Source organism: Paracoccus sp. Arc7-R13, from assembly GCF_004010775.1.
Lineage (GTDB): Bacteria > Pseudomonadota > Alphaproteobacteria > Rhodobacterales > Rhodobacteraceae > Paracoccus > Paracoccus marcusii.
In genome coordinates this window covers 55,569-168,961 of the sequence record NZ_CP034813.1, presented here as the reverse complement: position 1 = coordinate 168,961, position 113,393 = coordinate 55,569, and the positions used below count along the sequence as shown (strand labels likewise).

The window sequence follows — 113,393 nt, the reverse complement described above, 5'->3', positions numbered from 1 at the left end:
GACATCGCGGGACAGGCGCTGGTCCGGGGGCGTCCGGTGGACCTGTCCACCGTCGACCGCGCCATCGCCGCAGGGCTGGCCTATGTCACCGAGGACCGCAAGACGCTTGGCCTGATCCTGGACGAGACGATCCGCCGCAACACCATCCTGGCCAACCTGGACGGCGTCGCGCGCCGCGGCATCGTGGACGAAACCCGCGAGACCGAGGTGGCCGAGACCTATCGAAGGCAGCTGCGCATCCGCACCCCGTCGGTGTTCCAGAAGGTCATGAACCTGTCGGGCGGCAACCAGCAGAAGGTCGTCCTGGCCAAATGGCTGTTCACCGATCCCGACGTGCTGATCCTGGACGAACCCACGCGCGGCATCGATGTGGGCGCGAAATACGAAATCTATAGCATCATCAACGACCTGAGTGCCGCGGGCAAGGGGGTCGTCATGATCTCGTCCGAGATGCCAGAGCTGCTGGGCATGTGCGACCGCATCTATGTGATGAACGAGGGCCGCTTTGTCGGGGAACTGACCGCGGATCAGGCCAGCCAGGAAGCGATCATGTCGCTGATCGTCAGGGAATAGAAAGGACATGGCCGTGGAACAGACGGACCGCGCGCCGGGCATCGGCATCGGCGACTACATCATGCGGCACATCCGCGAATACGGGCTGCTGTTCGCGCTGATCGCGATCATGGTCTTCTTCCAGATCGTGACGGGGGGCGTGCTGCTGCGCCCGGTGAACATCACCAACCTGTTCCTGCAGAACAGCTATATCATCATCATGGCGCTTGGCATGCTGCTGGTGATCGTGTCGGGCCACATCGACCTGTCCGTGGGGTCGGTGATGGGGTTCGTCGGCGCGCTGGCGGCTGTGATGATCGTCACCTGGGGCATGCCGGTCTGGGCCGCGATGGCGATCTGCCTTGTCATGGGCATGGCGATCGGCGCGGTGCAGGGCTATTTCGTGGCCTATTGGAAGATCCCGTCCTTCATCGTCACGCTGGCGGGGATGCTGGTCTTTCGCGGGCTGTCGCTGTGGCTTCTGGCGGGGCAGTCGGTCGGACCGTTCCCGGCGAACTTCCAGCTGCTGTCGACGGGGTTCATCCCCGACATTTTGGGCATCGGGCGGCCGAACGGGCTGGCCATGGCCGTGGGCGTGATGGCGACGCTGCTGATCGTGTGGCTGGGCCTGCGCACCCGCGCCCGCAACGCCCGCTATGGCATCGAGGACGAACCCTTCGCCCTATTCGTGCTGCGCAACGCCATCGTCGCCGCCGCGCTGCTGTTCGTGACGTGGAAGCTGGCCTGGTTCCGCGGCCTGCCCAACGTGCTGCTGTCGATGGTGGCGCTGACGGTGATCTATGTCTTCCTGACCGAACGCACGACGATCGGGCGGCGCATCTATGCGGTCGGCGGCAATGCCAAGGCCGCAAAGCTGTCGGGCATCCGCACCGAACGGCTGACCTTCCTAACCTTCGTCAACATGGGCCTGCTTGCGGCGCTTGCGGGCCTGATCTTCGCGGCGCGCCTGAACACCGCCACGCCCCGCGCGGGCTTTGCGGTCGAGCTGGACGTGATCGCCGCGGTCTTCATCGGCGGGGCGTCCATGTCGGGGGGCGTGGGCCGCATCGTGGGCGCCGTGGTCGGTGCCTTCATCATGGGCGTGATGAACAACGGCATGTCCATCATGGGCATCGGCATCGATTACCAGCAGGTGATCAAGGGCCTGGTCCTGTTGGCCGCGGTGTTCTTCGACGTCTACAACAAGAACCGCGAGGTCTGATCCATGTTCCTGTCGCAACTGACCCTGACCGACGGCACCCGCGCCGTCGCCGCCCGCACCGACGGCGCGGCGCATCTGGTCCCCGGCGCGACCTCGACCCGCGACCTGGCGCTGGCGGCGATCGCCGCGGGCCGGGGCCTGGCGGCCGAGGTCGCGGCCCGCGGGCGGGGTGATGCGGTCGATCTGGCCGAGGCGCTGGACCAGGGCCGCCTGCTGGTGCCGCTGGACCATGACGATCCCGCGCATCTGCACCTGACCGGCACCGGGCTGACCCATCTGGGATCGGCATCCACCCGCGACGCCATGCACCAGAGCGCGGTCGAGACGCTGACCGACAGCATGAAGATGTTCCGCATGGGGCTGGAGGGCGGCAAGCCCGACAAAGGCCGCATCGGCGCCCAGCCCGAATGGTTCTACAAGGGCAACGGCCATGCGGCGGTGGCCCCCGGCGCGGCCCTGACCTCGCCCGGCTTCGCCCTGGACGCCGGAGAGGAGCCCGAGATCGCGGGCCTTTATGTGATCGCCCCCGATGGCCGCCCGTTCCGCTTGGGCTTTGCCTTGGCCAACGAATTTTCCGACCACGTGACCGAACGCGGTAACTATCTGTGGCTGGCGCATTCCAAGCTGCGGGTGGCCAGCTTTGGCCCAGAACTGCGGGTGGGCGAGCTGCCTGCCGATCTGCGCGGGACCAGCCGCCTGGTCCGCGACGGCGCGGTGGTCTGGGAAAAGCCGTTCCTGTCCGGAGAGGCGAACATGTCCCACAGCCTGGCCAACCTGGAACACCATCACTTCAAGTACGACCTGTTCCGCCGGCCCGGGGACGTGCACGTGCATTTCTTCGGCACCGCGACCCTGTCCTTTGCCGACGGCATCACCACGCGCGACGGCGACAGCTTCCAGATCGAATGCCCGGATTTCGGCCTGCCGCTGGTCAATCCGCTGACGCAACGCCCCGCCGACGCGACGCCCGTCGCGGTCGCGGCCCTGTAGAGGTCCGGCCCATGACATTCACCCCCGCCCCCTGGCCCCGCCGTCTGCGTTCGCAGGAATGGTATGGCGGCACGTCACGCGACACGATCTATCACCGCGGCTGGATGAAGAATCAGGGCTATCCGCATGACCTGTTCGATGGGCGCCCGATCATCGGCATTCTGAACACCTGGTCCGACCTGACGCCCTGCAACGGCCACCTGCGCGAACTGGCCGAGAAGGTGAAGGCCGGCGTGTGGGAGGCGGGTGGCTTTCCGGTCGAGGTGCCGGTCTTCTCGGCCTCGGAAAACACGTTCCGGCCAAGCGCGATGATGTTCCGCAACCTGGCCGCCCTGGCGATCGAAGAGACGATCCGCGGCCAGCCGATGGACGGCGCGGTGCTGCTGGTCGGCTGCGACAAGACTACGCCCAGTCTGATCATGGCGGCGGCGTCCTGCGACATCCCCTCGATCGTGGTGACCGGCGGGCCGATGCTGAACGGCTATTTCCGCGGAGAGCGCGTGGGGTCGGGCACGCATCTGTGGAAGTTCTCGGAGGCGGTGAAGGCCGGAGAGATGAGCCAGGACGATTTCCTGGAGGCCGAGGCATCGATGTCGCGTTCCTCGGGGACCTGCAACACGATGGGCACCGCCAGCACGATGGCCTCGATGGCCGAGGCATTGGGCATGGCGCTGTCCGGCAATGCCGCGGTCCCGGCGGTGGACTCGCGTCGCCGCGTCATGGCGCAGATGTCGGGGCGGCGCATCGTGCAGATGGTCAAGGACGATCTGAAACCGTCCGACATCATGACCAAGCAGGCGTTCGAGAACGCCATCCGCGTCAACGGCGCCATCGGCGGGTCGACCAACGCGGTCGTGCACATGCTGGCCATAGCGGGCCGCGTGGGGGTGGACCTGACGCTGGACGATTGGGACCGCTGCGGGCGGGACGTGGCGACCATCGTGAACCTGATGCCGTCGGGCCAGTACCTGATGGAGGAGTTCTTCTATGCCGGCGGGCTGCCCGTGGTCATCAAGCACCTGGCCGAGGCGGGGCAGCTGCACAAGGGCGCGTTGACCGTCAGCGGCCAGTCCATCTGGGACGAGGTCAAGGGGGTGATGAACCACAATCCCGACGTGATCCGCCCCGCATCGAACCCGCTGACGCCCCAGGGCGGCATCGCGGTGCTGAAGGGGAACCTAGCCCCCAACGGCGCAGTGCTGAAACCGTCCGCCGCCAGCCCGCATCTGCTGGTGCACCGGGGCCGCGCGGTCGTGTTCGAGGACATCGACCACTACAAGGCGCGCATCACGGACGAGGCGCTGGACATCGACGAGACCTGCGTGATGGTCCTGAAGAATTGCGGGCCCAAGGGCTATCCCGGCATGGCCGAGGTGGGCAACATGGGCCTGCCGCCCAAGGTCCTGCGCCGGGGCATCACGGACATGATCCGCATCTCGGATGCGCGCATGTCGGGCACGGCCTATGGGACCGTGGTCCTGCACACCGCCCCCGAGGCGGCGGCAGGCGGGCCGCTGGCCGTGGTCCGCGACGGCGACATGATTGAACTGGACGTGCCGAACCGCCGCCTGCACCTGGACATCCCCGATTCGGAACTGGCCGCGCGGCTGGCCGCGTGGCGTCCGCTGCCCGATCAGCCGACCAGCGGTTACGCCTACCTGCACCAGGCCCACGTGATGGGCGCCGATACCGGGGCGGACATGGACTTCCTGCGCGGGTGCCGGGGCAACGCGGTCGGAAAGGACAGCCACTGATGAAGATCGCCCTGGTCGGCATCGGCAAGATCGCCCTGGATCAGCACGTCCCCGCGCTGGCCGCCAGCCCGGACTGGGACCTGACGGCGACCGTGTCGCGCAGCGTTCAGGTTCCGGGCGTCCTGGCCTTTCACGACATCGACACGATGCTGGCGGCCCACCCCGAGATCTGCGCGATCAGCCTGTGCCTGCCGCCCGTGCCACGCTTTGCCGCGGCGGTGGCGGTGCTGCGCGCGGGGCGGCACCTGATGCTGGAAAAGCCCCCCGGCGCCACCCTGTCCGAGGTTCACGTCCTGCGCGACATGGCCGCGGCGCAGGGGCTGACGATCTTTGCCACCTGGCATTCGCGCATGGCCCAGGGCGTCGCCGCGGCCCGCGACTGGCTGGCGGGTCGCACCATCCGCGAAGGCCGGATCACCTGGCGCGAGGATATCCGCAAATGGCATCCCGGCCAAGACTGGATCCTGGACGCGGGGGGCATGGGCGTGTTCGATCCCGGTATCAACGCCCTGTCGATCCTGACCGCGATCCTGCCCGAACCTGTGCATCTGCAGGGCGCCGACCTGGACGTGCCTGCCAACCGCCAGGCCCCCATCGCAGCGCGGCTGCAGCTGTCGCAGGGCATCACCGCCGATCTGGATTTCCGTCAGCAGGGGCCGCAGACCTGGGACATCCGCATCGTCACCGACGACGGCACGCTGGTGCTGAGGAACGGCGGCAACATCCTGCAGATCGACGACCGCCCCGTGACGGGCGGCGACAGCATCATGCAGGAATACCCCGCCCTGTATGACCGCATGGCGCGGCTGGTGCGCCAGGGGGCGTCCGACGTGGACCTGGCGCCGATGGTGCTGGTCGCCGATGCCTTTACCTCGGGCCGGCGGCATGCCGTCGATCCGTTCGAATTCTGAAGGAGACCTTGATGACCCACCCCCGCGATGGACAGCACCTGATCCTTGGCCGCTGGCAGGACGCTGACGATCCGGACGCCGTCGACGCCGCCGCCCGCGCGGCCGAGGCGGCATTTCCGGAATTCGCCGCCCTGTCCCGCGACGCCCGGGCCGGGTTCCTGGAGGCCATCGCCGACGCGATCGAGGCGCGCGCCGACGCGATCACCGAAACCGGCGCGGCCGAGACCGGCCTGCCCACCGCGCGGCTGCAGGGTGAACGCGGGCGCACCACCGGGCAGCTGCGCCTGTTCGCGGACCACATCCGCAAGGGCGATTACCTGGACCGCCGCCACGACGTGGCGCTGCCTGACCGCCAGCCGCTGCCGCGCCCCGATCTGCGGATGATCCAGCGGCCGGTGGGGCCGGTCGCGGTGTTCGGCGCGTCGAACTTTCCGTTGGCCTTCTCGACCGCGGGGGGCGACACGGCATCAGCGCTGGCGGCGGGCTGCCCGGTCGTGGTCAAGGGCCACCCCGCCCATCCCGAAACCGGCCGCATCGTGGCCGAGGCGATCCTGGAGGCCGCCGGGCGGACCGGCATGCCGGCCGGGGCCTTTGCCTATCTGGACGGGGCGGGGCACCAGACCGGCCAGGCGCTGGTGCGTCATCCGCTGATCCGGGCAGTGGGCTTTACCGGCAGCCTGGGCGGCGGGCGCGCGCTGTTCGACCTGTGCGCCGCGCGGCCCGAACCGATCCCCTTTTATGGCGAACTGGGCAGCATCAACCCCTGCTTCCTGCTGCCCGCCGCCATGGCCGCGCGCGGCGATCAGATCGCCCAGGGCTGGGCGGCCAGCCTGACGATGGGCGCGGGCCAGTTCTGCACCAATCCGGGCGTGGTGATCGTTCCCGCGGACAGGGCCGACGCGTTCGCCGGTGCCGCCGCCGCCGCGCTGGCCGATGCACCGGCCCAGGGGATGCTGAGCGACGGCATCGCACAGTCGTTCCGCGACGGCGTGGCGGCGGTCGCCGGGGGAGCGACGCCCGTGACCGTGGCCGAGGCGTCGGGCCGGAACGCGCGTCCTGCCGTCTTTCGCGCGACCGCATCCGCGTTCCTGGACAACCCCGACCTGGCACATGAGGTGTTCGGCCCGCTTGGCCTGATCGTGGCCGCCGACGGTGATGCGCAGATGCTGGAAGTGGCCCGCGCGCTGGACGGCCAGCTGACGGTGACGCTGCAGATGGATAACGGCGACACGGACCTGGCGGCGCGGCTGATGCCGGTCCTGGAACGCAAGGCCGGGCGCATCCTGGCCAACGGCTGGCCGACCGGGGTCGAGGTGTCCGATGCCATGGTCCATGGCGGCCCCTATCCGGCCTCCACGAATTTCGGCGCGACCAGCGTCGGCACTCTGGCGATCCGGCGCTGGCTGCGCCCAGTCTGCTTCCAGAACCTGCCCGACGCCCTGCTGCCGCACGACCTTCGCGACTGAGGGAAGACAGCCGCGCGGACAAAAGTCTAAACATATCCAGGGAGGATGTTCACATGACCCATGCAACCATGCTGACGACCGTCGCCGCGCTGGCCCTGTCGGCCGGGGCGGCCCTTGCCGAGGGAGAGACGATCGGCTTTTCGCAGATCGGTTCGGAATCGGGCTGGCGCGCGGCCGAGACCACGCTGACCCGCAGCCAGGCCGAAGATCGCGGCTATCAGCTGCAGTTTTCCGACGCCCAGCAGCGGCAGGAGAACCAGATCGCCGCGATCCGGTCCTTCGTGGCCCAGGGGGTCGATGCGATCCTGCTGGCGCCGGTCGTGGCCACGGGCTGGGACAGCGTCCTGCAGGAGGCCGCCGAGGCGGAGATCCCCGTCGTCCTGCTGGACCGCCAGGTCGACAGCGCCGACGATCTGTACCTGACCGCCGTGGGCTCGGATCTGGTCCACGAGGGCGAGGTCGCGGGCCAGTGGCTGGTCGACGAGGTCGCGGGCGAACCCTGCCGCATCGTGGAGTTGCAGGGCACCACCGGCTCCAGCCCCGCCATCGACCGCAAGACCGGCTTCGAGAACGCCATCGCGGGCCATGACAACCTGGAGATCGTGCGCAGCCAGACCGCCGATTTCACCCGCGCCCGCGGCAAGGAGGTCATGGAGAGCTTCCCGCAGGCCGAGGGCGGCGGCGCTGACATCTGCGCGCTCTATGCCCATAACGACGACATGGCGGTGGGCGCGATCCAGGCCATCAAGGAGGCGGGTCTGGCGCCGGGCACCGACATCCTGGTCGTGTCCATCGATGCGGTGCCCGACATCTTCCAGGCCATCGCGGCGGGCGAGGCCAATGCGACGGTCGAACTGACACCCAACATGGCCGGCCCCGCCTTCGACGCGCTAGAGGCGTATTGGGCCGACGGAACCATGCCCGAAAAGTTCATCCAGACCGAATCCAAGCTGTACACGGCGGCCGACGATCCGCAGGGCGAATACGACCGCCGCAAGGACTTGGGCTACTGATACCGCGCGGGCGGGCCGCGACAGGCCCGCCCGATCCCTGAAAGGAATGCCGATGCTGCTGTCGATCCGGTCGCTGACCAAGCTGTTTCCCGGCACGCGCGCGCTGGACGATGTCGACCTGGACATCGCGGCGGGCCAGGTCCACGCCCTACTGGGCGAGAACGGTGCGGGCAAGTCCACGCTGATCAAGTGCCTGACCGGCGCCTATCGCCGCGACGGAGGCACGGTCATGCTGGACGGCGCCCCGATCGACCCCCGTTCCACCCTGCAGGCGCAGGAACTGGGCATCGGCACTGTTTACCAGGAGGTGAACCTGCTGCCCAACCTGACGGTCGCGCAGAACCTGATGTTCGGCCATGAACCGCGCCGGTTCGGGCTGACCGACACTCGCGCCATGCGCGCCCAAGCGCGCCAGACGCTGGCCCGCTATGGCCTGGACATCGATGTGGACCGCGACCTGGGCCGCTATTCCGTGGCCATCCAGCAGATCGTGGCCATCGCGCGCGCGGTGCGCATTTCCGGCAAGGTGCTGATCCTGGACGAACCCACCGCCAGCCTGGACACGGCCGAGGTGCGGATGGTGTTCGACGTGCTGCGGTCCCTGCGCGACCAGGGGATGGCGATCGTCTTCGTGTCGCACTTCCTGGACCAGGTGTTCGATCTGGCCGACCAGGTGACGATCCTGCGCAACGGACGCCGCGTCGCCAGCCAGCCCATCGCCGGGCTGGACCGCATGACCCTGGTCGAACAGATGCTGGGCCGCGCGCTGGAGGATGTGGTGGCCGGCTCCGCCGCGGATGTCGCGCCCGCAGCCCCGATCCTGCGGTTCCAGGGGATGGGCCGGGCCGGCACCATCCAGCCCTTCGACCTGGACATGGGTGCCGGAGAGGTCGTCGGCCTGGCCGGTCTGCTGGGGTCGGGCCGGACCGAGACGGCCGAATTGCTGTTCGGCATCCGCCCCGCCCAGACCGGCACCGCCCGCGACGACGCGGGCCCCATCGACCTGCGCACCCCCCGCGCGGCCATCGCGGCGGGCTTCGGCTTTGCGCCCGAGGATCGAAAGACAGACGGCATCGTGGCCGACCTGTCGATCCGTGAGAACATCATCCTGGGCCTGCAGGCGCGGCGTGGCTGGGCGCGTCCCATCCCGCGCGCAGAGCAGAACCGGCTGGCCGACGATTACATCCGTCAGCTGGACATCCGAACATCCGGTCGCGAGAAACCCATCGGAGAGCTGTCGGGCGGCAATCAGCAAAAGGCCGTGCTGGCCCGCTGGCTGGCGATGAACCCGCGCTTCCTGATCCTGGACGAACCCACGCGCGGTATCGACGTGGGCGCGCATGCCCAGATCCTGCGCCTGATCCGCGACCTGACCCGCGGAGGCCTGTCCCTGCTGATCATCAGCAGCGAGCTGGACGAACTGGTCGCGGTGGCCGATCGCGTGATCGTGCTGCGCGACCGCGCCCATGTGGCCCAGCTGACCGGAGGCGCGGTCGGCGCGGATGCGATCATGCGCGCCATCGCCGGGACCGGAGAGGCGGCATGACGCTGATATCGCGCATCGCCCCCCAGCTGATCGCCCTGGCGGCCCTGGTGGCACTGGTGTCGGTCTTCTATCCCGGCTTCCTGTCCGTCGAGGTGCAGAACGACCGCCTGGTCGGCCCGGTCATCGACATCCTGAAGCGCAGCGCACCGGTCGCCTTGCTGGCGGTCGGCATGACGCTGGTCATCGCCACGCGCGGGATCGACCTGTCCGTGGGCACGATCATGGCGATCTGCGGCGCGGCGGCGGCCTGGGCGCTGACCGCGGAGCTTGGCGCGGGGGCGGCGCTGGCCCTGGCGCTTGGCGCGGGGCTGGTGGCGGGGCTGTGGAACGGCGTGCTGGTCGCGGTCGTCGGAATCCAGCCCTTCGTCGCGACGCTGATCCTGATGACGATGGGCCGCGGCGTGGCCCAGCTGATCACCGAAGGCCGCATCCTGACCTTCACCGATCCGGGCTTTTCCTGGCTGGGCTCGGGGACGGCCCTGGGCCTGCCAGTGCCGGTCTGGATCTGGCTGGCCACCGCCGCAGCCGCGGCCCTGCTGATGCGCCGCACCGCGCTTGGCCTGCTGGTCGAGGCGGTGGGCATCAACCGCCGCGCGGCCCTGCTGGCGGGGGTGAACGCCACGGTCCTGCTGATCGCCGTCTATGTCGCCAGCGGTTTCTGCGCGGCGCTTGCGGGGATCATCGTGACCGCCGACATTCGCGGCGCCGACGCCAACAACGCCGGCCTGTGGCTGGAGCTGGACGCCATCCTGGCGGTGGTGATCGGCGGCAACTCCCTGCTGGGGGGGCGGTTCTCCATCGCGGCATCGGTGCTGGGGGCGCTGATCATCCAGACCATCAGCGCCGGCATCCTGCTGGCCGGGTTCGCGTCCGAATACAACCTGATCATCAAGGCCGGGCTGGTGCTGGTGATCCTGATCCTGCAATCGCCGCGCATCGCCTCGGAATGGCGGCTGTGGCGCGACAGCCACCGCGCCCAGGGGGACCGCGCATGAACGCCCGTGCCCTGCCGCTCTATGCGACGATCCTGATATTCGTCGTGGCCTATGCGCTGGCCTACAGCCAGTTCCCGAACATCCTGTCCACCCGGGTGATCGGCAACCTGCTGACCGACAACGCCTATCTGGGTATCGTCGCGGTGGGGATGACGCTGGTCATCCTGTCCGGCGGGATCGACCTGTCGGTCGGCGCGGTGATCGCGTTTTCGGGCGTGTTCATTGCCGTGATGCTGCGCGACACGGGGCTGCATCCGCTGGCGGTCTTTGCGATCCTGCTGGCGCTGACGACCGCCTTCGGGGCGGCGATGGGGTTCCTGATCGACCGGCTGGCCATGCCCGCCTTCATCGTCACACTGGCCGGGATGTTCCTGGCGCGGGGAGCGGCCTATCTGCTGTCGGTGCAATCCGTGCCCATCACGCACCCGTTCTTTGGCCAACTGCAGGGCGCCTATGTGCTGATGCCGGGCAAGGGGCGGCTGACGCTGATCGGGGTGCTGATGCTGGCGGTCTTTGCCGTCGGCATGGTCATCGCCCATCGCACGCGGTTCGGCACAAGCGTCTATGCCCTGGGCGGCGGCGCGCAGACCGCCCGCCTGATGGGCGTCCCGCAGGGGCGCACGACGGTGCTGGTCTATGGGTTCTCGGGGCTGATGGCCGGGCTCTCGGGGATCGTCTTCGCGGTCTATACCGGGTCGGGCTATTCGCTGGCCACGGTGGGGACCGAACTGACGGCCATCGCCGCGGTGGTGATCGGCGGCACGCTGCTGTCAGGCGGGTCGGGATACATGTTCGGCACGCTGGTCGGCGTGCTGACGATGGGGCTAATCCAGACCTACATCGTCTTCGACGGCACCCTGTCCAGCTGGTGGACCAAGATCGTCATCGGCCTGCTGCTGCTGGTCTTCATCCTGCTGCAGAAGGGTCTGATGACGCTGTCGTCGCGCCGATAGGAATGGCGCGCGGGCTTGCCCGCGCGCCACCAGGGGCGTCACCCCAGGATGCGGTTCAGCGTGGCCGACGGGCGCATGACCGCGGCGACCTTTTCCGGGTCCGCGTGGTAATAGCCGCCCAGATCGACGGGACGGCCGCGATCCGCGCGCAGTTCCGCCACGATCTGCTCCTCCAGTTCGGTCAGGTCGCGGGCGATGGGGCGGAACTCCTCGGCCAGGTCGGGGTCGGAATTCTGCTGCGCCAGCGCCTGCGCCCAGTACATCGCGAAATAGTAGTGGCTGTCGCGGTTGTCCGGGTCGCCCGCCTTGCGGCCGGGAGAGCGTTCGTGGTCCAGCACGCCCTGGGTCGCGGCCTCGACCGCGGCGGCCAGGGTGCGGGCCTTTTCGTTGCCCGTGGCTTCGGCCAGGAAGTTCAGGCTTTCGCCAAGGGCGCAGAATTCACCCAGGCTGTCCCACCGCAGGTGGTTCTCCTCGGCCAGCTGCTGGACGTGCTTGGGGGCGGATCCGCCGGCGCCCGTCTCGAACATGCCGCCGCCCTGCATCAGCTTGACGATCGACAGCATCTTGGCCGAGGTGCCCAGCTCCAGGATCGGGAACAGGTCGGTCAGGTAATCGCGCAGCACGTTGCCGGTGACCGCGATGATGTCCTGGCCTGCACGGATGGTCTCGAAGGACAGGCGCGTGGCCTCGCGCGGGGCCAGAACCTGGAAGCGGTCGGTGACGCCCGCCGCCTCCAGCATCGGTTCGACATAGGCCAGCAGTTCGCGGTCATGGGCGCGGTCCCGGTCCAGCCAGAACACCGCCTTGCAGCCCTCCAGGCGCTGGCGGTCGATGGCCAGGCGCACCCAGTCCTCGATCGCGGCCTGGCGGGTCGAGCACAGGCGCCAGATGTCGCCCGTATCGACCGCGTGGCGGTGCAGCTCGTCGCCGTTGGCGGCGGTGACGGTCACGGTGCCGGCATGCGGGATCTCGAACGTGGTCGGGTGCGAGCCGTATTCCTCGGCCTTCTGGGCCATCAGGCCGACGTTCTGGACGGTGCCCGCGGTGCGCGGGTCCAGCGCGCCGGTTTCCTTGAAATAGCGGACGCTCTCGTCATAGACGTCGGCATAAGACGTGTCGGGGATCACGCAGTTGGTGTCGGCCTCGGCCCCGTCGGGGCCCCAGCCCTTGCCGCCGGCCCGCAGCAGCGCCGGGATCGACGCGTCGATGATCACGTCGGACGGCACGTGCAGGTTCGTGATGCCCTTGTCCGAGTTCACCATGTACAGCGGCGGGCGCTGCGCCATGATCGCATCGATCTCGGCGCGGATCGCATCGCCCTCGGGCATCTGCGCCACGCGGGCCAGCACGGTGCCCAGGCCGCCATTGGGGTCCGCACCCGCCGCGGCCAGCGCCTCGCCGTGACGTTCGAACACCGGCGCCAGCCAAGCGCGCACGACATGGCCGAAGATGATCGGGTCCGAGACCTTCATCATCGTGGCCTTCAGGTGGACCGAGAACAGCGTGCCTTCGGCCTGCGTCGCCTCGATCTCGGCCTGCAGAAAGCGGGTCAGCTCGGCCACGGACAGGAAGCTGGCATCGACCACGGTGCCCGCGGGCAGGTCCGGGCCGTCCTTCAGCACGGTCACCTGGCCGTCCGCGCCGGTCAGCTGGATGCGCACGCGCCCGGCCTGTTCTGCCGTCAGCGTCACCGACGTCTCGTTGCGGCGGAAATCGCCTGCGGGCATCGACGACACGCGGGTCTTGCTGTCGGGGGACCACTTGCCCATCGAATGGGGATGCGCCTTGGCATAGTTCTTGACCGCCCGCGCGGCGCGGCGGTCCGAATTGCCCTCGCGCAGGACGGGGTTCACGGCCGATCCCTTCAGCGCGTCGTACCGGGCGCGGATCTCGGCCTGGGCGTCGTCCTGCGGATCGACCGGATAGTCGGGCAGGTCATAGCCCTGCGCCTGCAATTCCTTGATCGCGCCCACCAGCTGCGGAACCGAGGCCGAGATGTTGGGCAGCTTGATGACGTTGGCGGCAGGCGTCTTGACCCATGCGCCCAGGCCCGCCAGATCGTCCGACTGCGCCTGTTCCGGGGTCAGCCGTTCGGGAAACGCCGCGATGATGCGACCCGCCAGAGAGATGTCGCGCGTTGCGACGGTGATTCCGGCCGCATCCGCAAAGCGGCGGATGATCGGCAGCAGCGATGCCGACGCCAGTTCGGGCGCCTCGTCCACCTTGGTATAGATGATCTGGGGTGTGTCGTTTTCGGCCATGGTCTGTTGATCCTCGTTCTTATGCGCGGGATTGTGCGTCGCGTCGGGGGGAAATGTCCACCATCTGACCCGCTATTCCGGGGGGATCGCGGGGCCCTTGGAGTCGATCAGCTGTTTCTGGACCGCCCTCAGGTGATGATGCATCGCCTCGGCCGAGCCCGGCAGGTCGCGTTGGGCGATCGCCGCTGCGATCCGGTCGTGTTCGGCAAAGGAATGGTGGTCGTCCGGCGGCCGCTGCCGCCCCGACCGCAGCGCCCCCCACACCACCGCCCGCCGCACCGCGTTCAGCGCATCGAACAACGCCAGCAGCAGCCGGTTGCCGGTGGCCTGCGCGATCAGACGGTGGAACTCGTTGTCGGCGGTCTCGTACTGGCGCCAGGTCTGGGCGCTGCGCGTGCGCAGGATGCAGGCGGCCATCGCCTCGATATGATCCTGGGTGGCGTTCAGCGCGGCCTCGCGCGCCAGCATCGGCTCGATCAGCAGGCGGGCGCGCATGACCTCGGCGGGATTGGTCACGCGGTCGATCTCGGACAGGCTCATCACCTCGACGCGGCGCGACCCGATGAAGGTGCCCTTGCCGACATGCCGCCAGACCTGGCCCTCGGCCTCCAGCGTGGCCAGCGCCTTGCGCAATTCCCCGCGCGAGACGCCCAGGATCTCGGACAGGTCGCGTTCCGGGGGCAGGCGGGTGCCGGGCGCGAAATCATGGCGCATCAGCCAAGCGCGCAGCTGCACCAGCGTCGCCTGCCGCGAACCGCCGTCGTCGTCATGGGCCGGATATCCGGGCAGGTGGTCGGGGTTGCCGCGCAAGATCACCATCCGCAACCAATTTGTCAGTTTGGCTAGGATAACTTCAGATTGGTTTGAGGTAATCACGCATAAAAATCATATTTTACACTATAAATAATCTGAACTGTCTTGTTGAAAAATTAACCAATCGGGCGCTATAAGCAAACCAATCGAGGTGCACTTGGAATTCACGCTCACATTGCCGCTTTGGGAGGAGCGGGATATGAGGGGTATGAGACCTTCGCACCCAATACGACCTGCCCGACCAGGCGCTGGCCGAGATCACCCCCTACTTCCAGGACGCGGTGGATGACGGCATGCTGCCCACGGCCGGCGGCGCCCAACAGTCATCGACAACCTGAGGTTCCTGGCAGCCGCGGGCCAGGTCCAGGCGCCAGAGTCCGGTCTGGACAACGCACAGTACTGGGATTTCGACCTGCCGGCGGCCGCTTGGGACTGATTGCCCGGCCATGGGCGGCATCCCCGCGGGGGCGCCGCCACCCCCCTGATCCGCGATCCGGCGGGCAGGGGACGCATCCCGCCTCGGGGGACCTGTATCCATGACAGCCGCCAACATCACCGCACAGCGACCGCCGTCGCCGTCGGGCCAAGGCCTGCGCCTGTGGCAGTTGGGCCTTCACTGGAAGATCCTTTCGGTCGCCATCTTTGCCCTGATCTGGGAATTCGCCGCCCGGTCGGAGTTCAATTTCGCCTTTCCCACTTTCACCGCGACCATGGCCGCCCTGCGGTCGATATCGCCGACGGATCCACGGGGGCCACCTATCTGCGCACGATGGAGCCCCTGGTGATCGGGCTGATCATTTCGCTGACGGTGTGGATCAGCGCAGGCGTCGCGATGGGGCTGCGCCAGACTGTCGAATGGATCACGCTGCCCGTGTTCATCGTCATGCAGGCCGCACCCATGGCGGCGCTGATCCCGCTGGTCACCTTCGTCTATGGCATCGGGTTGACATCGAAGGTGCTAGCGGTGGTCATGCTGCCGATGCCGGTCATCGCCATGAACAGCTACAAGGCGGTGCGCAATGTGCCGCCGTCGATGGTCGCGATGCGCGCATCCTACGCAGGAGTCAGACGCTGATGCCCAACGATCTTTACCAGCCGACCGATTACGTGATCGCCCCCGCGCGCCCCGCGACCCTGCCGGTCGAGGGCAGCGATCAGCGCTTTCCCGTCAACCGGGTGTTCTGCATCGGCCGCAACTATGCCGCCCATGCGGTCGAGATGGGCCACGACCCCGACCGGGAGCCGCCGTTCTTCTTTTTCAAGAGCCCGTCCAACCTGACGTCGGACGGCACCTTCCCCTATCCGACCCTGACATCCGACGTACACCACGAGGTCGAGCTGGTCGTGGCCCTGTCCACCGGCGGCCGCGACATCGCGGCCGACCGGGCGCTGGATCATGTCTGGGGCTATGGGGTCGGCCTGGACATGACCCGCCGCGATCTGCAGGGCGAGGCCAAGAAGATGGGCCGCCCGTGGGAGGTCGGCAAGAGCTTTGAGAAGTCCGGCCCCTGCGGCCCGCTGGTGCCGGCATCGCGGATCGGCCATCCCGATGTGGGCGCCGTGACGCTGGACGTGAACGGGAAACGCCGCCAGACCGGCGATCTGAACCAGATGATCTGGAAGATCCCCGAGATGATCGCCGAACTGTCGCGCTATTTCGACCTGCAGCCGGGCGACGTGATCATGACGGGCACCCCGTCGGGCGTGGGCGCGGTCACCCGCGGCGACGTGATGGACGCGCGGATCGAGGGTGTCGGCGCGATCCGCGTCACGGTGGTCTGACGAAAGGCGCCGCCCCCACGCGGGGCGGCGCGGCCTTACATGTTGTCGAAGATCTCGTCGATGCCCAGGGTGATGGCCAGCACGAAGGACGCGACCTTCAGGACGGTCTTGTAGGGCAGGTAATGCGCGCGCGCATAGACGTACTGGCCGCTGCGCGCGACCAGGCGGCTGATCTCCAGCCAGGCGCGATAGGGCAGGACGGTCAGATAGCGCGTTGCGGGATATTTCGACGCCCGCAGGTTCATCTGGATCTGCGAGGCCGGTTCGTCGCGCTGGTCGACCGGCGGCGGGTCGACGAAGACCGCGCGCAGCCCGGCCAGGTACTCCAGGTCGAAGGCGATGTCATAGGACAGGCGCATCGGCATCAGCCGTCCGGTGATCCACCGGGCCGCGGCGCGGTTGATGACATAGGCGCCGGCGCCCTTTTCGCGCGTGAAGGCCTTGGCTAGGCGGCGCCCGCCGGGCAGGTCGCGAAAGCCGAACTTGCGCCCGGTGTTCATCGTGCTCAGCCGCAGGATGTCCCAGCTGTCGTCCTCGGCCATGGCGGCGCGCAGGATCGCGGTGAAATCGGGCGGAAAGGCCACGTCGTCCTCAAGGATCAGCGCATGCGTGTCCTGGCTGTCCAACAGCCGCTGCGCGCAGGCGACATGGCTGAGATAGCAGCCGACCTCGGCCGGGATCACCCGGCGGCCGTGCAGATAGCGATAGCCCCAGGCATCGAAGGCCGGATGCGGAAAGCTGAGCGTCGACCCGTCCACCGCCGGGACCCGTTCGAAGGGCAGGCCCACGGCATCGCATTTCGCGGTCATCCGCGCCAGCCGGTCGACGGCCCGGTCAAGATTGATCAGATAGACCGACAATCCCGCGGGCAGTGCTTGATTCGACATCGGTATTCTCAATTCGATGGCAGACCTTTCCCGCATGTCGGCTGCGGGTCGATCCGTCAAGACGGATCGTCGGGATCGGGGGATCGGCGCATGTCGCGGCGGCGGAAATCGGCGGGGCGGATGCCGTGGCGCGTCAGCTTGTCATAGAAGGTCTTGCGCGGCACGTTCAGCGCGGCCATCGCGCCCGTGGCATTGCCCTGCGCCTCGCGCAGCGCGTCGCGGATCAGGCCGGCCTCGTAGGCGGCGACCAGGTCCGACAGGGGTGGTCGGTTGGGACCGTCACCCGCGGGGCCGATGGGCGACAGGCCCAGTACGTGACCTTCGGCAAAGGCCTGCAATTCGCGCAGGTTGCCGGGCCAGCCATGCGCCGCCAGCCGCGCCAGAACCAGGTCCGTCAGCGGCGGCACCTGCCGCGACAGCCGGTCCGCCGCGGCCTGCAGGAAATGCCGGAACAGCGCCGGGATGTCGTCGCGCCGCGCCGACAGGGACGGCACCGACAGGCGGGCACGGGCCAGCCGGAAATACAGGCCCGGATGCATCCGCCCCTGCGGATCGTCCTGGGCCGTGGCCAGCATCTGCAGCGCCAGCGGACGCGGGGCGGCGGCCCCCGCGGGCCAGTATTCGCCGGCCTCGACCAGGCTCAGCAGGCGGGCCTGCAGGTGCGGGGGCAGGGCGGGCGCGTCCTCCAGGCACAGCACGCCGCGATGGGCCTGCTCCAGAAGGCCAGGTCGGCGCGGACCGCGCGGGGTCTCGGTTCCCGACAGCAATGCGTCGAACCCCGCCTCGTCCACGGTGGCGCAGTCCAGCACCACCAACCCGCGGCCCCGTCGCGGCCCAAGGCGGTGGATGGCACGCGCCACCAGCGACTTGCCGGACCCGGACGGGCCGGTGATCAGGGCGTCGCTCTCTGCCTCGGCCACGCGGTCCAGGCCGTCGCGCAGGTGTATCATCGCCGCGCTGTCCCCCATCAGCGGTGGCGCGACGCGGGCGGCGTCCTCACCCGCCCGCCGCACCAGGCGGCGGTTCTCCAGCACCAGCGCCCGCGCCGAGAGTGCCCGGCGGCAGGAGGCGGCCAGCCGGTCCGCGCCAACGGGCTTGGTCAGAAAATCATAGGCCCCCTGCTGCAGCGCCGCGACCGCCATCGCCACGTCACCATGCCCGGTCAGCAGGATCACCGGCAGGTCAGGGTCCATCCCGCGCAGATGCGAAAACAGCTGCAGCCCGTCCATGCCGGGCATCCGCACGTCCGACAGCACGATGCCCGCGTAATCCGCGTCAAACCCGGCTAGGGCCGAGCGGGCATCGGAAAAGGCCTCGACCGCGATCCCGGCCAGGGTCAGCGTCTGCTCCAGCACCGCGCGCAGGTCGTCGTCATCGTCGATCAGGCGGACGGTCCCGGTCATGCGGCACGCGGCAGGTTCAGGCGGAACGCGGCCCCCTGGCCCGGTTCCGGGGGCAGGGCGTCCAGCTCGCCGCCGAAGTCGCGGGCGATGTCGCGCGAGATGACCAGCCCCAGCCCCAGCCCCTGCGGCTTGTCCGTGGCAAAGGGCGTGAACAGCTGTGCGGCCATGTCGGGCGACAGGCCGGGACCGTTGTCGCGGATGGTCAGCGTGACGCGGGCGTCGTCCGCCTGGACCGCGATGGCAATGCGGGGATCAGAGCGGCCCTCCTGCGCGTCATGGGCGTTGGTCAGCAGGTTGACCAGGATCTGTTCCAGGCGCACGGCCTCGGCCCGGACGGCCAGATCCGGGGGCAGGTCGGGCAGCGCGAAATCCATCGCGCTGGTCCGCCGCCGGCTGGCCGTCAGCATCAGCGAGGCCTGGATCGCGTCGGCCAGCGCCACCCGCCCCACGGCCCCCGTCGCCTTGCGGGAGAAGTTGCGCAGTTCGGACGTGATCTGGCCGATCCGGTCGGTCATGCCGATGATCCGGTCCAGGTTCGCGGCCACCGGCGCCGGGTCGCGGTCCAGCATCGCGCGGCCGTTCTCCGCCAGCAGGCGGATCGTGGCCAGGGGCTGGTTCACCTCATGGGCGAAACCGGCGCTGACCTGCCCTAAGGTTGCCAGCTTGTTGGCCTGCACCAGATCGGATTGCAGCTGCACCAGACGCTGTTCGGCGGCCCGGCGCTCGCGCATCTCTCCGGACAGGTCGCGGGTGCGGGCCTCGACCGCGCGTTCCAGGTCGGCGCGATAGGCGGCCTCGGCCCGCGCGCGGCGGGCGGCGCGGCGCAGGCGGGCCATGATCACCGCGACCACGACCCCGGCCAGCAGCACGGCCAGCACGGCAGTCCCTGCTGCAAGCGACGCCACGCGCTGCGCCTCGGCCAAGGGGCGGCGAACCAGCAGGGTCCAGTCGGTGCCGCGCACGCTGGCGCGGGCCTGCACCATGCCGCGGACATCCGGCAGGCCCCCAAACCGCAGCGCCGGCTGGCCCGAGATGATCACCCGGTCCTGTCCGTCCACCACATGCGTGGCCCCGGTATCGCGCGCCCATGCGGCCTCCAGCGGGTCGAACTCGACCTTGACCACCACCACGCCCAACAGCGTCGCCCCGTCGCGGATGTCATGGGCCAGGTACAGGCCGGGCCGCCCGCTGACCGTGCCAAGCGCGTATTCCTGGCCCGTGCCCTGCGCCACCGCCTGACGAAAATACTGCCGGAATCCATAGTCGTGGCCGATGAAGCTGGACGGCAGGTCCCAGTTCGACGCGGCCACCGACACGCCCCGGCGATCCAGCAGATAGATCACGTCGCTTTGCGTTTCCGCCCGCAGCAGGTCCATCTTGGCCGACACCGCGAAATCGCGGTCGGGGCCACCCTGCTGCAGCAACTGGATCACCTGCTGGTCGACGGCCAGGACGGTGGCCACCGCACGCTGTCGGTCAAGGATGCTGTCCAGCGTCAACGCGCGGCTTTCGGCGGCGGCTTGCGCGTCCTGGTCCAGCTGCGCCAGCATCCCGTCGCGCGTCACCGTATAGGCGGCCCAAGGCCCCGCCAGCAGAGCTGCGACCAGCACCAGCAGCGCGGGATGCAGCCGCCAGCGCGATTCCCGCAAGGTCGCCGCCTGTTCCATCCCGTCTCCCGAACTGTTTCGGTTCCCACACTAGCACGCGGCATCTGTGTGGAAAACCACACATTATTGACCCCCACATGCCGACAGAAAGTCATGAAATCAACGCATTGCTGCCATGCGCGCGGAAGGCGGGCAGTCGGGTCCGATAGGCTATCCTGTGTCACGTCATCGTCACATGCAGGTCGGAGGAGACCAGATGCAGTTGAACGCCCCCGCGCATCCCCAAGCGCACGCCCCCAAGCCCTTTTACGCCCACCTGTACGTCCAGGTGATCTTTGCCATCGTCGCCGGCGCACTGATCGGCCATTTCTATCCCCAGACCGGCGAGGCGCTGAAGCCCTTGGGCGACGCCTTCATTAAGCTGGTCAAGATGATCATCGCGCCGGTCATCTTCCTGACCATCGTCACGGGCCTGGCCGGAATGGGCACGCTGCGCGGCGTGGGATCGGTCGTGGGCAAGGCCTTCGCCTATTTCCTGACCTTCTCGACGCTGGCGCTGATCGTCGGCCTGATCGTGGCGAACGTCATCCAGCCCGGCCGCGGCATGAACATCGACCCGTCCACCCTGGATGCCAGCACCGTCACCGGCTATGCGGAAAAGGCGCACGAAACCAGCCTGGTGGGCTTCGTCATGGACATCATCCCGACCACGCTGGTGTCGGCCTTCGTCGAGGGCAACATCCTGCAGGTGCTGTTCGTGGCGATCCTGTTCGGCATCGGCATGATCATGGTCGGCGACCGCGCCAAGCCGGTCCTGTCGGTCATGGAATCGGCCAGCTTCGCGATCTTCCGCGTGGTCGACATCCTGATGAAGGCCGCCCCCATCGGCGCCTTCGGGGCCTTCGCCTTCACCATCGGCAAGTACGGGATCGGGTCCGTCGTGAACCTGGCGGCGTTGGTCGGCACGTTCTACCTGACGTCGGCCCTGTTCGTGATCGTGATCCTGGGTACGGTCTGCACGGTCAACGGGTTCTCGATCTTCCGGCTGATCTCCTATCTCAAGGCCGAGATCCTGCTGGTGCTGGGCACCTCGTCGTCGGAATCCGCGCTGCCCTCGCTGATGGAGAAGATGGAGAAGGCCGGCTGCGCCCGCCCCGTCGTGGGCCTGGTCGTGCCGACCGGCTACAGCTTCAACCTGGACGGCACCAACATCTACATGACGCTGGCCGCGCTGTTCATCGCCCAGGCCACCAACACTGACCTGTCGCTGCAGCAACAGGTCCTGCTGCTGCTGGTCGCGATGCTGTCGTCGAAGGGTGCGGCGGGCGTCACTGGCGCGGGCTTCATCACGCTGGCCGCGACACTGTCGGTCGTCCCGACCGTGCCGGTCGCGGGCATGGCGCTGATCCTGGGCGTGGACCGCTTCATGTCGGAATGCCGCTCGGTCACGAACTTCATCGGCAACGCGGTCGCCACGGTTGTGGTCAGCCGCTGGCAAGGCGCGCTGGACCGCGACCAGTTCGACGCCGCCCTGGCGGGTCGGCCCGTCGGACAGGCTCGTCCCGTGGGCGACCTGGTTCCCGTCCCCGCCGGCCTGCAGCTGGGCGAACGCAGCGCAGACTGATCAAGCCTCGGGGGCGTCGCAATCCGGCGCCCCCGTTTTTACGAACCGCTGCGCCCGTCACCAAAAATTCCTATGCGCCGCGCAGGATGATTTCGGGCCAGATACAGTCGCGCAACAGTTGCGCTTGGGTCGGATCGGTGCTGCGGGCGCCGGTCCGACCTTGCGGCATCGTGATCCGTGCAGACGGGCCCAGATCGCGTTGACTGCATGATCCGACCTTGTGACGGCTTCTGGAAACCAACTGAAGAATCCCGTTATTATCATGTATTTTCAATAAGATGAATACGGGTATTGAGCCATATTTGATCTGGCCGGGGGGCTGTGGTCCCGAACCGGGCCGCAAATTCCTCTGCCGGTAAACGCCTTGCCCGTATGTGCACCACGCTGTTAGAAATTCACGGTCCCCTTTGTCGGGGCAGTGCATGGAGGGCCGCCGGTGAAAAGACGTTCCGTACTGATGCTTGGCGCTGCCTTCGGACTGCAGGCCGCGATTGGGATGCCGCCGGTGGCGCGGGCCGCGACACGCACCGAACCGGGGGGCATTGCGGTGGGGCTGTCGGGTATTTCTGACTGGGGGGCCTCTCAGCCATTCATCGACGTGATGCGCCAAAGCCGTGAATGGATGGGCCGGTCCGAGGCCGAGTTCGTGTCCCATACCAACGCCCAGCTGCGCGAGGGCGGGCATCTGGATGCCGACGGCTGGCCTATCAGCATCCCCGACGGCTCGACTGCCGTGGGTACGATCATCCTGTGCGACCTGTCCGCCGACGATATCAGTGTGAACGGCCATTACCGGATGACCTGGGACGGAACCGGCGACGTGCGCATCAACGGGACCGGCACGAACGTGACCACCGGGCCGGGATGGGCCGAGTTCGACTATGTCGCGTCGGACACGGGGATCGTGGCGATCGACATCGTCAGGCAGGACGCCGCCGATCCCGCGCGGAATTTCCGCTGCATCCATCAGGACTTGCAGGCCGAATATGATGCAGGACAGATCTTTCGCCCCGAATGGCTGGCGCTGATCGGCGGGTTCCGGGTGATCCGCTTCATGGACTGGATGGCCACGAATGACAGCACGCTGTCCGAGTGGGACGACCGGCCGCGCCTGACCTCGGCCACCTGGACCCTGGGCGTGCCGGTCGAGGTGATGGTGGCGCTGGCCAATCAGCTGGGCATCGATCCGTGGTTCTGCTTTCCGCATCTGGCGACCGACGACCACATCACCCGCTTTGCCACGCTGGTCCGGGACAGCCTGGATCCGGGCCTGACCGCCTGGTACGAATTCTCGAACGAGGTCTGGAATTTCCAGTTCGGCCAGACACAGTGGGCCCTGCAGCAGGCCGAGGAGCAATGGCCCGGCCAAGGCGATGGCTGGATGCAGTATTACGGTGGCCGTGCGGCTGAAATGGCGGTGCTGCTGGACGCGGTCTATGCCGATGCGCCCGACCGCCTGCGCAAGGTCATCACCGCCCATACCGCCTGGATCGACCTGAACCATGCCATGCTGGATGCGCCCTTGTGGGTGGCGGACGGTCCGGACCGCCGGGCACCCAAGACCCATTTCGATGCCTATGCGGTGACGGGCTATTTCGACGGCGGCATCGGGCGTCCCGCGAACCTGTCGCTGATCCGGTCCTGGCGCGACATGGGGGATGCGCAGGCATTCGATCTGATGGCCGAACAGGTGGCCGACGGACGCCATATTGCGGGTGAAGAGGGCGGCACCACCATCGCCACGCTGGAGGAGGTCTGGGCCGCACAGCACGCCATCGCCCAGGAGGCAGGCCTGTCCCTGGTCATGTACGAGGGCGGCAGCCACATCGTCCCCGACCGCGCCGCCATCGACGCCGATCCCGAGCTGTTCGATTTCCTCGAGCGGTTCCACTATTCGGATCAGATGGGCGCGCTGTACCGGCGCGCCATCGACGGCTTTGGCGCGGCGGGCGGGGCGTTCTTCAACGCCTTCGTCGAGGTGTCCGGTCCCGGGCCCGCGGGCTTTTGGGGCGCGCGGCGCCATGTCGGCGACGACAATCCGCGCTGGCGCGCCATCGCCGACAGCCGCGCCTGACGCGGTCGTCGCCGCAGGCAGCAGCCGGACTGGGGTCAGCCCGAACTGCCGGGCTGTGTCGTGACCGCCTGTTGCCGCGCCAGGAAATGGACGCGCAGCGCCTGCAGCCGTTCGGGGGTCCATCCTGGCGGGTCGGTGATCGCCAGCCAGGGGTCGATGTGATCGACATGGGCATAGACATGGCCATGCCCGATCGGCACCTCCAGCGCGATCGCCATGTCGAAGGCCAGCTGTAGCTGGGTGATGATCGGATACCAGCGCAGGTCGGGCGACACTTCGGGGGCGCGGGGGCTGGCCAGCCATTCGGGCGGGCGAATCGCGCTGTCGGACCGGAAGAACACGATGGGATCGCTGCCGTATTGCAAGAATACGATCCGCACCTCGCCCCAGGGGCCGCCGTCATGCACCGACTGGCGGCCGTCGGTAAAGCGCACGACCTCTCCGGTGGTCAGGTGCGGCAGCCATGCGGGCGATCCGGGGTCGCGTTCGGCGGTCAGCGTCTGCCACAGCTGGCTGACGAAGGGCGGCCCGACCCACAGTGCCCCGTCGATGGGCTGATCCAGCATCTCGTGCAGGCGCAACGACTGCTGAGAGCTGTGCGCGCCCAGGCTGAGACCATAGAGATACAGCCGGGGGCGCGTCTCCTCCGGCAGCTGCTGCCAGCGGCGGTGGACGGCCCCGAACAGGGCGCGCCCGGCCTCGGCCGCCTGTTCGGGTTGCACCAACAGCGAGATCCAGCTTTGCAGATAGGAGTACTGCAACGCCACGGTCGCGACGTCGCCGTGGTTCAGATGCTCCAGCGGCTCTATCGCGGCGGGGTCCATCCAGCCGGTGCCGGTGGGCATGGCGACGACCAGCGTGCTGCGGTCGAACCCACCCGCGCGTTCCAGTTCGCGCACCGCCAGATCGGCGCGCGCGGTCAGCGTGTCCGCCGCGTTCAGCCCGACATAGACGCGCAGCGGCTGCCGCGCGGGCTGTCCGGTGACGCGGGCGATGGCCTGGGGGTCGGGGGTGGTGGCGACGAAATTGCGCCCCTCGCGTCCCAGATCCTGCCAGGCGACCAGCGATTCGGCGCTGCCTGTCTGCCAGGGCTGGTCGGGGGCGATCTGTTCGGCGGGGATCAGGTCGTCCAGCGCCTGCGCCGACTGGTCGATGCTGGAGACGACGTTGCGCACCAGAACGCCGCTGAAGACCTGATAGGTCACGAGGATCGTCAGCAGCACGCCCAGAACCCGTGCCTGCCGGCGGGGCAGGACCTGCGCGATGCGCGCGCTGACATAACGGCCAAGCGCCACCAGCAGCTTGCCCAGGATCAGCAGGACCGACGCGACCGCGGTGCCAAGCCCCGCCACCACGAAGGGCGCCACGCCCTCGGCCGGGGGCAGGGTCATGGCGGCGCGGATGTCGTTCTGCCATTCCGCGGACCGCAGCAGGAACACGGTAACGATGACCAGCGCCACCGCGCCCATCGCCGGCACCAGCAGGCGCGCCTGGCGGTCCGTCATGCGCGGCAGCTGCAGATAGCGCCACAGCGCGCCGGCCAGCACCGCCACCCCATAGCCCGCGGCAAAGCAGAACCCCGCCAGGATGCCCTGGATCTGGGGGCTGCGCGGGATCAGGCTGGGCGTCAGCGAGCCCGCGACGAACAGCGCGCCGGTGACCAGGCCCACTCCGGACGTGCGCCGGTCCAGCCAGTCCAGACACGTCAGCATGGCGGCCGTCATCGGCAGGACCTTTTCGTTGCGGCGCGGCGGGGGCCGGGGCGTCTGCCCGCAAAATGTCAAACGCCGCCCGAATGGGCAAGCGCGCCCGGACCTGTCAGCGCGTCATGGCAGCCATGACCGCCGGAACCGGGGTTGCCGCTTGCCCAATCCGGGGGCGCATGCGACGCAGAGGCCATGTGCACCCGAACGCTGCTCCGAACCCCGTGACCAGGCGCCCCAGACTTCGCATCGGAACCCGTCGCCGGAAATCCGGCGCCAACGCCATGGCGGGTCTGATGGGCGCCTTCATCAAGACGGCCACCAAGGCGATGACGCAGGCGGCCACCGCCGCCGTGCAGCCGCCGAAGGCGGCAAAGCCCAAGCCTGCCAAGTCAAAGCCTGCCGCAAAGCCGCGGGCCGCCGCCCCGCGATCGGCGCGGTTCGAGACGGGGACCCATACCTGCGCCCACGGGACGCGCAAGTATCGCGTCTATCTGCCCTCGGCGATCGGGGCGGGGGTGCCGCTGCCACTGCTGGTGATGCTGCATGGCTGCGGCCAGACGCCTGAGGATTTCGCCAAGGGCACCGGGATGAACGCGCTGGCCGAACAGCGGGGCGTGATCGTGGTCTATCCCGCGCAGCCGCGCGAGGCGCATGCCAACCGCTGCTGGAACTGGTTCCGCCCCGAGGATCAGGGTCGCGACGGCGGTGAACCCGCCCTGCTGGCCAGCCTGACCCGGGACATGCTGGCGCGCTATGGCGCGGACCCGGCGCGGGTCTATGTCGCGGGCCTGTCGGCGGGCGGGTCGACCGCGATGCTGCTGGCGCATGCCTATCCCGATCTGTTCGCCGCCGTCGGGTGTCATTCCGGTTTGCCGCCGGGCGCGGCGGGGGACAAGACCTCGGCCATCATCGCGATGAAGCAGGGCAGCCCCGGCCGCCGCCTTGCCACGCCCGTCCCCACGATCATCTTCCACGGCAGCGACGACCACATCGTGACCCCGCGCAACGGCCGCTTCGTGGCGATCCGCGCGGTCGAGACGTTCCCGGGCCTGCGCGCGGTGGAACTGACCCGCACCGTGCCGGGCGGACGGGCCTATGTGCGCACCAGCCACCGGGTGGGGCAGGGCCGGTCCTGGGTGGAACACTGGCTGGTCAAGGGCGCGGGCCATGCCTGGTCGGGCGGTTCGCGTGCGGGTCGGTTCGTCGATCCGGGCGGGCCGGATGCCTCGGCCCAGATGCTGCGGTTCTTCCTGTCCCACAGGACGACGCGCAAGACGCGGGCCGCCCCGCCCACCTGAAACGCAGGGGCCTGAATGGGATGCCCTGATACCGACGTCGTGCCAGACGCTTAGCCCGCCGGAACAGGTTCTGACCGGCCCATTGCACGGCTCCGACGCCCTCGCGCCGTCGTTTCTGGCCCGTCGCGCGCTATTTTGGTATCGCAAAGAAGACGGGCGGCACGTTGCCGTGCCGCCCGTCCTAAGATTAGGGATGGCCGTGGTTTATTCGGCCAGTGCCGCGCCATAGCGTTCGGACACGGCGCCCCAGTTCACGACATCCCACCAGCTTTCCAGATATTCGGCCCGGCGGTTGTTGTAGGTCAGATAATAGGCGTGCTCCCACACGTCGTTGCCCAGAAGCGGCGTGCCCTGCGTCTCGGCCACGTCCATCAGCGGGTTGTCCTGGTTCGGGGTCGAGGTGATCTCCAGCTCATCCTGATCGTTCACGATCAGCCAGACCCAGCCCGATCCGAACTGGCCTGCACCGGCCTCTTGGAATGCGGTGCGGAACTCCTCGTCGGAACCGAATGCCGCCTCGATCGCCTCGGTCAGTTCGGGCGACATCTCTCCGGTCTGATCGGCGGGGGCCATCGATTCCCAGAAGAACGTGTGGTTCCAGTGACCGCCGGCGTTGTTGCGGACGCGGTCGGGATAGGTGCCGGCATTGGCCACCAGATCCTCCAGCGCGGTGCCGGCGGGGGCGTCGCCCTCGGCGATGGCGGTGTTGAGGTTGGTCACATAGCTCTGGTGGTGCTTGTCGTGATGCAGGCCCATGGTCTCGGCGCTGATGACCGGGTCCAGCGCGTCCGCGGCATAGGGCAGGTCGGGCAGCGAGAACTCTCCCTCGGCCTGGGCAAGGGCTGCGACGGGCGTGGCGCAGATGGCAAGGATCGCAAGGGTCTGTTTCATCGGGTTCTCCTGTTGGTGTCGGGGCACAACCGCAGCATGCGCCCGATGTTCCGTTCCAACGCCGATGTCATGGATGCACACGGTTCCGTGATCGGCATGGGCCGCGGGGGTTGTGGGGCACGCGGTTTCGCCCCACGGTGACTGCGACATCAGGAAAAGGGGCACATCGGATGATCACCGGGGATGCGACAAGCCAGCTGGAGGCCCTGCGCGAGGGCAGCATCGATGCGGTCGGGCTGATGGCGCTGACGCTGGACCGGATCGCGGCGACGAACCCGTCCATCAACGCCGTCGTCGCGCTGCGCGACCGCGACACCCTGCTGGCCGAGGCCGCGCAGGCGCCTGCGGGGCCGCTGCAGGGGTTGCCGATGGCGGTCAAGGATCTGGCGGACACGGCGGGGATCGTCACGACCTATGGCTCGCCCGCGTTTCGCGATCATGTGCCGGTGGCGGACAGCCCGATGGTCGCGCGCCTGCGCCGGGCCGGGGCGGTGATCATCGGCAAGACCAACACACCCGAATTCGGGCTTGGGTCGCACAGCTACAACCCGGTCTATGGCGTCACGCGCAACCCCTATGACCTGTCGCGGTCGGCGGGCGGGTCCAGCGGCGGCGCGGGGGCGGCGCTGGCCGCGCGCATGGTGGCGCTGGCGGACGGGTCGGACATGATGGGGTCGCTGCGCAACCCGGCCGGGTGGAACAACGTCTTTGGGTTCCGGCCCAGCTATGGCCTGGTCGCGCCGTCCAACCCGGGCGACCTGTTCCTGTCCCAGCTGTCAACCGAAGGCCCGATGGCGCGGTCGATCCGCGACCTGGAGCTGTTGCTGGCGGTCCAGTCCGCCCCCGATCCGATGCACCCGCATTCCAGCGGCCCCTATCGCCCCGCGCCGCCCAAGGTCAGGCTGCGCATCGGCTGGCTGGGCGATTGGGGCGGGGCCTATGCGATGGAGCCGGGCGTGCTGGACCTGTGCGGGGCCGCCGTGCAGGTGCTGGCCGATCTGGGCCATGACGTGGTGCCCATGGCGCCACCCTTTTCCGCCGCCGCCCTGTGGGAGGCCTGGACGACGCTGCGCAGCTGGACCATCGCGGGCAGCCTTGGCCCGCTGCTGCACAGCGCCCCGGATCAGGTGAAGCCCGAACTGCGGTGGGAGATCGAGCGCGGCCTGGCCCTGTCCGCCGCCGACCTGCGCCGTGCCAGCACGATCCGGTCGGACTGGTTCCGCCACACGGCGGGGATGGACGTGGACATCCTGGCACTGCCGTCGGCGCAGATGTTCGCGTTCGACGCGGACTGGACCTGGCCGCGCCAGATCGCGGGACGACAGATGGACAGCTATCACCGCTGGATGGAGGTGGTCGTGCCGGCATCGCTGACCGGGTTGCCGGCGCTGTGCGTGCCGGCGGGGTTCGGACCGTCCGGCACGCCGATGGGATTGCAGCTGATCGGCCATCGCGGGCGCGATGCCTGCGTGCTGAACCTGGGCCGCGCCTACGAGGCCGCGACATCCTGGATCGACCGCCAGCCAGCGCCCTGACGGGTCAGTCCCGCGTCAGGCCGTCGAAATCGGCGTCCAGCCGGTCCAGCGCCGCATCGACATGGCCGCGCCGGGCCGCGATCCAGCCGGCGTGATCGTCCAGCCGCGCGCGGGCGGTGCCGATCATGCGCGTCATCTCCTGCGGTTGCGGCCCGCCGGAGGTGGCGCGCGCGGCGACGATCGCGGCCGGGTCCAGGGCCTGGTGGAACTGCTCCTGTGTCAGGGGCAGATCGGCCGGGGCGTCGGTGCCTGCGACGGCATCCGCATAGATGCGCTGCGCCTCGGTATAGGGAAAGTCCAGCGGGCCCATCCCGTTTTGGCGCGCATGTGTCACGATCTCGGAGGCGACGTGATGGCCTTCGCGGAAGGGCAGGCCGTGGTCGCGCATCAGCCGGTCGGCGATCTCCTGCGAGGCGGTCCAGTCGCTGTTCAGCTCCTCCAGCGCGCGATCCTGATCGATGACCAGCGCCTGAAGGACCGCGTCCAGCCGCGACAGGGTGGCGATGCCCGCATCGACCATCGCGGCATTGTCGGCGACATCCTTGGGGTCGGGCATGCCGGGGGTGATGTTGTGCGTTTGCAGGACCGGCCCCATCGCCAGCGCGATGGCCTGCGACGCATCGCTGCGCGTGTTGTTCAGCAGGCCCGGATTGCGCTTTTGCGGCATGGCCGAGGAGACATAGGTGTTCTCTCCGCCCTCCTCCAGCAGCATCCAGGGGCGGGTCTGAGCGTATTGGGTCATGATGTCCTCGACCAGGTTGCCGCTGTGCAGCGCGACCGAGGTGACGATGCCCGCAACCTCGACCGGGTGGTCCATCGACGAGATCTGCGACGCGTCATAGGCGTTCTCGACCAGCGCCGGAAAGCCCAGGTATTCGGCCATCCGCTGGCGGTTCAGCGGCCAGCCGGTGCCGTTCAGGACGGTGGTGCCCATCGCGCTGCGGTCGATGCGGGCATAGGCCTCGCGGATGCGCTGCGCGTCGCGGTCCAGGCCGGCGACATGGCCCAGCAGGTAATGCCCCAGACTGTTGGGTTGGGCCGCGACCCCGTTGGTGTAATTCGGCACGATGGTGCCCGCATGGCGTTCGGCCAGATCGACCATCGTGGTCGTGGTCGCGTGCAGCTGATCGGCCAGCTCCAGCATCTTGTCGCGCAGCATCGCGGCGCGGAAGGTGGCGTGCATGTCCTGGCTGGACCGCCCGGCATGCAGCAGGGTGACCTGCGGACCGCCCGCATCGATCAGCAGCGGCTCGAAGCTGATGACGGTGCGGGGGCGTTCCCCGTCGGGCGCGTCGCCCGCGGCGATCACCTGCGTCAGCGCGTCGGCGATGTCCGGGGCCAGGGCCGGGTCCAACAGCCCCTCCTGGCTGTTGATGACCAGGCTGGCCTTGTTCATCTGGCCCAGCCAGAAGAACTCGTCGCGCGGCGGCGCGTCGGGACCGGCAGGGTCCTGGGCCGCGGCGGCCTGGGCGTGAAGCAGCGTGCCCGCCAGCAGGATCGCGGCGATGCGGCGTGTCGGATGACAGGTCATGGTGGTCTCCTCCCCGTGTTCAGGGGGTCAGGATAGGGGCTGTGGACCGCAGGCCAAGCCCCGACCCGCCGCCGCCCGCGCCGCTGGCGGATTGCAGCCTGTGCAAGTTGCCGCAGGGCGGTCCAAGCGTCCTTGCCAAGGCAAACCTATTCTGCAACCTTTCCCAAGCGCGACCTTGGGGAGAGGGTCGCCAGTCATTCACGGAAACGATGAACCGGACCGCCGACCCGGCGGGTGGCCCGCCCACACGCCTGCGGTCCGACACGAGGGAGAGAGAAGACCATGGCTAGACTGTTGACATCGGTGGCGATCTTGGGCGCCACGGCCACCGCCGCGATGGCCCAGGTATCGGATGACGTCGTCAAGATCGGCATCCTGAACGACCAGTCGGGCGTCTATGCCGATTTCGGCGGCACCTATTCCTATCAGGCGGCGCTGATGGCGGTCGAGGATTTCGGCGGCACCGTGCTGGACATGCCGATCGAGGTCGTGACCGCCGATCACCAGAACAAGCCCGATGTCGCATCGAACATCGCGCGGCAGTGGTACGACACCGAACAGGTCGACGCGATCATGGAGCTGACCACCTCGTCCGTGGCGCTGGCCGTCCAGGCGCTGTCGGACGAGGCCGACAAGATCACCATGACCACGGGTGCTGCCACCACCGAACTGACCGGCGCGCAATGCACCGCGAACGGGTTCCACTGGGCCTATGACACCCACGCGCTGGCCGTGGGCACCGGCGGCGCGCTGGTCGAGCAGGGCGGCGACAGCTGGTTCTTCCTGACCGCCGATTATGCCTTCGGCTATTCGCTGGAGGAGCAGACCGGCGCCTATGTCACCGCCAATGGCGGCGAGGTGCTGGGGTCGGTCCGCCATCCGCTGTCCACCAATGATTTCTCGTCCTTCCTGCTGCAGGCGCAGGCATCGGGGGCCAAGGTCATCGGCCTGGCCAATGCCGGCCTGGACACCCAGAACGCCATCAAGTCCGCGGCAGAGTTCGGCATCGTGCAGGGCGGCCAGCGCCTGGCGGCGCTGCTGTTCACCCTGGCCGAGGTCCACGGCCTGGGCGCCGAGGCCGCGCAGGGCCTGACCCTGACGGAATCCTTCTACTGGAACCGGACCGACGAAAGCCGCGAATTCGCGCAGCGCTTCTTCGAGCGCACGCAGGCGATGCCGAACATGGTCCATGCCGGCACCTATTCGGCCGTCCTGCAGTACCTGAAGGCCATCGAGGCCGCCGGCACCGATGAGACCGCCGCCGTGTCCGAACAGCTGCACACGCTGCCGGTCAACGACGTCTTCTCTCAGGGCGGCACGGTGGGCGCGAACGGACGCCTGATCACCGACGTCTATCTGCTGGAGGTCAAGGCACCGGCCGACATCACCACGGACTGGGATTACTTCAACGTCCTGGCGACCATCCCCGGGTCCGAGGCGTTCATCGATCCGGCCGAAAGCGGTTGCGCGCTGGTCGCGGCGAACTAGGGCGCGGACGGACCCATGACAGCAATGCCTGTGCAACAGGACCAGCCGCGGGTGGTGTTATCCGCCCGCGGCCTTGGCAAGGATTTCGCCGGCTTCACCGCCGTCAACGATGTCGACCTGGATGTCGAACACGGCCGCATCCACGCGCTGATCGGCCCGAACGGCGCGGGCAAGACCACCGTCTTCAACCTGCTGACCAAGTTCCTGACGCCCACCCGTGGGTCGATCACCCTGCTGGGTCAGGACATCACCGCTAGAAAGCCCGCCGAGGTGGCGCGGCTTGGCCTGGTGCGGTCGTTCCAGATCTCGGCCGTGTTCCCGCACCTGACGGTGCTGGAGAACCTGCGCGTCGCGCTGCAGCGGCCCAACGGGCTGGCCACCCAGTTCTGGCGGTCGCTGTCGTCGCTGGACCGGCTGAACCCGCGCGCGGACGAGCTGATCGCGCAGCTGGGCCTGACGGAATACCGCGACACCCGCGCGATGGACCTGTCCTATGGCCGCAAGCGCGTGCTGGAGATCGCGACCACGCTGGCCCTGGACCCCAAGGTCCTGCTGCTGGACGAGCCGATGGCCGGGATGGGCCTTGAGGACGTGCGCACCGTCGCCGGCATCATCCGCGACGTGGCCCGCGACCGGGCCGTCCTGATGGTCGAACACAACCTGTCGGTCGTGGCCGACATCTGCGACCGCGTCACCGTGCTGCAGCGCGGAGAGATCCTGGCCAGCGGCGATTACGCCACGGTGTCCACCGATCCCCGCGTGCGCACCGCCTATATGGGAACCGACGCATGAGCGCGCTTCTGAATGTCGCCGGGCTGAACGCCTGGTACGGCGAAAGCCACATCCTGCACGGCGTCGACCTGCACGTGAACGAAGGCGAGATGATCTGCATCCTGGGCCGCAACGGCATGGGCAAGACCACCACGCTGCGGTCGATCATGGGCATCCTGCGCAAGCGCACCGGCAGCATCACCTTTGCCGGCAGCGACATGATGACCATGCCGCTGCACAAGACCGCCCGCGCCGGCCTGGGCTTCGTCCCCGAGGAGCGCGGCATCTTCGCCAGCCTGTCGGTGCAGGAGAACCTGATGCTGCCGCCTGTGGTGGCCAAGGGCGGCATGTCGGTCGACGAGATCTATGCCCTGTTCCCGAACCTGCATGAACGCAGGAACAGCCCCGGCACGAAACTGTCGGGGGGCGAACAGCAGATGCTGGCCATGGCGCGCATCCTGCGCACCGGCGCGCGTTGCCTGCTGCTGGACGAGCCGACCGAGGGGCTGGCCCCGGTGATCATCCAGAACATCGGCACCGTGCTGGGCGAACTGAAGAAACGCGGCATGACCGTTGTGCTGGTCGAACAGAACTTCCGCTTTGCCAGCAAGGTCGCCGACCGGTTCTACCTGATGGATCACGGCCAGATGACCGCTGAATTCCCGGTGGGCCAGCTGCCCGCCAACATGGACATGCTCAATCGCGAACTGGGGGTCTGACATGACGATGATATTCGGCGTGCCGATGGCTGCCCTGATGGGGCAGCTGCTGATCGGCCTGATCAACGGGTCGTTCTATGCGCTGCTGTCGCTTGGGCTGGCGGTGATCTTCGGCCTGCTGCGGGTGATCAACTTCGCCCATGGCGCGCAATACATGCTGGGCGCGTTCGTGGCCCTGCTGCTGCTGACCTGGACCGGCGTGAACTACTGGATCGCGCTGATCCTGGCGCCGCTGATCGTGGGCACCTTCGGCGCGCTGGTCGAACGGACCATGCTGTCGCGGCTCTACAAGCTGGACCATCTGTATGGCCTGCTGTTCACCTTCGGCCTGGCCCTGACGATCGAGGGGACGTTCCGGTACTTCTTCGGCTCCAGCGGGCAGCCCTATCCGACGCCGCCGGCGCTGGCGGGGGGCGTGAACCTGGGCTTCATGTTCCTGCCGATCTATCGGGGCTGGGTGATCGTGGCGTCGCTGGCGGTCTGCATCGCCGTGTGGCTGCTGATCGAGAAGACCAAGCTGGGATCATACCTGCGCGCGGCCACCGAGAACCCGGTGCTGGTGCAAAGCTTCGGCGTGAACGTGCCGCTGCTGCTGACGCTGACCTATGCGTTGGGCGCGTCGCTGGCGGCATTCGCGGGCGTCTTGGCGGCGCCCATCTATCAGGTGTCGCCGCTGATGGGCACGAACATCATCATCGTCGTGTTCGCCGTGGTCGTGGTCGGCGGCATGGGGTCTATCCTGGGTGCCATCGTCACCGGCTACATGCTGGGCATCGCCGAGGGTCTGACCAAGGTCTTCTACCCCGAGGCATCGAACACCGTGATCTTCGTCATCATGGCGATCGTGCTGATCCTGCGGCCCGCGGGCCTGTTCGGAAAGGACGTGTAAGATGAGCCATTCCGATGCAACCACCCCCGCGGCCCCCGCGAGCGTCCCGGCAGCCGGCCGCATCAAGGCGGTCATCCTGCTGGCCATGCTGGGGTTCCTGCTGCTGGTGCCCATGTTCCTGTACCCGATCTTCCTGATGAAGATCCTGTGCTTTGCGCTGTTCGCCGCAGGGTTCAACCTGCTGCTGGGCTATACCGGCCTTCTGTCCTTCGGGCATGCGGCCTTCTTCGGGGGCGGGGCCTATTTCACCGCGCATGCGGTCAAGGTCTGGGGTCTGTCGCCCGAACTGGGGATCCTGGTCGGGGTCGCGGGCGCGGCGGGGCTGGGCCTGATCATGGGGCTGATCGCCATCCGCCGTCAGGGCATCTATTTCGCCATGATCACCCTGGCCCTGTCGCAGATGTTCTTCTTCTTCTGCCTGCAGGCCGCCTTCACGAACGGAGAGGACGGCATCCAGTCCGTCCCGCGCGGCACCTTCCTAGGCATGCTGGACCTGTCGAACCAGATCAACATGTACTATTTCGTTCTGGGCGTGTTCCTGGCGGGCATGCTGGCGATCTGGCGGATCATCAACTCTCCCTTCGGCATGATCCTGAAAAGCATCCGCGAGAACGAGGCGCGGGCCACGTCGCTTGGCTATACCGTGGCGCGCTACAAGCTGGCGGCGTTCGTCATGTCGGCGGCGATCGCCGGTCTGGCGGGCAGCGTGAAAAGCCTGGTGTTCCAGTTCGCGACCCTGACCGATGTCGGCTGGCAGATGTCCGGAGAGGTGATCCTGATGACGCTGCTGGGCGGCATCGGCACGCTGATCGGGCCGGTCATCGGCGCGGGACTGGTAGTGACGCTGCAGAACTATCTGGCGACCTCGCCGCTGCCGGTGACGGTCATCACCGGGGTCGTCTTCATGGTCTGCGTGCTGCTGTTCCGGCGCGGCCTGGTGGGCGAGTTCTATGCCTCGCGGATCGGCCGCAGCCTGGGGTTCAAGTCCGACAGCTGACCCAAGGCCCGTCCCGTCCGGGGGGCGGGCTTCTACAGGTGCAGCTGCTCGCCAGTGACGGCGGTCAGCCGGGCGGCGGCCTCGGCCACCGCCGCGCCGATCGCGCCGACCTGGCGCGTCCCAATCCGATGCGCGGGGGTGTTGATCGACAGCCCGGCCACCGCGCGCCCGGCCATGTCCACGATGGGCGCGGCCACGCAGCGCATCCCCGCCATCCGTCCCTGATCGTCGAACGCAAAGCCCTGCCTGCGGATGCGCGCCAGATCGGGGCAGGCCGCGTCGGGCGCAGGCCCCGCATTGATCGCCAGCATCGCCCGCCCGATGCCCGATCCGGTCAGCGATGCGCGCGTTCCGGGCGGAAAGGCCACGCGGATCGGCTGGTCGGATTCGACCTGCGACACGAACAGCACGCCACCATCGCTGAGGATGCCCAGGTTGGCCGTCTCCTGGGTGCGCGCGACCAGGTCCTGCAGGATCGGGCGCGCCCGCGCGATCAGCCCCGACCGGCGCAGGAAGGCCGCCCCAAGGCGAAAGCTGGATGGCCCGACCGACCAGCATTGCGTCGCGGCACAGCGTTCGACCATGCCGCGCAGGGCCAGGGTCTGCAGGATGCGATGCGTGGCGGATGCGGGCAGCCCCGTGCGCTGCGCCACCTCGCTCAGCGTCAGGCCGGGATGCAGCGACAGCAGGTCCAGCATGTCCAGCGCGCGGTCCAACGCCTGGACGGTCAGCGGGCGGTCGGGTCCGTCGGCACAGGGGCGGCCACGGCGGCGGGTCGGGTCGGCCATTGCGGTCTCTCCTTGATCACCCGGTGTCGGGTCACCTCTTTGGGTCGCATGCGATGGAAAATCCGTCCAGAAATATTAATTAATGCCCCGCGGCGTGCGATGCGCCGGGCCATCACCCACCGGCCGGACAGACGGTGGAATATGCAGGCGGATCAACGGCAAACCCCGCGGTGGTGCGGTCGTCCCGTGCCGATTATCAATCGTCGCTGTAAAGTCCTTGCCCCGGCCTAGAACAGCGGACGCAGCTCCCGCACCGCGTGGTCGGCGAACATGCGGACCTTGGGGTCCTGCAGACGCCTGTGCGGGGCAAGGCAGCCGAACTGCGCGGGCAGGGGGCGGTTGGCGGGCAGGACCTCGACCAGGCGACCGTCGGCCAGGTCCTGCGTCACCTCGTACAGCGGGCGGTTGGCGATGCCGTGCCCGGCCAGCGCCCAATCGCGCAGCACGTCGCCGTCGTCGGTGTCGAACCGCCCCTGCACCATCATCTTGCGCGGCCCGTCCGATGTCTGCAGCGTCCAGTAATATTCCGGGCTGCGCGGATAGCGCAGCAACAGGCAGTTATGACCCGCCAGGTCGTCCGGCCGCAGCGGCGTGCCCGCGGCGTCCAGATAGGCCTGCGACGCGACCAGCACGCGCGGGCATTCCGCGATCTTGCGCCATTTCAATGCGGAATCGGCGGGCTCTCCCAGAAAGAAGGCCAGGTCGATGGCATCCTCGACGATGTTGACGTTGCGGTCGGACAGGCGCAGGCGGATCTCGATCCCCGGATTGTCGGCGCAGAAGGGAGGGATCAGCGGCGCGACCAGCCGCCGTCCCAGGCCCAGGGGCGCGGTCAGGCGGATCACGCCCTGCGGCTTGCCCGAAAAGCTGCCGATCAGAGCCTCGGCCTCGTCCAGGGTCTCGATCACGCGTCGGGCGTGGTCATAGAAGGCGCGGCCGATCTCGGTCGTGGTCAGCTTGCGGGTGGTGCGGTTCAGCAGGCGCAGGCCAAAGCGGTTTTCCAGATCCTTGATCCGGTTCGATGCGACCGCGGGCGACAGGCGCAGATCGCGCCCCCCCGCCGTGATCGAGCCCAATTCGACCACCCGCACGAAGACCCGCAAGCTTTCAAGATAGGACATCGCCGTTGGCCCGCTTTCAATGGAACGTGGAAAGTCTTCTATGTCGCGGATGATTCCGCAACCGAAACCGTCGCGCTAGCGTGATCCGGGCGGCGGCACCCCGCGTGTGTTGCGCATTGGGGGTGGCCGTCCGCGACCCGCCTGCTAAGCATTGCCCGTCCGCGTCGCCGACCTTCGGGTCGTTCCGTTGCGGCCGGGCACCCGGACAACAGCCAAGGAATTCCGATGCAGACCCTGACCCGACTCGATCTCGACGACGCCCGCATCCTGATGGCCGGTGCCGAGGCCCATGCCCGGACGATCGGCGTCCCGATGTGCATCGCCATCACCGACGAGGCGGGCCAGCTGATCGCCTTTCAGCGGATGGAGGGCGGCAAGGTCACCTCGACCACCATCGCCATCGACAAGGCCTTCACCGCGGCCGCGGCCAAGAAGGCGACCCACGACTATGGCATGGCCAGCCAGCCCGGCGCGCCGGCCTATGGCATCGCCTCGGCCATCGGCGGGCGGCTGATGGTGGTCGGCGGCGGTCTGCCGGTCCTGTGGAACGGAGAGGTCGTGGGCGGCATCGGCGTGTCCTCGGGGACGCCGGCCCAGGACCAGGCGGTGGCACAGGCCGGGATCGACGACTGGATCGCGCGCCAGGCGAAGTGACCGCACCCCCGCGCGCCCGCTGTCGGGTGCGCGGGGGTGACGCTAGATCTGGACCGCGATGGCGATCCCGCGTTCGACCGCCAGATCGACCGCGGCGGATGCGACTGCCAAGTCCTGCAGTCCCACCCCGGTGCCGTCGAACAGGGTGATCTGGTCGTCGGACACCCGGCCCGGTCGGTCGCCGTTGATCACCTCACCGATCTGGGTGATGTCGTCCGGCGCGATCAGCCCTTGGGCCACGGCGTGCTGGGCCTCTCCGATGGTGACGGACTGGGCGACCTCGTCGGTAAAGACCGACGCCTTGCCCAGCAATGCGGCCTCGACCTCCTGCTTGCCCTTGGTGTCGGTGCCCATGCAGGCCAGATGCGTGCCGGGCCGGACCTGGGCGGCCTGCAGGATGGGCGCGAATGACGAGGTGATGGTGATGATCACGTCCGCCTGCGCGCCCAGCTGATCCAGGTCGACCGCCTGGAACGGGATGCCGCGTTCATCGGCGACCTTGGCCAACCGGTCCAGGTCGGCGGGGTTCAGGTTCCAGCCGACGACCCTGTCGAAGTCCCGCTGATCCAGCGCCGCGCGCAGCTGGAAGGTCGACTGATGCCCCGCCCCGATCATGCCCAGCACCCGCGCATCCGGCCGCGCCAAGTGGCGGATCGACACCGCCGAGGCCGCCGCCGTGCGCAGCGCGGTCAGCAGGTTGCCGCTCACCACGGCCCGGCACCGCCCGGTATCGGCGTCGAACAGGAAGATCGTCGATTGGTGGTTCGTCAGGCCCCTGTCGGCGTTCCGCGGCCAGAACCCGCCCGATTTCAGCCCAAGCGCCAGCGATTCCCGGTCGAACCCCGACTTGAACCCGTACAGCGCATCGGCATGGCCGATCGCTTCGCGGATGACTGGAAAGTTGTAGGCCGTGTCCCGCGCCATCGCGGCAAAGACCTGTTCGACCGCCGCAAAGCAGTCCTGGGCCGAGATCAGATCCGCGATCAGGTGTTCGGGAACGATTAGAAGGGGGGATTGCGTCTGCATCAATAGGCCTTTCCGCGGGCAGAGACCGGCCAGACGACCTCGACCTTGCCGCCCCGGACGCCCACGTACCAGTCGTGGACGTTGCAGGTCGGATCGCAATGACCGGGGATCAGGCGCAGCTTGTCGTTGATGGCCAGCACGCCGTCCGGGTCCTCGACCACGCCGTGTTCGTCGGAACACTTGATGTATTTCACGTCCGTGCGACCATGGATGACGGGCAGGCCGCTGTCCACCGACTGCGCCTTGAGGCCGGCATCGACCACCGCCAGATGCGGCTTGGCGTGGCTCATGACGCTGGTCAGGATGAACAGCGCGTTTTCCCATTCGCCCTGGTCGATGCGCGTGCCGTCCCGGTCCAGGATGCGCCCGTAATCGGCATCCATGAAGGCATAGCTGCCGCATTGCAGCTCGTTGAAGACGCCCGAGTTGGATTCGAAGTAATAGGACCCCGTGCCCCCGCCCGACACCAGTTCGGGCGTCAGGCCGATCGCGGTCAGCGCCTCGACCGCCTCGCGGACCTGGGCGATGGCCGCGTCCAGCTTGGCCTTGCGGTCGTCAAAGCTGTCCATGTGCTGCATGGCGCCCTGATAGCCCTGGATGCCGGTGAATTTCAGGCCGGGGGCGGCGTCGATGGCCTGGGCGATCTGAACCACCGCCTCGGTCGTCCTGACCCCGCAGCGGCCGGCACCGCAGTCGATCTCGACAAAGCATTCCAGCGTAGTGCCGTGGCGCTGCGCCGCCGCCGACAGTTCGGCCACGTTGGCGATGTCGTCGACGCAGACGATGATCCGGCTGCCCCGCAAGGGCAGGCGCGCCAGGCGGTCGATCTTGGCCGGGTCGCGGACCTGGTTCGACACCAGCACGTCGCGGATGCCGCCGCGCACGAACACCTCGGCCTCGGACACCTTCTGGCAGCAGACGCCGACCGCGCCGCCCAACCGCTCCTGCAGCTTCAGGACGTCGACCGACTTGTGCATCTTGCCATGCGCCCGGTGGCGCATGCCGTGGGCGCGGGCGTAATCGCCCATCTTGCGGATGTTGCGTTCCAGCGCGTCCAGATCAAGGATCAGGCAGGGGGTCTGGATGTCGGCCTCGTCCATCCCCGGCAGGGCGGGAATGTCGTATCCGACCTCGAGGCCTGCGAATTCTGCATGGGCGTTCATTGGGCATCTCCGTTGGTCCAGGGCAGGCGGTCCAGATCGACATTGCCGCCGGTGATGATGACGCCGATGCGCTGGCCGGCAAAGACGTCGCGGTTCTTCAGGATGGTCGCCAGCGGCACCGCGCTGGAGGGTTCGGCCACGATCTTCAGCCGTTTCCAGATCAGCTGCATCGCGGCCACGATCTCGTCCTCGGACGCGGTCAGGATGTCGGTGACGTGGCTGCGGACGAAATGCCAGGTCATGTCCTTGAGCGGCACCTTGAGCCCGTCTGCCACCGTCACCGGGGCGTCGTCGGCGATGATGTGGCCGGCGCGAAAGCTGCGCGCCGCGTCGTCGGCCTGTTCGGGTTCGGCCGCATAGATGCGCGTGGCGGGGGCCAGCGCGGACAGGGTCAGGCAGGTGCCCGACACCATGCCGCCGCCGCCGATGGGGGCGATGACCGCGTCCAGGTCGGGGATCTGCTCCAGCATCTCGGCCGAGCAGGTGGCCTGTCCGGCGATCACCCGCGGGTCGTTGTAGGGGTGCACGAATTCTGCCCCCGTCTCGGCCACGACCTGGGCAAAGACCGCCTCGCGCGAGCTGGTTGAGGGTTCGCATTCCACGACGCGCGCGCCATAGCCGCGCACCGCGTCCTTCTTCGCCTGCGGGGCGGTGCGGGGCATGACGACCGTGCAGGGGATGCCGCGGCGTCCCGCGGCATAGGACAGGCAGGTGCCGTGATTGCCGCTGGAATGGGTGGCGACGCCGCGCGCGGCCTGGGCATCCGACAGGCCAAAGACCGCGTTGCTGGCGCCGCGCGCCTTGAAGGCGCCGGCCTTCTGCAGGTTCTCGCACTTGAAGAACAGCTGCGCGCCGGTCAGCTCGTCCAACATCCGGCTGGTCAGGACGGGGGTGACGTGGACATGCGGGCGGATGCGGTCGCGGGCCGCCAGCATGTCGTCCAGGGTCGGGATCGCGTCCATCACGCCGCCTGCCTGCAGGCCTGGCCCGCGCTGTGCCGGTAATGCGCTTGGGCGGCGGCGACGCCGGAGCCCAGGGTGACGGGCAGGCCCAGATCGACCATCACCATCTCTGCCGTGGCCAGCCCCGACAGGGCCATCACGTCGGTCAGCATCCCCAGATGCCCGATGCGGAAGACCTTGCCCGCGACATCGCCCAAGCCCGTGCCGAAGGCCACGCCATAGGTGTTCAGCGCATGGCTGACGATGCGGTTGGCGTCGAACCCGTCCGGCGTGCGGATCGCGCTGACGCTGTCAGAATACAGCGCGGGTCGCGCCGCGCACAGGGTCATGCCCCATGCCGCGACGGCCTGGCGGACGCCTTCGGCGATGCGGTGATGGCGGGCAAAGACGTTCTCCAGCCCCTCGTCCAGCAGCATGTCGGTGGCGACCTTCAGCCCGTTCAGCAGGCCGACGGGCGGCGTATAGGGAAAGCCGTTCGCGGCATAGCCCCGCGCCATGTCGCGGATGTCGAAGAAGGTGCGCGGCAGGCCCGCGCCCTCGACCGCGGTCATCGCCTTAGGCGAAAAGCCGACGATCGCCAGGCCGGGGGGCAGCATGAAGCCCTTCTGCGACCCGGTGACGGCGACATCGACGCCCCATTCGTCCATCCGGAAGTCATAGCAGGCGATGGAGCTGACCCCGTCCACGAACAGCATCGCGGGATGGCCCGCGCGGTCCAGCGCGCGGCGGATGGCGGCGATGTCCGACCGGACGCCGGTGGCGGTTTCGTTATGCGTGGCCAGGACCGCCTTGATGCGATGGGCCGTGTCGGCGGTCAGGATCTCCTCGAACCGGTCGGTGGGGATACCTTCGCCCCAGGACTGGTCCACGATCTGGACGTCCAGGCCGTGCCGCTGGCACATGTCGATCCAGCGGTGGCTGAACATTCCGTTGCGCGTGGCCAGAACCGCGTCGCCCTCCGACAGGGTGTTGGTGATCGCCGTCTCCCACCCGCCGGTGCCGGTGGAGGGGAACACGAAGACCTGCGCCTGCGTCGATTTCAGGACCTTTTTGACCCCCTCCAGCGCGGGATGCAGGATCTTTCCAAACATCGGGCTGCGATGGTCGATTGTGGGCATGTCGACGGCCTTGCGAAGCACCTCGGGGATGTTCGTCGGGCCGGGAATGAAGATCGGGTTCTGGGTGCTCACGGTCGGCTCCTCCTTGATGCGACAAGGTGTAGCACGGGTCCGCAAACCGGTAAATTTTTTTGAAATCGTTTTTCGGAAATCTGGTTTAATGCAGGTTTCGCACCGAAATCATGGGCGCGTGATTTTTTCATTGCCGGAAAACGGCTTTCATGAAATTATTTTCTGTGGTGTTACAGACGGAAGGGGCGTGATTCCGATGCAGCAGCCGGTGCGCAAGCGGGGACGACCAAGAGGCGGCAAGGCCGATCAGCCCGCCGCCAGCATCCAGGCCCTGGACCGCGGGCTGGACGTGCTGGAGGCCCTGGCCGCGCATGAGGGGATCACCCTGACCGGCCTGTCCACGCATCTGGACCAGTCCCCCGCCACCATGCACCGCGTCCTGGCCACCCTGGAACACCGTCGCTATGTCGAGAACAATCCCGACCGGCAGGAGTGGTTCATCGGCCCCGAGGCGTTCCGCCTTGGTTCGGCCTTCCTGCGGCGCACGAACATCGTCGAACGCAGCCGTGCGGTGATGCGCGACCTGATGGCCCTGACCGGAGAGACGGCGAACCTGGGCATCGAACGCGACGGCGACGTGCTGTTCGTCAGCCAGGTCGAGACGCATCAGACGATCCGCGCGTTTTTCCCGCCCGGCACCCGGTCTCCGCTGCACGCATCTGGGATCGGCAAGGCGCTGCTGGCGGCGTTCGATCAGACGCGGCTGGCAGTGTTCCTGCGCGACGCGACCTTCACCCGGTTCACGGACAAGACCATCGCCGACGCGGACGCGCTGCAGGCCGACATCGCCCTGATCCGCCATCGCGGCTTTGCCTTCGACGATGAGGAGCGCACCTTGGGGATGCGCTGTGTCGCGGCCTCCATCGTGAACAGCTATGGCGAGGCGGTGGCCGGGGTGTCGGTGTCGGGCCCCACGAACCGCATGACCGATGCCGCCGTCGACCGCATCGGCGGCATGGTCGCCACCGCGGCGGAACGGATTTCGGCCGGTCTGGGATCGGGCCGGGGCGGGCGGTGACCGCCTTTTGCCGGGCGTGGAACGGGTGGGCGAATCCCGTTGACAGCTCCGGGGCCTCTGCGCCACAAGGGCGCCGCTACGGTTCCGGCCTGCATGCCGGATCAAAAGGGAACGCCGGTGCCAATCCGGGGCTGCCCCCGCAACTGTAAGCGGAGAGCGATGGCCGATCATGCCACTGGAGCGATCCGGGAAGGCCGGCCAAGGCATCGACCCGCAAGCCAGGAGACCTGCCGCAGCACTCACCCATTTCCGGCGCGGGGCGTGCCAGGAAAGCGGCTGATCCGCAGTGGTGACAGTCACCGTCCTGCCGCGACCCACCGGGTCCGTGTGCCGGACATTTCTGTTTGCCGCAGGCCGTGCCTGCCTTGAAAGGTCCGTGCCGATGCGCCGTCCGATCTGTCTTCTGGCGACGCTTGTCGCCCTTCCCGTGACCGCCGCCGCGCAAGGTGCGGCACCAGGGGAACCCATCCTGCTGGACGAGATCGTGCTGACCGCCGGCATCACGCCCGTGGCCCAGGACGGCTATGCCCGCGCCCACACCGTCCTGACCGCGACCGAGATCGAGGATCGCGGCATCGCCACCGTCCAGGACGCCCTGCGCGCGCTACCCGGCGTGTCGGTCAGCGGCAGCGGCGCCAGCATCGCACAGGTCCGCATCCGCGGCGCCGAGGCGAACCACACCCTGATCCTTATCGACGGCATCGAGGCGGCGGGGGGCGAGGACGAATACGTGCTGACCGGGCTGGAGACCACCGACATCGACCGGATCGAGGTGCTGCGCGGGCCGCAATCGGTGTTCTATGGATCGAACGCCTCGGCGGGGGTGATCAACATCATCACGCGCGACGCGCCCCAGGGCCTGTCCTATGGCGGCTCGGTCGAGGCCGGGAACGGCGGGGCGGCCTTGGTCCATGTCAGCCGTCGTGGGGAGCGGGGCGGGCTGCGGCTGTCGCTGTCGGCGCGCGACGATCTGGGCTATGACCAGTCGGGCGATGGCGGCGGCAAGGACGGGATCAACCGCAAGACCGCCGTCCTGTCCGGCGACGTCCTGGCCACGGACGACCTGCGCCTTGGGGTGGCGCTGCGCCAGTCCACCGAGGATTACGGCTTCGACGCCGAGAACTTTGCCGCGACCGATGCCGAAAGCTATCTGGTCGATGCCGACCTGTTCGGCCGCCGCGACGAGTTTCAGGGCGGGGTCTGGGCGGAATATACTGCGTTGGACGGCCGCCTGGTCCAGCGCCTGGACTATCAGCACAGCATCACCCGGCAGAGCCAGGACAACAGCCCGTTCCGGCGCGGCCAGACCGAAAAGCTGAAATACCGCGCCAGCCTGGGGTTGGACGGATCGGCCGCCGATGCCTCGCAGCTGCTGAACCTCTTGGCGGAACATCAGCGCGACAGCAACTCGACTGCGCCGGGGCAGTCCCGGGAGATGTCGTCGGTCGCGCTGGAATACCGCGCGATGCTGGCCAGCGGACTGGATGTCCAGGCCGGGCTGCGCCACGACGCGAACCGCGTCTTTGCCGATTTCACCAGCTGGAACCTGGGTCTGTCCTGGCAGATGCCCGACCGTCCGTTCCGCCTGCACGCATCCGCCGGGACGGGGCTGGTGAACCCGTCCTATTTCGAGCTGTATGCCGATGCCGGCTTCTTCGGCACCGTCTATCAGGGCAATCCCGACCTGCGCCCGGAAAAGAACAGCGGCTTTGATCTGGGGGTCGAGGCGCAGCTGCCGGACGGTCGTGGGACCATCGACGTCACCTATTTCAACGAGACGCTGGAGGACGAGATCACCGACTATCTTGTCGGCATCGAGGATGGCGTGGCGTTCTATTCCTATCGCAACCAGTCCGGCGAAAGCCCCCGCCAAGGGGTCGAGGTCGCGGCCCGCATTCTGGCGACCGACAGTCTGACCCTGGGGGCCAGCTATACCTATCTGGACGCGGAAAATCCCGATGGCAGCGTCAAGACCCGCCGCCCCCGGCACGAGGCTGGCCTGAGCGCGACACTGTCGGTCCTGGACGGGCGCGGGTCGGTCACGGGCGATCTGCGCCATGTGGCAGGCACCTTCGACACCCAGTTCTGGGGCGGGTTCGAGACGCGCGAACTGCCGTCCTATACCGTGGTCAACCTTGCCGCGGGCTATGACCTGACGCCGAACGTGCGGGCGACGGCGCGGGTGGTGAACCTGTTCGACCGCGACTATTCGGATGTCTGGGGCTTTGCGAACCAGGGGCGGACCGGCACCATCGGCCTGCAGGCGCGCTGGTGATCCGCGGGCTGATCGGGCTGGCGCTGATGGCCGCCCCCGCATGGGCCGATGCGCCCGTGCGGGTGGTGTCGATCAACCTGTGCACCGATCAGCTGGCGATGCTGGTGGCGGCGCCGGGACAGCTGGCCTCGGTCAGCTATCTGGCGCAGGACCCGGTCTCTTCGGCCATGGCGCGCGAGGCCGCGGCCTATCCCACCAACCGCGGCCAGGCCGAGGACATCCTGGCCCTGCAGCCCGACTTGGTGCTGGCGGGCACCTATTCCTCTCCGGCGACGCTGGACATGCTGGACAGGCTGGGCCTGCGCGTGGCGACCTTCGACATGGGGACGGACCTGGACAGCATCCGCACTAACCTGCGCCTGATGGGCGACGTGCTGAGCCGACGGGACAACGCCGACCGCATCGTGGCGCAGTTCGACCGCGACCTGGCGGCACTGCAGGCTGACCCGCGCCCCGACCGCCGGGCGGCGCTGTATGGGGCGAACGGCTACAGCTCGGGTCAGGACAGCCTGGCCGGGGCGATCCTGGCGGCGGCGGGCCTGACGAACGTGGCGACGGAACTGGGCCTGTCGCAGGGCGGCTTCGTGCCGCTGGAGGATCTGACGCTGGCCGATCCCGACCTGATCGTGACCGGCCAGCGTCAGCCCCGTGCCTCGCGCGCCGAGGAGGTGATGGACCATCCTGTCCTGCACGCCATCACGCCGGGGCGGCAGGTCGTCACTGCGCCCGACCGGGACTGGGCCTGTGGCACGCCGCATGTCCTGCGCGCCGTGGCACAGTTGCGCCAGGTCGCGCCATGAGGCTGACGGCCGCGCTTGGCGCGCTTGTGGGCATGTTGTTCGTGACATCGCTGCTGATCGGGACCAGCTGGCAGCCGCCCGGGCCCGCGCTGGCGGCGCTGTTCGGGCGGGGCGATCCGCTGCTGGTCCTGGTCATGCAGGAACTGCGCCTGCCGCGCGCCATCCTGGGCGCGGCGGTGGGCGCATCGCATGGGCTGGCGGGGGCCGCGATGCAGGGCTTTCTGCGCAATCCCCTGGCCGAACCGGGGCTGATCGGCACCTCGGGCACGGCGGCGCTTGGGGCGGTGCTGGCGATCCAGACCGGGCTGGCCGCGGCCTTCCCCCTGGGCCTGCCGCTGGCAGCGCTGGCGGGGGCGGCGCTGTCGGTCGGGCTGGTCATGGGGCTGGCGGGCCCGCGCGGCGGCGCGCTGGCGCTGATCCTGGCGGGGATCGCCATATCGGCCCTGGCCGGGGCCGCGACGTCGCTGGTCCTGAACCTGTCGCCCAACCCCTTTGCCGCCAACGAGATCGTCTTCTGGATGATGGGGTCGCTGGTCGACCGCTCCATGCTGCATGTCCGCATCGCTGTGCCGGTGATGATCGCGGGCGCGGTGATCCTGTGGCCCGCCGCCCGTGCCCTGCGCGCCCTCAGCCTGGGAGAGGACGCCGCCGCCAGCATGGGCGTCAACCTGCGCGCGCTGCGGCTGCGGCTGGTGCTGGGCACGGCGGCGCTGGTCGGCGGGGCCACGGCGGTGGCGGGCACCGTGGGCTTCGTCGGGCTGGTCGTGCCGCATCTGCTGCGCCGCGCGGTGGGCGGTGATCCGGGGCGGCTGCTGGGGGCATCGGCGCTTGGCGGGGCGGCGATGGTGCTGGCGGCCGACATCGCGGTGCGGGTGATCCTTCCGGGGCGCGACCTCAAGCTGGGCGTCCTGACCGCCCTGATCGGCGCGCCCTTCTTCCTGCAGCTGATCCTGCGGCTGAGGGCGCGGGCATGACCCTGATGCGGCTGTACGGCCTGTCCCTGTCGCGCGGCGCGGTGCCGGTGCTGGACCGGATCGACCTCGACGTGGGGCCGGGCGAGTTCGTGGGCCTGCTGGGCCCGAACGGCGCGGGCAAGACGACGCTGCTGCGCGCGGCCTTGGGCCTGTTGCCGGTGACGGGGCGGTCATCGCTGGCGGCGCTGGCCCCCGATGCACGGGCGCGCCAGGCGGCCTATCTGCCGCAGGGCCGTGACATCGCTTGGCCGATGCCGGTGGAGGCGGTCGTGGCCCTGGGCCGCATCGCCCATCCCGATGCCGCCGCGCCGCGCGACCACCCTGCGGTCCACGACGCGCTGCGGGCCCTGAGCCTGACTGCCTTTCGCCACCGCGATGCGACAAACCTGTCGGGCGGCGAACAGGCTCGCGTGCTGATCGCCCGCGCGCTGGCGCAGGACACCCCCCTGCTGATCGCGGACGAGCCCATCGCCGGGCTGGACCCCGCCGCCGCCATCGGCGTCATGGACCTGTTCGCGGGACTTGCGCGGCAGGGGCGGGGGGTGGTCGCGTCGCTGCACGACCTGGGGCTGGCCGCGCGGCACTGCACGCGGCTGCTGGTGCTGGACGGGGGCCGCATCGTGGCCGACGGACCGCCCGCCGCCGTGCTGACCCCCGACCTGCTGGCGCGGGTCTTCGGCATCGCCGCGCATCTGGCGGACGGTCCGGACGGTCCGATTTTTCAGCCGCTGCGGGTCACCCCGCGCGCCTAGGCGCGAAAGCGGCCGCGGCATCTGGACCCCGCACCCCGTTCCGGGTCATGGTCCGCGGCAGGGTACAGGGTCAGCGGGCAAGGGGTGCGGATGTCGTCCAGGTTAAGGTGGTTCATCGTCAGGATCTCCCAGAAGATCTGGGTGGTCGCGGCGCTTTACACGGTGATGGGCATCGGCACGGCCTTCGTCGCGCCGCTGATCGGGCCCATGCTGCCCGACGGATTGGGCGACAAGCTGGGCTCGGGCGCGGTCGAGGCGGTGCTGTCGGTCCTGGCCAGCTCGATGCTGTCGGTGGTCACCTTCTCGCTTGGGATCATGGTGTCGGCCTTCACGGCGGCATCCGGGTCGGTCACGCCGCGGGCGACGCAGCTGCTGAAATCGGACCGCACCACGCAGCGCGTCCTATCGACCTTCCTGGGGTCGTTCCTGTTCAGCCTGATCGGCATCATCGCGCTGAACGCGGGCTTTTATTCCGACAATGACCGGCTGGTGCTGTTCGTGGCCACGATCCTGGTCGTGGTCATCATCGTCATCGCGATCCTGCGCTGGATCGCGCACCTGACCGTCTTCGGGCTGATGGACGATTCCATCCGCAAGGTCGAGGAGGCCGCCCGCAGCGCGCTGGACCACCGGCTGGACACGCCCTTCCTGGGCGGTCACAAGGGGTCGGGCCCGCCGCCCGGCGCCCGTGCCGTCCATCACGACCAGATCGGCTATCTGGTCCATGTCGACATGCCGGCGCTGCAGGCGATGGCCGACGACGCGGGCGTGGACATCCACCTGGCGGCCCTGCCGGGCAGGTTCCTGCATCCCGGCCTCCCGGCCCTGTGGATCGCGCGCCAGACCGCGTCCGACCAGCAACCCGATGACGAGGCCCTGTGCAAGGCGCTGACCGTCGCGGAAAGCCGCACCTATGACCAGGACCCGCGGTTCGGCCTGACCGTCCTGACAGAGATCGCCGAACGCGCCCTCTCGCCCGCCGTCAACGACCCGGGCACCGCGATCGACATCCTGGGCCGGTCGGTCCGCCTGCTGTCCGCCTGCGCCGACGCGCGCGAGATCGCGCTGGACTTTCCGCGGGTCTGGGTGCCCGCCTTGGCGGTCGAGGATCTGCTGGACGACGTCTTCCCGCCCATCGCGCGCGGCGGTTCGGCCATCTTCGCGGTGCAGATGCGGTTGCAGAAATCGCTGCTGGCGCTGGCGCAGATCGCCCCGGACCGGTTCGCGGCCTCTGCCCGGCGCCACTCGGCCGAGGCGATGGCGCGATGCCGCGACCAGATGTTGCCGTCGGAACGCGAACGCCTGAACGCGGTCGTCGAGGCCATCCAGACGGTGGGCTAGACCTGGTCCCAGTCCAGCACGATCTTGCCGCTCTGGCCGGCCTTCATGGTGCGGAAGCCCTGTTCGAATTCGGCCATCGGCAGATCGTGGGTGATGACGGCGCTGACGTCCAAGCCGTTCTCCAGCATGGCCAGCATCTTGTACCAGGTCTCGAAGATCTCGCGGCCATAGATGCCCTTGATGACCAGCGACTTGAACACGATGCGGTTCCAGTCGACCAGCGTGGGCGCGGCGGGAATGCCCAGCATGGCGATGCGCCCGCCCATCACCATCGCGCCGACCATCTGGTCGAAGGCCGCGGCATTTCCCGACATTTCCAAGCCCACGTCGAACCCCTGGCGCATGCCAAGGCGGGCGCAGACCGACGGCAGGTCCTCGGAGGCGACGTTGACCGGGACCACGTCGGCCACCCGCGCCGCAAGGTCCAGCCGCGTCTGGTTCACGTCGGTGATGACCACGTGACGCGCGCCGACATGGCGCGCGACCGCGGCGGCCATGATGCCGATGGGCCCTGCGCCGGTGACCAGCACGTCCTCTCCGATCAGCGGAAAGCTGAGCGCGGTGTGCACGGCATTGCCGAGCGGGTCCAGGATCGCGCCGATGCGGTCGGACACGCCGTCGGGCAGCGGCACCACGTTGAAGGCGGGCAGCGCCAGGTATTCGGCAAAGGCGCCGGGGACATTGACGCCGATGCCGCGGGTTTCGGGGTCCAGGTGGAACTGGCCCGACCGGCTCTGGCGGCTGGTATGGCCGATCAGGTGGCCCTCTCCGGAACAGCGCTGGCCCAGGGTCAGGCCGGTGACGTCGCGGCCCAGTTCGACGATCTTTCCGGCGAATTCGTGGCCGATGATCATGGGCGCGGGGACGGTGCGGGCGGCCCATTCATCCCAGTTCCAGATATGCACGTCCGTCCCGCAGATGCCTGTCTTGCGCACCCGGATCAGGACATCCGACGGGCCGATCTGGGGCACGGGGCGGTCCTGCAGGGCCAGCCCCTCTCCGGGGCCGGTCTTGACCAGCGCCTTCATCGGATCGCCCCGGTTTCGCGGCCTGCGTCGACAAAGGCCTGCAGCGCGGTGTCCAGGTCGGCCATGTCGATGGCGGCGTTCATCTGGGTGCGGATGCGGGCCTGACCGCGCGGCACGACCGGAAAGAAGAACCCCGCCACATAGACGCCGCGCCGTTCCAGCGCGGCTGCCATGGCCTGCGCCAAGGGGGCCTCGGACAGCATGACGGGCACGATGGGGTGCTGGCCGGGCAGCAGCGCGAACCCCGCATCGGTCAGGCCCTTGCGCCAATGCGCGGTCTTGCGCGCAAGATCCGCGCGCAGGTCGTCGGCATCCTCGACCAGATCGATCGCGGCCAGCCCCGCGGCCACGATCGACGGCGGCAGCGCGTTCGAGAACAGATAGGGCCGCGCCCGCTGGCGCAGCAGGTCGATGACCGGCTGCGGCCCGGCGATGTATCCGCCAAGCGCGCCGCCAAGCGCCTTGCCAAGCGTCCCTGTCAGCAGGTCGACCCGCGCGCCCAGGTGCTGCGGCGTGCCCGCCCCCTTTGGCCCCATGATGCCCACCGCGTGACAGTCGTCGACCATCACCAGCGCGCCATAGCGGTCGGCCAGATCGCGGATCGCGGGCAGGGGCGCCAGGTGGCCGTCCATCGAAAACACGCCGTCCGTGGCGATCATGATGAAACGCGCCCCGCCGTCCCGCGCCTCGCGCAGGCGGGATTCCAGCTGGTCCATGTCGCCGTTGGCATAGCGATAGCGGCGCGCCTTGCACAGACGGATGCCGTCGATGATCGACGCATGGTTCAGCGCGTCCGAAATGACCGCGTCCTCCGGGCCCAGCAGCGGTTCGAACAGCGCGCCGTTGGCGTCGAAACAGGACGCGAACAGGATCGCGTCGTCATGGCCCAGCCACCCGGCCAGGCGCTGTTCCAGCTGGCGGTGCAGGTCCTGCGTCCCGCAGATGAACCGCACGGATGCCATGCCAAAGCCGTGGCTGTCCATTGCCGCGACCGCCGCCGCGCGCAGGGCGGGATGGTTGGCCAGCCCCAGATAGTTGTTGGCGCACAGGTTGATCGTGGGCGCCCCCGCCACCGCGACGCGGCTGCCCTGGGGGCCGGTGATCAGGCGTTCGCGCTTGGTCAACCCTTCCTGGCCGATCTGGTCCAACTGCTGGCTGACGCTGTCCAGAAACGCGCTTGCATCCGTCATGTGGTCAGTACCTCCGTTTTAACGGAGGCTAGGGCCTTTGCCTCCGCCGGGCAAGATAAAAGAAATCCGTCCGTGATGACGGATCAACTGTCCCGCACGATCATCAGCACGCGGGCGGCGGCATCGCCCGCCGTGACGCTGTGCGGGCGGTCGGCGGCATAGTTCGCGGCGTCGTTCTGCGCCAGGGCCGCCCGTTCGTCGCCCGAGGTGATGGTGACCGCGCCCTCCAGCACCACAACATCCTCGCGGCAGCCGGTGCGATGGGGCGCGGACTCCAGCGCGGCGCCGGGGCCAAGGCGGATCTCGTAGATCTCGTGCTCTCCGACGGTTTGCGGCGCGCTGAGGATGCGGATCACTACGTCGCGCCCCCGGTCGGCGATGACCGGCGCGGCGGCGGCCTGCACCACGCGGATGTCGCTTTCGGCCCGCGCCTCCCACAGGCCGGCGAAATCGACCTGCAGGGCCTGGGTCAGGTTCCACAGGGTCGCGACGGTCGGGCTGGATTCGGCGCGTTCGATCTGGCTGACCATCGACCGGCTGACGCCCGACAGCCGCGCCACCGCGTCCAGGCTGAGGCCCTTGGCGCGGCGCGCCTCCTTGAGGCGGGCGGCAAGGCGCTGGACGATGTCGGTGTTCTGGTTCATGGGGCCTTCGGTCCGTCAGGCAAGCGCGATGGGTCGCTGTTCCTCGATCGCCTCCATCGCGAAATGCGACGTGACGGTGTGCAGTTCGATGCCCGAGATCAGGCGTTGATAGAACAGGTCATAGCGTCCCATGTCCTGCGTCACCACCTTGAGCATATAGTCGTATTCGCCGCCGATGCGGAAAAAGTCGATCACCTCGGGAATGGCCGACACATGCTTGCGGAACATCGCCAGCCAGTCGGCGGAATGGTGGCGGGTCTTGATCATCACGAACACGACCAGCCCCATGCCCAGCCTGTCGCGGTCCAGCGTCACGGTCCGGTTGCGGATCACGCCCGCCTTGTCCAGCGCCTGCATCCGCCGCCAGCAGGCGTTCTGCGACAGCCCGACCCGCTCCGCCACCACGCGCTGCGAGATCGCGCTGTCGCGTTGCAGCTCCTCAAGGATGCGCCTGTCGATGCGGTCCACGCCGTTCCCCCGGTTCATGGGTCATATGACCCAATATCGCCTTCGGAATGCAAGAAACAAGGAATGAAATCGCGCTGTCGCGGGAATAGTCATTGCGAAACGCAGGCCGGATCGGGGTTTTCATGGCACAGTTGGACGAGTTTCGGGCGACATTGACGGCCGGCGACGCCGTCGCGGGCCTGCGGGCGGGGCTGATCGGTGATGACGTCGTGATCGACGGGCCCTTCGGTCCGGTGCCGATGATCTATGCCGATTACGTGGCCTCGGGCCGCGCGCTGCGCCAGGTCGAGGAGTTCGTGCTGACCCGCGTGCTGCCCTATTACGCCAACACCCACACGCAGGCGTCCTTTGTCGGCGCCTACTGTTCAGGGCTGAGGGAGGCGGCGCGCTCTTGTGTGGCGGGGATGGTCGGCGCGGGGCCGGGATACAGCACGATCTTTGCCGGGTCGGGGTCGACCGCAGGCCTGAACCGGCTGGTGGGCCTTCTGGACATCGCGGGCATCACGGCGCGCGGTGGCCGCGCCGTGGTGGTCATCGGCCCCTATGAGCATCATTCCAACATCCTTCCCTGGCGCGAAAGCGGTGCCGTGGTCATCGAGATCCCCGAGGCTGCGACCGGCGGGCCCGACCTGCCCGCGCTGGACGCGGTGCTGGCGGATCAGGCAGGGGCCGATCTGCTGGTGGGCAGCTTTTCGGCGGCCTCGAACGTGACCGGGATCCTGACCGACACGGATGCGGTGACCCGCATCCTGCGCGCGCATGGCGCGGTGGCGATCTGGGATTATGGCGCCGCCGCGCGCTATGTCCCGATGTCGATGCAGGCGGGAACGGATGCGGCCAAGGACGCCATCGTGTTCTCTCCGCACAAGTTTCCGGGCGGGCCGGGGGCATCGGGGGTGCTGGTCGTCCGCGACGCGATCGCGCGCCGGGCGACGCCGACGCTGCCGGGCGGCGGAACGGTCAGCTTCGTGTCGCCCTGGGGGCATGCCTATGCGTCCTCGCTGTCGGCGCGCGAGGAGGGGGGCACGCCCAATGTCATCGGCGACATCCGCGTGGCCTTGGCCATGATTGCAAGAGAGGTCTTGGGTCAAAATGTCATCACCACCCGCGGGCGCGTCCTGCGCGACAGGGCGCTGGCCGCGTGGCGCGGCAACCCGGCCATCCAGGTGATGGCCCCCGATGCGCCGGGCGACAGCCTGCCGATCCTGTCCTTCCGCATCCACGACGGGCGGGGCGGGCTGGTCCATCACCAGCTGTTCACGCGCATGCTATCCGACATCCATGGCGTGCAGGCCCGCGGCGGCTGCGCCTGCGCGGGCAGCTATGCCCACCGACTGCTGGGGATCGACCGGGTGCAGTCGGACGCCCTGTCCGCCCGCATCGCGCAGGGAGAGGACATCCAGAAGCCGGGCTGGGTGCGGCTGAACTTCTCGGTGCTGCTGGACGATGCCAAGGCCGACCGGATCATCGATGCGGTCGATGACCTCGCGCGGAACGCCGCGCGGTGGGCCGGGCTGTATCAGGTCGACCCCGCGACCTCGCGGTTCACCCTGCGGCCCGACGCGGCACTGGCCCGCATCGCATAGGCGGGGTGCAACCAGGCCGCATCTGTGTTTCGATGGCAATGCATCGCAACCGAAGGCCCGCCATGATCCCGCGCGACATCGTCAGACCCCTGTGCCTTGGCATCGCGGGCATCGTCCTGTGGGGTGGCTTTGCCGCGGTCCAGGGGGTGGCGGAACCTTGGGATGCCGGCCTCTACTGGACGCTGGCCTATCCGGCGCTGCTGCTGGCATCGGGGCTTGCGGGAGCGTGGCTTGTGCGGCGTGCGTGGCTGGCCGGGCTGATGCTGACGATGGCACAGCTGCCCGCGATGCTGCTGTGGTCGCGGGGCGACGGGATGGTCCCCTTCGCGGTGGCCCTGCTGACAGCACTGGCCGTGCCGGCCATGCTGGCGGCGGGGCTGGGCGGCAGGATGGCGCGTCATGGCTGATCGCGGTTCGGTGCTGCAGACGCCGGACGGGCGTTACATCGTCGTGCGGGGACGGTTGTGGCGGGCATCCGATCCGTGCCTGGACCCGGACACGCGCGCCCGTCATGTCGCGGCCCTGATGGATGCGCGGCGGGCGGTCAAGGCGGCCAAGGCATCGGGTGATGCGACGGCACTGGCCAAGGCACGCCGCGCCGTGGATGCGGCCAAGGTTCTGCTGGGCGAACGCGGCCCGGTCTGGTGGACGGATGGGGCCCCCGATCTGGGACGACACATGGTCCAGAACACCCCCTATGCCGCCTGGTTCAAGGGTCTGGGCGACAAGACGCCCTAGTCGTCCGGCCCTAAACCGTCCGGGACCCGGCGACCGGGGACATAGGTCAGGCCGGCATCCTCGATCAGGTCCTGGGCCATGGAATCGGCGTTCAGCGGAGCATTCCGGACATGCTGCCAGATCGCGCGGACGGCGGGCAGCATCTGCGGTTCGGACAGGGCACGGGCGGTGTGCATCCAGATCGCCAGCCCGTCGCTGCTGTCATATTCGCGTGCCTTGCGCAGGGCCGCGATCCGCGTGACGGCGCCCGCCACGAACCGTTTGCGCGCGTCGGGGGGCCAGTCTGAGAGGCTGTTCAGATCCTGGCCGTCGGCCAGATGGAAGGCCTGCCAGAACCATGCGGCGGCGGCCTGGCTCTCGACGAAATGCGGCTTGGCGTCTGCCAGCCTGTCGGCCAAAGCCTGCGCCTCGTCGATGAGGGCGGTCTTGGCCTTGTCGGCCTTCCAGCTGCTGAACGACATGGCGCCCCCTTTTCAACATGACGATGCCGCCATGATCGCATGGCGGCATCGGATCGCAAGGATGATCAGTTCGCAGGTTCCGCCTGCGCAGGCGCAGGAGCGGGGGTGGCCGGCGCGGGCGTCTCGGGCGCTGCCTCCGGTTCGGCGGGCGTCGGCGCCGGCGTTTCGGCCGGCGTTTCGATCCGGTCCGTGTCGATCGGTTCGGGGATCACCGTGCCATCGGCCGCGGCCACGCGCCAGACCGTGTTGCCGGCATCATCCGCGACCAGCAGCGCGCCGGTCCCGTCGATGCCCAGGCCCACGGGGCGCCCATGCACCTTGCCGTCGACCAGGAAACCGGTCACGACATCCTGCATCATCCCGTCCGGGCGGCCGTCGGCGAAGGGGACATAGGACACCTTGTAGCCGTTGAACTCGTCCCGGTTCCAGCTGCCGCGCTGACCGACGAAGGCACCGTTCGCGAAGGCGTCGGGCATCGCTGCGCCATTGGTGAAGACCAGACCCAGGGCCGCCACGTGGCTGGACAGCGCATAATCGGGCGCGATCGCCGTCTCGACCAGATCGGGCCGCGCCGGGCGCACGCGGGCGTCCACGTGGTCGCCGTAATAGCTGTAGGGCCAGCCATAGAACGCGTCTTCCTGGACCGAGGTCATGTAGTCGGGCACCAGGTTAGGCCCCAGTTCGTCACGTTCGTTGATGACCGCCCACAGCGCGCCGCTGTCGGGGTTGAAGGTCAGGCCGTTCGGGTTGCGCAGCCCCGACGCATAGATCTTGGACGCCCCCGTCTCGCGGTCGATCTGCCAGATGGCGGCGCGGCCCTTTTCGGCCTCCATCCCGTTTTCGGCCGCGTTCGAGTTCGAGCCGACAGACGCGTACAGCATCGTCCCGTCCGGGCTGAGCGCCAGATCCTTGGTCCAGTGATGGTTCAGCGGACCGCCCGGTAGCGGTGTGACCGTCGTAGGTTCGGCATCGATCACCGTGTCGCCCAGGGCATAGGGATAGGAGATCACCGCATCGGCGGCGGCGACATACAGCGTGTCGTCGATCCAGGCCAGGCCGAAGGGCGAATGCAGCCCCGTCAGCAGGTCGTGGCGTTCGTCCACCGTGCCGTCGCGGTCGGTGTCGCGCAGCAGCGTGATCAGGTTGCTTTCCGCCGGGGGGGCGTCACCGCCGCCCGCCGCAAAGGCCATGATCCAGCCGCGGACGAAATCCTTGGGGCGGTATTTGGGCTTACCCTCCGGCGCACGCGACTGGACAACCAGCACGTCGCCGTTGGGCAGCGTATGGACGGTGCGCGGATTGACCAGGTCGGTGGCATAGGCGCTGATCGTCAGCCCCTCGGGGACGGCCGGGGTCTGGCCGTCGGCCCAGCCCACGACCTCGGCCACGTTCACGCTTGGCAGCGGATTGACGAATTGCGGTTCGGGCAGGACCGGATCGGGACCGATCTGGCTGGTGATGTCGAACCCTTCGGAATCCTGCGCGGCGGCGGCCATCGGCATGGCAAGGCCAAGCGTCAGGACGGCGGAACCGGACAGCATCAGCCTGCGACGCAGGGTGGAGGTATGGATGGTCATGATGGCGTCCTTTTCAGGCGGTGCGCAGGGACAGGGGGGCGGTGGCGCGACGGTTCAGCACCGCCGCCAGCAGCATCAGCACGCAGGTCACGACGGACAGCAAGATGCCCCAGGGCATGATGGCAGTCCAGCCGTCGCCCGCATGCAGCAGGCTGTTGAAGAAGGCGGCCAGCATCACCAGCACGTACATCCCGACCGCGCCCCAGGACGGACCAGGGCGGCGCGTCAGCAGACCGATCAGCCACAGCACGCAGCCGACCCCGGCCACGATCAGGCCGAAGAACAGCAGCCAGGACGAAAAATCCTTCCACATCAGGACGGTGGTCTGCAGATAGGCGTAATCGGTCACCACCGGCAGGGCCAACAGGCCCGCGGACATATGGGTCAGGACGGACAGTCCCGGAACGGGGCGCCGCGCGCCGATGGGGTGCGGGGAATAAGCGGTTGCGGCCATGGGATCGCTTTCGTGAAATGCATTATGATCAGTAGAACCGCCAAATGCCCGCGATGTTCCGCCCTGATGCAGCATGATCGTGACGGGACCGCGCCGAGACCGGGCGCGGCCCCGCGCAGGGTCAGGCGGCGGCGCGTGACCCCGTGCCGCGCAGGCGTCGGATCGCGGTGTCCAGCGCCAGCATCACCAGCAGCGATGCGCCGGTCAGCGGGAACAGGATGCCACCCACTGCCAGGATGCCCAGAAGGCCGCGGAACACCCGGCGGTCGGCGGGCATCGGTGGCACGCCCATCGACCGCGACGGGCGACGCTTCCACCACATCACCCCGCCGGACGCCGCCAGCAGGACGATGCCCCCGCAGACCGCCAGCAGCAGGATCTGGTTCGCCAGGCCGAACTGCTGGCCCATATGGGTGTTGATGCCGAATTCCAGCCAGCGTCCCATGGGGCCGTAATCGGCATAGCTCATGTCGACCAGGGACCGGCCGCTGTACTGGTCCAGATGGACCACACGCTGCTGGGCAAGGTCGTCGGGATAGGCCGACCCGCTGTACACCCCGGTGGGCGATGACGGCAGCGCCACCGAAAAGCCCGGATGCAGGCCAAGCCGTTCGAACGCCGCCACGGCGGCGTTCAGCCCGATGGGTGCGGCACCCTGGACCGGGGGCGGGGTTTCGGGAACGCGCGCCTGTTCCAGCGACCAGGACGTCTGTGCCGTGTCCGTCAGCCGCTGGTCCGACATCGGCACGTCGACGCGCACGCCCGACGGATAGCCGAAATTGTGCCCGTTGGCCCATTCATTGACCTTGCCGCCCCAGACCTGCGACCAGGGCATGCCGGTCACCGCCAGGAACACGATGAAGCCGCCCACCACGATGCCGGTCACCGCATGGGTGTCACGCCAGAAGACGCGCCTGCGCCGGTCGCCCCGGACCGACAGGACGCCCCCCGCCTGGCCGCGCGGCCACCACAGATAGATGCCGGTGGCGACCAGCAGGATCGTCCAGCCGCCCACGATCTCGATCACGCCGCGGGCGACGGGCCCGAAATAGCGCAGGCTATGCAGATAGCGCACCGTCCACATGACCGTGCTGCGGTCGGGGCGCGCGCCCAGGACGTAACCCTCGTAGGGGTTGACATAGACCGCCATGCGGCGCCCGTCGTCGGTGGCGACCGTCACCTCGGCCGAGGCGGCGGCCGTTGGCGGGTCGGTGTACTTGACCGCGCGGCCGGGCACCGCGGTCACGGCCGAGGCGACGATCGCCTCGGGGCTCAGCGTACCGGTCTGCGCGACCTCGACCCGCTTGATGTCGGCATGGATGATGGCGTCGATCTCGTCGCGGAACAGATAGGCCGCGCCGGTGACGGCCAGCGTGATCAGGAACGGCAGGACGAACAGTCCCGCATAGAAATGCCAGCGCCAGACGGCGCGGTACAGATCGGACACGGCCGCGCGCGGGCGGGGCGAGGCGTCCAGGGTTGCATCGGACATGGGTTTCCCTGTTGGTTTTGTGGGGATGCGGCGGCGCGGACCCGCGCCGCCCAGGGATCAGCTGGCCAGCAGGCGCCGGATGGTGCCCATCGCGCGATCGTGGTCCTCCTGATAGGACACGAGACCGAAGAAATCGCCGCCATCGTCGAACAGCAGCACCTGGGTCGAGTGGTTGACGGTATAGTCACCCCCCTCCAGCGGCACCCGCTGCGCAAAGGCGCGAAAGGCGGCGACGGCCTTGTCGATCTCGGCCCGCTCTCCGGTGATGCCGGTGACGCCGGGCACCCAGGACACGTATTCGCCCAGGACCTCGCGCGTGTCGCGTTCGGGGTCCACGGTGATGAACAGCGTGCGCAGCGTCTGGCCGTCCCGGGCCAGCTCGTCCTGCTAGGCGGTGACCTCGCCCAGTGTGGTGGGACACACGTCGGGGCAATGGGTGAAGCCGAAGAAGACGGCGGTCGGCTGACCCTGCAGATCGGCCTGGGTGAACGGTTGGCCATCCGCGGTGACAAGGGTGTAATCGCCCTTGCCCAACTGCTGCATGGCGACCTGGTGGTCGGTCGGCGCGGGCCGCAGGACCGTGGCCCACAGCAGCGCGGCGCCGGCCACCACGACCGCGGTCCAAGCCAGCACCCGCACCATGCGAAGCGTCTGTCGGGTCATGGTCAATGCCCCGCGTGCGGATCGGCGCCCTGCGGGGCATCGCCCTCCGCGCGCGCGTTGAACGCCTGGATCGACAGCGGCACGGTGATGTCGCCGGCACCCTCGAAGGTCAGGGTGACGTCGATGCTGTCGCCCTGGACCAGGGGGGCCGCCAGCTGCAGGAACATCAGGTGATAGCCGCCGGGCTGCAGCGCCACGGTCTGGCCCGCCGGGATCGGCAGGCCGTCCTCTACCGGGCCCATCGTCATGATGTCGCCCGACATGGTCATCTGATGGATCTCCATCCGTCCGGCGATGTCCGATGTGGCGGCGACCAGGCGGTCGTCCGCGGCGCCGTCATTGGCGATCGTCAGAAAGCCGCCCGCGACGGGGGCATTGGGCAGGGTGGCGCGGGCATAGGGCGCGGTGACGGTCAGCTCGCCGACCTGCCACGCCGCATCCGGGTCGGGCAGGGACAGGGGCGCCGCATGGGCGGCGGTATGACCCGCATGGTCCGCACCGTCGCCGGTGCCGTGCGCCCATGCGGCAGGGGCCAGCAGGGTCGCGACCCCAAGCGCGGCCAGAAGGGGAAAGGTCGTCATGGCATGTCTCATCTGTGAACGGTCGTGTTCGCGGCGGCCGGAATGCGGCGGCCGGACGGTCGCGGTGCCGGGCGGGCCCGGTCTTCGCGTCGGTCTCAGACGAGGGCGGGTGGTCCGCGGGCGGCGGGGGTCAGAACCTCGGCCCGGCGAAGATGGAGGGGGACGTCGGTCCCGAAATCGGCGTCCAGTTCGCGGAACCGCGGCGGGACCATGTCGACGGCGGGGGAGGCCAGCACCGATTGCCCGTGCAGCGCCCACTCACAGGGCGGGGTGCCGGGATGGCCGCCGCGACCCGGCTGGTCGTCGGGATGGACCTGCCCGTCGGGGGTCATGATCGCGTCGACCATGCCGGTGCCGGTGCACAGAACGATCCGCACGCCGCCTGCGGGGGCGGCCTCGATCATCGTGCCCTGGCTGATCGTGGCCAGCATCAGGAACGGCACCAGCAACAGCCAGCGCAGCGCGCGCCCCGGCGTCAGCCGGGCCCGCTGCGGTCTGTCGGTCTGGGAATCGCGACGGATCAACGCTGTCTCCTGGAATGCGCGGCATCGATAGCGCAGCCCGAAACCAAAGGGAAGATGCGCCAAGGCCGCAGGCCCGACGCGTCACGACCCCGATGCAAAGCGATAGCCCACCCCGGATTCGGTGAAGATGTAGGACGGGTTGCCCGCATCGTCGCCGATCTTGGCGCGCAGCTGCCGGATGAAGACGCGCAGATAGTGGCTGTCCTCCAGATGGGCCTTTCCCCAGACATGTTCCAGCGCCATGCCCTGCGTCACCAGCCGCCCGGCATTCGACGCCAACAGCCACAGCAGGTCGAACTCCTTGCGGGTCAGGTGGATCTCGGTGCCGCCCTTGAGGACCGTCCGGGCGGCGGCGTCGATGGTCAGGTCGGCCACCTGCAGCGCCGCCCCCTGCGGAGCCGCACCCGACCGGTCGCGCAGAAGGCCGCGCAGTCGGGCCAGCAGTTCCCCGATGCCGAAGGGCTTTGTCACGTAGTCCTGCGCGCCGGCGTCCAGCAGGGCGACCTTGTCGGCCTCGGACGCGCGGACCGACAGGACCAGGACCGGGACCTGGCTCCATTCGCGCAGTCGGGCAAGGACCGCGCGCCCGTCCATGTCGGGCAGGCCCAGGTCCAGGATCACCGCCTCGGGGGTGGTCAGGGCGCAGGCCTCGATGCCGTCGCGGCCGGTGGCGGCCTCGGTCACATGATGGCCCTGCGCCTCCAGCGCGACGCGCAGGAAGCGGCGGATCGGGGCCTCGTCGTCGATGATCAGGATGCGGGCGGGCAGGGTCATGCGGGCGTGTCCAGCGGCAGGGTCAGGGTGATGCGGGTGCCACGCCCGTCCGCGCGGGCGGGGTGGGCGGCGATGGTGCCGCCATGGGCTTCGACGATGCCGCGCGCGATGGCAAGACCCAGGCCCGTGCCCGCGCGCTGACCGTCGCCCTCGGCCACGCGATAGAACATGTCGAAGACCCGGCCGCGCGCGTCGGCCGGGATGCCGGGGCCGTCGTCGCCGACCGACAGTTCGGCCCGTGCCCCGTCGACCCGCGCGGTCACGTCGATGCGGCTGCCCTCGGGGGCGTATTTCGCGGCGTTGTCCAGAAGGTTCATCACCACCTGCTCGATCAGCAGCGGATCGACCAGCACCTGCGGCAGATCGTCGGGGACCGCGACCTCGACCCGGTGATCGCGCAGCGCGCCGCGCAGGCGGTGGCGCGCGCTGCCCGCGATTTCGCGCAGGTCGGCGGGCACGCGCTTGGGCACCAGCGCGCCGTGGCCAAGCCGCGTCATGTCCAGAAGGTTCTGGATGTAGCGGTCCAGCCGCTCGCCCTCGTCGCGGATGGTGGCGGCCATGCTGGCGCGGGCGGGGGCGGCCAGGTCCAGCGCCGGATCGGCCAGCGACGATGCCGCGCCGATGATCGACACCAGGGGTGTGCGCAGGTCATGGCTGACCGAGGACAGCAGGGCCGCGCGCAGGCGTTCGGCCTCGGACGTGACCAGCGCCTGTTCCAGGTCGGCCTGCAGTGCGATGCGTTCCAGCGCGATGCCGGTCTGATCGGTCATCGCGTCCAGCAGGCGGCGGTCCATCGGCGCCAGACTGCGCCCGTCGGGATAGGCGATGCCCAGGATGGCCAGCCGCCGCCCCTCGGTGCCGACGGGCAGGAACAGCCAGTCGCTGGCGGGCAGGGTGCCCGAGCCGCGCCCGGCCTCCTCGCCGCGGGTCCAGGCATAGTCGGCGGCAGATGCGTCGCGCAGGGCCAGCGTGTCGCGGGGCGGTTCGGCCACCTCGATCACCGGGCGGCCCAGGGGGCCGGGGCGCATCACCACGGTGTCGCATCCCAGGGCCGCGCCGACATGGGTCGCAGCGGCGCGCAGGACCTCGACCGCGGATCCGGCGCCGGCGACCTGGCGCGCGAAATCGTACAGCAGGTTCGTCCGCATCGCGATGTCGCGCTGTGCCAAAGCCCGGTCGCGCAGCCGCGCGGCCAGGTTGCCGGTCAGCCCCGAGGCGATCAGGAACAGCAGCAGCGTCATGATCTGGTCCTGGCGGATCACCAGGAAGGTGTTGCGCGGGTCGGTGAAGAAAAAGTTGTAGGTCAGGAAGCTGAGGCAGGACGCATAAAGCGACGGCCACAGGCCCTGGCGCACCGCGACCACGATCACCCCGGTCATGAAGATCAGCGACAGCGAGGTGACGGGAAAGATCCGGTCGGCCGACAGGGCCAGCAGGCTGGCCGCGATCACCGTCAGCGTGGCCTTGGCATAGGCGCGCGGGTCGCGATCCACGGACCAGTGGCGCACCGCCGGCGGGGTGGGTGTCCGTTGCGGATCCGAGACGACCGTCACCTCGAAATCGCGGCCGGCCTCGGTCACGGCGCGGGCGACGTTCTGGCGGCCGATGCGCCGCCACCAGGGACGGGGCCGCGGGCGGCCCAGCAGGATGCGGCTGACGTTGCGACGGCGGGCATAGTCCAGGATCTCGTCGGCGACGGGGCCCGCGGCGGACAGGGTCGCCACCTCGCCGCCAAGGCGTTCGGCCAGGCGCAGGGCCTGGGCCAGCGCGTCCCGGTCGGGATCGGACAGGGCCTCGGACCGGGCCGAGGTCACGGTGACCGCCACCCATTCGACCCGCGCGCGGTCGGCCATGCGTTTCGCGGTCCGCACCAGCGTGCGTGCGACCGGGCTTTCGGTCAGCGCGACCAGGATGCGTTCCTGCGCGGGCCACGGCCCGCCGATGGCATTGGCGCGCATGTGCTCGCGCAGCTGCGCGTCCACGCGGTCGGCGGCGGCGCGCATGGCCAGTTCGCGCAGTGCCGTCAGGTTGCCCTTGGAAAAGAAGTTCTGCACCGCCCGCGCGATCTGGTCCTGGACATAGACCTTGCCCGCCCGCAGCCGCTCGATCAGTTCCTCGGTGGGCAGGTCGATCAACTCGACCTCGTCGGCGCGGGCCAGGACGGCGTCGGGCACCGTCTCGCGCACGCGCACGCCCGAAATCCGCGCGACCCGGTCGTTCAGCGTCTCAAGGTGTTGCACGTTCAGCGTGGTCAGCACGTCGATGCCCGCGGCCAGAACCTCCTCGACGTCCTGCCAGCGCTTGTCATGGCGCGATCCCGGGATGTTGGAATGGGCCAGTTCGTCGATCAGGGCCAGCTGGGGGCGACGCTCCAGCAGCGCGTCTAGGTCCATCTCGTGCAGGATGCGCTCGCGATAGAACTGCGCCCGCTTGGGCAGCAGGTCCAACCCCTGCAGCAGCGCCTCTGTCTCGGCCCGGCCATGGGTCTCGACGACGGCGGCGACCACGTCCACGCCCTCGGCCGCGCGTCGCCGCGCGGCCTCCAGCATGGCATAGGTCTTGCCCACGCCGGGTGCCGCGCCCAGAAAGATCTTCAGCCGCCCGCGCCCCTCGCGTTCGGCCTGGGCCAGCAGGGCGTCGGGTTCGGGGCGCAGCTCGGTCATGGATCAGCCTTCGGTTCGGGGTCCAGTGGGGGCCGCGGGGAAGGCCGCGTCAAGGGCCAGATTGACGGCCAGCACGTTCACGCGCGGTTCCCCGAAGAGGCCCAGCCAGCGCGGCTCGACCTGCGCCTCGATCAGCGCCGCGACCCGGGCCTGGGACACGCCCCGCGCCGCGGCGATGCGCGCGGCCTGCGCCCGCGCGTTCTCGGGCGAGACATGCGGGTCCAGTCCGCTGCCCGAGGCGGTGACGGCATCCACCGGCACGCTGGCCGCGCCGGTGGATGCGACGAAATCCACCGCGCGGGCCGCCTGATCGGCGATCAGCGCCGCGCTGGTCGGCCCCAGGTTCGAGGCCCCCGCCGCCGCCGCGTCGTAATCGACCGCGGACGGGCGCGGATGCAGGTATCCCGGCGCGGCAAAGGCCTGCCCCACCAGGGCCGAGCCGATGACCTGCCCGTCGCGGACGATCAGGCTGGCATTGGCCTGGTGCGGCATCAGCGTCTGGCCCAGCCCGGTCAGGGCCAGCGGATAGGCCACCCCCGTCAGCACGGTCATCAGGCCCAAAGTCGCCAAAGCGGGTCGGATATGGTCGATCATGGCTGTCTCCTTACGCCAGGCCCAGGGCGGTCACGGCCATGTCGATGGCCTTGATGCCCAGGAAGGGGACGATCAGGCCGCCCAGGCCATAGATCGTCAGGTTGCGCCGCAGCAGGGCCGCCGCGCTGGAGGGCGCGTATTTCACCCCCCGCAGCGCCAGCGGGATCAGCGCCAGGATCACCAGCGCGTTGAAGATCACCGCCGACAGGATCGCGCTCTGCGCGCTTTCCAGGCCCATCACGTTCAGCACGGCCAGGCCGGGATAGGCGGCGATGAACAGCGCGGGCAGGATGGCAAAGTATTTCGCCACGTCGTTGGCGATGCTGAAGGTGGTCAGCGCGCCGCGGCTGATTAGCAGCTGCTTGCCCACCAGCACGACCTCGATCAGCTTGGTCGGGTCGCTGTCCAGGTCGATCAGGTTCGCGGCCTCTTTGGCGGCCGAGGTCCCGGAATTCATCGCCACGCCCACATCGGCCTGGGCCAGCGCCGGCGCGTCGTTCGAGCCGTCGCCGCACATGGCGACCAGCTGGCCCTTGGCCTGCTCGGCGCGGATCAGCTCCAGCTTGTTTTCGGGCGTGGCCTCGGCCAGGAAATCGTCCACGCCGGCCTCGGCCGCGATGGCGGCGGCGGTCAGGGGGTTGTCGCCGGTGATCATCACCGTGCGGATGCCCATGGCGCGCAATTCCCCAAACCGTTCGCGTACGCCGGGCTTGATGATGTCCTTCAGATGCACCGCACCCATGATGCGCGCACCCTGCGACACCAGCAGCGGTGTGCCGCCCGACCGCGCGATCTGGTCCACCGACGCGGCCAGCGCGCCGTCCACCGCCGCCCCGGTATGGCGCAGGATCGCATCGACCGACCCCTTGCGCAGCTGGGTGCCGTCGGTCAGGTCGGCGCCCGACAGGCGGGTCTGGGCCGAGAACGCGATGGTCTCGGCCGTGTCGGCCAGGGGCGCCTCAGTGCCGGGCTGGCGGCGGGCCAGCTCGACCAGGGACTTGCCCTCGGGGGTGTCGTCGGCGCGGCTGGCGGCCAGGGCGGTGCGGGCCAGATCGGCGGGCGGCACGCCCTGCGCCGGGATCAGCGCGTCGGCCATGCGGTTGCCGAAGGTGATCGTGCCGGTCTTGTCCAGAAGCAGCACGTCCACGTCGCCCGCGGCCTCGACCGCGCGGCCGGATTTCGCGACCACGTTGGCGCGGGCCAGACGGTCCATGCCCGCGATGCCGATGGCCGACAGAAGCCCGCCGATGGTCGTGGGGATCAGCGTCACGAACAGCGCGGCCAGGAACACCACCGGGATCGAGGTGCCGGAATAGCGCGCGAAGGGCTCCAGCGTGACGACGACGAACAGGAAGATCAGCGTCAGCCCGGCCAGCAGGATGTTCAGCGCGATCTCGTTCGGGGTGCGGCCACGTTCGGCGCCTTCGACCAGCGCGATCATGCGGTCGAGGAAGCTGCGCCCGGGTTCGGCCGTGACGCGCAGCACCAGCCAGTCCGACACGATGCGCGTGCCGCCCGTGACCGAACTGAAATCGCCGCCGGATTCGCGGATCACCGGGGCGCTTTCGCCGGTGATCGCGCTTTCGTCGACCGATGCCACGCCGCGCACCACCTCGGCATCGGCCGGAATGATGTCGCCCGCGACGACCAGCAGGATTTGGCCCTGCTTCAGGCTGGCCGACGGGACCATCGTGGCGCCGTCATGTGCGCTGTCGGGGGCGGGCAGCACGCGGACCATCGTGTCGGACTTGGTGGCGCGCAGGCTGTCGGCGCGGGCGCGGCCGCGCCCCTCGGCCAGGGCCTCGGCAAAGTTGGCGATCAGCACGGCCGCCCACAGCCAGAACGCGATCTGGACCGCGAAGCCGCCGCCGGGCACGCCCAGGGCAAGGTCGCGCAGGCCCAGCACGCTGACCATCAGCGCCGCCACGGCGGTGGCGAAGATGACCGGGTTCTTGAGCAGCAGGCGCGGGGCCAGCTTGGCCAGCGCCTGTCGCGCCGCCGCGGGGGCCAGCGCCCCCATCGACGGCACGGGAAGCGAATGTTTCGACATGGATGAACGCCTCAGAAGGTTTGCCCGCCCAGCATGGACACATGCTCGGCGATGGGGCCCAGGACCAGGGCCGGAAAGAAGGTCAGCGCGCCCAGGATCAGCACGGTGATGACCAGCAGCAGGACGAACAGCGGGCCGTGGGTGGGGAACGTCCCCGCCGTGGCCGGGACCGGCGACTTCAGGGCCAGGGATCCTGCGACCGCCAGCATCGGCACGATGATCGCATAGCGTCCCAAGATCATCGCGATGCCCTGCAGGGTGGTGTGGAACGGCGCCGCCGCCCCGAAGCCGCCAAAGGCCGAGCCGTTGTTGCCGGTGGCCGAGCTGTAGGCATAAAGGACCTCGGACAGGCCGTGCGGCCCGGCGTCCTGCACCGCGGCCAGGCCCGCCGGGATGACCACGGACAGCGCGCCGAAGACCAGGATGCCCAAGGGCATCGACAGGAAGGCCAGGACCGACAGCGTGACCTCGCGCCCCTCGATCTTCTTGCCAAGGTATTCGGGGGTGCGCCCGACCATCAGCCCGGCCAGGAAAACGGCCAGAACGACATAGAGCAGCATGCCGTAAAGGCCCGACCCCACGCCGCCGAAGATCACCTCTCCGACCTGCATGTTCAGCATCATCACCAGGCCGGACAGGGGCATGAAGCTGTCATGCATCGCGTTGACCGAGCCGTTCGACGCGGCGGTCGTAGCCTCGGCCCACAGGACCGACAGGGTAGCGCCAAAGCGGACCTCCTTGCCCTCCATGTTGGGGCCGGTGATGCCGGTGGCCTGGGCCAAAGCGGGGTTGCCTGCCTGTTCGGGGGCGTTCATCAGCAGCAGGCCCGCTACGAACAGCACGCCCATCGCGGCGAAGATCGCCCAGCCCTGACGCCGGTCGCCCACCATGCGCCCGAAGAGGAAGCAGAAGGCGACCGGGATCAGCAGCAGATAGACGGACTGGATCATGTTCGACAGGATCGTCGGGTTCTCCAGCGGATGGGCCGAATTGACGCCGAAGAAGCCGCCGCCGTTGGTGCCCAGCTGCTTGATGGCAATCTGGGCCGCGGCGGGGCCCTGGGCGATGACTTGGCCTGCGCCCTCCAGCGTGGTCGCGTGGACATAGGCCGACAGCGATTGCGGCACGCCCTGCCAGATCAGCACCACGGCCGCCAGGATCGACAGCGGCAGCAGGATATAAAGGACCGCCCGCGTCGCATCGACCCAGAAATTGCCCAAACGGCCGTCGCCCCTGGCGGCAAAGCCGCGCACGATCGCAACCGCGACCGCCATGCCCGTGGCGGCCGAGACGAAGTTCTGCACCGTCAGCCCGACCATCTGGGACAGGTAGGACAGCTGGACCTCTCCGGAATAGGCCTGCCAGTTGGTGTTGGTGACAAAGCTGATCGCGGTGTTGAAGGCCAGGTCCGGCGCCATCGGGCCGATGCCTTGGGGGTTCCACGGCAGCATGCCCTGCAGCCGCAGGATCGCATAGAGAAGCAGGAACCCCGCCAGGTTGAAGACCAGCACGGCCATGGCATAGCCCGACCAGGTCTGGCCGCGCCCGGCGGTGACGCCCGCGGCCGACAGGAAGGCCCGTTCGACCGGGGCGATCAGCGGACTGGACCAGACGCGCCGACCGGTAAAGACGCGGTGCACGTGACCGGCCAGCAGCCAGGCGAGGCCGACCGTGACGGCGCCGTAGAGCGCGAAGACAAGAAAGGGGGACATGGACGCACCCCCCATCAGAACCGGTCGGGACGCATCAGCGCCACGACCAGATAGGCGAACAGGCCCGCCGCGACGGCAAGGCCAAGGACCAGGTCGACCATCGGCGCCCCGTCACGAACGGGCCAGCGCACGCGTTCCGGCCATCATGGCCAGAAACCCGCCTGCGCCAAGCAGAAGATAGATGATGTCGGACATGAACATCCCCTTGATGAGTGATGTCCGATCATCCCGCACGCGCGCGTCAGGATGCCATGCGTGATCCTGGCCGGGGGCGTAAGGGCGGCGTAAGGATCAGGCCGTCAGCGCCGCGTCCAGCGCCGCGATCACGGCCGCCGACAGGGTCTGGGCGGGCGGCGGGTCGGTGTCGGCCCAGCCCCGCTCCAGCGCCTGCACGGTCGAGAACGCCCCAGCCTTGCGGATGCGCCCCAGTTCGTCCCAGCTGACCGGGCAGGCCACCGGCGCGCCGGGGCGGGCGCGCACGGAGAAGGGCGCGATGGCCGTCGCGCCGCGTTCGTTTCTCAGCCAGTCGACGAAGATGCGGCCCTTGCGCTTTGCCTTGGACATCTCGGCGGTGAAGCGGTCGGGATGGGCCTGTGCCGTCAGCATCGCCACGCCGCGGCTGAACAGCTTGACCGTGTCCCAGCCCGCGGTGCGGCGCAGCGGCACGATCACATGGACGCCCTTGCCCCCCGACAGCATCGCCCAGGACCGAAGGCCAAGCCTCGACAGCCGGTCGCGCAACTCCAGCGCGGCGCGGCGGGTCGCGGCAAAGCCCAGGCCCTCGTCAGGGTCCAGGTCAAAGACCATGCGGTCGGGCCGGTCCAGCCGGTCGCGACGGGCGCCCCAGATGTGGAATTCGACCGTGCCCATCTGCACCGCGCCCAGGATGCCGTCGACGTCGGTGACATAGGCATAGGGGCTGGTCGCGCCGTCCTTGTCGGCGATCTGCTGGACCTTCAGCGCGGCGGGAAAGCCCTTGCCGGGGTGCTTCTGAAAGAACCGCTCGCCGGCCATGCCGTCGGGCAGGCGCAGCAGGGACAGGGGCCGCCCGGTCAGTTCGGGCAGCATCAGCGGTGCGGCCGCGCGATAATACTCGGCCAGCCCCGCCTTGGTCAGGCGCGGCTTGTCAAAGATCACGCGATCGCCGCTGCTGATCGCGATGGTCGGGGCGGGCGTTCGCATCGGCGGACCCTCATCGTGCAAGCCCAGATACACCGCATGGCGCAGGCGACCCTGGGCGGTGGTTTCGGCGTAATCGATCCGGGCGGTCAGGTCCGGGTCGATCCAGGTCATGCCCGCGACCTCCCGGCGGGGGGCCTTGACGGGGGCGTCCCTGCGCACCAGCGGTTCCATGCGTCGGGCAAGGTCGGCCATCGTGTCCTGGTCGAACCCGGTTCCGACCTTGCCCATATAGGCCAGTCCCCCGTCCCGGTCGCAGGCCAGCGCCAACGAGGCGAAGGGCCTGCCGCGGCTGGTGCTTGCCTGCCAGCCGACGATGCGGAACGTGCCCTGCCTGCGGCACTTGATCTTCAGCCAGTCGCGGCTGCGCCCGCCGCGATAGGGGGCATCGGTCCGCTTGGCGATCACCCCCTCGCCGCCATTGCCGCAGATCAGCGCCAGCGCCTCGTCCGCCAGGCCGTGGATGACGGGCGACAGCGCCACCGCGCCCATCGGCGGCAGGGGGCGCAGCAAGCCCTCCAGCGCGGCGCGGCGTTCGGTCAGGGGCTGGTCCGTCAGGTCGCGCCCGTCCAGCTGCAGCAGATCGAAGGCCACGTATCCGAACGGCCCGCCCGCCGCGATCGCGTCCTGCAGCGTGCCGAACCCCTGCAGCCCGGCGCCGGCCACGATCTCTCCGTCGATCAGGGCCGAGGCACAGGGGATGTCGCGCAGGGCGGGGATCAGGTCGGCGAAACGGTCGGTCCAGTCATGGCCCGCCCGCGTGAAGACGCGCGGGCCACCCGCGCCAAGCGCCACCTGCGCGCGATAGCCGTCCAGTTTCAGCTCGTGCCAATGCGTGGCGTGATCGGCCAGATCGTCCGTCAGCGTCGCCAGCTGCACGGGCCGGTGGCCGGGACGGGTGCCGGAATGGTCGGGCGCGCAGGCGGCCTTGTCCGCGCGGATCGCCGCAAAGCTGCGCCCCGACGCCACGCTGGTGCGATAGCGCGCCACCGGGTCGCGCTGGCCGGCGGCCTCGTCGTCGATCTTGACCAGCAGCCAGTTGTCGCGCTTGTCCCGGCGCGCCATGCGGATCAGGTTCCAGTCGCCGGTCATCCGCCGACCGTGCAGCCGGAACTTCAGGTGCCCCTTGGCCAGCCCGCGCGCCGCGGGTTCCAGCGGTTGCCACCAGCCCAGATCCCACAGCATCACGGTGCCCGCGCCGTAATGGCCCTTCGGGATCGTGCCCTCGAAGGTCAGATAGGACAGGGGGTGATCCTCGGTCCGCACGGCCAGCCGCTTGTCGGCAGGGTCCAGCGACGGCCCCCGCGTCACCGCCCAGGACAGCAGCACCCCGTCCCATTCCAGCCGCAGGTCCCAGTGCAGCCGCGTGGCGTCGTGGTTCTGCATCGAATAGCGCAGCCCAAGCGCCGAAGGGGTGCCGTCCGCCTGCGGTTCGGGGGTCGCTCCGAAATCGCGCTTGTCCAGATAGGCGCCCAGGTCGGCCATGTCAGGCGGATTTCGACTTGGGCTTGGCACGCGGCTTGGACGCGGGCTTTGCGGCGGGCTTGGCCTTGGCCTTGCCGCCGTCCTTCTTCAGGCTCTCCTTCAGCGCGGACATCAGGTCCACGACGTTGCCACCCGACGGGCGGTCGTCATCCTCGGCCGCCTTGGCGCGGGGGGTCTTGCGGTTCTTGCGCTTCGTCTCGATCAGCGCACGCAGCGCCTGGTCGTAATGGTCGCGGAACGCTTCGGCATCGAACGCCGAGGATTTGCGCCGGATCAGCTGCGTCGCGACCTCCAGCAGGTCGGCGTCGCTGGCGGCGTCCTCGATCGCGGCGAACAGCGGCTCCGCCTCGCGGATCTCGTCCTCATAGCGCAGCGTTTCCAGCAGCAGCCCGTCGCCGCAGGGTCGGATCGCGCACAGGTATTCGCGGCCGCGCATGGTCAACTGGCCCAGGGCGGTCTTCTTCTCGGCCCGCAGGGCGTCGCGGACCACGCGATAGGCGTCCTCGGCCAGATCGTCGGTCGGCACCACGTAATAGGGCTTGTTGTAGTACAGGGGCGGTATCTCGGACTGGTCGACGAACTGCACCAGTTCCAGCGTCTTCTTGGTGTCCAGCTTGATCGCGTCGATCTCGTCGGGTTCCAGCAGCAGATAGTTGCCGTCGCCCGTCTCGTATCCCTTCAGGATGTCGTCGCTCTTGACCGGCCCGATGCCGCCCACGGTCTTCTCATAGCGCACAGGCTTACCAGAGGGGCCGTGGATCTGGCGGAAGGACACGCGCGCCCCGGTCTTGGTCGCGGCATGCAGCTCGACCGGGATGGCCACCAAGGACAGGCGCAGCTGCCCCTTCCAGACCGCACGTGACGCCATGACATCCTCCTGCTTTCCGGGGAAACGCCGAAACGGACCGATAAGTTCAGTCGTATCATGGAAGGACGTCGGCACGCATTGCCCGGGTGTCACTGCTGCCAGCGATCACGGCATTGCAGGTCGCGGCGTCGCCGGCACCGGCCCTGCCGATGCCGCGGGCTTCGGATTGCGGGGCGAAGATGATCGTGCTGATGGCGTCGTGGCGCAGCACCGACGGCGTGGAACGCCAATGCGGCGAGGGCGCATCGCCATGCCATCTGCCGAAAGGCGGCGCCCGGGGGTTCCGGGCGCCGTGGTGATCATTCCTCGAACCCGCCGTCGTCAAAGCCGGGGTCGTCGAAGCCGGCGTCCTCCTCCATCGCGGGCTCCTGCTCCATCTCCGAGGCGTCGGCAGGGCCCGCGAACATGCCGCCGATGGCATTGCCCAGCAGCACGCCGCCGGCGACGCCCATCGCGGTCTGCGCCGCGCCGGCCATGAAGCCGCCGCCCGACGGGCGACCGCTGCTCCACGGACCCGACCCCTGCGGCTGCTGGCCATAGGCGGGCTGGCCGTAGGGCTGGGGCGCGGGGCGATGGGTCATCGGGCGGGGCTGGGGTTGGCTGCCGCCAAACAGCTTGCCGAACAGCCCGCCCGAGGCCGGCGCGGGCTGCGCCTGCATCTGCTGCATCTGCTGTTCGGCCGCGGCCAGCGCCTGTTCCTGCATGATCACGGTCTGGGCCAGGTAATAGGCGGCACCGGGGTTGCGGGCCATCAGGTCGGCGATCAGGGCCTCGGCCTGGGGGTCGCGATGGGGCTGGGCCTGTGCGGCCTGGCCCAGCTTGCCGAACAGCCCCTCGATGGCGTGGCGGTCGTTCTGGTCCATGGATGCGGTCCTTGTCTGGGCCTATTCCTCGCGCTGGCCGGTCAGGCTCAGCAGCAGCTGGAACAGGTTGATGAAGTTCAGGTACAGTGACAACGCGCCCATGACCGCCAGTTTCTGGTGCGTCTCGGCATCGTGATGTTCGCTGTAGGCCAGCTTGATCGACTGCGTGTCCCAGGCCGTCAGGCCGACGAAGACCAGTATGCCGATGATCGAGATCGCGAACTGCAGCGCGGACGAGCCCAGGAAGATGTTGATGATGCTGGCGATGATGACGCCGATCAGGCCCATGATCAGGAAGCTGCCGAACTTCGACAGGTCGCGCTTGGTCGTGTAGCCATAGAGGCTCATGCCCGCGAACATGGCGGCGGCGCCGAAGAAGGCGCGCGCGATCGACGTGCCCGTGAAGACCAGGAAGATTGAGGCCAGCGACAGGCCCATCACCGCGCAGAAGGCCCAGAACAGCGTCTGCGCCGTGGCGGCCGAGACGGTCTCGATCCGGAAGGACAGGAACATCACGAAGGCCAGCGGCGCCAGCATCACCACCCACCGCAGGGGCGAGCTGAAGATCGGCACGTAGATCGCCGGGACCGAGGCCACCGCGACCGCGACCAGCCCGGTCACTAGCAGGCCCAGGCCCATGTAGTTGTAGATGCGCAGCATGTGCGCGCGCAGGCCGTCGTCCAGGACGGCGGCGGGGGCGAAACCGGCGCTGCGGCCGGTCTGGCGGATGGGTTGCATGAAAACCTCCGGTTGGTTGATGTCAGTAGAGCGTGTCCGACAGCGCGACCGATGTCGCGAGCAGCGGGTCGGCATGGTCGTCGCCCGCGACCAGCACATGCGCGATCTCTCCGATCTGGAACCAGGCGATGCCGTGGTCGGGCGTCTGGTGCAGGCGGGGCGGGGTCACGTCGAAGCTGCCGGCGCGGACCGCGAAATGGCTGATCGTGCCCAGGTCGGGCGTGTCGAACAGGATCTCGATCCCCGGACCCTGGGGCGAGGGGAAGACCTGCGCGTCGCGCACCGTCCAGTTGTCGGGAAACCGGGGCAGCACGATGCCGGTGGCGGCGCGCATCTCGACCGGGTCCAGGCGGCTGATGCCGGGCTGCGAGGTCATGTCCAGACGCAGCAGGCTGACCTGATGCGCCGACAGGGCCGCCGTGACCGATGCGGGCGCGGGCGATGCCGCGACGCCTTCGCGCACCGACAGCGGCCCCAGGCCGGCATGGGCCAGCCAGCCCAGCCCCACCAGCAGCGCGGCGGGTACGATGCGCAGGACCCGGCGCAGCTGCGCATCGCGTCGGCGCGCCGTCGCAAGCCGCCGCGCGGCGCCCAGCAGCGCGCGCGGCGCGGGCGGTGCGGCCAGCGCCCGGCGCAGGTCGCGGCGCAGCGACAGGTCGCGCATCACGCGGGCGGCGGCGTCGGGATGGCGCGACAGATGCGCCTCGATCTGGGCGCGTTGGGCCTGGGTCAGCTGGTCGTCGACATAGGCATCCAGGTCGGCGGGGCCGATCTGCGGATCATCCTTCAGCATCGCGTCCTCCGATGATCTTGAGGGCCGGGCGGGCGGGGGCCTCGTCCTCGAACGCGCGCAGCCGGGCGCGGGCGCGCGACACACGCGACATGACCGTGCCGGGCGGGATGCCCAGCAGCTGGCCTGCCTCGGCATAGGACAGCCCCTCGACCGCGATCAGGGCCAGCGCCTCGCGCTGGTCGTCGGGCAGGTCCAGGAAGGCCTGGCGCAGCTGCGACAGGCGCAGGGCGTCGTCCTGGGGCGCGTCCTGGGCCAGGGGGGTCAGCTGGGCGAACTGCGCCTCGCGGCGGGACTGGGCCTGGTCGTGGCGGCGGCGGTCCAGGAACCGGTTGCGCAGGATCGCGCGCAGCCACGGTCCCGGCGCCTTGCCGGGGGCCAGCTGGCGGCGCTGTTCGTGGCCGCGCAGCAGGGCGTCCTGGACCAGGTCGTCGGCCTCGGCCCTGTCGCGGGTCAGCGCGAAGGCATAGCGCCGCAGCGGCGCCAGCAGATCCAGGATGGGGTCGCGTGTCCGGGTCATGATACAATCATAGACGCAACCGGCCGCGGTTCTCTTCCCGGCTGCGTCGAAAAAATCCGCCGCGCCTCAGACGATCCCCGCCAGGTGCAGCGCCAACCCAGCCAGGGCACAGCCCGCCAGCACCGGGACCGTCCCTCCGCGCAGGCGAAAGACCGCGATCATCGCGGCCAGGATCAGCACCAGCGCCGCCGGGTCCAGCGTGCGCCAGACCGGCAGGTCTAGGTCCAGCCCCATCGCGGCCACCGGGCGCAGCTGGTCGAACAGCACATGCAGCCCGAACCACAGCGCCAGGTTCAGGATCACCCCCACCACCGCCGCGGTCACCGCGGTCAGCGCCGCCGTCAGCGCGTGGTTGTCGCGCAGGCGTTCGATGAAGGGCGCGCCCAGAAAGATCCACAGGAAGCAGGGCAGGAACGTGACCCAGGTGGTCAGCAGCCCCCCCAGGGTCCCGGCCAGCAGCGGCGGCATACCGCCCGCCTCGCGCAGCGCGCCCATGAAGCCCACGAACTGGGTCACCATGATCAGCGGCCCCGGTGTGGTCTCTGCCATGCCCAGCCCGTCCAGCATCTCTCCGGGCGCCAGCCAGCCATAAGTCTCGACCGCCTGCTGGGCGACATAAGCGAGGACGGCATAGGCGCCGCCGAACGTCACCACCGCCATCACGCTGAAGAACCCGGCGATCTGTGCAAAGACGTCCTGCGGCCCAAGCGCCAGGAACAGCGCGGCCACCGGCAGCAGCCACAGGCTCAGGAACACCGCCGATATGCGCGCGGCCCACCCGGCGCTGACCCGCGTGTGATCAGGCGTGCCATCGCCCAGCAGCGTGTCGGCATCCGCAACAGGCGCACCGCCCGCGGCACCGTGCCCGCCGCCGCCCCGGAACGCCGCCAGCCCGGCTTGCGCGCCGAGGAACCCGGCCAGGGCCGCACCCAGGACGATCACCGGAAACGGCACGCCAAAGGCGAAGATCGCGACGAAGGACGCCGCCGCGATGCCGATCATCACGCGGTTTTTCAGCGCGCGCGACCCGATGCGGATCACCGCCTGGACCACGATGGCCAGCACTGCGGCCTTGAGGCCGAAGAACAGACCCTCCAGCGCGCCGGTATCGCCCCAGATCGCATAGATCCAGGACAGGGCCATGATCGCCACTATGCCCGGCACCACGAACAGAAGCCCGGCGATGATCCCGCCCAGGGTGCGGTGCATCAGCCAGCCGATATAGACGGCCAGTTGCATCGCCTCGGGACCGGGCAGCAGCATGCAGTAGTTCAGCGCGTGCAGGAACCGCCGTTCACCCAGCCACCGGTTCTCCTCGACCAGGATGCGGTGCATCAGGGCGATCTGGCCCGCGGGGCCGCCAAAGCTCAGCAGGCCGATCCGCGCCCAGATGCGCGCGGCCTGGGCCAGGGTCGGATAGGCGCGGTCGGGCATCACGGGTCCTCTGCAAGCCATGTCCCGCGCGGTTAGCCCGCGCCACGGGCGCCGGTCAAGCTAACGCGGCCGCATGGCGGCGCCGTGACAGGGGCACCCATTCCCTTGCGCCGCGTTCCGTGGCAGGGCAGGCCGACCCGACACGATGCCCCCGGAAGGAGACCCCGATGCGGTTCTGGACCACGATCACCCTGATCCTCGTGCTGTCGGCCATCGGCCTGACATACGAGATCGCCGCAGGCCGCGTGCTGGCGCCGTTCTTCGGCACCTCGCTGGTGACCTGGACGTCGGTGATCGCCACGATCCTGACCGGGTTCTCGCTTGGCAGCGCGCTTGGCGGGCTGGTGGCCGAACGCGACCCCGCGGTGGCCGTGCGCAGCGTCAGGCTGGCGCTGGTGGCGACGGCGGCGCTGATGGCGGCCTCGCCCGCGGTCCTGGGGCTGGTCTATGCCCTGGGTGCGCGCGACACCGGGGGGATGCTTCTGGCGGTGATCCTGGCCTTCTTTCCCGCATCCGTGCTGGTCAGCTTTCCGTCGCCCTTCCTGGCCAAGATGGCCGTCGACGCCCGTCCCGGCCGCGAGGGGTCGTCCCTGGGCATGGTCCTGGCGGCCGGATCGCTTGGGGCGATCGCGGGCGCGGTGCTGGCGGGGTTCGTGACGCTGCCGCTGGTGGGATCGGTGGCGACCTTTGCCGGATGCGGCGCGGGCGCGCTGATCTGCGCGGTGCTGGTGCGGGCTGGCGGCAAGGGGGGCGCGGGCGGCCTGACGCGGCCCGATGCCGTGATCGCGGTCGCGGCAGGCGCGGTGGCGGTCGCGGCGATCACCGCCAGCGGGCCGCTGTGCCGTTACGAATCGGGGATGTCCTGCATCGACGTGCAGCGTCATGGCGGCGCGGTGCGCCTTTATTCCGACCGCACCCAGCAGGCCGCCGAACGCGTTGCGGCCGATGGGGGCGACCGCCTGACGCTGGCCTATACGCACTGGATCTGGTCGCGGATGGACCGCGACCTGGGCGCGGCGCCGTCGGTCCTGTTCATCGGCGGGGGCGGCTATTCGCTGCCCGCGATGCTGCTGGAATCGCGCGCCGATGCCCGCGCCGTCGCGGTCGAGATCGATCCCCTGATCACCCGCGTGGTCCGCGACAGCCTGCCTTGGGCCGGCGCGATGATCGACCGCGAGGAGGGCGCGCGTCTTGGCATCGTCCATGCCGACGGCAGGGTGTTTCTGAACCGGACCGAACAGCGGTTCGACGCTGTGGTGATGGACGCGTTCTCGTCCGGGTCGGTGCCTGCGCACCTGGCCACGCGGGAAACCTATGCCCGCCTGCGCGACATCGTCGACGGCCCGGTCTACGTGAACCTGATCGACGCACCCGACGGTCCGCTGGCGCGGGGCATCCACGCGATCCTGAGAGAGCTTTATCCCCATGTCCAGGCAGTCCAGGGTCCGGTCAGCGACCGCGGGTTGGCCAACATCATGCTGGCGGCAGCGGACGCGCCGCTTGGCCCGGTGGACGCCTATCCGGCGGAATACGGTCCGGTCCGGTTGGCGGCGGGACGCGCCTTCACCGATGATCGTGGCTGGATCGGCCACCGTTAGGACCACCCTGTCATCGCCGCGCCGTCCGACCTATGGTCGAGGAATGGGAAGGGGGGCACCATGGCACAAGACTGGATTTCGCAGTTTCCCGGACTGGCCAGATTGGGACCGGACCTGCGCGCGACGCTGTTGACGCAGAGCCTGATCCTGACGGTTCCGGCCGGCACCGTCGTCTTTGGCCCCGGAAAGCCGCCCGAGCATCTGCTGCTGCTGCTGGACGGCCGGGTCAGGGTCCAGCAGACGTCGGAAGAGGGCCGCGAGATCGTCCTCTATCGCGTGGCGGCCGGGGAAAGCTGCGTGATGACCACGGCCTGCCTGCTGGCGCACGAGGACTACTCTGCCGAGGGGATCGCAGAGACCGACGTCCGCGCGGCGGCGATCCCGCGGGCGCTGTTCGACGATCTGGCGTCGCGGTCGGTCGAATTCCGGACCTTCATCTTCACCGCCTATGCCCGGCGCATGTCCGACCTGTTCATGGTGATCGAGGAGATCGCCTTTCAACGGCTGGATATCCGGCTGGCGCAAAAGCTGATCGAACTGGCCCGCGACACGGGGCAGATCAGGGCGACCCATCAGCAGCTGGCGGCTGAACTGGGCACCGCGCGCGAGGTGATCTCTCGGCAGCTGGGCGAGTTTCAGCGGCGCGGCTGGATCGGGCAGGCGCGGGGGGTGGTCGACCTGCTGGACGCGGCCGCGATCGGACGGCTGGCGGCGCAGGACGGCGGCGGGTCGCGCCCCTGATGGGGACTTGGTGATCTTGTCACCAACCGGCGTCGCGAAATCCTGTATCACGGTCGAAAGCCAGCAAGGGTATCCCGCCATGACACGCAACATCGGACCCGCCGACCGAACTCTTCGCCTGGTGCTGGGGGCGGCCCTGATCCTTGTGGCCCTGGCCAGCGGTTGGCCCGCGTTTCAAGGCGGTCTTCCGCGCGCCATGGCGGTCATCGCGGGCGTCGTGCTGATGCTCACCGCCGCTGTCAGGGTCTGCCCGCTTTACACGCTGCTGGGGATGCGGACCTGCCGCCGCTGATTCCGCCCGTTTTCGACTTGAGGACCATCATGACCGACTATCCGTTCGACATGTCCGTCGCGCCCATCGTGACCCCGTTCTTTGATCCGGCCACCCATACCATCAGCTATGTCGTACGCGATCCGGGCTCCACCGCCTGTGCGGTGGTCGATTCGGTGATGGACATCGACTATGCTGCGGGGCGGATCACCTATGATCATGCCGATGCGATCATCGCCCATATCCGCGAGCATGGCCTGACCCTGGAATGGATCATCGAAACCCATGTCCATGCCGACCACCTGTCCGCCGCGCCCTATATCCAGGCGGCCCTGGGCGGCCGGATCGGGATCGGCGATGGGATCATGGTCGTGCAGGACACCTTCGGCAAGATCTTCAACGAGGGTACGGAATTCCAGCGCGACGGCAGCCAGTTCGACGCGCTGTTCAAGGATGGCGACGTCTATCATGTGGGCACGATGCCGGTCGTGGCCCTGCATACGCCCGGCCACACGCCGGCCTGCATGACGCATGTGATGGGCGATGCGGCATTCGTGGGCGACACGCTGTTCATGCCCGATGGCGGATCCGCACGGGCCGATTTTCCGGGCGGCGATGCGGGCGTCCTCTATGACAGCATCCAGAAGGTGCTGTCGCTGCCCGACGCGACCCGTCTGTTCATGTGCCACGATTACGGTCCCAACGGCCGCGAGATCCGGTGGGAGACCACCGTGGCCGAGGAACGCGCCCACAACATCCATGTCGGCGGCGGCAAGACGCGCGCGGAATTCGTGGCCTTTCGCACCGCACGCGACGCCACGCTGGCGGTGCCGCAGCTGATCATTCCCTCGCTACAGGTCAACATGCGCGCAGGCGTCATGCCCACCGACAAGGATGGGCGTCCCATGCTCAAGGTGCCGGTCAACGGCCTCTGACCCCGCCATCTCCAGACGTTCAGGGAGGAACAGATGGACCCCAGGACCCTTTCGCCGCAATTCGCGGTGGCGCCCCAGATCACCCCGCAGGACATTCCTGCGCTGAAGGCCCAAAGCTATCGCGCGATCATCACCAACCGCCCGGACGGCGAAGGCGCCGATCAGCCGACCTTTGCCGAGATCGAGGCCGCGGCCCATGCTGCCGGAATGCAGGCACGCTACATTCCGATCAGCGGCGGCATGGTCGGCGACGACGACGTCGAGGCCTTTCGATCCGCACTGCGCGCCATGCCGGGGCCGGTGCTGGCCTATTGCCGGTCGGGGACGCGGTCGGCCACGCTGTGGTCGCTGGCGCAGGCCGACGACATGCCGCTGCCGCAGATCCTGGCGGCCACCAGCACCGCCGGATACGACCTGTCCGGCGTGGTCCGACGCATCGCCAACGGCGGACGCACACCCGTGGCGCGGCCCGATGCGACCCATGACGTGGTGATCGTGGGGGCGGGGGCGGCAGGGATTTCGGTCGCGGCCAGCCTGCTGTCCCGAAAGCCGGGGTTGGACATCGCCATCATCGACCCGGCCGACGTGCATTACTATCAGCCCGGCTGGACGCTGGTGGGCGCGGGTGTGTTCACGGCCGACCAGACGGCGAAGGATCTGGCCTCGCTGATCCCGTCCGGCGTCACGCTGATAAAGGGCGCGTTCGCCGCGTTCGAGCCCGCGTCGAACGCCGTCATCCTGGAAGGGTGCCGGGCCGTGGGCTATCAAAGGCTGGTCGTCTGTCCGGGGCTGAAGCTGGACTGGGCGCGCATCCCCGGTCTGGTCGAGACGCTTGGCCAGAACGGGGTCACGTCCAACTACCGCTATGATCTGGCACCCTATACGTGGAAACTGGTCCAGGCGATGAGGCGGGGCCGCGCGATCTTCACGCAGCCGCCGATGCCGATCAAATGCGCCGGCGCGCCGCAGAAGGCGATGTACCTGTCAGGCGATGCCTGGCATCGGGCCGGGGTGCTCAAGGATATCGACATCCAGTTCATGAATGCGGGTGGCGTGCTGTTCGGGGTCAAGGACTATGTCCCCGCGCTGATGAACTATGTGCGAAAGTACGACGCAGCGCTGAACTTCTTTCACAACCTGGTCCGGATCGACGGCCCGGCGCGCACCGCGTGGTTCGACGTCGCGGCACCCGACACGCCTGTCCGCCGGGTCGAGGTCGCATTCGACATGATCCATGTCACGCCCCCTCAGACCGCGCCGGATTTCATTCGCGTGTCGCCGCTGGCGGATGCGGCGGGGTGGGTGGACGTCGACCAGGCCACGCTGAGTCACAGAACGCATGACAACATCTGGTCGCTTGGCGACGTGATGAATGCGCCGAACGCCAAGACGGCGGCCGCGGCGCGGATCCAGGCACCGGTGGTGGCGGAAAACATCGCGGCCGATATCGACGGCCGTCCGGCCTGCGCGCAATACAACGGCTACGGCTCCTGCCCGCTGACGGTGGAGCGCGGCAAGATCATGTTGGCCGAGTTCGGCTATGGCGGCAAGCTGCTGCCAAGCTTTCCCAAGGCCCTGATCGACGGCACCCGCCCAAGCCGTGCTGCATGGCTGCTCAAGGAACGCATCCTTCCGCCGGTCTACTGGCGCGGCATGCTGCGCGGCCATGAATGGATGGCCAAACCCAACAAAACCTCCGCCCCCTAAGAACGGACCCTTGCCGGTGAAGCCCTTCCGCGCCTATTTCCCGATCCTGTCCTGGGCCCGCAGCTATGACCGGCGGACCCTGTCGGACGACCTGCTGGCCGCCGTGATCGTGACGATCATGCTGATCCCGCAATCGCTGGCCTATGCGCTGCTGGCGGGGCTGCCGCCCGAGGCGGGGCTCTATGCCTCGATCGCGCCGATCATCCTCTATGCGGTGTTCGGAACCAGCCGGGCGCTGGCGGTGGGGCCAGTGGCGGTGGTGTCGCTGATGACGGCGGCGGCGATCGGCACCGTCGCGGAGCAGGGCTCGATGGGCTATGCGGCGGCGGCGCTGACGCTGGCCGGACTGTCGGGGGCGATCCTGGTGGTGATGGGCGTGCTGAAGCTGGGCTTTCTGGCGAACTTCCTGTCACATCCGGTGATCGCGGGCTTCATCACCGCGTCGGGTATCCTGATCGCCACCAGCCAGCTGGGCCACGTCCTGGGCATCGGCGCGGGTGGCCATACCCTGCCGCAGATGATCGCGTCGCTGGTCCGGGGCCTGCCCCAGGTCAACCCGGTCACCGCCTGCATCGGCGTGGCGGCGACGGCGTTCCTGTTCTGGGTCCGCCGCGGGCTGCGGCCGCTGCTGCGCCGCATGGGCCTGGGCGCGCGCGCCGCCGACATCGCGACCAAGGCCGAGCCGGTGCTGGCCGTGGTGGTCAGCACGCTGGCGGTCCGGTGGCTGGGCCTGGATCAGATGGGCGTGCGCATCGTGGGCACGGTGCCGCAGGGCCTGCCGCCCCTGACGCTGCCGCCGCTGTCGGCCGATCTGATCGGCATGCTGCTGGTTCCGGCGGCGTTGATCTCGGTCATCGGGTTCGTGGAATCGGTGTCGGTCGCGCAGACCCTGGCCGCCAAGCGCCGCCAGCGCATCGACCCCGACCAGGAGCTGATCGGCCTGGGGGCGGCGAACCTGGGCGCGGCCTTCACGGGCGGCATGCCGGTCACGGGCGGGTTCGCGCGGTCCGTCGTGAACTTCGACGCGGGCGCGGCGACCGCGGCGGCGGGGGCCTTCACCGCGGTGGGCCTGGCGGTCGCCGCCGTCGCGCTGACGCCGCTGATCTATCACCTGCCCATCGCGACGCTGGCCGCGACGATCATCGTGGCGGTGCTGTCGCTGGTCGATCTTGCGATCCTGCGCCGGGCCTGGGCCTATTCCCGCGCCGACTTCATCGCGGTGGCGGCGACGATCGTGATGACGCTTGGCGTGGGGGTCGAGGCGGGCGTGTCTGCGGGCGTCATCCTGTCCATCGTGCTGCACCTGTACAAATCCTCGCGCCCGCATGTGGCCGAGGTCGGGCTGGTCCCCGGCACCCAGCATTTCCGCAACATCCTGCGCCACGACGTGCTGACCGATCCGGCCCTGGTCACCCTGCGCATCGACGAAAGCCTGTATTTCGCCAATGCCCGCTTTCTGGAGGATTACGTCGCCGACCGCGTGACCCCCGATTGCGAGGTCAAGCATGTGGTGCTGATGTGTTCGGCCATCAGCGACATCGACCTGAGCGCGCTGGAAAGCCTGGAGGCCATCGCCCACCGCCTGGCGACGATGGGCGTCACGCTGCACCTGTCCGAGGTCAAGGGTCCGGTCATGGACCGCCTGAAGACCTGCGATTTCCTGCAGCAGCTGACGGGCAGGGTCTTCCTGTCGCAATACGACGCTTGGACCGCACTGCACACAGGGGCCGAACCGGCCCGCCGGGTGATCAGAACCGGTTGACCGGAACCTTGAGGTAATGGTGGCCGTCATCCTCTGCCGGGGGCAGGCGGCCGCCGCGCAGGTTGATCTGCAACGCCGCCATGATCCGGTCGGGCAGGGGCAGCGTCGCGTCGCGGGCGTCGCGCAGGGCGATCCAGTCCTCGCGCCGGGTGCCGTCGCGGACGTGGCGGTTCTCGGCCCGGTGGCGGGCCACGGTCGCCTCCCATTGCGGCACGTCGCGGTCCTTGGTGCCATAGTCGTGGCCCACGAACAGGCGCGTGTCGCCCGGCAGGGACAGGATCTCCTGGATCGACGCCCACAGCTGACCGCTGTCGCCACCCGGGAAATCCGCGCGCGAGGTGCCGGCATCGGGCTGCATCAGCGTGTCATGGGTAAAGGCCGCATCGCCGCAGACATAGGTGACCGAGCCGAGCGTGTGCCCCGGCGACAGCATGACCCGGATGGACAGATCGCCCAGGGGGATCGTCTCTCCGGGTGCCAGCAGGCGGTCGAAGTCGCGGGCCGGATCAAAGGTTTGGGGCAGGTTGTACAGCCCCGCCCAGATGCGGGCGATGTCGCCGACCCGGTCGCCGATGGCTGTGGGCGCCCCCGTCCGCCGCCCCAGCTGCGCCGAGGCCATGACGTGGTCGGCATGCGGATGCGTGTCCAGCACCCAGGCCACCGTCAGCCCCTGTTCGGCCACCAGCGCCAGCACCTGGTCCATGCTGCCGGTCGAAAAGCGGTAATGCTTGGGATCCAGGTTCCACACCACGTCGATCAGCGCGGCCTGTTTCGTGGCCGGGTCGGCGCAGACATATTGGATCGACCCGGTATCGGGTTCGTAGATGCCCCAGACATCCGGGCTGTTCGCGCCGGTGGACGGGGAATGGCGGACGACGCGGTCTTTCAGCAGGCTCATGCGGGTACCCTCAGGACGGGTGCGGATTTCAGGCGGGCGCCGATCCAGAGCCCCAGGATCATCGCCGGAACGAAGGCCAGGGTGCCCGGCGCCAGCAGCGGCAGGGCGGTCAGGGCGGGGCCGGGGCAGAACCCGCCGATCCCCCAGCCCGCGCCGAACAGCGCCGCGCCGGTCAGCAGCGGGCGGTCGATCCGGCGGTTGGTCGGCACGTCGAAGGTCGGGTTCAGGAACGGTGCCGCGCGCCGCCAGACCAGCCGATAACCGATGAAGGCGGTCACGGTCGCGCCGCCCATCACGAACGCCAGGCTGGGGTCCCACGCCCCGGCCAGGTCCAGAAAGTTCTGCACCTTGGCCGGATCGGCCATGCCCGACACGATCAGCCCCAGGCCAAAGACCAGCCCGGCCAGAAATCCCCACAACGCGCGCATCACAGCCCTCCGATCACATGGCGCAGCACGAACACGGTGACGAACCCCGCCGCCATGAAGGTCGCGACCGCCGCCAGAGAACGTCCCGACAGCCGTGCCAGCCCGCAGACCCCGTGCCCCGAGGTGCAGCCCGACCCAAGCGCGGTCCCCGTCCCGACCAGCAGCCCCGCGGCGATCATCAGCCCCAGGTTCGTGGGCACCGTCTGCACGACCGTCCCGCCCAGGGCCAGGATCGCCAGCGGCGCGGCCATCAGCCCCAGCACGAAGGCGATCCGCCAGTCGCGGTCGCGCGCGGCACCGGGCAGGGCCAGCGCGCCCTGGGTGATGCCTGCGATGCCGGCGATCTTTCCGAACAGGCCCATCACCATCACGGCGCTGATCCCGATCAGGATGCCGCCGCCAAGCGAGGCCCAGGGGGTGAAGGTCGTTTCGGTCAGCATGTCGGCCTGTCCTGTCAGCGGGGATTGCGCCGGTTGGCGCGTCTGCTAAGCTGTATATTCGATTCCTCTAAATAAGTCAAAGCTAATATATTGGACGACCTCCCCGATCCCTCCGTCGTGGCGCTGCAGGACATGGCCGACCACGTCGCGGCGCGGCTGGCGCTGGTCGCCAATGCGAAACGCCTGTTGATCCTGTGCGAACTGGCCAAGGGCGAACGACCGGTCGGCGCGCTGCAGGCGGCGGTGGGCCTGGGCCAGTCCGCGCTGAGCCAGCATCTGGCCCGCCTGCGCGAGGCCGGGATGGTCGCCACCCGCCGCGAGGGGCAGACCATCCACTACCGCATCAGCGATCCTGACCTGGACGTGCTGATGCAGGCCCTCTATGCCGCCTTCTGCCAGCCGCGTCAGGACGCGCCCGCCCGGTCCGATCAGGAATAGGCGCCTGCCGAATAGGTCAGCTCATAGCTGTGGCTGTAGAGTTCGAACACGTTGCCGAACGGGTCCTCGACATAGACCATCCGATAGGGTTTCTCGCCGGGGAAATATTCGCGCACCGGCATCCGCTGCCTGCCGCCCGCGGCGACGATGCGGGCCAGAAGCCCCTCCAGGTCCGGGTCCTGGATCGCGAAATGGAACGTGCCGTGGCGGCGGAAGTCGAAATTGTCGGCAGCGGCGTGGTTGCCCGCGAACTCGAACAGCTCGATCCCGATCCCGTCGCCGGTGGACAGATGAGCGATGCGCAGACGGTCCCAACCGGGGCCGAAGACGTCGGTGCACATCACGCCGATGGCGCTGTCATCCTCGGTCACGGTGCTGGGCTGCATCAGCACATAAAATCCAAGGACGCCGGAATAGAACGCGACGGCCGCGTCCAGGTCGGGGACGGACAGGCCGATATGGGAGAAGGTGCGGGGGGTGGGGGTCATGGCAGTCTCCTGTGTCTGGTCCATCCGACCTAGACAGGCGATGCCCGCATGTAAAATTATCATTCCGCATGATGATCCATACGAAACGTTATCGACGATGCTGAACGCCACCTGGATCGAGACCTTCACCGTCCTGGCCGAGGAGGGGCATTTCACCCGCGCGGCGCAGCGGTTGAACATGACGCAGCCGGGTGTGTCCCAGCATCTGCGTAAGCTGGAACAGCAGCTGGGCCAGCCGCTGATCGTGCAGTCGGGCAAGGGGTTCACGCTGACCGCCGCCGGGGCTGGCCTGCGCGATCTGGGGCTGGCGCGCCGGGCCCAGGAACGCGCTCTGCGCGAGGCGATCGCCCCGGACCGGCCGGATGCCGGGCTGGTGCGCGTCGCCTGTTCGGGCAGCTTTGCGATGCTGTTCTATCCGCATGCCATCGCGCTGATGCAATCCGCCCCACGCCTGTCCATCCATGTCGAGGCCGCGCCGCAGGCACGCGTCCTTGAGGGGGTGCTGGACGGGCGGTTCGATCTGGGGGTGACCGACCGCGACCCGCGCCATCCCCGCATCGCAGCCGACCGCATCGGGCAGGAGGAGCTGTGTCTGGTGCTGCCCGCGGGACATGCGGTGTCGCCGGACCTGGCCGACCTGCAGTCACTTGGGCTGATCGATCACCCGGATTGCCAGCGTTATGCCGACGATCTGTTCGCGCTGAACTTTCCCGACGAATTCGACGGCGCCGACAGGCTGCGCGTGCGCAGCCGCGTGAACCAGATCGGCCAGATCCCGGCGCCGGTTGCGCAGGGCGTCGGCTATACGCTGCTGCCGCGCAGCGGGCTTGCGGCCTTTTCTCAGGCGGACCGCCTGCGCATCGCGGCCCTGCCGCAACGCCGCCACCACGAATTGTGGACGATCATCCCCCGCGGCCATCCGCCAAGCGCCCGTCTGGACCGGGTCATGGCGGTGATCCGGGCCCTGGCCGCCGATCTGGCCTGAGCGGCGGCCAGGGGCGCGCGCCTCAGGCGGTGCGGACCCGCCCGGACACCAGCCGCCCCTTGTGGAACGTCGCGTGGCGGGCCGAGCATCGGGCCACCGTCTCGGCCGAACAGCTGGCCTCGGTCAGAACGAACCCTGCGGCGTCGCCGACGGCGGGCCAGACCCGTTCGCCCTGCGCGTCCAGCGGCAGGACATCGCCCGTGGCGATCCACAGGGACCGCGACAGGCTTTCCTCGTCGCTGCCCGCGTAAAGCTGGGCATAGAGGTTGGCCTTGTCGACCATGTCCCCGGTGCCGAAGGGCGACCAGTGGTCGATGACGCTGTCGGTGCCCGCCATGATCGCCACCCCCTTGTCGCGCAGGACCTGCAGCGGCATCACCGATTTTCCGATCGGCACGCTGGTGGCGACGCTGATCCCCTGTGCGGCCATGCGGCCCGCCAGTTCGTCCAGCGCGCCTTCGTCCATTTTGGCCAACGCAAAGGCGTGGCTGAAGGTCACCCGGTCGCGCAGCGCGGCATTCGCCTCGACCGTGTCGACCATGTAATGCAGCGCGGCGATGCCGGCCGGGGTCGATTCATGGATGTGGATGTCCACGCCCTTGTCGTGGTCCAGCGCGATCTGGAACATCGCGTCCAGCGATGCCTCCATCGCACCGTCGACATTGGTCGGGTCAAGCCCCCCGACATGCGTCACGCCCAGGTCCATCGAGTCCCGCATCAGCCCGTCGACATCCGAATTCAGCAGGCCGTGCTGGGGAAAGGCGACGATGTCGCAGTCGAAATCGTCCCTGCGCGCGGCAAGGGCCAGGTTCAGGTGCTCCAGGCTTTTCAGGCCGCTGACCGGGTCGATGTTGCAATGGCTGCGCGCCGTCGTCGTGCCGTGCGACAACAGCAGCTGGATCAGCTGGTCGGCACGCTCCTGCGAGGTCGGCAGCAGCTGGGGCAGCAGCACCTCCTCGCGCGCGATCATGTCCATGATGGTCTTGCCCTTGCGCGGCAGCGGGGCCTGCCAGGGGCCGCCATAGAAGGTCTTGTCCAGGTGGATGTGCATGTCGCGCATGGGTGGCAGCGCCAGCATGCCCTGGGCGCTGTAGCGGGGCAGGGTGCCGGTCGGCGCGTCATGGATCGCGGCGATGCGGCCGCCCCTGATCTCCAGCGTATGGGTCTGGGTCCGAGTTCCGACCACCGTGTCGCCGTCGCGCTCAACGCCCGTCTCCAGCAGCACGTCGGTCAGCAGGTAGTGATCATGCGGGATGTCCGACACGCCGGTCTGGTCCGGCGCGGCGGCATGGACGGGGGCAAGCCCAAGCGTGGCGCCCGCCGTCATGATGCCGCCGGTGCGGCACAGGAATTGTCTGCGGTTCGTCATCGTCTTTCCCCTTTGCTGGCGGTTCGGGAAAATCTAGACCGGCACAGGCGTATCAAGAAATTAAATGTTCAAATAGGATTCATGCATGAATCGGATGATCGATCCCCGCCTGCTGCGTGCCCTTGTGGGGGTGATCGACCATGGCAGCTTCACCCGCGCCGCCGAACAGCTGAACATGTCGCAATCGACCATCAGCCAGCAGATATCGCGGCTGGAGGATCAGCTGGGCCAGCCGCTGCTGGACCGCGACGCCCGCCCCGTTCGCATGACCGCGGCCGGAGAGCGGCTGACCGGATATGCCCGCCGCATCCTGGCGCTGCAGGATGAGGCGACGCTGGCGCTTGGCGATCCGTCGGGCAGCGTGTCGCTGCGCATCGGGCTGGCCGAGGACATCATGACCCCCGACATGGCCCGGCTGTTCGCCGATTTCGCCGCAACGCACCGCCGGGTGCGGCTGGACGTGACTGCGGGCCTCAGCCTTGCCCTGACGCGCGGCTATCGCGACGGCGATTTCGACATCATCGTGATCAAGGAGACCGCGCCCGAACCCGACTGCCGCGCCAGCGTCCCCGAACCCATCGGCTGGTTCCAGGGGCCGGGCGCCCCCGACGCCCCCGATCCGCTGCCCTTCGTGACCTTCCCGCCGGGGGGCCTCTATCGCGACCAGATGTTCCGCCGGGCCGAGGACCTTGGACGGCGCTGGTATGTGGCCTTTTCGGGCAGCAGCCTGTCGAACGTCGTGACCGCGGTCGAGGCCGGTCTGGGCATCTCTCTGCTGCCGGTGCGGGCGGCGGTCAGACGCGATCTGCGGCGCAACACGCTCTTTGGGGCGGAACCCGCGATGGTCGCATCGCTTTACGCATGGGAGACGGGCGGCATCGCGGCCCCGCTGGTCGCCGCGATGCGCGACGTGCTGGCACGACGCTGAGGATTTTGGCGGATCAGGCGGTCGTCCGACGGACGATGGCGGGGCCGACAGGGACCGATCGGAACGAAGGCCTGGAAACGACAAAGGAACATGCGGTGTCGAATGACGAAAAGATCAGCCCCCCTCTGACAGAGCTGAACATCAACACCACCACCGGAGGGTTCTACAACGGATTCTCGATCGCGGTGACGGTGCCGGCCAAGATCATCATCTCGGTCATCGTGGTCTGGGCCATCTTCTGGCCAATCCAGTCGGGCGCGATCCTGACCGGGCTGAACGGTTTCATCCTGCAGAACTTTGCGGCCTGGTACACCTGGGTCGTGGCGTTCTTCATCGTCGTCTGCCTGGCGCTGGCGGCATGGCCGGCGGCCGGGCGGCTGAACCTGGGGCTGGACGACGACCAGCCGGAATTCACCCGGTTCTCGTGGTTCTCGATGATGTTCGGGGCGGGGATCGGCGTGGGCATGCTGACCTGGGCCGTGGCCGAACCGGTCACACATCTGGGCACGACCCCGGAATCGATCATGGGCCTGACCACCCCCGGCGGCGCCGACAACGTGGCGATGGCGTTCAAGTGGTCGTTCCTGCACTGGGGGTTCAGCGCGTGGGCATGCTATGCGGTGTGCGGCCTGTCGCTGGCCTATTTCAGCTATCGCCGCGGCCTGCCGTTGACCATCCGGTCGGGGCTGACGCCGCTGTTCGGTCAGCGCCTGTCGGGGCCGCTTGGCCATGTCATCGACATCGTGGCCGTGGTCGCGACCATCCTGGGCGTCGCGCAGACGCTTGGCTTCGGCGTCGATCAGCTGGTCGCGGGCCTGGGCCGGATCGGCATCGGCGGGCTGGCCGATGCGGACGGGGCCGCGACCACCACCGGCATCGTCGTCGCGCTGCTGGTCATCATGGGGCTGTCGACGCTGTCGGCGCTGTCGGGCGTGGGCAAGGGCATCAAGTGGCTGTCCAACATCAACATGGTGCTATCCATCATCCTGCTGGGCTTTCTGATCATCTTCGGGGCGACCTGGTTCGGATTCAACGCGATGTTCACGGGGCTGTGGCACTATGTCATCGCCCTGCCGCAGATGAGCGTGAACGTCTTCCGATCCGACGGCGTCGAAGGGTCCGAGGCGTTCCTGCTGGCCCAGTGGCAGGGCTGGTGGCCGGTGTTCTACTGGGCGTGGTGGATCGCCTTCGCGCCGTTCGTGGGGCTGTTTTTGGCGCGGATCTCGCGCGGGCGGACGGTGCGGGAATTCGTGCTGGGCGCGCTGATTGTCCCGGCGCTGATGTATTTTGTCTGGTTTTCCTGGGCGGGCGGCACGGCCATCGACCTGGAGATGAACGGCGGCGCCAACGGCGTGATCTTCGATGCCGCGAACGGCGACAAAATCTTTGCGATGACCGAGTTCATGCTGGCCCCGATCGGGGACTGGCTGGCCTGGGGCATGGCGGTGCTGATCGTCGTGCTGCTGCTGACTTTTCTGGTCACCTCTGCGGATTCGGCCGTGCTGATCGTGAACACCATCAACGCCGCCGGCGACGAGGGACCTAAATCCCGGCCGCATGTCCTGTTCTGGGGCGTGGCGCTGGCGATGGTCGTGGCCGGGCTGCTGATCTCCGGCGGGACGACCGCGATCCAGACGGCGATGGTGATCGGCGCCCTGCCGTTTTCGGTCGTCATGGCGCTGATGGCGGTCGCCCTGCTCAAGGCGATCTACAACGACACGCGTCGCGAGAAGGCGGGCGTGCCCTCCACCCATGACAAGATCGAGGGCGCGACGGGCAACGATGCGCCCGCAGGCTTGTCGGCATCGTCCAACTGATCGACGTGACACGTCTGGACGCCGCGGTCGGGGCGTCCAGACATGTCAATGGTACTGGCTTGCGTCGGAATGTGGCGGATTTGGCGGGTCGAGAACGCCGAGGTTGTTGTCATAAGTGTCTGTTGACGCATACGATTGTTCTTTCAAGTGCAACTGTTCATCAAATGTCTTGCGTCCAGTAGCCTCGCTGTCGGCGAGCATGGATACAGTCGGTCAAACCGTTGCGAAGAAACTTTCATAAGGCTAAGCTCCGTCACGAGCCTGATCCGCGCCCGGGTTCTGCTGCCTTCCATCACGCATTGCGGCAACGTGGCTGGCCGCGCGCGTCATTCGTCGAACTCGACGCGGATCGCTGACCCGACAATGCAAGCCTGTTCGATGAAGGTCGTTTCGACTGGCAGCTTGGACGGCACGATCGGGCAAAGAACCGATATGATGGCGAGCTAGAACGACAGCATCGCAAGCAGTTTCCAGCATCCAGTCCAAGCATGCGAACAGTCGAATGCGCATTTCCCGCGACAAAACACTGGCCTTCCCCGCGGGCGGCATCGCCTTGCCGAAAGCGGCACCGGTTCAGCGCAACGTCAACGGACGCTGTAGCGCATGAGGTCAGGCGGCCCCGGCGGCGACGGGGGAGGGGAAGACCGGGTTTCCGGTCTCGCGCTCGATCCGCGCGGCCGCGCAGGCGACCTCCCACGAGGTGTTCGGGTCGCGGCACGGGATGCTGAACCAGACCAGGATCCCGAAGATGTCCTGATCGGCGACGCTGACGCTGGAATCGTCCAGATCGCCCAGGTTCTGGCCGATCTCCAGCGTGGCGACGTGGTTCAGAACCTCTTTGAACGTCCGGCGCAGCATGTCGATATCCGCCCGCGGGTCCAGCTTCAGCTTGAGCACGCGCAGCATCGCCGGATCCTGCAGGGTCCAGTTCGAAAACGTCTCGGACGCAAATTCCTCGACCGGGACGATCAGGCGGGTGCTGTCCCAGTTGCGCAGCTGGACGAAGGTCATGTTGATGCGTTCGACATGGCACAGCTCTCCCTTGTAGACGACGCGGTCGCCCACGCGCGCGGACTGGTTCAACGCGATCTGCAGCGAGGCCATGATGTTGCCCAGCACGTTGCGCGCGGCAAAGCCCAAAACGATGGTCAACGCCCCCGCAGATGTCAGCAGCGACAGCCCCAGATTGGCCGCCAGGTCGGCCGAGGAGAGGACGACGCCGGCCCCGATCAGGAACACCACCACCACAAGCACCCGGCGCGCGGCGTTCAGCCGGGTCGCAAGGATGCGGGCGTCGGCCTGTTCGGCGGCGGTCAGGTCCACGTCCTCTCCGGGGGCGACCAGGCCGTTCAGCAGGGCCTCGACGCTGCCGACGATGAACAGCAGCAGCGCCGTGACCACGCCCGTCGCGATGGCCGGCGTGACGAAGACGTCGATGCGGCCCGAAAAGACGAAGATGTTGCCCGTGACCCACCAGACCAGCGCCGTGACGCTGGCGATGATCAGCGGCTTGGACGATGCCGCCAGGATCCCGGTGGCGATCTGCCCGCGGGCGTGATGGCGCAGCACCTTGAGCGTGCGGTGCACGATCCAGCTGAGCAGCACCGCGGCCGCGATCAGGATGGGCAGGCCGATCCACTCCCATCGCATCAGGCCGCCAAGCGTCTTTTCCCGCATGCTTGGGGGTAGGGACAGTTCGAACCGCGACGGACCGTAATCGGCATGCAGGGCAGGGACGTCGCGGACGGTTTCGGCGGGAAAGACCCACAGAGGCTGGTCGGCGCCGTCGGGCTGGACGCGGTTCAGGCGGATCTCGGCCGGGACGGGGTCCATGGGCAGGTCGCGCAGCCGCAGCGACCGACGCGGCGATCCGGCCATCGCTTCGGTGTCGCCGCCCTGGCTTTGCAGGGCGTCGGGGCGGTCCAGCAGGGTCGACCAGTCCAGGACGACCTTGCGGTCGATCACGTCGTAGAGCTGATGGGCCAGGCGCGGCCCAAGCTCGGCCTGCCGATCGACCGGCAGTTCGCCCAGATCCAGCAGATGCGCCGCCGCCTCCCAGTCCTCGTCCTCTGCCGCGCGCAGGAAACTGGCCATGGTGGCGCGGGGCGTCTCGCGGTTGATCCGGTCCGGTGGCGTGCCAAGGCCGGAGTTCAGGACGGACGTTTCGAACGTCGCGTCCTGCGCGGCCGCGGGACCAAGGGACATCGCGACCAGAAACACCAGCGCAAGGGATCGCAGAAGCGGAAGCATGGGCATCGTCCATTCCGTGGAACAGGTGACCCCGAATGCCGGGGCGGGCGTGGCATCGGACAGGGCCTTCGGGAAACGACTGTCCCCGGATCGGGGCGCCCGGGCAAGGGGCACGACGATCCGGGGACGCGGTTCGGTCCGACAATGCCTGCCGGCGGCCGCAACGGGCGTCAGGTCTTAAGGACGACCTTGGTCCAGTCGTTCTGGTTCCAGCGGAACCCCTCATAGCCCTTGGCGGCCTCCTCCAGCGGCAGGCGGTGAGAGATCATGAAGGTCGTGTCCAGCTCTCCCTCCTGGATGCGGCGCAGCAGGTCCTGGGTATAGGCCTGCACATGGGTCTGTCCGGTGCGCAGCTGCAGCCCCTTCTGCATCAGCGCGCCAAGCGGGAACTTGTCCATGAAGCCGCCATAGACGCCGGGGACCGACACGCGGCCGCCCTTGCGCACCGCCATCAGCGCCTCGCGCAGGGCGTGGCCGCTGTCCGCACCGACGCCCACGGCCTGCTTGAGGTTGTCCATCACCGTATCCAGGGCAAAGCCGTGCGCCTCCATCCCGACCGCGTCGATGACCGCGTCCGCACCGATGCCGCCGGTCATCTCCATGACCGCCTCCAGCACCGAGGTCTGCTTGAAATCGATCACCTCGGCCCCCATCCGGCGGGCCAGGGCCAGGCGGTTGGGATAGTGGTCGATGGCGATGACACGGGCCGCACCCATCAGCCGGGCGGCCTGGATCGCGAACAGCCCAACCGGGCCGCAACCCCAGACCACGACGGTGTCGTCGGCTTCGATGTCGGCATTGTCCGCGGCCATCCAGCCGGTGGGCAGGATGTCGGACAGGAACAGGACGTCGTCATCGTCCATGCCTTCGGGAATGACGATCGGGCCCACGTCGGAAAACGGCACGCGGACATATTCCGCCTGTCCGCCCGGATAGCCGCCCGTCAGGTGGCTGTAGCCGAACAGGCCCGCCGCCGCATGGCCGAACATGGTTTCGGTCAGGTCCTGCTTGTCGGCGGGGTTCGAGTTGTCGCAGGCCGAGAACTGCGCCCGCTGGCAGAAGAAGCACGACCCGCAGGAGATGGTGAAGGGCACCACGACGCGCTGACCGACCTTCAGCGTGCTGCCGGGGCCGACATCAACGACCCGGCCCATGAATTCGTGACCCAGGATGTCGCCCGCCTGCATGCCGGGGATCACCCCATCGAAGAGGTGCAGGTCGGACCCGCAGATCGCGGTCGAGGTGACCTGGATGATCGCGTCACGGGGGTTGACGATCTGGGGGTCGGGCATCGTCTCGACGCGGACGTCGTGCTTGCCGTGCCATGTCAGTGCGCGCATGGATCAGGCCTCCTGTCTGCGGTTGAGGGGGGTGGCGATCTCGCCGGTCTCGAGGAACATCTTCAGGCGCTTCAGGTCGCGGCGCCCCTGGATCGCAGGGTCCGCCTGGAACAGCTTGGCCACGACGCGGCCAAGCGCGCCCATCGGCGGCACATAGGCGATCAGCGCTGTGACCTCGGTGCCGCGATTGCCCGGCGCATCGCGAAACAGCACCCGGCCGGTGGTCTCGATGTCCGAGCCGTCGGTCGAGGCCCATGCGATGACGTCGCCGGGGCGATCCTCGGTGATGCGGGTGCGCAGGGTGATGTCGCTGCCCGGGCCGCGCAGGGTCCAGCGGGTGACCTCGCCCTCGGTCGAGACGGCGTGGACGTTCTCCATCACGCCGGCCAGGTTCCCGAACTGGCGCCAGAAGGCATAGATCTCGTCGCGGGGGCGGGCGATGGTCACGGTACGGCCGGTCAGCGCAAAGCGGCCCGACGGCGCGTGCTTGGCAGTGCGCCGGGGGGCATTGTCGGCGGGACGCCGTTCGGGCTGGCGGGTCAGCAGATAGCCGGTTCCGGCGGCGGCCAGGAAGATGCCCAGCACCGCGCCCAGACCGATGCCGGATGCGGGCGGCCGGGGCGTGTGGCGGATGTGGTCGAGATGATCATGATGGGGCATGACGGTCCTTTCCCAAAGCTGTGCGGCACCGATGGTCCGGCGCCGCGATCATGGTGTTCGGTCAGATGGCCCGCATGGGCGGCGTCTGGCCGCGGGGGCGTTGGTTCCGGCGATCCAGCAGGCTGCCTGGTGGCTGGACGCCGTCGGGGGCAGCGTGTGCGGCGGCGTAACGGCGCATCAGGCGCGGTTCCGCGACCTGCGCGCGGTGCCGGGAACCAGGGGTGGCGTGTCGGGACGACGATGCATGGGCGGGCCTTTCCTTGTGTTCTGGGCCCGTGATCGAGCAGGGGTCCAACAAGGGGATGGCGCGAATGTTCCAGCCCTTTGCCTCATCGCCCCCGACGGCAGGTCACGTCACCCACGGCACGGCAGCGGCACCCCCGGTCGTGACAGCAGTCGGGGACAGGCCGGGCAGCCACACAGGTCACCCGTTTCTGTCCGATCGTCGGCGGCGGCGGAACGGTGCGACCGGGCAACGGTCGGGCAGGGCATCGATCGCGCAAGGAACCCCGGTCGCGGTGATCGCCTTACGTCTGCACAGATGATAGATTCGTGAGCTTGCGGACCTGCCGACCCTGCCCATTACAGCGCTGGAGAACCACGTGCCCCGTACCAAGACGACCCTTTCGACAGACCAGAAGGGGACAGCCTCTCCGACACGATTTTCCATGGCGGAATGGAAGCAGATCCTTGTTCGCGTGAAGAACGAGATCGCCAGCGACCACATTTCGGTCGTGTCGGCGGGCATCGCGTTCTATGCGCTGCTGTCGGTGTTCCCGGCCCTTGCCGCGCTGATCTCGATCGCGGGTCTGGTGCTGGACCCCGCCGACATCGCCAGCCAGCTGGACACGGTCATGGCCCTGATCCCGGAAAGCGCCGGGGCGGTGCTGCAGGAACAGGTCCTGAAGGTCACCAGCGGCGATGAGACGGCGACCGGGCTGGTCGCGGCCTTTGGTCTGGCCATCGCGATCTATGGCGCCATGAAGGGCGTCATGACCCTGATGGAGGGGCTGAACATCGCCTATGACGAAGAGGAGGGCCGCGGCTTCATCAAGCTGTATCTCAGCGCGCTTCTGATCACGGTATGCGCGATCCTGGGCCTGGCGGTCGCGATCGCGCTGCTGATCGTGCTGCCGTCGGTCATCGCCTTCCTGCCTCTGTCGCCGACGCTGGAGACCGCCGCCGAATGGCTGAAATGGCCGCTGATGGCGGTGCTGACCATGATCGGGCTGGCGGCGATCTATCGCTTTGGTCCGTCGCGCGCCGATCCCAAGTGGCGGTGGGTCAGCGTCGGTGCCGCGACGGCCACGGTCCTGTGGATTTTGGGCACCGCGGCGTTCTCGCTCTATGTCCAGAACTTCGACGACTATACCGAGACGTACGGGACGTTGGGCGGGGTCATCATGCTGCTGACTTGGATGTGGCTGTCCGCCTTCATCGTGCTGGCCGGAGCGGAGCTGAACGCCGAGATCGAACAGCAGACCTCCGAGGATACGACCACGGGTGCCCCCGAACCGATGGGCCAGCGTGATGCCGTCAAGGCCGACACCCCGCCGCCCGGTCACGGGACGCCCGCCGCGTTGTCGGGCCAGAAGGCTATCGGCGTGTCCGGGACGGGCCACGACGCAACGGGTGCGCCGACGCCCAAATCGGATGCCGTCATGGCGATCATCGTGCTGGGCACCAGCCTGTGGCGGCTGCGCAAGGCGAACGCCGGCGACTGAGCCGCGGGCGACCGGCCGGGGACGGGGCGACGCGTCATCTGGCCGGGGCGTCGGCCTCGTCGGTGGCGGCGGGGTCGAACTCGCTCAGCGCGGGACGCTTGCCGATCGTGATGTGGTCGATCTCCTCTGCGGCGAACCCGCGGATCAGGGCCGGGATCATCATCGAGACCAGCAGGAAGATCGGCAGCCCGACGACCGTGATCACCTCCTGCAGGGCCGTCAGCCCGGCCTCTCCTGCCAGCAGGATCAGCGTTCCGGCGATGGCGCCTTCGGCCAGGCCCCAGAAAACGCGCTGGCGGACGGGTCCGGGTTCCGCCGTTCCCGTGCACAGCATGTCCACGACCAGCGACGCCGAATCCGACGAGGTGGCAAAGAAGATCGCCACGACCAGCACGGCCAGCCCCTGCATCAGCGGTGCCCAAGGCAGTTCCGCAAAGAAGGCGAACATCGCCAGTGGGACGGATTCGCTGACGGCGTTGCTGATGCTGCCCGCGGCGGGGCCCATCGCGGCACGCGCCGCCTCTCCCAGTCCGTCGATTGCCATCGCCTGCCAGCCGAAGATCGCGAACCAGATGACGGTGAACAGCGATGGCGCCAGCAGGACGCCAAAGACGAATTCACGGACCGTGCGCCCGCGGGAGATCCGCGCCACGAACAGGCCGATGAAGGGCGACCAGGTGACCGTCCAGGCCCAGTAGAACACCGTCCAGTCGCCCTGCCAGCCCCATTCGCCGGTATCCATCCCGCCGCCATGCAGCATGTCGTTCCAGAAGGCCAGGCGTGGCAGGTTGGACAGGTACAGGCCGATCGTCTCGACGACGCCGCGCAGAAGAAACAGGGTCGATCCGGTCACCAGCACGAACAGCATCAGGCCCACGGCCATGCCGATATTGACGTTCGACAGCAGCTTCACCCCCTTGTCCAGGCCGGCGACGATCGAGATCGTGGCGACGATCGTCAGGCTGCCCAGGATCGCAAGGCGCAACCCGGTGTCGTTCGACCAGCCGAACAGCGCCGACAGTCCCGCCGCGACCTGCGACGAGCCGAGGCCGAGCGAGACCGCGACCCCGAACAGCGTGCCCAGGATGGAGACGATGTCGATCGTCTTGCCCACGGGGCCATAGATCCCCTCGCGCAGCAGCGGGTAGAAGACGGAACTGACCCTGACGGGCAGGTCATAGCGGTTGATGAAATAGGCGAAGGCCAGCCCGGGCAGGGCAAAGATCGTCCAGGTGTGCAGCGCAAGGTGATAGAGCGATATCGCGATGGCATCCTGGGCCGCGGCCAGGGTGAAGGGTTCGACCCCCGGCAAGGGCGGTGACTGATAATGGCTGATCGGCTCTGCCACGCCCCAGAACATCAGCACCGTGCCGATGCCGCCCGCGAACAGCATCGTGAACCACGAGAGGTTGGAATATTCGGGCCGAGAGTTGCGCGGTCCAAGACGGATATGCCCGTGGCGCGACATCGCCGCGTAGATCAGAAAGCCCAGCCAGACGTTCACCGCAAGGATGAAGAACCAGCCCAGGTTGGTCACGATCCAGGCCCGGCTGACGGAAAACGCGGCCCCGATGGGACCGGGCATCGCCACCAGCAGGACGACGAAGATCAGGCTGAGGCCTGCCGATATGAAGAAGATCGTGGGATCGACCCGCAGGCCCAGATGCTGTGCCAGTCTTTTCATGCTTTGCCCTCTTGGTCTTGAAATACTGGGGTCAAGCGTTACGCGGGCGCATCGTTCCTGGGAAATCTGCGCAGGCGCATGGTGCGCGGTGCGGAATTCCTTGGGGATTTCCCGGATCGAGTGAGATTTGCTCCATCGCCTGTGCGGCAACGTGGGGCGGCGATCCTTGAAGGAGTCCGTTGCCTCAGGGTGGAGCGCGACATGCGGTAACACCTTGCGCATGACGGGGCTGACAGGGTTGCCTTGCGGTCACTCGGTGCGGGACGGAGGTGTTGTCGTCGTGACGCAGATCTGGTGCGTCTGACGCGGACAGGGCGCCCGATCTAGTGTATGACCACCATTTTCGTCTTGGCGTCATCCCGCAACGCGGACGGCATGAGCCTGACCAAGTTCGAAAGCACGCAGTCCAACGGATGGCGCCCGTCACCCTCACGTTCACACAAGGATCGCACGGGCGGTTCCCGGCACACGGCATCGCCGGCATGTCGCACCGCAACAAGGACATGTATAGGACAGGGCGTGCAGGATCGCGACGATCCACTTGCACATCGGGCGCTGCTGAAAAAACCGGCGACATGTGCCAACCCCTTAAAATTATCTTTACAGACTGAAATCACCACGGCATCGTCGGTTTATAAACCAGTTTACTAAACCGCTTTATAAGCTTTAGGGGACTCGCTTGGCCAATCTTCAGGATGTTGCGACAGCGGCTGGCGTCTCCAAGGCGACGGTGTCGCGCTATCTGAACGGCTCTCTGGAACTGCCCGAACGGACCGCGTCCCTGATCGATGCGGCGATCCGCACGCTGAACTATACGCCCAATCCCCATGCGCGGCGCCTGAGCCTCGGGCGGTCTGACACGATCGCCCTGATCGTTCCCGACATCTCCAGCCCGTTCTTTGCCGCGCTGGTCGGCGCCGTCGAGGCCGAGGCAAGCGACATGGGCTTGGCACTGGCGCTTTATGCGACGCTGAACTCTCCGGAACGCGAACTCTCTTATCTTGACCTGGTGCGGACCGGCCATGCCGACGGGCTGATCTTCGTCACCAACCATGCCGGCACCGACAGGCTGGCCCAGAAGATCAACCACCTTCCTCGCTGCGTGGTCGTGGACGAGGATGTCGTGGGCACGACCGCCCCCAAGATCTTCTGCGACAACCGTCGCGGCGGCTGGCTGGCCGGGCGTCATCTGGCGCAACAGGGCCATCGTCACGTGCTGTTCGTCGGCGGCGTCGACGAGATGGTCAGCGGCGCCCGCCGCTTCGAGGGCTTTTCTGCCGGGATCGCGGAGGTGTCGGGGCCGGATCATGCGATCGACCGGATCAGCGGGCTTTACACCGTCTCTGCCGGACGCGCGGCTGGCCAGGCCTTCGTTGCGCAGGATCCGGCGTCCCGTCCGACGGCCATCTTTGCCACGTCCGACGAACTGCTGATCGGCCTGTACGAGGTTCTGGCAGAGGCCGGCATTCCCATTCCGCATGAGGTCTCGGTCGTCGGGTTCGACGACGTGGGGCCGCTGCATCTTTTCGCACCCGCCGTGACCGCGGTGCGTCAGCCTGTCCGCGACCTGGGCCAGCACGCGCTGAAGCTGCTGCTGGCGACGGACAATGCCGATCCGGCCAATCACCCGTCAGAGGTGCTGCTGGATGTCACGCTGATCGAGCGGAACTCTGTTGCGCCGCCGATCCGCCCCTTCCACCGCAACCCCAACAGCGAGGAATGACCATGACGACCCTGACCCGCCGCACCCTGGGTGCGATGATGACGACCGGCCTGATCGCTGCGGCCCTGCCCGCGCTAGCGCAGGACGGCAAGACCTTTGCGCTGGTCCAGATCAACCAGCAGGCGCTGTTCTTCAACGACATGAACCGCGGCGCGCAGGAGGCCGCCGATGCCGTGGGTGCCGAACTGCTGATCTTCAACGCGAACAACGATCCCGCGGCGCAGAACAGCGCGATCGAGACGTATATCCAGGAGGGCGTGGACGGCATCGCCGTCGTGGCCATCGACGTGAACGGCATCATGCCCGCGGTCCAGCAGGCCGTCGATGCCGGCATCCCGGTCGTGGCCATCGACGCCATCCTGCCCGAAGGGCCGCAATCGGCCCAGATCGGCGTGGACAACGCCCAGGCCGGCGCCGACCTGGCGGCCGTGGTCAACGACGCGCTGCCCGAAGGGTCCACACTGGGCATCGTGGGCGCGCTGAACTCGTTCATCCAGAACGTGCGCATGGACGGGTTCACGGGTGCCCTGGACAGCGCCAAGGTCAGCATCGCGGGCACGGTGGACGGCCAGAACGTGCAGGACACCGCCCTGGGGGCGGCCGAGAACCTGATGACCGCCAACCCCGACCTGACCGCCATCTATGCTACGGGAGAGCCCGCATTGCTTGGCGCGGTGGCGGCCGTGGAAAGCCAGGGTCGGCAGGCCGACATCGCCGTCTATGGCTGGGACCTGACCGCACAGGCGATTGCCGGGATCGATGCGGGCTATGTCAAGGCGGTGATCCAGCAGGACCCGGCGGGCATGGGCGCGGCGGCCGTGACCGCGCTTGGCACGCTGGCGGATGGCGGCACGGTCGAGCCGGTGATCTCGGTCCCCGTCACCATCGTCACGCAGGAGAACGTCGAACCCTATCGGGCCGCGTTCCAGTGATCGCAGCGGTCCATCAGCTCAGGCAGGGGGACCATCCCCCTGCAGGTCACCCCGCGATCCTGTCCCTGCAGGGCATCACCAAGACATTCGGGTCGCACCAGGCGCTGCGCGGGGTGGACCTGGACATCCGCGCCGGCGAATGCCTGGGGCTGATCGGCGACAATGCCGCCGGCAAGTCCACGCTGTCCAAGGTGATGTCGGGCACCTATGTCCCGGATGGCGGGCAGATCCTGCTGGACGGCAGGCCCGTGCGCTTTTCCACGCCGTCCGAGGCGCGTGCGCAGAAGATCGAGATGGTCTATCAGGACCTGTCGCTGTGCGATCACGTCGATGTCGTCGGAAACCTGTTCCTGGGCCGCGAGCTGAAGCGTGGCCCGTTCCTGGACCAGCCGCGCATGCTGGCCGAGGCCGAACGCATGCTGGCCGCGCTGGAGATCCGCATCCCGCGCCTGACCGCCAAGGTGGAGAAGCTGTCGGGCGGTCAGCGCCAGGCCATCGCCATCGCACGCGCCGCCAGCTTCGACCCCAAGGTGCTGATCATGGACGAGCCGACCTCGGCCCTGGCCGTGGCCGAGGTCGAGGCCGTGCTGGCCCTGATCAACCGGGTGAAGGCGCGCGGCGTCGCGGTGGTTCTGGTCACGCACCGGATGCAGGACCTGTTCCGCGTCTGCGACCGCATCGCCGTCATGTACGAGGGCACCAAGGTCGCCGAACGCCTGACCCCCGACACGAACCTTCAGGAACTGGTCGACCTGATCGTCGGCAAGGGAGGCCATTGATGGCTGTCTATACCGAACGCAAGGCCGGGTCGCCCCTGGCCGATTTCGTGGGCGAACATGCGCAGGTCCTGTCCATCGCGATGTTCTTTCTGCTGTGCATGGCCATCTTCGGGATGGCCAGTTCGACCTTTCTCAGCGCGGGCAACCTGCTGAACATCCTTCGTCAGGCGGCACCGATCCTGATCGTGGCAGTCGCCATGACCATGGTCATCACCACCGCCGGGATCGACCTGTCGGTCGGATCGCAGGTGGCGCTGGTCAACGCGGTCTGTGCCATCGCCATCGGCGCGGGCCTGCCTTGGCCGGTCGTCGTGCTGCTGATGCTGGCCTTGGGTGCGGGGGTCGGCGCGGTGCAGGGGTGGTTCATCTCGTACCAGGGCATCCCGGCCTTCATCGTGACGCTGGCCGGCCTGTCGATCCTGCGCGGCTTTGCGCTGTACCTGACCGAGGGCTATTCGATCCCCATCACCGACGTGCCGGGTTTCTTCTGGCTGGGGCGCAAGACGCTGGCGGGCTTTCCGGTGCCTGCGCTGATCGCCTTGCTGATCGCGGGCCTGGGCTTTGTCGTGATGCTGCGCACGCAATATGGGCGGCAGGTTATCGCGGTCGGGTCCAACATGGAGGCCGCGCGCCGCGTGGGCATGCCCGCCAAACGCGTGCTGGCCTCGGTCTATGTGGTGGCGGGGCTGGCCTCGGCGGTGGCGGGGATGCTGATTGCCGCGCGGCTCGGCTCCGGGTCGTCGAACGCGGCGCAGGGGTTCGAGCTGCAGGTGATCGCGGCCGTGGTGCTGGGCGGGACGTCGCTGATGGGCGGCAAGGCCTCGATGCTGGGCACCGTCCTGGGCACCATGACCATCGCGGTGATCGGCAACGGGCTGATCCTGCTGCACATCTCTCCGTTCTTCACGCAGATCGTGACGGGCGCGATCATCCTGGTCGCCATCTGGCTGAACACCAGGCTGTTCGACCGGGGCTTCCGCTTCGGGAGGGCGCGCGGATGAGCGAGCTGTCCCCCTGCCATGTCCGGTCGGGCCGGGTGATGACCGTCACTGGCCCGATCCCCTCGGCCGATCTGGGCCACACGCTGATGCACGAGCATCTGCAGAACGACTGTCGCTGCTGGTGGAACGCGCCCACGGACCCGGCGCGGCAATATCTGGCCGACAGCCCTGTCGGCATCGAGATCCTGTCCGAACTGCGTCAGGACCCGTTCGTGAACCGCCACAACATCGCGCTGGACGATCCCGATCTGGCGATCGCAGAACTGCGCGCCTTCACCGCCGCGGGCGGGCGCAGCGTGGTGGACCCGACCTGTCGCGGCATCGGGCGCGACCCCGCGACCCTGCGCCGGATCGCGGCGGAGACCGGGCTGAATATCGTGATGGGCGCGGGCTATTACCTGGCCAGCTCCATGCCAGACACCGTGGCGCGCCTGTCCATCGACGACATCGCGGATCAGATCGTGGCCGAGGCACTGACCGGCACCGACGGCACGGATGCCCGCATCGGCCTGATCGGAGAGATCGGCGTGTCGTCCGATTTCACGGCCGAGGAGGAGAAGTCGCTCCGTGGCGCGGCGCGGGCGCAGGCGCGCACCGGGCTGCCGCTGATGGTGCATCTGCCGGGCTGGTTCCGGCTTGGACACCGGGTGCTAGACGTGGTCGAATCCGAGGGCGGGGATCTGCGCCACACGGTGCTGTGCCATATCAACCCCTCACATGACGATCCGGTCTATCAGGCGACGCTGGCGCAGCGCGGTGCCTTTGTCGAATTCGACATGATCGGCATGGATTTCTTCTATGCCGATCAGGGGGTGCAGTGCCCGTCCGACGACCAGGTGGCACGCGCCATCCTTGGCTTGGCCGAACAGGGGTTCCTGGACCGCATCCTGCTGTCGCAGGACGTGTTCATCAAGATGATGCTGACCCGTTACGGCGGCAACGGCTACGCCTTCGTGACCCGCCATTTCCTGCCGCGCCTGATGCGACACGGCCTGTCGGCCTCCGACTGCGACCGGCTGATGGTGACGAACCCGCGCCGCGTCTTCGACGCCACCTTCTGACATTCGCGAAAGGAACGACCCATGACAACCCGCGTGCTTCTGGTGGGCGAAAGCTGGACCACCTCGGAAACGCATTACAAGGGCTTTGACCAGTTCGGCTCGGTCCGGTTCCATACCGGGGCGACGCCCCTGCTGGAGGCGATGAAGGACAGCGATTTCCAGATCGACTACATGACCGCCCATGACGCTGCCGAAGGATTCCCCTTCGCGATGGAGGGGCTGGCGCCCTATGACATCATCATCCTGTCGGACATCGGCGCGAACACCTTCCTGCTGCCGCCCGATGTCTGGCTGCGGTCCAGGACCGTGCCGAACCGGTTGCGGCTGCTGAAGGAGTGGGTAGCGCAGGGGGGCAACCTGCTGATGATCGGGGGGTATTTCTCGTTCCAGGGCATCGACGGTCGGGCGCGCTGGCGGGGCACCGCGGTCGAGGACACGCTGCCCGTCACCTGCCACCCCTGGGACGACCGCGTCGAGATCCCCGAGGGTGCGCAGGCCGACATCCTGCTGCCCGACCATCCGGTGATGGCGGAGATGCCCGCCGCCTGGCCGCCGATCCTGGGCGTGAACGAGGTGATGGTCCGCGACGGCGCCACCGTCGTGGCGCGCCTTCCCCTTGATCAGGGCGGCCATCCGCTGCTGGTCCTGGGCCAGCACGGGCAGGGGCGCACGGCGGCCTGGACGTCTGATGTGGGGCCGCACTGGCTGTCGCCCGAATTCTGCGACTGGCCGGGCTATGGCACGTTGTGGAAGAACCTGTTCGGTTGGCTGGTCGCGCGGTGACGGGATCAGTCGCCCGCCAGGATCGCGCGCATCGCGCCTGTGTCTGGAAAGGCGCTGACGGTGCCCGCGCGTCCCACCGTCCAGGCCGCCGCGATGGCCGCATGGCGCAGCGCGCGCGCGTCCAGGGGTGCGCCCCGCAGCGCGGCCGAGGCCAGCGCCACCGCCATAAAGCAGTCGCCCGCCCCGGTGGTGTCCACGACCACGCAGGGGGAAGCCGGCGCGTCGATCCGTGCACCGGGACGGACAAGGGCCGCACCGCGCGCCCCAAGCGTCAAGACGACCTCGGCAACGCCCTGCGCCAGCAGCGCCGCGTCACCCCCCAGCATCGCGGCCTCGTCCTCGTTGACGAAGGCGCAATCGACCAGCGGCCACAGTTCGGCCACGTAATCCTGCATGGGCGAGGGGTTCAGCGCGGTGCGCATCCCGCGCGCCCGGGCCGCGCGCAATGCCGCGCCGGTCGTCGCCGCACCCAGATTGCCCTGCAGGACCAGCAGATCGCCCTGCGCGGCCTTTTCCAATGCGGCGATGGCGTGGTCCGGGGTCATGGCACCTGCCGCGGCACGCGTGGTGATCACGGCATTTTCACCATGACCGGCCATCAGGATAATCGAATTGTCGGTCGCCACGCCGGGCAGGGCGATCAGCTGCGCCATCACCGGCTCGGCCGCCAGGCGCGCCGCGATCTCGCGCCCGCGGGCGTCCTGGCCCACCGCGGCGATCAGGTGACATGCCAGCCCGGTCCGGGCCATCGCAACCGCCTGATTGACCCCCTTGCCGCCCAGATCCTGCGACAGCGCCTGCCCGAAGATCGAGGCACCCGGTCTGGGAAAGTCGTCGACCGACACGGTCTCGTCCAGCGCCGCGTTCCCGATCACGAATGCCTTCATCACCACTCTCCGCTTTCTTGAAAGGTCAACCCATGACACTGATTTCCGACCGACCCGCAGGGGCCATCCGCGACATCTTCGAACGAGACAAGGCCTTGATCGGAATGATTCATTGCCCTGCCTTTCCCGGTGCGCCGCGGTATCGCGGTGCGTCGATGGACGACATCTACGACATCTGCATGCGCGATGCGGAACGTCTGGTGCAAGGGGGAATGCACGGGTTGATCGTCGAAAATCACGGCGACATTCCCTTTTCCAAGCCCGACGACATCGGCCCCGAGACCCCGGCCTTCCTGTCCGTCGTGACCGACCGCATCAAGCGCGCCTTCGGCCTGCCCATCGGCATCAACGTGCTGGCGAACGCCCCGCTTCCGGCGCTGGCAACCGCCGTGGCAGGGGGCGCCGATTTCATCCGCGTGAACCAATGGGCCAATGCCTATGTCGCGAACGAGGGCTTCATGGAGGGGCGCGCGGCAGAGGCGCTGCGCTACAGGTCGCTGCTGCGCGCCGAACATGTCCGCATCTTCACCGACGCGCATGTAAAGCACGGCAGCCACGCCATCGTGGCGGACCGGTCCATCCCCGAACTGACGCGCGACCTGGGCTTTTTCGACAGCGACTGCATCATCGCCACCGGCCAGCGCACCGGCGACAGCGCCAGCATGGACGAGATCGACGAGATCGGCGGGGCGACGCATCTGCCGCTGCTAGTCGGCTCGGGCGTGACCGAGGACAATATCGTGGCCATCCTGGGCCGGACCAATGGCGTGATCGTGGCGTCGTCGCTGAAGGAGGGCGGTGTCTGGTGGAATCCCGTCGAGCCGGAACGTGTCCGCCGCTTCGTCGCCGCCGCCGAGGCGGGGCTGTGACCCTGTCCGAGCGGATGCTGACCGAGGAGGCCGCGGCGTTCGACGCGATGGTCACCCATCCCTTCGTCCGCGATCTGGCGGCCGACACCCTGCCGGACGCGGCCTTCGACCGCTATCTGCTGATCGAGGGGGCGTTCGTCGAAACTGCCATCGCGATCTTCGGTTATGCGGTCGCCAAGGCCGGCGACCTGCAGGACCGACGCAAGCTGATTGCGTCGCTGGATGCACTGGCCCATGGGCAGATGGACTATTTCCGCGACGCCTATGCGCGCCGCGGCCTTGCTCCGGATCCGGCCCTGCAGGCTGACCCGCGTGTGGCGGGGTTCCGCGACGGCATGCTGGCCATCGCCCGCGATGGCGATTTCGCCGACATCATCACCGCGATGTTCGCCGCCGAGTGGATGTACTGGACATGGTGCACTGCGCATCGAGACGCCGCGCTGACCGACCCCATGCGTCAGGACTGGATCGCCCTTCATGCGGCACCGGAGTTTCGCGCCCAGGCACAGTGGCTGAAGGAAAAGGTGGATGCCTTTGGGCGTGATCTTCCGCAAGCCCGCTTGGCCGAACTGGTGGCCCTGTTCGGCAAGGTCCAGCGGCTTGAGGTCGCGTTTCACACTGCGGCTTACGATATTGAGGATCGGTGAGTAGGGCGAATGACATCAGGCTTTCACGGTGCGATACGGCTCGACAATGGCAGGCTGGTGTACCGCGAGGCTGTCGGCATTGCCGGTGCCGAATATGTGGGATCAGACGGCGCGGGCGATCCTCGGTAGGATTGCCGCGCGAAAGTTGAGAACCGTCATAACCTATGTAATTGAGAGGTAACTGTCGTTTCCATGCGTCACGCATCCCAACCAATTTTCGTTCGGCACCTTGATGCCGATCAGTTCAAAATGTGACATAATTCATGTTATACAGAAACGTCATGGCCCCGCAAGGACCGGACCGTCAGCGGAAATCGCGGGTCTTCACGGTGATCCCGTCACGCGGCAGGTCGCGGACATAGATCTGGCGGGGCTTGGGCCCCTGGCTGCGCGGATCGGGGGGCGGCGCGCCGCGGTGGAATTCGTCGCCGCGGCCGTGCGGCAGCGGAAAGGCGCCCTGCCGACCGACGGAGGCAAGCTCTGCCGACATGTCGGTCAGGCGGTGGGCGACCAGATGGACCACCTCTCCGGCGCGCTGGACGCGGCCCTCGACCCCGATCATGCCGGCACCCAGGACGATGCGGCGGTGCCGATCGAAGACCTTGGGCCACAGCACCAGGTTCGCGATGCCGCTTTCATCCTCCAGGGTGATGAACATCACGCCCTTGGCCGATCCGGGGCGCTGACGGACCAGCACCAGCCCCGCGACATGCATCCAGCGGCGGTCGACGCTGGCCATCGCCTCGGCACAGGGGCGGATGCGGCGGCGGGTCAGGCTGTCGCGCAGGAAGGACAGCGGGTGGCGGCGCAGGGTGACGCCGGTATGGGCGTAATCCTGGACCACCTCGCGTCCGGCGGGCATGGGGGACAGGGCGACGGCGGGTTCCGGGGCGGGGATGGCGGCGAACAGCGGCAGGTCCGGCTGATGGCCGCGAATGGCCCACAGCGCCTCGCGACGCGCCAGGCCATAGGTCGGGCGAAAGCCGTCGGCCTCGGCGATGCGGGTCAGGGCGGCGGCGGGCACGCCCGCGCGGCGGCACAGGTCCTGGGCCGTGGCGGCGGGCCGGGCGGCCACGATGGCGCGGACATGGGTTTCGGCCAGCCCCCTGACCATGCGCAGACCCAAGCGGACGGCGAACCCCTGCCCCGCCGGTTCCAGCGTGCAGTCCCAGTCCGACAGCGCGATGCAGACGGGGCGGATCGCCACGCCGTGATCGCGCGCATCGCGCACGATCTGGGCCGGGGCATAGAACCCCATCGGCTGACTGTTCAGAAGCGCCGCGCAGAACACGTCGGGATGCCAGCATTTCAGCCAGGCCGAGGCATAGGCGATCAGCGCAAAGCTGGCCGCATGGCTTTCGGGAAAGCCATAGCTGCCGAACCCCTCCAGCTGGCGGAAGATCTTTTCCGAGAATTCGGGATCATAGCCGTTGGCGATCATCCCCTCGATGACGCGGTCGCGAAAGGCCGACACCCCGCCGGTCAGCTTGAAGGTCGCCATCGACTTGCGCAGCATGTCGGCCTGGCCGGGGGTAAAGCCCGCGCATTCGATGGCGATGCGCATCGCCTGTTCCTGAAACAGCGGCACGCCATAGGTGCGGCCCAGCACCAGTTCCAGTTCCGGCTTGGGATAGACCACCGCCTCCAGCCCGGCGCGGCGGCGCAGATAGGGATGGACCATGTCGCCCTGGATCGGGCCGGGTCGGACGATGGCCACCTGGATGGTCAGGTCCGCGATGCTGCGCGGCTTCAGCCGGGGCAGCATCGACATCTGCGCCCGGCTTTCGATCTGAAAGGTGCCAAGCGTGTCGGCCCGACAGATCATGTCGAATGTCGCCTCGTCGTCGGCCGGGATCGTGGCCAGGTCCAGCCGCAGGCCCTTGTGGCGGTCCAAGAGGGCGAAGCAGCGCGCGATGCAGGTCAGCATCCCCAGGGCCAGCACGTCCAGCTTCATGAACCTCAGCGCGTCGATGTCGTCCTTGTCCCATTCGATGATCTGGCGGTCCTGCATCGCGGCCGGTTCGATCGGGACCAGCTCGTCCAGCCGGTCCTGGGTCAGGACGAAGCCGCCGGGATGCTGGGACAGGTGCCGGGGCGTGCCGCGCAGCCGCGCCGCCAGGTCCAGCGTCAGCCGCAGGCGGCGGTCGGCGGGGTTCAGGTTCAGCTCCCGCAGCAGGGTTTCGGGCACGCCGTCCTCGGACCAGGCCCAGACCTGGCCCGAGATGGCGCGGATCACGTCTTCGGGCAGGCCCAGGGCCTTGCCCACGTCGCGCAGTGCGCCCTTGGTGCGATAGCGGATCACGGTCGCGGTCAGCGCGGCGCGATCGCGGCCATAGGTGCGATAGATCCATTGGATGACCTCCTCGCGCCGCTCGTGTTCGAAATCCACGTCGATGTCGGGGGGTTCGTGGCGTTCCTCGCTGATGAAGCGCTCGAACAGCAGGTTGCCGCCCTGGGGGTCGATCGCCGTGATGCCCAGCACGAAGCAGACCGCGGAATTGGCCGCCGACCCCCGCCCCTGACACAGGATGCCCTGGCTGCGGGCGTGGCGGACGATGTTGTTCACGGTCAGGAAATAGGGCGCGTATTCCAGCTTGGCGATCAGGGCCAGTTCGTGGCGCAGGGTCGCCGCGACCTTGGGCGGGGTCCCGTCCGGATAGCGGACGGCCGCGCCCTGCCAAGTCAGCGCCTCCAGCGTCTGGTGCGGGCTGACCGAGGGGTCGGGGCGTTCCTCGGGATACTGATAGCGCAGCTCCTTGAGCGAAAATCGGCAGCGGTCGGCAATCTGGGCGCTGCGGGCCAGCGCATCGGGATAGCGGGCGAACAGGCGCGCCATCTCGGCCGGGGTCTTCAGGTGGCGGTCGGCATGGCGTTCGCGGCGAAAGCCCAGGGCGTCGACGGTCGTGTTGTGGCGGATCGCCGTCATCACGTCCTGCAGGATGCGGCAGTCGGGGTCATGAAACAGCACGTCGTTGGTGACCACCGTCGGCACTCCGGCCCGTGCGGCCAGCAGGGACAGCCGATGCAGGCGCAGCGGATCGTTGGGCCGCCGCCGCAGGGTCAGCGCCAGATAGGCGCGATCGCCGAAGACGTCGCGCATCCGGCGCAGGCGCAGCGCACAGTCGTCATCGGCCATGTCGGGGACCAACACTGCCAGAAGGCCCTGGGCGTGGTCCGCCACATCGGCCCAGTCCAGGTGGCACGCCCCCTTGCCCGCCCGCGCCTTGCCCAGGGACAGCAGACGGCACAGCCGGCCATAGCCCGCGCGGTCCATCGGATAGACCAGCACCGACATGCCGCAGCGCAGGTCCAAGCGGCAGCCGACGATCAGCCGCACGCTGGTGTCGTTGGACGCCTCGAACGCGCGGACGATGCCCGCCAGGCTGTTGCGGTCCGTGACGGCCAGCGCCCGCATGCCCATCAGCGCCGCGGTGGCGAACAGCTCCTGCGCGGAGGACGCCCCGCGCAGGAACGAGAAATGCGAGGTCACCTGCAGTTCGACATAGCTCATCCGAAGACACCGTGCAGGAACCAGTTGTGGGACCCGGTGGTCACGTCCTCTCCGTCGCCCTGGCGAAAGATCCAGAACCGGCGCCCGGCCTGGTCCTCGATGCGGAAATAGTCGCGCACCGCGCGGGTTTCGGCATCGCGCTTCCACCATTCGCCGAAGATGCGTTCCGGCCCGTCGGCACCCTCGACGTCGTGGCGGGCGCCGCGCCAGACGATCCAGCGGGGCGGGTGGTCGGGCAGCAGGGCCATGGTGTCGATCGGTTCGGGCCGCGCCAGCAGCCGCGAGGGGCGCGGCCAGTGGTCGGGCCAGCCCTCGGCGATGACGCTCATCGGCGCCACGCGGGTGACCGACCGTTCGGGCACGTCGCTGGCCACCGGCGCCAGGCGATAGACGGCACGCGCGCCGACCCGGTTCGTCAGGCTGTCGATCAGGCTGGACATGTCGGGGGCCGCGGGTTCCAGCAGGCTGTCGGTCTGGCGCGGGGCCAGGGGTTCGGCAAGGGTCGCGGTCAGGGACATGATCTCGATCCCGAAGCCCGGATCGATGGTGGGGATCCTGTCGCACAGCAGGCGCACCAGGCGTGCGGGGTCGCGCAATGGCGCGGCCAGGCCCACGCGCACGGATTGGGCGCGGCTGTCCACCCGCCAGCAGATCAGGTCCAGCCGCCGCGCGCCCAGGCCCCGCGCCTCCAGCTGGCGGCACAGATCGCGAACCAGCTTGTCGATATAGCGGGCGATGGTCTCGGCCGCGCCGATCGGTTCGGCAAAGGCACGGCGTGCGGTCACCAGGTCGGCAGGGCGCAGCGGGTCCACGGGTTCGCCCAGGGTGCCCAAGGCCTGGTCCAGGCGGCGCATCACCTGGGGTCCGAACCGGCGGGTCAGCGGCGCGCGCGGCACCGCGATCAGATCCGCGATGGTCGCAAGGCCCAGATCCTGCAGCCCGCCGACGATGGCGGGCGGCAGGCGCAACGCGGACAAAGGCAGGGGCGCCAGCGCCGCCTGCATGTCGCCGGTCGCGACGATGGGCAGGTTCGTGCCGTGGCGGGCCAGGGCATGGGCCGCCCCCCACGTGTCGGCCATGGCCAGCCGCGCGACGATACCCGACAGGGTCAGCCGGCCCAGGATCGCCTGCAGCATCGCGTCCTCTCCGCCGTGCAGATGGTCGGTGCCGGTCGCGTCGATCACCACCCCGTCGGGCGGATCGACCGCGACGATGGGCGCAAAGCGTTGCATCAGCCACAGGGCCAGCCGTTCCAGCGCCGCCATGTCGGCATCCGGGTCGGCCGGTTCGACGCGCAGGTCGGGGATCATCGCCTGCGCCTTGCTGACCGGCATGCCCGGCCGCAGGCCAAGCGCCAGCGCGCGGTCGCAGGCGGCGGTGACCACCCGGCGGCTGCCCGCCCGGCCCGACAGGATCAGCGGCGCGCTATCCGAAGGCGTATCGCCCACCCGCCGCAGCCGGTCGATTGGCCACATCGGCAGGCAGACCGAGATGACCCGTGCCATCGCATGCCTCCACTTCCAGATCGAAGGTCTCGCCCGCCCGTGCGCGCATCAGTTCCACCAGCCACAGCGCGCGGCCAAGGCCCGGCACCGGCAGCGCGGAAGAGGGGCGTTCCGACACGCGCCAGCGCGTCATCGCCGCGGTGGGCTGGCCAAAGTCGTCGGCATCCGCCAGCCACCGCCAGCGTCGCAGCGCGATGCCCGTGGTACCGGTGTTCTTGGCCGCCAGGTGCAGCCTGCGCGAGGCGGTCATGGACAGGCGCCCGATCTCGGCCACGACGGCGGCCAGGCCGCCATGGCGCAACCCCTCCTCCATGCAGGCCAGGACGGATGTCTCGTCCCCGGCCTCGACATGGATGACCCGGTCGGGGGTCAGGCCGGCCTGTGCCAGGCCCGGCGCGAACAGGTCCGCCCGCG

Annotated in this window: 101 protein-coding genes, 1 pseudogene and 1 riboswitch (2 of these 103 cut by a window edge); of the genes and pseudogenes, 51 read left to right on the top strand and 51 right to left on the bottom strand. The window is 68.5% G+C overall.

Annotation, left to right across the window (positions count from 1 at the left end; all coding sequences use genetic code 11):
• The 10 genes from mmsA to yjfF all read left to right on the top strand — a co-directional run.
• On the top strand, positions 1–573 hold the final stretch of the coding sequence (mmsA, locus tag EOJ32_RS18550) for a multiple monosaccharide ABC transporter ATP-binding protein (RefSeq protein ID WP_127899818.1). It extends 945 nt beyond the left edge of the window; the window shows 573 of its 1,518 coding nt (coding positions 946–1,518); its start codon lies beyond the left edge, outside the window; it ends in the stop codon at positions 571–573.
• Positions 574–580: 7 nt separating this feature from the next.
• Positions 581–1,774, top strand: coding sequence for a multiple monosaccharide ABC transporter permease (gene mmsB / locus EOJ32_RS18545; protein ID WP_127899817.1), 1,194 nt, complete (start codon positions 581–583; stop codon positions 1,772–1,774).
• A 3-nt stretch (positions 1,775–1,777) separates the two neighbouring features.
• The gene (gene araD1, locus EOJ32_RS18540; protein ID WP_127899816.1) at positions 1,778–2,764 is read left to right on the top strand and encodes an AraD1 family protein; all 987 of its coding nucleotides are present in this window, start codon (positions 1,778–1,780) and stop codon (positions 2,762–2,764) included.
• 11 nt (positions 2,765–2,775) lie between these two features.
• On the top strand, positions 2,776–4,518 hold the full coding sequence (gene araD, locus EOJ32_RS18535; protein WP_127899815.1) for an L-arabinonate dehydratase: 1,743 nt from the start codon (positions 2,776–2,778) through the stop codon (positions 4,516–4,518).
• Positions 4,518–5,429 carry a Gfo/Idh/MocA family protein gene (locus tag EOJ32_RS18530; RefSeq protein WP_127899814.1) on the top strand — a complete coding sequence of 304 codons (912 nt, stop codon included), beginning with the start codon at positions 4,518–4,520 and terminating at the stop codon, positions 5,427–5,429. The genes araD and EOJ32_RS18530 overlap by 1 nt, the downstream gene beginning before the upstream one ends.
• Before the next feature lie 11 nt (positions 5,430–5,440).
• A complete protein-coding gene (locus EOJ32_RS18525; protein WP_127899813.1) occupies positions 5,441–6,895 on the top strand; it encodes an aldehyde dehydrogenase (NADP(+)) in 1,455 nt (484 codons plus the stop codon).
• Between the two features lie 68 nt (positions 6,896–6,963).
• Positions 6,964–7,908 (top strand): galactofuranose ABC transporter, galactofuranose-binding protein YtfQ, encoded by a 945-nt coding sequence (gene ytfQ, locus EOJ32_RS18520; protein WP_164871509.1) that lies wholly within the window; start codon positions 6,964–6,966, stop codon positions 7,906–7,908.
• Positions 7,909–7,960: 52 nt separating this feature from the next.
• Complete coding sequence (locus EOJ32_RS18515) at positions 7,961–9,454, top strand: sugar ABC transporter ATP-binding protein (protein ID WP_127899811.1); 1,494 nt, start codon at positions 7,961–7,963, stop codon at positions 9,452–9,454.
• The gene (locus tag EOJ32_RS18510) at positions 9,451–10,449 is read left to right on the top strand and encodes an ABC transporter permease (protein ID WP_127899810.1); all 999 of its coding nucleotides are present in this window, start codon (positions 9,451–9,453) and stop codon (positions 10,447–10,449) included. The genes EOJ32_RS18515 and EOJ32_RS18510 overlap by 4 nt, the downstream gene beginning before the upstream one ends.
• A complete protein-coding gene (gene yjfF / locus EOJ32_RS18505; protein ID WP_127899809.1) occupies positions 10,446–11,402 on the top strand; it encodes a galactofuranose ABC transporter, permease protein YjfF in 957 nt (318 codons plus the stop codon). Before EOJ32_RS18510 ends, yjfF begins: the two co-directional genes overlap by 4 nt.
• Positions 11,403–11,440: 38 nt before the next feature.
• On the opposite strand, the gene EOJ32_RS18500 is transcribed toward yjfF, so the two are convergent.
• On the bottom strand, positions 11,441–13,663 hold the full coding sequence (locus EOJ32_RS18500) for an NADP-dependent isocitrate dehydrogenase (RefSeq protein ID WP_127899808.1): 2,223 nt from the start codon (positions 13,661–13,663) through the stop codon (positions 11,441–11,443).
• A 72-nt stretch (positions 13,664–13,735) separates the two neighbouring features.
• Positions 13,736–14,482 carry a FadR/GntR family transcriptional regulator gene (locus tag EOJ32_RS18495; protein ID WP_127899850.1) on the bottom strand — a complete coding sequence of 249 codons (747 nt, stop codon included), beginning with the start codon at positions 14,480–14,482 and terminating at the stop codon, positions 13,736–13,738.
• A 530-nt stretch (positions 14,483–15,012) separates the two neighbouring features.
• Between EOJ32_RS18495 and EOJ32_RS20475 the strand changes: the two genes are divergently transcribed.
• Genes EOJ32_RS20475 through EOJ32_RS18485 form a run of 3 tightly spaced genes read left to right on the top strand, consistent with a single transcriptional unit; the run spans position 15,013 to position 16,258 of the window.
• Entirely contained in the window at positions 15,013–15,261 is a 249-nt protein-coding gene (locus EOJ32_RS20475; RefSeq protein ID WP_240542596.1) for a hypothetical protein, read from the top strand.
• Positions 15,258–15,551, top strand: a complete 294-nt coding sequence (locus EOJ32_RS20470) for a hypothetical protein (RefSeq protein WP_240542595.1) — start codon at positions 15,258–15,260, stop codon at positions 15,549–15,551. The genes EOJ32_RS20475 and EOJ32_RS20470 overlap by 4 nt, the downstream gene beginning before the upstream one ends.
• Complete coding sequence (locus EOJ32_RS18485) at positions 15,551–16,258, top strand: fumarylacetoacetate hydrolase family protein (protein ID WP_127899807.1); 708 nt, start codon at positions 15,551–15,553, stop codon at positions 16,256–16,258. The genes EOJ32_RS20470 and EOJ32_RS18485 overlap by 1 nt, the downstream gene beginning before the upstream one ends.
• Positions 16,259–16,293: 35 nt before the next feature.
• Here EOJ32_RS18485 and EOJ32_RS18480 read toward each other — a convergent pair whose 3' ends face one another.
• From EOJ32_RS18480 to EOJ32_RS18470, 3 genes are read right to left on the bottom strand one after another with little or no spacing between them, the layout of a single operon-like run.
• Positions 16,294–17,145, bottom strand: a complete 852-nt coding sequence (locus tag EOJ32_RS18480; protein ID WP_064503574.1) for a glycosyltransferase family 25 protein — start codon at positions 17,143–17,145, stop codon at positions 16,294–16,296.
• A gap of 56 nt (positions 17,146–17,201) precedes the next feature.
• Positions 17,202–18,548, bottom strand: a complete 1,347-nt coding sequence (locus tag EOJ32_RS18475; protein WP_127899806.1) for a sigma-54 dependent transcriptional regulator — start codon at positions 18,546–18,548, stop codon at positions 17,202–17,204.
• Positions 18,545–20,215, bottom strand: a complete 1,671-nt coding sequence (locus tag EOJ32_RS18470; RefSeq protein ID WP_240542594.1) for an ATP-binding protein — start codon at positions 20,213–20,215, stop codon at positions 18,545–18,547. Before EOJ32_RS18470 ends, EOJ32_RS18475 begins: the two co-directional genes overlap by 4 nt.
• A 196-nt stretch (positions 20,216–20,411) precedes the next feature.
• Here EOJ32_RS18470 and EOJ32_RS18465 point away from each other — a divergent pair, with 196 nt between their 5' ends.
• Both EOJ32_RS18465 and EOJ32_RS18460 read left to right on the top strand, forming a co-directional pair.
• Entirely contained in the window at positions 20,412–21,779 is a 1,368-nt protein-coding gene (locus tag EOJ32_RS18465; RefSeq protein WP_127899805.1) for a dicarboxylate/amino acid:cation symporter, read from the top strand.
• 436 nt (positions 21,780–22,215) lie between these two features.
• A complete protein-coding gene (locus EOJ32_RS18460) occupies positions 22,216–23,853 on the top strand; it encodes a hypothetical protein (RefSeq protein WP_127899804.1) in 1,638 nt (545 codons plus the stop codon).
• Between the two features lie 35 nt (positions 23,854–23,888).
• Here the strand turns inward: EOJ32_RS18460 and EOJ32_RS18455 are convergent, their stop codons facing one another.
• Positions 23,889–25,577: an alpha/beta-hydrolase family protein gene (locus EOJ32_RS18455; RefSeq protein ID WP_127899803.1), complete on the bottom strand. Its 1,689-nt coding sequence runs from the start codon at positions 25,575–25,577 to the stop codon at positions 23,889–23,891.
• A 275-nt stretch (positions 25,578–25,852) separates the two neighbouring features.
• Between EOJ32_RS18455 and EOJ32_RS18450 the strand changes: the two genes are divergently transcribed.
• On the top strand, positions 25,853–26,857 hold the full coding sequence (locus EOJ32_RS18450; RefSeq protein ID WP_240542593.1) for a PHB depolymerase family esterase: 1,005 nt from the start codon (positions 25,853–25,855) through the stop codon (positions 26,855–26,857).
• Between the two features lie 204 nt (positions 26,858–27,061).
• On the opposite strand, the gene EOJ32_RS18445 is transcribed toward EOJ32_RS18450, so the two are convergent.
• Positions 27,062–27,748 carry a superoxide dismutase gene (locus EOJ32_RS18445; RefSeq protein ID WP_127899801.1) on the bottom strand — a complete coding sequence of 229 codons (687 nt, stop codon included), beginning with the start codon at positions 27,746–27,748 and terminating at the stop codon, positions 27,062–27,064.
• A 170-nt stretch (positions 27,749–27,918) separates the two neighbouring features.
• Here EOJ32_RS18445 and EOJ32_RS18440 point away from each other — a divergent pair, with 170 nt between their 5' ends.
• The gene (locus EOJ32_RS18440) at positions 27,919–29,283 is read left to right on the top strand and encodes an amidase (protein ID WP_127899800.1); all 1,365 of its coding nucleotides are present in this window, start codon (positions 27,919–27,921) and stop codon (positions 29,281–29,283) included.
• A gap of 4 nt (positions 29,284–29,287) precedes the next feature.
• Here the strand turns inward: EOJ32_RS18440 and EOJ32_RS18435 are convergent, their stop codons facing one another.
• Complete coding sequence (locus EOJ32_RS18435; RefSeq protein ID WP_127899799.1) at positions 29,288–30,814, bottom strand: lyase family protein; 1,527 nt, start codon at positions 30,812–30,814, stop codon at positions 29,288–29,290.
• A gap of 282 nt (positions 30,815–31,096) precedes the next feature.
• On the opposite strand from EOJ32_RS18435, the gene EOJ32_RS18430 reads away from it, so the two are divergent.
• The 5 genes from EOJ32_RS18430 to EOJ32_RS18410 are packed head-to-tail and all read left to right on the top strand — an operon-like array spanning position 31,097 to position 35,678.
• A complete protein-coding gene (locus EOJ32_RS18430; RefSeq protein WP_127899798.1) occupies positions 31,097–32,302 on the top strand; it encodes an ABC transporter substrate-binding protein in 1,206 nt (401 codons plus the stop codon).
• A 15-nt stretch (positions 32,303–32,317) separates the two neighbouring features.
• Positions 32,318–33,094 (top strand): ABC transporter ATP-binding protein, encoded by a 777-nt coding sequence (locus tag EOJ32_RS18425; protein WP_045983480.1) that lies wholly within the window; start codon positions 32,318–32,320, stop codon positions 33,092–33,094.
• Complete coding sequence (locus tag EOJ32_RS18420) at positions 33,091–33,792, top strand: ABC transporter ATP-binding protein (protein ID WP_045983481.1); 702 nt, start codon at positions 33,091–33,093, stop codon at positions 33,790–33,792. Before EOJ32_RS18425 ends, EOJ32_RS18420 begins: the two co-directional genes overlap by 4 nt.
• A 1-nt stretch (position 33,793) precedes the next feature.
• Complete coding sequence (locus EOJ32_RS18415; RefSeq protein WP_045983482.1) at positions 33,794–34,681, top strand: branched-chain amino acid ABC transporter permease; 888 nt, start codon at positions 33,794–33,796, stop codon at positions 34,679–34,681.
• A 1-nt stretch (position 34,682) separates the two neighbouring features.
• Positions 34,683–35,678: a branched-chain amino acid ABC transporter permease gene (locus tag EOJ32_RS18410; protein WP_127899797.1), complete on the top strand. Its 996-nt coding sequence runs from the start codon at positions 34,683–34,685 to the stop codon at positions 35,676–35,678.
• 32 nt (positions 35,679–35,710) lie between these two features.
• On the opposite strand, the gene EOJ32_RS18405 is transcribed toward EOJ32_RS18410, so the two are convergent.
• Together EOJ32_RS18405 and EOJ32_RS18400 are read right to left on the bottom strand one after the other, a co-directional pair.
• On the bottom strand, positions 35,711–36,466 hold the full coding sequence (locus EOJ32_RS18405) for an IclR family transcriptional regulator (protein WP_127899796.1): 756 nt from the start codon (positions 36,464–36,466) through the stop codon (positions 35,711–35,713).
• A gap of 227 nt (positions 36,467–36,693) precedes the next feature.
• On the bottom strand, positions 36,694–37,587 hold the full coding sequence (locus tag EOJ32_RS18400) for a LysR family transcriptional regulator (protein ID WP_045983485.1): 894 nt from the start codon (positions 37,585–37,587) through the stop codon (positions 36,694–36,696).
• Positions 37,588–37,812: 225 nt separating this feature from the next.
• Between EOJ32_RS18400 and EOJ32_RS18395 the strand changes: the two genes are divergently transcribed.
• On the top strand, positions 37,813–38,241 hold the full coding sequence (locus EOJ32_RS18395; RefSeq protein WP_045983486.1) for a heme-binding protein: 429 nt from the start codon (positions 37,813–37,815) through the stop codon (positions 38,239–38,241).
• A 42-nt stretch (positions 38,242–38,283) separates the two neighbouring features.
• On the opposite strand, the gene bhcD is transcribed toward EOJ32_RS18395, so the two are convergent.
• From bhcD to bhcA, 4 genes are read right to left on the bottom strand one after another with little or no spacing between them, the layout of a single operon-like run.
• Positions 38,284–39,267, bottom strand: coding sequence for an iminosuccinate reductase BhcD (gene bhcD / locus EOJ32_RS18390; protein WP_127899795.1), 984 nt, complete (start codon positions 39,265–39,267; stop codon positions 38,284–38,286).
• A complete protein-coding gene (bhcC, locus tag EOJ32_RS18385; protein ID WP_127899794.1) occupies positions 39,267–40,430 on the bottom strand; it encodes a 3-hydroxy-D-aspartate aldolase BhcC in 1,164 nt (387 codons plus the stop codon). Before bhcC ends, bhcD begins: the two co-directional genes overlap by 1 nt.
• Positions 40,427–41,392 (bottom strand): beta-hydroxyaspartate dehydratase BhcB, encoded by a 966-nt coding sequence (gene bhcB, locus EOJ32_RS18380; RefSeq protein WP_164871508.1) that lies wholly within the window; start codon positions 41,390–41,392, stop codon positions 40,427–40,429. Before bhcB ends, bhcC begins: the two co-directional genes overlap by 4 nt.
• Positions 41,392–42,582: an L-aspartate--glyoxylate aminotransferase BhcA gene (gene bhcA, locus EOJ32_RS18375; RefSeq protein ID WP_127899792.1), complete on the bottom strand. Its 1,191-nt coding sequence runs from the start codon at positions 42,580–42,582 to the stop codon at positions 41,392–41,394. Before bhcA ends, bhcB begins: the two co-directional genes overlap by 1 nt.
• A 196-nt stretch (positions 42,583–42,778) precedes the next feature.
• Between bhcA and bhcR the strand changes: the two genes are divergently transcribed.
• The 6 genes from bhcR to EOJ32_RS18345 all read left to right on the top strand — a co-directional run bounded on the left by bhcR (position 42,779) and on the right by EOJ32_RS18345 (position 49,742).
• Positions 42,779–43,600 carry an HTH-type transcriptional regulator BhcR gene (gene bhcR, locus EOJ32_RS18370; RefSeq protein WP_127899846.1) on the top strand — a complete coding sequence of 274 codons (822 nt, stop codon included), beginning with the start codon at positions 42,779–42,781 and terminating at the stop codon, positions 43,598–43,600.
• A 62-nt stretch (positions 43,601–43,662) separates the two neighbouring features.
• Positions 43,663–43,850, top strand: a riboswitch (cobalamin riboswitch).
• Between the two features lie 132 nt (positions 43,851–43,982).
• Positions 43,983–45,875: a TonB-dependent siderophore receptor gene (locus EOJ32_RS18365; RefSeq protein WP_127899791.1), complete on the top strand. Its 1,893-nt coding sequence runs from the start codon at positions 43,983–43,985 to the stop codon at positions 45,873–45,875.
• Positions 45,872–46,675, top strand: coding sequence for an ABC transporter substrate-binding protein (locus EOJ32_RS18360; protein WP_240542592.1), 804 nt, complete (start codon positions 45,872–45,874; stop codon positions 46,673–46,675). The genes EOJ32_RS18365 and EOJ32_RS18360 overlap by 4 nt, the downstream gene beginning before the upstream one ends.
• Complete coding sequence (locus EOJ32_RS18355) at positions 46,672–47,649, top strand: iron ABC transporter permease (RefSeq protein ID WP_127899790.1); 978 nt, start codon at positions 46,672–46,674, stop codon at positions 47,647–47,649. The genes EOJ32_RS18360 and EOJ32_RS18355 overlap by 4 nt, the downstream gene beginning before the upstream one ends.
• Positions 47,646–48,401: an ABC transporter ATP-binding protein gene (locus EOJ32_RS18350; protein WP_127899789.1), complete on the top strand. Its 756-nt coding sequence runs from the start codon at positions 47,646–47,648 to the stop codon at positions 48,399–48,401. The genes EOJ32_RS18355 and EOJ32_RS18350 overlap by 4 nt, the downstream gene beginning before the upstream one ends.
• A gap of 90 nt (positions 48,402–48,491) precedes the next feature.
• A complete protein-coding gene (locus tag EOJ32_RS18345; protein ID WP_127899788.1) occupies positions 48,492–49,742 on the top strand; it encodes a DUF2254 domain-containing protein in 1,251 nt (416 codons plus the stop codon).
• Here the strand turns inward: EOJ32_RS18345 and tdh are convergent.
• The 4 genes from tdh to EOJ32_RS18325 form a co-directional block, all read right to left on the bottom strand.
• Positions 49,739–50,770 carry an L-threonine 3-dehydrogenase gene (gene tdh / locus EOJ32_RS18340; protein ID WP_127899787.1) on the bottom strand — a complete coding sequence of 344 codons (1,032 nt, stop codon included), beginning with the start codon at positions 50,768–50,770 and terminating at the stop codon, positions 49,739–49,741. The genes EOJ32_RS18345 and tdh overlap by 4 nt on opposite strands.
• Entirely contained in the window at positions 50,767–51,960 is a 1,194-nt protein-coding gene (locus EOJ32_RS18335; RefSeq protein ID WP_127899786.1) for a glycine C-acetyltransferase, read from the bottom strand. Before EOJ32_RS18335 ends, tdh begins: the two co-directional genes overlap by 4 nt.
• A gap of 83 nt (positions 51,961–52,043) precedes the next feature.
• Complete coding sequence (locus EOJ32_RS18330; protein ID WP_045982090.1) at positions 52,044–52,604, bottom strand: helix-turn-helix domain-containing protein; 561 nt, start codon at positions 52,602–52,604, stop codon at positions 52,044–52,046.
• A 15-nt stretch (positions 52,605–52,619) separates the two neighbouring features.
• Positions 52,620–53,090 carry an Lrp/AsnC family transcriptional regulator gene (locus EOJ32_RS18325; RefSeq protein WP_045982091.1) on the bottom strand — a complete coding sequence of 157 codons (471 nt, stop codon included), beginning with the start codon at positions 53,088–53,090 and terminating at the stop codon, positions 52,620–52,622.
• Positions 53,091–53,194: 104 nt separating this feature from the next.
• Here EOJ32_RS18325 and EOJ32_RS18320 point away from each other — a divergent pair, with 104 nt between their 5' ends.
• The 3 genes from EOJ32_RS18320 (at position 53,195) to EOJ32_RS18310 (ending at position 55,396) form a co-directional block, all read left to right on the top strand.
• Positions 53,195–54,658 (top strand): aminotransferase class V-fold PLP-dependent enzyme, encoded by a 1,464-nt coding sequence (locus tag EOJ32_RS18320; RefSeq protein ID WP_127899785.1) that lies wholly within the window; start codon positions 53,195–53,197, stop codon positions 54,656–54,658.
• Between the two features lie 62 nt (positions 54,659–54,720).
• Positions 54,721–55,065, top strand: a complete 345-nt coding sequence (locus EOJ32_RS18315; RefSeq protein ID WP_127899784.1) for a hypothetical protein — start codon at positions 54,721–54,723, stop codon at positions 55,063–55,065.
• Positions 55,058–55,396: a hypothetical protein gene (locus EOJ32_RS18310; protein ID WP_127899783.1), complete on the top strand. Its 339-nt coding sequence runs from the start codon at positions 55,058–55,060 to the stop codon at positions 55,394–55,396. The genes EOJ32_RS18315 and EOJ32_RS18310 overlap by 8 nt, the downstream gene beginning before the upstream one ends.
• Here the strand turns inward: EOJ32_RS18310 and EOJ32_RS18305 are convergent.
• The 20 genes and pseudogenes from EOJ32_RS18305 to chrA all read right to left on the bottom strand — a co-directional run bounded on the left by EOJ32_RS18305 (position 55,393) and on the right by chrA (position 76,818).
• The gene (locus EOJ32_RS18305) at positions 55,393–55,857 is read right to left on the bottom strand and encodes a hypothetical protein (protein ID WP_127899782.1); all 465 of its coding nucleotides are present in this window, start codon (positions 55,855–55,857) and stop codon (positions 55,393–55,395) included. The two genes, EOJ32_RS18310 and EOJ32_RS18305, sit on opposite strands and share 4 nt — an antisense overlap.
• 65 nt (positions 55,858–55,922) lie before the next feature.
• The gene (locus EOJ32_RS18300; RefSeq protein WP_127899844.1) at positions 55,923–57,398 is read right to left on the bottom strand and encodes a sorbosone dehydrogenase family protein; all 1,476 of its coding nucleotides are present in this window, start codon (positions 57,396–57,398) and stop codon (positions 55,923–55,925) included.
• Positions 57,399–57,447: 49 nt separating this feature from the next.
• Positions 57,448–57,888: a DUF2231 domain-containing protein gene (locus EOJ32_RS18295; protein WP_127899781.1), complete on the bottom strand. Its 441-nt coding sequence runs from the start codon at positions 57,886–57,888 to the stop codon at positions 57,448–57,450.
• A 121-nt stretch (positions 57,889–58,009) separates the two neighbouring features.
• On the bottom strand, positions 58,010–59,380 hold the full coding sequence (locus tag EOJ32_RS18290) for a PepSY domain-containing protein (RefSeq protein ID WP_127899780.1): 1,371 nt from the start codon (positions 59,378–59,380) through the stop codon (positions 58,010–58,012).
• Positions 59,381–59,437: 57 nt separating this feature from the next.
• Positions 59,438–59,923 (bottom strand): annotated as a pseudogene (locus EOJ32_RS18285) (SCO family protein).
• A 122-nt stretch (positions 59,924–60,045) separates the two neighbouring features.
• Positions 60,046–60,624, bottom strand: a complete 579-nt coding sequence (locus EOJ32_RS18280) for a copper chaperone PCu(A)C (protein ID WP_240542591.1) — start codon at positions 60,622–60,624, stop codon at positions 60,046–60,048.
• 95 nt (positions 60,625–60,719) lie between these two features.
• Positions 60,720–61,148, bottom strand: coding sequence for a DUF2946 family protein (locus tag EOJ32_RS18275; protein WP_127899778.1), 429 nt, complete (start codon positions 61,146–61,148; stop codon positions 60,720–60,722).
• Between the two features lie 81 nt (positions 61,149–61,229).
• A complete protein-coding gene (locus EOJ32_RS18270; protein WP_046001600.1) occupies positions 61,230–61,922 on the bottom strand; it encodes a response regulator in 693 nt (230 codons plus the stop codon).
• Positions 61,919–64,585 carry a sensor histidine kinase KdpD gene (locus tag EOJ32_RS18265; RefSeq protein WP_127899777.1) on the bottom strand — a complete coding sequence of 889 codons (2,667 nt, stop codon included), beginning with the start codon at positions 64,583–64,585 and terminating at the stop codon, positions 61,919–61,921. The genes EOJ32_RS18270 and EOJ32_RS18265 overlap by 4 nt, the downstream gene beginning before the upstream one ends.
• Before the next feature lie 3 nt (positions 64,586–64,588).
• Complete coding sequence (gene kdpC / locus EOJ32_RS18260; protein WP_127899776.1) at positions 64,589–65,179, bottom strand: potassium-transporting ATPase subunit KdpC; 591 nt, start codon at positions 65,177–65,179, stop codon at positions 64,589–64,591.
• A gap of 10 nt (positions 65,180–65,189) precedes the next feature.
• Positions 65,190–67,229 (bottom strand): potassium-transporting ATPase subunit KdpB, encoded by a 2,040-nt coding sequence (gene kdpB, locus EOJ32_RS18255; protein WP_127899775.1) that lies wholly within the window; start codon positions 67,227–67,229, stop codon positions 65,190–65,192.
• A gap of 11 nt (positions 67,230–67,240) precedes the next feature.
• Entirely contained in the window at positions 67,241–68,941 is a 1,701-nt protein-coding gene (gene kdpA, locus EOJ32_RS18250; RefSeq protein WP_127899774.1) for a potassium-transporting ATPase subunit KdpA, read from the bottom strand.
• A 14-nt stretch (positions 68,942–68,955) separates the two neighbouring features.
• Complete coding sequence (gene kdpF / locus EOJ32_RS18245; RefSeq protein ID WP_205963228.1) at positions 68,956–69,072, bottom strand: K(+)-transporting ATPase subunit F; 117 nt, start codon at positions 69,070–69,072, stop codon at positions 68,956–68,958.
• Positions 69,073–69,232: 160 nt separating this feature from the next.
• On the bottom strand, positions 69,233–71,605 hold the full coding sequence (gene ligD, locus EOJ32_RS18240; protein ID WP_127899773.1) for a DNA ligase D: 2,373 nt from the start codon (positions 71,603–71,605) through the stop codon (positions 69,233–69,235).
• Between the two features lies 1 nt (position 71,606).
• Positions 71,607–72,473: a Ku protein gene (locus EOJ32_RS18235; RefSeq protein ID WP_127899772.1), complete on the bottom strand. Its 867-nt coding sequence runs from the start codon at positions 72,471–72,473 to the stop codon at positions 71,607–71,609.
• 299 nt (positions 72,474–72,772) lie between these two features.
• Complete coding sequence (locus EOJ32_RS18230) at positions 72,773–73,336, bottom strand: DUF2076 family protein (protein ID WP_045982106.1); 564 nt, start codon at positions 73,334–73,336, stop codon at positions 72,773–72,775.
• A 21-nt stretch (positions 73,337–73,357) separates the two neighbouring features.
• Positions 73,358–74,074 (bottom strand): Bax inhibitor-1/YccA family protein, encoded by a 717-nt coding sequence (locus EOJ32_RS18225; protein WP_045982107.1) that lies wholly within the window; start codon positions 74,072–74,074, stop codon positions 73,358–73,360.
• Positions 74,075–74,096: 22 nt separating this feature from the next.
• Positions 74,097–74,867: an anti-sigma factor gene (locus EOJ32_RS18220; RefSeq protein WP_205963229.1), complete on the bottom strand. Its 771-nt coding sequence runs from the start codon at positions 74,865–74,867 to the stop codon at positions 74,097–74,099.
• A complete protein-coding gene (locus EOJ32_RS18215) occupies positions 74,854–75,384 on the bottom strand; it encodes a sigma-70 family RNA polymerase sigma factor (RefSeq protein WP_127899771.1) in 531 nt (176 codons plus the stop codon). The genes EOJ32_RS18220 and EOJ32_RS18215 overlap by 14 nt, the downstream gene beginning before the upstream one ends.
• Before the next feature lie 66 nt (positions 75,385–75,450).
• Complete coding sequence (gene chrA / locus EOJ32_RS18210) at positions 75,451–76,818, bottom strand: chromate efflux transporter (protein WP_127899770.1); 1,368 nt, start codon at positions 76,816–76,818, stop codon at positions 75,451–75,453.
• A gap of 167 nt (positions 76,819–76,985) precedes the next feature.
• Here chrA and EOJ32_RS18205 point away from each other — a divergent pair, with 167 nt between their 5' ends.
• The 6 genes from EOJ32_RS18205 (at position 76,986) to EOJ32_RS18180 (ending at position 83,832) form a co-directional block, all read left to right on the top strand.
• Positions 76,986–78,416, top strand: a complete 1,431-nt coding sequence (locus EOJ32_RS18205) for a fused MFS/spermidine synthase (RefSeq protein WP_164871507.1) — start codon at positions 76,986–76,988, stop codon at positions 78,414–78,416.
• 60 nt (positions 78,417–78,476) lie between these two features.
• Positions 78,477–79,157, top strand: coding sequence for a Crp/Fnr family transcriptional regulator (locus EOJ32_RS18200; protein ID WP_127899769.1), 681 nt, complete (start codon positions 78,477–78,479; stop codon positions 79,155–79,157).
• Positions 79,158–79,236: 79 nt separating this feature from the next.
• On the top strand, positions 79,237–79,449 hold the full coding sequence (locus EOJ32_RS18195; protein ID WP_127899768.1) for a DUF2892 domain-containing protein: 213 nt from the start codon (positions 79,237–79,239) through the stop codon (positions 79,447–79,449).
• Between the two features lie 29 nt (positions 79,450–79,478).
• Positions 79,479–80,363 carry an MBL fold metallo-hydrolase gene (locus EOJ32_RS18190; protein WP_127899767.1) on the top strand — a complete coding sequence of 295 codons (885 nt, stop codon included), beginning with the start codon at positions 79,479–79,481 and terminating at the stop codon, positions 80,361–80,363.
• Between the two features lie 33 nt (positions 80,364–80,396).
• Positions 80,397–82,070: a bifunctional protein tyrosine phosphatase family protein/NAD(P)/FAD-dependent oxidoreductase gene (locus EOJ32_RS18185; protein WP_127899766.1), complete on the top strand. Its 1,674-nt coding sequence runs from the start codon at positions 80,397–80,399 to the stop codon at positions 82,068–82,070.
• A gap of 16 nt (positions 82,071–82,086) precedes the next feature.
• Positions 82,087–83,832: a SulP family inorganic anion transporter gene (locus tag EOJ32_RS18180; RefSeq protein ID WP_240542605.1), complete on the top strand. Its 1,746-nt coding sequence runs from the start codon at positions 82,087–82,089 to the stop codon at positions 83,830–83,832.
• On the opposite strand, the gene EOJ32_RS18175 is transcribed toward EOJ32_RS18180, so the two are convergent.
• Genes EOJ32_RS18175 through EOJ32_RS18165 form a run of 3 tightly spaced genes read right to left on the bottom strand, consistent with a single transcriptional unit; the run spans position 83,819 to position 85,598 of the window.
• Complete coding sequence (locus EOJ32_RS18175) at positions 83,819–84,730, bottom strand: MBL fold metallo-hydrolase (protein ID WP_127899764.1); 912 nt, start codon at positions 84,728–84,730, stop codon at positions 83,819–83,821. The genes EOJ32_RS18180 and EOJ32_RS18175 overlap by 14 nt on opposite strands.
• Positions 84,727–85,158, bottom strand: coding sequence for a DUF6691 family protein (locus EOJ32_RS18170; RefSeq protein ID WP_127899763.1), 432 nt, complete (start codon positions 85,156–85,158; stop codon positions 84,727–84,729). The genes EOJ32_RS18175 and EOJ32_RS18170 overlap by 4 nt, the downstream gene beginning before the upstream one ends.
• Positions 85,158–85,598 (bottom strand): YeeE/YedE family protein, encoded by a 441-nt coding sequence (locus tag EOJ32_RS18165; protein WP_127899762.1) that lies wholly within the window; start codon positions 85,596–85,598, stop codon positions 85,158–85,160. The genes EOJ32_RS18170 and EOJ32_RS18165 overlap by 1 nt, the downstream gene beginning before the upstream one ends.
• A gap of 90 nt (positions 85,599–85,688) precedes the next feature.
• Between EOJ32_RS18165 and EOJ32_RS18160 the strand changes: the two genes are divergently transcribed.
• Complete coding sequence (locus EOJ32_RS18160) at positions 85,689–86,036, top strand: helix-turn-helix transcriptional regulator (protein WP_239441355.1); 348 nt, start codon at positions 85,689–85,691, stop codon at positions 86,034–86,036.
• On the opposite strand, the gene EOJ32_RS18155 is transcribed toward EOJ32_RS18160, so the two are convergent.
• The gene (locus EOJ32_RS18155) at positions 86,027–86,524 is read right to left on the bottom strand and encodes a lactoylglutathione lyase family protein (RefSeq protein WP_127899761.1); all 498 of its coding nucleotides are present in this window, start codon (positions 86,522–86,524) and stop codon (positions 86,027–86,029) included. The genes EOJ32_RS18160 and EOJ32_RS18155 overlap by 10 nt on opposite strands.
• 97 nt (positions 86,525–86,621) lie before the next feature.
• On the opposite strand from EOJ32_RS18155, the gene EOJ32_RS18150 reads away from it, so the two are divergent.
• Positions 86,622–87,509 carry a LysR family transcriptional regulator gene (locus EOJ32_RS18150; protein ID WP_127899760.1) on the top strand — a complete coding sequence of 296 codons (888 nt, stop codon included), beginning with the start codon at positions 86,622–86,624 and terminating at the stop codon, positions 87,507–87,509.
• Positions 87,510–87,531: 22 nt separating this feature from the next.
• Here the strand turns inward: EOJ32_RS18150 and EOJ32_RS18145 are convergent, their stop codons facing one another.
• Positions 87,532–88,878 (bottom strand): amidohydrolase, encoded by a 1,347-nt coding sequence (locus tag EOJ32_RS18145; RefSeq protein ID WP_127899759.1) that lies wholly within the window; start codon positions 88,876–88,878, stop codon positions 87,532–87,534.
• A gap of 94 nt (positions 88,879–88,972) precedes the next feature.
• On the opposite strand from EOJ32_RS18145, the gene EOJ32_RS18140 reads away from it, so the two are divergent.
• Both EOJ32_RS18140 and EOJ32_RS18135 read left to right on the top strand, forming a co-directional pair.
• Positions 88,973–89,806, top strand: coding sequence for a LysR family transcriptional regulator (locus EOJ32_RS18140; RefSeq protein ID WP_127899842.1), 834 nt, complete (start codon positions 88,973–88,975; stop codon positions 89,804–89,806).
• 95 nt (positions 89,807–89,901) lie between these two features.
• On the top strand, positions 89,902–91,623 hold the full coding sequence (locus tag EOJ32_RS18135; protein ID WP_240542601.1) for a BCCT family transporter: 1,722 nt from the start codon (positions 89,902–89,904) through the stop codon (positions 91,621–91,623).
• 609 nt (positions 91,624–92,232) lie between these two features.
• Here the strand turns inward: EOJ32_RS18135 and EOJ32_RS18130 are convergent.
• The 3 genes from EOJ32_RS18130 to EOJ32_RS18120 all read right to left on the bottom strand — a co-directional run bounded on the left by EOJ32_RS18130 (position 92,233) and on the right by EOJ32_RS18120 (position 95,873).
• Entirely contained in the window at positions 92,233–93,873 is a 1,641-nt protein-coding gene (locus EOJ32_RS18130) for a mechanosensitive ion channel family protein (protein ID WP_164871506.1), read from the bottom strand.
• Positions 93,874–94,043: 170 nt separating this feature from the next.
• Entirely contained in the window at positions 94,044–95,213 is a 1,170-nt protein-coding gene (locus EOJ32_RS18125) for a zinc-dependent alcohol dehydrogenase (RefSeq protein WP_127899673.1), read from the bottom strand.
• A gap of 3 nt (positions 95,214–95,216) precedes the next feature.
• Entirely contained in the window at positions 95,217–95,873 is a 657-nt protein-coding gene (locus EOJ32_RS18120) for an SRPBCC family protein (RefSeq protein ID WP_127899672.1), read from the bottom strand.
• Between the two features lie 668 nt (positions 95,874–96,541).
• On the opposite strand from EOJ32_RS18120, the gene EOJ32_RS18115 reads away from it, so the two are divergent.
• Complete coding sequence (locus EOJ32_RS18115) at positions 96,542–97,597, top strand: YihY/virulence factor BrkB family protein (RefSeq protein WP_127899756.1); 1,056 nt, start codon at positions 96,542–96,544, stop codon at positions 97,595–97,597.
• 34 nt (positions 97,598–97,631) lie between these two features.
• Here the strand turns inward: EOJ32_RS18115 and EOJ32_RS18110 are convergent, their stop codons facing one another.
• Positions 97,632–99,281 carry a BCCT family transporter gene (locus tag EOJ32_RS18110; protein WP_127899755.1) on the bottom strand — a complete coding sequence of 550 codons (1,650 nt, stop codon included), beginning with the start codon at positions 99,279–99,281 and terminating at the stop codon, positions 97,632–97,634.
• A 679-nt stretch (positions 99,282–99,960) separates the two neighbouring features.
• Here EOJ32_RS18110 and EOJ32_RS18105 point away from each other — a divergent pair.
• The 6 genes from EOJ32_RS18105 to EOJ32_RS18080 are packed head-to-tail and all read left to right on the top strand — an operon-like array spanning position 99,961 to position 105,560.
• Positions 99,961–101,004, top strand: coding sequence for a LacI family DNA-binding transcriptional regulator (locus EOJ32_RS18105; protein WP_127899754.1), 1,044 nt, complete (start codon positions 99,961–99,963; stop codon positions 101,002–101,004).
• 2 nt (positions 101,005–101,006) lie between these two features.
• Positions 101,007–101,936, top strand: coding sequence for a substrate-binding domain-containing protein (locus EOJ32_RS18100; protein WP_127899753.1), 930 nt, complete (start codon positions 101,007–101,009; stop codon positions 101,934–101,936).
• Entirely contained in the window at positions 101,936–102,715 is a 780-nt protein-coding gene (locus EOJ32_RS18095) for an ATP-binding cassette domain-containing protein (protein ID WP_240542603.1), read from the top strand. The genes EOJ32_RS18100 and EOJ32_RS18095 overlap by 1 nt, the downstream gene beginning before the upstream one ends.
• On the top strand, positions 102,715–103,716 hold the full coding sequence (locus tag EOJ32_RS18090) for an ABC transporter permease (RefSeq protein WP_127899752.1): 1,002 nt from the start codon (positions 102,715–102,717) through the stop codon (positions 103,714–103,716). Before EOJ32_RS18095 ends, EOJ32_RS18090 begins: the two co-directional genes overlap by 1 nt.
• Positions 103,713–104,777 (top strand): phosphotriesterase, encoded by a 1,065-nt coding sequence (locus EOJ32_RS18085; RefSeq protein ID WP_127899751.1) that lies wholly within the window; start codon positions 103,713–103,715, stop codon positions 104,775–104,777. The genes EOJ32_RS18090 and EOJ32_RS18085 overlap by 4 nt, the downstream gene beginning before the upstream one ends.
• Positions 104,778–104,798: 21 nt before the next feature.
• Complete coding sequence (locus tag EOJ32_RS18080) at positions 104,799–105,560, top strand: glutamine amidotransferase (protein WP_127899750.1); 762 nt, start codon at positions 104,799–104,801, stop codon at positions 105,558–105,560.
• A gap of 5 nt (positions 105,561–105,565) precedes the next feature.
• On the opposite strand, the gene EOJ32_RS18075 is transcribed toward EOJ32_RS18080, so the two are convergent.
• Positions 105,566–106,447 (bottom strand): PfkB family carbohydrate kinase, encoded by an 882-nt coding sequence (locus EOJ32_RS18075; protein ID WP_127899749.1) that lies wholly within the window; start codon positions 106,445–106,447, stop codon positions 105,566–105,568.
• A 32-nt stretch (positions 106,448–106,479) separates the two neighbouring features.
• On the opposite strand from EOJ32_RS18075, the gene EOJ32_RS18070 reads away from it, so the two are divergent.
• Positions 106,480–107,316 (top strand): BtpA/SgcQ family protein, encoded by an 837-nt coding sequence (locus EOJ32_RS18070; protein WP_127899748.1) that lies wholly within the window; start codon positions 106,480–106,482, stop codon positions 107,314–107,316.
• Positions 107,313–107,963 carry a TenA family protein gene (locus EOJ32_RS18065; protein WP_240542600.1) on the top strand — a complete coding sequence of 217 codons (651 nt, stop codon included), beginning with the start codon at positions 107,313–107,315 and terminating at the stop codon, positions 107,961–107,963. Before EOJ32_RS18070 ends, EOJ32_RS18065 begins: the two co-directional genes overlap by 4 nt.
• Positions 107,964–108,267: 304 nt before the next feature.
• Here EOJ32_RS18065 and EOJ32_RS18060 read toward each other — a convergent pair whose 3' ends face one another.
• The 3 genes in view from EOJ32_RS18060 to EOJ32_RS18050 are tightly spaced (each overlapping or abutting the next) and all read right to left on the bottom strand, a layout consistent with a single transcriptional unit that may run on beyond the window.
• Positions 108,268–111,474, bottom strand: a complete 3,207-nt coding sequence (locus EOJ32_RS18060; protein WP_127899747.1) for an error-prone DNA polymerase — start codon at positions 111,472–111,474, stop codon at positions 108,268–108,270.
• Positions 111,471–112,979 carry a DNA polymerase Y family protein gene (locus EOJ32_RS18055; protein ID WP_127899746.1) on the bottom strand — a complete coding sequence of 503 codons (1,509 nt, stop codon included), beginning with the start codon at positions 112,977–112,979 and terminating at the stop codon, positions 111,471–111,473. Before EOJ32_RS18055 ends, EOJ32_RS18060 begins: the two co-directional genes overlap by 4 nt.
• A protein-coding gene (locus EOJ32_RS18050) for an ImuA family protein (protein ID WP_127899745.1) crosses the window boundary here: on the bottom strand, positions 112,900–113,393 show its 3' portion. 253 nt of this gene lie beyond the right edge of the window; 494 of the gene's 747 nt are visible here — the last part of the coding sequence; its start codon lies off the right edge, out of view; its stop codon occupies positions 112,900–112,902. Before EOJ32_RS18050 ends, EOJ32_RS18055 begins: the two co-directional genes overlap by 80 nt.

Coding starts and splice junctions, on each gene's coding strand:
- EOJ32_RS18150 (WP_127899760.1), top strand. CDS start 86,622: ATGCTGAACGCCACCTGGATCGAGACCTTCACCGTCCTGGCCGAGGAG.
- EOJ32_RS18155 (WP_127899761.1), bottom strand. CDS start 86,524: ATGACCCCCACCCCCCGCACCTTCTCCCATATCGGCCTGTCCGTCCCC.
- EOJ32_RS18495 (WP_127899850.1), bottom strand. CDS start 14,482: ATGGTGATCTTGCGCGGCAACCCCGACCACCTGCCCGGATATCCGGCC.
- chrA (WP_127899770.1), bottom strand. CDS start 76,818: ATGCCCGACCGCGCCTATCCGACCCTGGCCCAGGCCGCGCGCATCTGG.
- EOJ32_RS18265 (WP_127899777.1), bottom strand. CDS start 64,585: ATGACCGAGCTGCGCCCCGAACCCGACGCCCTGCTGGCCCAGGCCGAA.
- EOJ32_RS18500 (WP_127899808.1), bottom strand. CDS start 13,663: ATGGCCGAAAACGACACACCCCAGATCATCTATACCAAGGTGGACGAG.
- EOJ32_RS18085 (WP_127899751.1), top strand. CDS start 103,713: ATGAGCGAGCTGTCCCCCTGCCATGTCCGGTCGGGCCGGGTGATGACC.
- EOJ32_RS18225 (WP_045982107.1), bottom strand. CDS start 74,074: ATGCAACCCATCCGCCAGACCGGCCGCAGCGCCGGTTTCGCCCCCGCC.
- mmsB (WP_127899817.1), top strand. CDS start 581: ATGGCCGTGGAACAGACGGACCGCGCGCCGGGCATCGGCATCGGCGAC.
- EOJ32_RS18350 (WP_127899789.1), top strand. CDS start 47,646: ATGACCCTGATGCGGCTGTACGGCCTGTCCCTGTCGCGCGGCGCGGTG.
- kdpA (WP_127899774.1), bottom strand. CDS start 68,941: ATGTCCCCCTTTCTTGTCTTCGCGCTCTACGGCGCCGTCACGGTCGGC.
- EOJ32_RS18130 (WP_164871506.1), bottom strand. CDS start 93,873: ATGCTTCCGCTTCTGCGATCCCTTGCGCTGGTGTTTCTGGTCGCGATG.
- EOJ32_RS18170 (WP_127899763.1), bottom strand. CDS start 85,158: ATGCGCGCGTTGTGGGGATTTCTGGCCGGGCTGGTCTTTGGCCTGGGG.
- EOJ32_RS18080 (WP_127899750.1), top strand. CDS start 104,799: ATGACAACCCGCGTGCTTCTGGTGGGCGAAAGCTGGACCACCTCGGAA.
- EOJ32_RS18475 (WP_127899806.1), bottom strand. CDS start 18,548: ATGACCGGGACCGTCCGCCTGATCGACGATGACGACGACCTGCGCGCG.
- ytfQ (WP_164871509.1), top strand. CDS start 6,964: ATGCTGACGACCGTCGCCGCGCTGGCCCTGTCGGCCGGGGCGGCCCTT.
- EOJ32_RS18270 (WP_046001600.1), bottom strand. CDS start 61,922: ATGACCCTGCCCGCCCGCATCCTGATCATCGACGACGAGGCCCCGATC.
- EOJ32_RS18445 (WP_127899801.1), bottom strand. CDS start 27,748: ATGAAACAGACCCTTGCGATCCTTGCCATCTGCGCCACGCCCGTCGCA.
- EOJ32_RS18205 (WP_164871507.1), top strand. CDS start 76,986: ATGCGGTTCTGGACCACGATCACCCTGATCCTCGTGCTGTCGGCCATC.
- EOJ32_RS18115 (WP_127899756.1), top strand. CDS start 96,542: ATGGCGGAATGGAAGCAGATCCTTGTTCGCGTGAAGAACGAGATCGCC.
- EOJ32_RS18075 (WP_127899749.1), bottom strand. CDS start 106,447: ATGAAGGCATTCGTGATCGGGAACGCGGCGCTGGACGAGACCGTGTCG.
- bhcD (WP_127899795.1), bottom strand. CDS start 39,267: ATGCAGACGCAATCCCCCCTTCTAATCGTTCCCGAACACCTGATCGCG.
- EOJ32_RS18300 (WP_127899844.1), bottom strand. CDS start 57,398: ATGCTGTCCGGTTCCGCCGTCCTGACGCTTGGCCTTGCCATGCCGATG.
- kdpC (WP_127899776.1), bottom strand. CDS start 65,179: ATGATCGACCATATCCGACCCGCTTTGGCGACTTTGGGCCTGATGACC.
- EOJ32_RS18415 (WP_045983482.1), top strand. CDS start 33,794: ATGACGATGATATTCGGCGTGCCGATGGCTGCCCTGATGGGGCAGCTG.
- EOJ32_RS18120 (WP_127899672.1), bottom strand. CDS start 95,873: ATGCCCCATCATGATCATCTCGACCACATCCGCCACACGCCCCGGCCG.
- EOJ32_RS18330 (WP_045982090.1), bottom strand. CDS start 52,604: ATGAACCAGAACACCGACATCGTCCAGCGCCTTGCCGCCCGCCTCAAG.
- araD1 (WP_127899816.1), top strand. CDS start 1,778: ATGTTCCTGTCGCAACTGACCCTGACCGACGGCACCCGCGCCGTCGCC.
- EOJ32_RS18295 (WP_127899781.1), bottom strand. CDS start 57,888: ATGGCCGCAACCGCTTATTCCCCGCACCCCATCGGCGCGCGGCGCCCC.
- EOJ32_RS18470 (WP_240542594.1), bottom strand. CDS start 20,215: ATGGAACAGGCGGCGACCTTGCGGGAATCGCGCTGGCGGCTGCATCCC.
- EOJ32_RS18335 (WP_127899786.1), bottom strand. CDS start 51,960: ATGACGGATGCAAGCGCGTTTCTGGACAGCGTCAGCCAGCAGTTGGAC.
- EOJ32_RS18185 (WP_127899766.1), top strand. CDS start 80,397: ATGGACCCCAGGACCCTTTCGCCGCAATTCGCGGTGGCGCCCCAGATC.
- kdpB (WP_127899775.1), bottom strand. CDS start 67,229: ATGTCGAAACATTCGCTTCCCGTGCCGTCGATGGGGGCGCTGGCCCCC.
- yjfF (WP_127899809.1), top strand. CDS start 10,446: ATGAACGCCCGTGCCCTGCCGCTCTATGCGACGATCCTGATATTCGTC.
- EOJ32_RS18480 (WP_064503574.1), bottom strand. CDS start 17,145: ATGTCGAATCAAGCACTGCCCGCGGGATTGTCGGTCTATCTGATCAAT.
- EOJ32_RS18200 (WP_127899769.1), top strand. CDS start 78,477: ATGGCACAAGACTGGATTTCGCAGTTTCCCGGACTGGCCAGATTGGGA.
- EOJ32_RS18230 (WP_045982106.1), bottom strand. CDS start 73,336: ATGGACCAGAACGACCGCCACGCCATCGAGGGGCTGTTCGGCAAGCTG.
- EOJ32_RS18510 (WP_127899810.1), top strand. CDS start 9,451: ATGACGCTGATATCGCGCATCGCCCCCCAGCTGATCGCCCTGGCGGCC.
- EOJ32_RS18100 (WP_127899753.1), top strand. CDS start 101,007: ATGACGACCCTGACCCGCCGCACCCTGGGTGCGATGATGACGACCGGC.
- EOJ32_RS18145 (WP_127899759.1), bottom strand. CDS start 88,878: ATGACGAACCGCAGACAATTCCTGTGCCGCACCGGCGGCATCATGACG.
- EOJ32_RS18165 (WP_127899762.1), bottom strand. CDS start 85,598: ATGCTGACCGAAACGACCTTCACCCCCTGGGCCTCGCTTGGCGGCGGC.
- EOJ32_RS18435 (WP_127899799.1), bottom strand. CDS start 30,814: ATGACCTGTCATCCGACACGCCGCATCGCCGCGATCCTGCTGGCGGGC.
- araD (WP_127899815.1), top strand. CDS start 2,776: ATGACATTCACCCCCGCCCCCTGGCCCCGCCGTCTGCGTTCGCAGGAA.
- EOJ32_RS18530 (WP_127899814.1), top strand. CDS start 4,518: ATGAAGATCGCCCTGGTCGGCATCGGCAAGATCGCCCTGGATCAGCAC.
- EOJ32_RS18525 (WP_127899813.1), top strand. CDS start 5,441: ATGACCCACCCCCGCGATGGACAGCACCTGATCCTTGGCCGCTGGCAG.
- EOJ32_RS18325 (WP_045982091.1), bottom strand. CDS start 53,090: ATGAACCGGGGGAACGGCGTGGACCGCATCGACAGGCGCATCCTTGAG.
- EOJ32_RS18060 (WP_127899747.1), bottom strand. CDS start 111,474: ATGAGCTATGTCGAACTGCAGGTGACCTCGCATTTCTCGTTCCTGCGC.
- EOJ32_RS18345 (WP_127899788.1), top strand. CDS start 48,492: ATGTCGTCCAGGTTAAGGTGGTTCATCGTCAGGATCTCCCAGAAGATC.
- EOJ32_RS18410 (WP_127899797.1), top strand. CDS start 34,683: ATGAGCCATTCCGATGCAACCACCCCCGCGGCCCCCGCGAGCGTCCCG.
- EOJ32_RS18090 (WP_127899752.1), top strand. CDS start 102,715: ATGGCTGTCTATACCGAACGCAAGGCCGGGTCGCCCCTGGCCGATTTC.
- EOJ32_RS18290 (WP_127899780.1), bottom strand. CDS start 59,380: ATGTCCGATGCAACCCTGGACGCCTCGCCCCGCCCGCGCGCGGCCGTG.
- EOJ32_RS18110 (WP_127899755.1), bottom strand. CDS start 99,281: ATGAAAAGACTGGCACAGCATCTGGGCCTGCGGGTCGATCCCACGATC.
- EOJ32_RS18280 (WP_240542591.1), bottom strand. CDS start 60,624: ATGACGACCTTTCCCCTTCTGGCCGCGCTTGGGGTCGCGACCCTGCTG.
- EOJ32_RS18515 (WP_127899811.1), top strand. CDS start 7,961: ATGCTGCTGTCGATCCGGTCGCTGACCAAGCTGTTTCCCGGCACGCGC.
- EOJ32_RS18320 (WP_127899785.1), top strand. CDS start 53,195: ATGGCACAGTTGGACGAGTTTCGGGCGACATTGACGGCCGGCGACGCC.
- EOJ32_RS18055 (WP_127899746.1), bottom strand. CDS start 112,979: ATGGCACGGGTCATCTCGGTCTGCCTGCCGATGTGGCCAATCGACCGG.
- EOJ32_RS18315 (WP_127899784.1), top strand. CDS start 54,721: ATGATCCCGCGCGACATCGTCAGACCCCTGTGCCTTGGCATCGCGGGC.
- EOJ32_RS18310 (WP_127899783.1), top strand. CDS start 55,058: ATGGCTGATCGCGGTTCGGTGCTGCAGACGCCGGACGGGCGTTACATC.
- EOJ32_RS18430 (WP_127899798.1), top strand. CDS start 31,097: ATGGCTAGACTGTTGACATCGGTGGCGATCTTGGGCGCCACGGCCACC.
- EOJ32_RS18420 (WP_045983481.1), top strand. CDS start 33,091: ATGAGCGCGCTTCTGAATGTCGCCGGGCTGAACGCCTGGTACGGCGAA.
- EOJ32_RS18425 (WP_045983480.1), top strand. CDS start 32,318: ATGACAGCAATGCCTGTGCAACAGGACCAGCCGCGGGTGGTGTTATCC.
- EOJ32_RS18140 (WP_127899842.1), top strand. CDS start 88,973: ATGATCGATCCCCGCCTGCTGCGTGCCCTTGTGGGGGTGATCGACCAT.
- EOJ32_RS18405 (WP_127899796.1), bottom strand. CDS start 36,466: ATGGCCGACCCGACCCGCCGCCGTGGCCGCCCCTGTGCCGACGGACCC.
- EOJ32_RS18400 (WP_045983485.1), bottom strand. CDS start 37,587: ATGTCCTATCTTGAAAGCTTGCGGGTCTTCGTGCGGGTGGTCGAATTG.
- EOJ32_RS18455 (WP_127899803.1), bottom strand. CDS start 25,577: ATGACGGCCGCCATGCTGACGTGTCTGGACTGGCTGGACCGGCGCACG.
- EOJ32_RS18195 (WP_127899768.1), top strand. CDS start 79,237: ATGACACGCAACATCGGACCCGCCGACCGAACTCTTCGCCTGGTGCTG.
- EOJ32_RS18465 (WP_127899805.1), top strand. CDS start 20,412: ATGCAGTTGAACGCCCCCGCGCATCCCCAAGCGCACGCCCCCAAGCCC.
- EOJ32_RS18365 (WP_127899791.1), top strand. CDS start 43,983: ATGCGCCGTCCGATCTGTCTTCTGGCGACGCTTGTCGCCCTTCCCGTG.
- bhcB (WP_164871508.1), bottom strand. CDS start 41,392: ATGGACGCGATCCCGACCCTGGACGACATGCTGGCGGCCCGCGACCGC.
- EOJ32_RS18125 (WP_127899673.1), bottom strand. CDS start 95,213: ATGCGCGCACTGACATGGCACGGCAAGCACGACGTCCGCGTCGAGACG.
- EOJ32_RS18235 (WP_127899772.1), bottom strand. CDS start 72,473: ATGGCGTCACGTGCGGTCTGGAAGGGGCAGCTGCGCCTGTCCTTGGTG.
- EOJ32_RS20475 (WP_240542596.1), top strand. CDS start 15,013: ATGACAGCCGCCAACATCACCGCACAGCGACCGCCGTCGCCGTCGGGC.
- EOJ32_RS18220 (WP_205963229.1), bottom strand. CDS start 74,867: ATGCTGAAGGATGATCCGCAGATCGGCCCCGCCGACCTGGATGCCTAT.
- ligD (WP_127899773.1), bottom strand. CDS start 71,605: ATGGCCGACCTGGGCGCCTATCTGGACAAGCGCGATTTCGGAGCGACC.
- EOJ32_RS18355 (WP_127899790.1), top strand. CDS start 46,672: ATGAGGCTGACGGCCGCGCTTGGCGCGCTTGTGGGCATGTTGTTCGTG.
- EOJ32_RS18305 (WP_127899782.1), bottom strand. CDS start 55,857: ATGTCGTTCAGCAGCTGGAAGGCCGACAAGGCCAAGACCGCCCTCATC.
- bhcC (WP_127899794.1), bottom strand. CDS start 40,430: ATGAACGCCCATGCAGAATTCGCAGGCCTCGAGGTCGGATACGACATT.
- EOJ32_RS18215 (WP_127899771.1), bottom strand. CDS start 75,384: ATGACCCGGACACGCGACCCCATCCTGGATCTGCTGGCGCCGCTGCGG.
- EOJ32_RS18190 (WP_127899767.1), top strand. CDS start 79,479: ATGACCGACTATCCGTTCGACATGTCCGTCGCGCCCATCGTGACCCCG.
- EOJ32_RS18485 (WP_127899807.1), top strand. CDS start 15,551: ATGCCCAACGATCTTTACCAGCCGACCGATTACGTGATCGCCCCCGCG.
- EOJ32_RS18175 (WP_127899764.1), bottom strand. CDS start 84,730: ATGAGCCTGCTGAAAGACCGCGTCGTCCGCCATTCCCCGTCCACCGGC.
- EOJ32_RS18450 (WP_240542593.1), top strand. CDS start 25,853: ATGGGCGCCTTCATCAAGACGGCCACCAAGGCGATGACGCAGGCGGCC.
- tdh (WP_127899787.1), bottom strand. CDS start 50,770: ATGAAGGCGCTGGTCAAGACCGGCCCCGGAGAGGGGCTGGCCCTGCAG.
- bhcR (WP_127899846.1), top strand. CDS start 42,779: ATGCAGCAGCCGGTGCGCAAGCGGGGACGACCAAGAGGCGGCAAGGCC.
- EOJ32_RS18395 (WP_045983486.1), top strand. CDS start 37,813: ATGCAGACCCTGACCCGACTCGATCTCGACGACGCCCGCATCCTGATG.
- EOJ32_RS18440 (WP_127899800.1), top strand. CDS start 27,919: ATGATCACCGGGGATGCGACAAGCCAGCTGGAGGCCCTGCGCGAGGGC.
- EOJ32_RS18070 (WP_127899748.1), top strand. CDS start 106,480: ATGACACTGATTTCCGACCGACCCGCAGGGGCCATCCGCGACATCTTC.